This window comes from Pedococcus sp. P2_A3 (assembly GCF_056405035.1).
Map to the genome: position 1 here is coordinate 1 of NZ_JBFUCW010000025.1, position 95,430 is coordinate 95,430.

Annotated in this window: 78 protein-coding genes; 51 read left to right on the forward strand and 27 right to left on the reverse strand. The window is 71.8% G+C overall.

What is annotated here, in order from left to right; translation table 11 throughout:
• The 4 genes from AC1DX8_RS17600 to AC1DX8_RS17615 all read right to left on the reverse strand — a co-directional run.
• Window positions 1–1,241 (reverse strand): protein kinase family protein (locus AC1DX8_RS17600; RefSeq protein WP_477631245.1); only part of this gene is annotated, 1,241 nt, incomplete at its 3' end.
• Between the two features lie 59 nt (window positions 1,242–1,300).
• On the reverse strand, window positions 1,301–2,944 hold the full coding sequence (murJ, locus tag AC1DX8_RS17605; RefSeq protein WP_477631246.1) for a murein biosynthesis integral membrane protein MurJ: 1,644 nt from the start codon (window positions 2,942–2,944) through the stop codon (window positions 1,301–1,303).
• Window positions 2,941–5,088, reverse strand: coding sequence for a DUF6049 family protein (locus tag AC1DX8_RS17610; RefSeq protein WP_477631247.1), 2,148 nt, complete (start codon window positions 5,086–5,088; stop codon window positions 2,941–2,943). Before AC1DX8_RS17610 ends, murJ begins: the two co-directional genes overlap by 4 nt.
• A complete protein-coding gene (locus AC1DX8_RS17615) occupies window positions 5,088–5,582 on the reverse strand; it encodes an NUDIX hydrolase (protein ID WP_477631248.1) in 495 nt (164 codons plus the stop codon). The genes AC1DX8_RS17610 and AC1DX8_RS17615 overlap by 1 nt, the downstream gene beginning before the upstream one ends.
• 35 nt (window positions 5,583–5,617) lie before the next feature.
• Here AC1DX8_RS17615 and AC1DX8_RS17620 point away from each other — a divergent pair, with 35 nt between their 5' ends.
• The 15 genes from AC1DX8_RS17620 to AC1DX8_RS17690 all read left to right on the forward strand — a co-directional run bounded on the left by AC1DX8_RS17620 (window position 5,618) and on the right by AC1DX8_RS17690 (window position 31,408).
• On the forward strand, window positions 5,618–7,090 hold the full coding sequence (locus tag AC1DX8_RS17620) for a CCA tRNA nucleotidyltransferase (RefSeq protein WP_477631249.1): 1,473 nt from the start codon (window positions 5,618–5,620) through the stop codon (window positions 7,088–7,090).
• A 243-nt stretch (window positions 7,091–7,333) separates the two neighbouring features.
• Window positions 7,334–7,807, forward strand: coding sequence for a hypothetical protein (locus AC1DX8_RS17625; protein ID WP_477631250.1), 474 nt, complete (start codon window positions 7,334–7,336; stop codon window positions 7,805–7,807).
• Window positions 7,804–8,625 (forward strand): PP2C family protein-serine/threonine phosphatase, encoded by an 822-nt coding sequence (locus AC1DX8_RS17630; RefSeq protein ID WP_477631251.1) that lies wholly within the window; start codon window positions 7,804–7,806, stop codon window positions 8,623–8,625. Before AC1DX8_RS17625 ends, AC1DX8_RS17630 begins: the two co-directional genes overlap by 4 nt.
• Window positions 8,622–10,421 (forward strand): FHA domain-containing protein, encoded by a 1,800-nt coding sequence (locus AC1DX8_RS17635; protein WP_477631252.1) that lies wholly within the window; start codon window positions 8,622–8,624, stop codon window positions 10,419–10,421. The genes AC1DX8_RS17630 and AC1DX8_RS17635 overlap by 4 nt, the downstream gene beginning before the upstream one ends.
• Window positions 10,418–12,097, forward strand: a complete 1,680-nt coding sequence (locus AC1DX8_RS17640; RefSeq protein WP_477631253.1) for a serine/threonine-protein kinase — start codon at window positions 10,418–10,420, stop codon at window positions 12,095–12,097. Before AC1DX8_RS17635 ends, AC1DX8_RS17640 begins: the two co-directional genes overlap by 4 nt.
• Window positions 12,098–12,099: 2 nt before the next feature.
• A complete protein-coding gene (locus tag AC1DX8_RS17645; protein WP_477631254.1) occupies window positions 12,100–12,816 on the forward strand; it encodes a hypothetical protein in 717 nt (238 codons plus the stop codon).
• A 15-nt stretch (window positions 12,817–12,831) separates the two neighbouring features.
• Window positions 12,832–19,128: an Ig-like domain-containing protein gene (locus tag AC1DX8_RS17650; RefSeq protein WP_477631255.1), complete on the forward strand. Its 6,297-nt coding sequence runs from the start codon at window positions 12,832–12,834 to the stop codon at window positions 19,126–19,128.
• Window positions 19,129–19,198: 70 nt separating this feature from the next.
• Window positions 19,199–20,167 (forward strand): AAA family ATPase, encoded by a 969-nt coding sequence (locus tag AC1DX8_RS17655; RefSeq protein WP_477631256.1) that lies wholly within the window; start codon window positions 19,199–19,201, stop codon window positions 20,165–20,167.
• 2 nt (window positions 20,168–20,169) lie between these two features.
• Window positions 20,170–21,666 (forward strand): DUF58 domain-containing protein, encoded by a 1,497-nt coding sequence (locus tag AC1DX8_RS17660; protein ID WP_477631257.1) that lies wholly within the window; start codon window positions 20,170–20,172, stop codon window positions 21,664–21,666.
• Window positions 21,663–24,122 (forward strand): transglutaminase-like domain-containing protein, encoded by a 2,460-nt coding sequence (locus AC1DX8_RS17665; RefSeq protein ID WP_477631258.1) that lies wholly within the window; start codon window positions 21,663–21,665, stop codon window positions 24,120–24,122. Before AC1DX8_RS17660 ends, AC1DX8_RS17665 begins: the two co-directional genes overlap by 4 nt.
• The gene (locus AC1DX8_RS17670) at window positions 24,119–28,615 is read left to right on the forward strand and encodes an FtsK/SpoIIIE domain-containing protein (RefSeq protein ID WP_477631259.1); all 4,497 of its coding nucleotides are present in this window, start codon (window positions 24,119–24,121) and stop codon (window positions 28,613–28,615) included. Before AC1DX8_RS17665 ends, AC1DX8_RS17670 begins: the two co-directional genes overlap by 4 nt.
• A 125-nt stretch (window positions 28,616–28,740) precedes the next feature.
• Window positions 28,741–29,010: a hypothetical protein gene (locus AC1DX8_RS17675; RefSeq protein ID WP_477631260.1), complete on the forward strand. Its 270-nt coding sequence runs from the start codon at window positions 28,741–28,743 to the stop codon at window positions 29,008–29,010.
• Between the two features lie 119 nt (window positions 29,011–29,129).
• Entirely contained in the window at window positions 29,130–29,429 is a 300-nt protein-coding gene (locus tag AC1DX8_RS17680) for a hypothetical protein (RefSeq protein ID WP_477631261.1), read from the forward strand.
• Window positions 29,430–29,578: 149 nt separating this feature from the next.
• Window positions 29,579–30,823, forward strand: coding sequence for a hypothetical protein (locus tag AC1DX8_RS17685; RefSeq protein WP_477631262.1), 1,245 nt, complete (start codon window positions 29,579–29,581; stop codon window positions 30,821–30,823).
• 108 nt (window positions 30,824–30,931) lie between these two features.
• Entirely contained in the window at window positions 30,932–31,408 is a 477-nt protein-coding gene (locus AC1DX8_RS17690; RefSeq protein WP_477631263.1) for a hypothetical protein, read from the forward strand.
• A gap of 178 nt (window positions 31,409–31,586) precedes the next feature.
• On the opposite strand, the gene AC1DX8_RS17695 is transcribed toward AC1DX8_RS17690, so the two are convergent.
• Together AC1DX8_RS17695 and AC1DX8_RS17700 are read right to left on the reverse strand one after the other, a co-directional pair.
• Window positions 31,587–32,678 (reverse strand): inositol-3-phosphate synthase, encoded by a 1,092-nt coding sequence (locus AC1DX8_RS17695; protein ID WP_477631264.1) that lies wholly within the window; start codon window positions 32,676–32,678, stop codon window positions 31,587–31,589.
• A 12-nt stretch (window positions 32,679–32,690) separates the two neighbouring features.
• A complete protein-coding gene (locus AC1DX8_RS17700; RefSeq protein WP_477631265.1) occupies window positions 32,691–33,326 on the reverse strand; it encodes a PadR family transcriptional regulator in 636 nt (211 codons plus the stop codon).
• Between the two features lie 269 nt (window positions 33,327–33,595).
• Here AC1DX8_RS17700 and AC1DX8_RS17705 point away from each other — a divergent pair, with 269 nt between their 5' ends.
• The 7 genes from AC1DX8_RS17705 to AC1DX8_RS17735 all read left to right on the forward strand — a co-directional run bounded on the left by AC1DX8_RS17705 (window position 33,596) and on the right by AC1DX8_RS17735 (window position 41,035).
• Entirely contained in the window at window positions 33,596–35,860 is a 2,265-nt protein-coding gene (locus tag AC1DX8_RS17705) for a transglycosylase domain-containing protein (protein ID WP_477631267.1), read from the forward strand.
• Window positions 35,857–37,308 (forward strand): glycosyltransferase 87 family protein, encoded by a 1,452-nt coding sequence (locus tag AC1DX8_RS17710; protein WP_477631268.1) that lies wholly within the window; start codon window positions 35,857–35,859, stop codon window positions 37,306–37,308. Before AC1DX8_RS17705 ends, AC1DX8_RS17710 begins: the two co-directional genes overlap by 4 nt.
• 234 nt (window positions 37,309–37,542) lie before the next feature.
• On the forward strand, window positions 37,543–37,830 hold the full coding sequence (gene rpsF / locus AC1DX8_RS17715) for a 30S ribosomal protein S6 (protein WP_056921396.1): 288 nt from the start codon (window positions 37,543–37,545) through the stop codon (window positions 37,828–37,830).
• Between the two features lie 72 nt (window positions 37,831–37,902).
• Complete coding sequence (locus tag AC1DX8_RS17720; RefSeq protein WP_477631269.1) at window positions 37,903–38,448, forward strand: single-stranded DNA-binding protein; 546 nt, start codon at window positions 37,903–37,905, stop codon at window positions 38,446–38,448.
• 165 nt (window positions 38,449–38,613) lie between these two features.
• Window positions 38,614–38,850 carry a 30S ribosomal protein S18 gene (gene rpsR, locus AC1DX8_RS17725; RefSeq protein WP_056884210.1) on the forward strand — a complete coding sequence of 79 codons (237 nt, stop codon included), beginning with the start codon at window positions 38,614–38,616 and terminating at the stop codon, window positions 38,848–38,850.
• A 17-nt stretch (window positions 38,851–38,867) separates the two neighbouring features.
• Window positions 38,868–39,314 carry a 50S ribosomal protein L9 gene (gene rplI / locus AC1DX8_RS17730; RefSeq protein WP_056921398.1) on the forward strand — a complete coding sequence of 149 codons (447 nt, stop codon included), beginning with the start codon at window positions 38,868–38,870 and terminating at the stop codon, window positions 39,312–39,314.
• Window positions 39,315–39,460: 146 nt separating this feature from the next.
• Window positions 39,461–41,035: a DUF3352 domain-containing protein gene (locus AC1DX8_RS17735; protein WP_477631270.1), complete on the forward strand. Its 1,575-nt coding sequence runs from the start codon at window positions 39,461–39,463 to the stop codon at window positions 41,033–41,035.
• A gap of 73 nt (window positions 41,036–41,108) precedes the next feature.
• Here AC1DX8_RS17735 and AC1DX8_RS17740 read toward each other — a convergent pair whose 3' ends face one another.
• Complete coding sequence (locus AC1DX8_RS17740; protein WP_477631271.1) at window positions 41,109–41,846, reverse strand: GntR family transcriptional regulator; 738 nt, start codon at window positions 41,844–41,846, stop codon at window positions 41,109–41,111.
• Between the two features lie 169 nt (window positions 41,847–42,015).
• On the opposite strand from AC1DX8_RS17740, the gene AC1DX8_RS17745 reads away from it, so the two are divergent.
• The 7 genes from AC1DX8_RS17745 to AC1DX8_RS17775 are packed head-to-tail and all read left to right on the forward strand — an operon-like array spanning window position 42,016 to window position 50,267.
• Window positions 42,016–43,020 carry a Gfo/Idh/MocA family protein gene (locus AC1DX8_RS17745; protein WP_477631272.1) on the forward strand — a complete coding sequence of 335 codons (1,005 nt, stop codon included), beginning with the start codon at window positions 42,016–42,018 and terminating at the stop codon, window positions 43,018–43,020.
• Window positions 43,021–43,022: 2 nt separating this feature from the next.
• A complete protein-coding gene (locus AC1DX8_RS17750; protein WP_477631273.1) occupies window positions 43,023–43,934 on the forward strand; it encodes a sugar phosphate isomerase/epimerase family protein in 912 nt (303 codons plus the stop codon).
• 1 nt (window position 43,935) lies between these two features.
• The gene (gene iolC, locus AC1DX8_RS17755) at window positions 43,936–44,928 is read left to right on the forward strand and encodes a 5-dehydro-2-deoxygluconokinase (RefSeq protein WP_477631274.1); all 993 of its coding nucleotides are present in this window, start codon (window positions 43,936–43,938) and stop codon (window positions 44,926–44,928) included.
• Window positions 44,925–45,839, forward strand: a complete 915-nt coding sequence (locus AC1DX8_RS17760; RefSeq protein WP_477631275.1) for a Cgl0159 family (beta/alpha)8-fold protein — start codon at window positions 44,925–44,927, stop codon at window positions 45,837–45,839. Before iolC ends, AC1DX8_RS17760 begins: the two co-directional genes overlap by 4 nt.
• Window positions 45,836–46,744 (forward strand): 5-deoxy-glucuronate isomerase, encoded by a 909-nt coding sequence (gene iolB, locus AC1DX8_RS17765; protein ID WP_477631276.1) that lies wholly within the window; start codon window positions 45,836–45,838, stop codon window positions 46,742–46,744. The genes AC1DX8_RS17760 and iolB overlap by 4 nt, the downstream gene beginning before the upstream one ends.
• Complete coding sequence (iolD, locus tag AC1DX8_RS17770) at window positions 46,741–48,690, forward strand: 3D-(3,5/4)-trihydroxycyclohexane-1,2-dione acylhydrolase (decyclizing) (RefSeq protein WP_477631277.1); 1,950 nt, start codon at window positions 46,741–46,743, stop codon at window positions 48,688–48,690. The genes iolB and iolD overlap by 4 nt, the downstream gene beginning before the upstream one ends.
• 53 nt (window positions 48,691–48,743) lie before the next feature.
• Window positions 48,744–50,267 (forward strand): gamma-glutamyltransferase, encoded by a 1,524-nt coding sequence (locus AC1DX8_RS17775; RefSeq protein ID WP_477631278.1) that lies wholly within the window; start codon window positions 48,744–48,746, stop codon window positions 50,265–50,267.
• A gap of 6 nt (window positions 50,268–50,273) precedes the next feature.
• Here the strand turns inward: AC1DX8_RS17775 and AC1DX8_RS17780 are convergent, their stop codons facing one another.
• Complete coding sequence (locus AC1DX8_RS17780) at window positions 50,274–50,630, reverse strand: hypothetical protein (RefSeq protein ID WP_477631279.1); 357 nt, start codon at window positions 50,628–50,630, stop codon at window positions 50,274–50,276.
• A 609-nt stretch (window positions 50,631–51,239) separates the two neighbouring features.
• On the opposite strand from AC1DX8_RS17780, the gene AC1DX8_RS17785 reads away from it, so the two are divergent.
• Complete coding sequence (locus tag AC1DX8_RS17785; protein ID WP_477631280.1) at window positions 51,240–51,716, forward strand: hypothetical protein; 477 nt, start codon at window positions 51,240–51,242, stop codon at window positions 51,714–51,716.
• Here AC1DX8_RS17785 and AC1DX8_RS17790 read toward each other — a convergent pair.
• The 3 genes from AC1DX8_RS17790 to AC1DX8_RS17800 are packed head-to-tail and all read right to left on the reverse strand — an operon-like array spanning window position 51,713 to window position 56,212.
• A complete protein-coding gene (locus tag AC1DX8_RS17790) occupies window positions 51,713–53,062 on the reverse strand; it encodes an MATE family efflux transporter (protein ID WP_477631281.1) in 1,350 nt (449 codons plus the stop codon). The genes AC1DX8_RS17785 and AC1DX8_RS17790 overlap by 4 nt on opposite strands.
• A 34-nt stretch (window positions 53,063–53,096) precedes the next feature.
• Entirely contained in the window at window positions 53,097–53,729 is a 633-nt protein-coding gene (locus AC1DX8_RS17795; protein WP_477631282.1) for a TetR/AcrR family transcriptional regulator, read from the reverse strand.
• Window positions 53,726–56,212, reverse strand: coding sequence for a beta-glucosidase (locus tag AC1DX8_RS17800; RefSeq protein ID WP_477631283.1), 2,487 nt, complete (start codon window positions 56,210–56,212; stop codon window positions 53,726–53,728). The genes AC1DX8_RS17795 and AC1DX8_RS17800 overlap by 4 nt, the downstream gene beginning before the upstream one ends.
• Window positions 56,213–56,301: 89 nt before the next feature.
• Here AC1DX8_RS17800 and AC1DX8_RS17805 point away from each other — a divergent pair, with 89 nt between their 5' ends.
• Window positions 56,302–57,117, forward strand: a complete 816-nt coding sequence (locus tag AC1DX8_RS17805; protein ID WP_477631284.1) for a PIG-L family deacetylase — start codon at window positions 56,302–56,304, stop codon at window positions 57,115–57,117.
• A complete protein-coding gene (locus AC1DX8_RS17810; protein WP_477631285.1) occupies window positions 57,110–58,309 on the forward strand; it encodes an MFS transporter in 1,200 nt (399 codons plus the stop codon). The genes AC1DX8_RS17805 and AC1DX8_RS17810 overlap by 8 nt, the downstream gene beginning before the upstream one ends.
• Here AC1DX8_RS17810 and AC1DX8_RS17815 read toward each other — a convergent pair.
• The 4 genes from AC1DX8_RS17815 to AC1DX8_RS17830 form a co-directional block, all read right to left on the reverse strand.
• Entirely contained in the window at window positions 58,296–58,985 is a 690-nt protein-coding gene (locus tag AC1DX8_RS17815) for a DNA alkylation repair protein (RefSeq protein WP_477631286.1), read from the reverse strand. The two genes, AC1DX8_RS17810 and AC1DX8_RS17815, sit on opposite strands and share 14 nt — an antisense overlap.
• Before the next feature lie 130 nt (window positions 58,986–59,115).
• Window positions 59,116–60,636 carry a DHA2 family efflux MFS transporter permease subunit gene (locus AC1DX8_RS17820; protein WP_477631287.1) on the reverse strand — a complete coding sequence of 507 codons (1,521 nt, stop codon included), beginning with the start codon at window positions 60,634–60,636 and terminating at the stop codon, window positions 59,116–59,118.
• 73 nt (window positions 60,637–60,709) lie between these two features.
• The gene (locus AC1DX8_RS17825; RefSeq protein ID WP_477631288.1) at window positions 60,710–61,450 is read right to left on the reverse strand and encodes a hypothetical protein; all 741 of its coding nucleotides are present in this window, start codon (window positions 61,448–61,450) and stop codon (window positions 60,710–60,712) included.
• A gap of 184 nt (window positions 61,451–61,634) precedes the next feature.
• A complete protein-coding gene (locus AC1DX8_RS17830; protein WP_056921413.1) occupies window positions 61,635–61,907 on the reverse strand; it encodes a DUF2277 domain-containing protein in 273 nt (90 codons plus the stop codon).
• A 398-nt stretch (window positions 61,908–62,305) separates the two neighbouring features.
• On the opposite strand from AC1DX8_RS17830, the gene dnaB reads away from it, so the two are divergent.
• Window positions 62,306–63,685, forward strand: coding sequence for a replicative DNA helicase (gene dnaB, locus AC1DX8_RS17835; RefSeq protein WP_477631289.1), 1,380 nt, complete (start codon window positions 62,306–62,308; stop codon window positions 63,683–63,685).
• Window positions 63,686–63,714: 29 nt separating this feature from the next.
• Here dnaB and AC1DX8_RS17840 read toward each other — a convergent pair whose 3' ends face one another.
• Window positions 63,715–64,329, reverse strand: coding sequence for a sulfocyanin-like copper-binding protein (locus AC1DX8_RS17840; protein WP_477631290.1), 615 nt, complete (start codon window positions 64,327–64,329; stop codon window positions 63,715–63,717).
• A 265-nt stretch (window positions 64,330–64,594) separates the two neighbouring features.
• Between AC1DX8_RS17840 and AC1DX8_RS17845 the strand changes: the two genes are divergently transcribed.
• The 7 genes from AC1DX8_RS17845 to AC1DX8_RS17875 all read left to right on the forward strand — a co-directional run bounded on the left by AC1DX8_RS17845 (window position 64,595) and on the right by AC1DX8_RS17875 (window position 72,727).
• Window positions 64,595–65,242: a hypothetical protein gene (locus AC1DX8_RS17845; protein WP_477631291.1), complete on the forward strand. Its 648-nt coding sequence runs from the start codon at window positions 64,595–64,597 to the stop codon at window positions 65,240–65,242.
• 202 nt (window positions 65,243–65,444) lie between these two features.
• Window positions 65,445–67,079 carry a family 43 glycosylhydrolase gene (locus AC1DX8_RS17850; protein ID WP_477631319.1) on the forward strand — a complete coding sequence of 545 codons (1,635 nt, stop codon included), beginning with the start codon at window positions 65,445–65,447 and terminating at the stop codon, window positions 67,077–67,079.
• A complete protein-coding gene (locus AC1DX8_RS17855) occupies window positions 67,076–68,515 on the forward strand; it encodes an ABC transporter substrate-binding protein (RefSeq protein ID WP_477631292.1) in 1,440 nt (479 codons plus the stop codon). Before AC1DX8_RS17850 ends, AC1DX8_RS17855 begins: the two co-directional genes overlap by 4 nt.
• A gap of 55 nt (window positions 68,516–68,570) precedes the next feature.
• Window positions 68,571–69,452: a carbohydrate ABC transporter permease gene (locus AC1DX8_RS17860; RefSeq protein ID WP_477631293.1), complete on the forward strand. Its 882-nt coding sequence runs from the start codon at window positions 68,571–68,573 to the stop codon at window positions 69,450–69,452.
• Window positions 69,449–70,384 (forward strand): carbohydrate ABC transporter permease, encoded by a 936-nt coding sequence (locus tag AC1DX8_RS17865; protein ID WP_477631294.1) that lies wholly within the window; start codon window positions 69,449–69,451, stop codon window positions 70,382–70,384. The genes AC1DX8_RS17860 and AC1DX8_RS17865 overlap by 4 nt, the downstream gene beginning before the upstream one ends.
• Window positions 70,381–71,493, forward strand: a complete 1,113-nt coding sequence (locus tag AC1DX8_RS17870) for a LacI family DNA-binding transcriptional regulator (protein WP_477631295.1) — start codon at window positions 70,381–70,383, stop codon at window positions 71,491–71,493. The genes AC1DX8_RS17865 and AC1DX8_RS17870 overlap by 4 nt, the downstream gene beginning before the upstream one ends.
• Window position 71,494: 1 nt before the next feature.
• Window positions 71,495–72,727, forward strand: a complete 1,233-nt coding sequence (locus AC1DX8_RS17875; protein ID WP_477631296.1) for a glycoside hydrolase family 32 protein — start codon at window positions 71,495–71,497, stop codon at window positions 72,725–72,727.
• 112 nt (window positions 72,728–72,839) lie between these two features.
• Here the strand turns inward: AC1DX8_RS17875 and AC1DX8_RS17880 are convergent, their stop codons facing one another.
• Both AC1DX8_RS17880 and AC1DX8_RS17885 read right to left on the reverse strand, forming a co-directional pair.
• Entirely contained in the window at window positions 72,840–73,565 is a 726-nt protein-coding gene (locus AC1DX8_RS17880) for a nucleoside/nucleotide kinase family protein (RefSeq protein WP_477631297.1), read from the reverse strand.
• A 13-nt stretch (window positions 73,566–73,578) separates the two neighbouring features.
• Window positions 73,579–74,508: a DUF429 domain-containing protein gene (locus AC1DX8_RS17885; protein WP_477631298.1), complete on the reverse strand. Its 930-nt coding sequence runs from the start codon at window positions 74,506–74,508 to the stop codon at window positions 73,579–73,581.
• A 42-nt stretch (window positions 74,509–74,550) separates the two neighbouring features.
• On the opposite strand from AC1DX8_RS17885, the gene AC1DX8_RS17890 reads away from it, so the two are divergent.
• A complete protein-coding gene (locus AC1DX8_RS17890) occupies window positions 74,551–75,783 on the forward strand; it encodes a cysteine desulfurase-like protein (RefSeq protein WP_477631299.1) in 1,233 nt (410 codons plus the stop codon).
• Window positions 75,784–75,969: 186 nt separating this feature from the next.
• Window positions 75,970–77,007: a fatty acid desaturase family protein gene (locus AC1DX8_RS17895; protein ID WP_477631300.1), complete on the forward strand. Its 1,038-nt coding sequence runs from the start codon at window positions 75,970–75,972 to the stop codon at window positions 77,005–77,007.
• A 46-nt stretch (window positions 77,008–77,053) separates the two neighbouring features.
• Here AC1DX8_RS17895 and AC1DX8_RS17900 read toward each other — a convergent pair whose 3' ends face one another.
• Together AC1DX8_RS17900 and AC1DX8_RS17905 are read right to left on the reverse strand one after the other, a co-directional pair.
• A complete protein-coding gene (locus tag AC1DX8_RS17900) occupies window positions 77,054–78,169 on the reverse strand; it encodes a DNA glycosylase AlkZ-like family protein (RefSeq protein ID WP_477631301.1) in 1,116 nt (371 codons plus the stop codon).
• A gap of 38 nt (window positions 78,170–78,207) precedes the next feature.
• A complete protein-coding gene (locus tag AC1DX8_RS17905; protein WP_477631302.1) occupies window positions 78,208–79,122 on the reverse strand; it encodes a serine hydrolase in 915 nt (304 codons plus the stop codon).
• A gap of 116 nt (window positions 79,123–79,238) precedes the next feature.
• On the opposite strand from AC1DX8_RS17905, the gene AC1DX8_RS17910 reads away from it, so the two are divergent.
• From AC1DX8_RS17910 to AC1DX8_RS17925, 4 genes are all read left to right on the forward strand, one after another.
• On the forward strand, window positions 79,239–80,618 hold the full coding sequence (locus tag AC1DX8_RS17910) for a flavin-containing monooxygenase (RefSeq protein ID WP_477631303.1): 1,380 nt from the start codon (window positions 79,239–79,241) through the stop codon (window positions 80,616–80,618).
• A 34-nt stretch (window positions 80,619–80,652) separates the two neighbouring features.
• A complete protein-coding gene (locus tag AC1DX8_RS17915) occupies window positions 80,653–82,044 on the forward strand; it encodes a DUF4232 domain-containing protein (RefSeq protein WP_477631304.1) in 1,392 nt (463 codons plus the stop codon).
• A 78-nt stretch (window positions 82,045–82,122) separates the two neighbouring features.
• Window positions 82,123–82,683 carry a DinB family protein gene (locus AC1DX8_RS17920; RefSeq protein ID WP_477631305.1) on the forward strand — a complete coding sequence of 187 codons (561 nt, stop codon included), beginning with the start codon at window positions 82,123–82,125 and terminating at the stop codon, window positions 82,681–82,683.
• Window positions 82,684–82,774: 91 nt separating this feature from the next.
• Window positions 82,775–83,788 (forward strand): GTP pyrophosphokinase, encoded by a 1,014-nt coding sequence (locus AC1DX8_RS17925; RefSeq protein WP_477631306.1) that lies wholly within the window; start codon window positions 82,775–82,777, stop codon window positions 83,786–83,788.
• 13 nt (window positions 83,789–83,801) lie between these two features.
• Here the strand turns inward: AC1DX8_RS17925 and AC1DX8_RS17930 are convergent, their stop codons facing one another.
• The gene (locus AC1DX8_RS17930; RefSeq protein WP_477631307.1) at window positions 83,802–85,100 is read right to left on the reverse strand and encodes a hypothetical protein; all 1,299 of its coding nucleotides are present in this window, start codon (window positions 85,098–85,100) and stop codon (window positions 83,802–83,804) included.
• 123 nt (window positions 85,101–85,223) lie between these two features.
• Between AC1DX8_RS17930 and AC1DX8_RS17935 the strand changes: the two genes are divergently transcribed.
• Window positions 85,224–85,649: a VOC family protein gene (locus AC1DX8_RS17935; RefSeq protein WP_477631308.1), complete on the forward strand. Its 426-nt coding sequence runs from the start codon at window positions 85,224–85,226 to the stop codon at window positions 85,647–85,649.
• Between the two features lie 157 nt (window positions 85,650–85,806).
• Here AC1DX8_RS17935 and AC1DX8_RS17940 read toward each other — a convergent pair whose 3' ends face one another.
• From AC1DX8_RS17940 to AC1DX8_RS17950, 3 genes are all read right to left on the reverse strand, one after another.
• The gene (locus AC1DX8_RS17940) at window positions 85,807–87,408 is read right to left on the reverse strand and encodes a glycoside hydrolase family 13 protein (protein WP_477631320.1); all 1,602 of its coding nucleotides are present in this window, start codon (window positions 87,406–87,408) and stop codon (window positions 85,807–85,809) included.
• A gap of 245 nt (window positions 87,409–87,653) precedes the next feature.
• On the reverse strand, window positions 87,654–89,162 hold the full coding sequence (locus AC1DX8_RS17945; RefSeq protein WP_477631309.1) for a DHA2 family efflux MFS transporter permease subunit: 1,509 nt from the start codon (window positions 89,160–89,162) through the stop codon (window positions 87,654–87,656).
• 219 nt (window positions 89,163–89,381) lie between these two features.
• A complete protein-coding gene (locus AC1DX8_RS17950; protein WP_477631310.1) occupies window positions 89,382–89,852 on the reverse strand; it encodes a VOC family protein in 471 nt (156 codons plus the stop codon).
• A gap of 160 nt (window positions 89,853–90,012) precedes the next feature.
• On the opposite strand from AC1DX8_RS17950, the gene AC1DX8_RS17955 reads away from it, so the two are divergent.
• Together AC1DX8_RS17955 and AC1DX8_RS17960 are read left to right on the forward strand one after the other, a co-directional pair.
• Window positions 90,013–90,933 (forward strand): amidohydrolase family protein, encoded by a 921-nt coding sequence (locus AC1DX8_RS17955; protein ID WP_477631311.1) that lies wholly within the window; start codon window positions 90,013–90,015, stop codon window positions 90,931–90,933.
• Window positions 90,926–91,849, forward strand: a complete 924-nt coding sequence (locus tag AC1DX8_RS17960; protein ID WP_477631312.1) for a hypothetical protein — start codon at window positions 90,926–90,928, stop codon at window positions 91,847–91,849. The genes AC1DX8_RS17955 and AC1DX8_RS17960 overlap by 8 nt, the downstream gene beginning before the upstream one ends.
• 8 nt (window positions 91,850–91,857) lie before the next feature.
• On the opposite strand, the gene AC1DX8_RS17965 is transcribed toward AC1DX8_RS17960, so the two are convergent.
• Complete coding sequence (locus AC1DX8_RS17965; RefSeq protein WP_477631313.1) at window positions 91,858–92,355, reverse strand: DUF427 domain-containing protein; 498 nt, start codon at window positions 92,353–92,355, stop codon at window positions 91,858–91,860.
• Window positions 92,356–92,454: 99 nt separating this feature from the next.
• On the opposite strand from AC1DX8_RS17965, the gene AC1DX8_RS17970 reads away from it, so the two are divergent.
• Together AC1DX8_RS17970 and AC1DX8_RS17975 are read left to right on the forward strand one after the other, a co-directional pair.
• Window positions 92,455–92,805: a UBP-type zinc finger domain-containing protein gene (locus tag AC1DX8_RS17970; RefSeq protein WP_477631315.1), complete on the forward strand. Its 351-nt coding sequence runs from the start codon at window positions 92,455–92,457 to the stop codon at window positions 92,803–92,805.
• A gap of 126 nt (window positions 92,806–92,931) precedes the next feature.
• Window positions 92,932–94,044 carry a lysylphosphatidylglycerol synthase transmembrane domain-containing protein gene (locus tag AC1DX8_RS17975; RefSeq protein WP_477631316.1) on the forward strand — a complete coding sequence of 371 codons (1,113 nt, stop codon included), beginning with the start codon at window positions 92,932–92,934 and terminating at the stop codon, window positions 94,042–94,044.
• Window positions 94,045–94,120: 76 nt separating this feature from the next.
• On the opposite strand, the gene AC1DX8_RS17980 is transcribed toward AC1DX8_RS17975, so the two are convergent.
• Window positions 94,121–94,486 carry a hypothetical protein gene (locus AC1DX8_RS17980; RefSeq protein WP_477631317.1) on the reverse strand — a complete coding sequence of 122 codons (366 nt, stop codon included), beginning with the start codon at window positions 94,484–94,486 and terminating at the stop codon, window positions 94,121–94,123.
• 116 nt (window positions 94,487–94,602) lie between these two features.
• Window positions 94,603–95,430 (reverse strand): heavy metal translocating P-type ATPase (locus AC1DX8_RS17985; RefSeq protein ID WP_477631318.1); only part of this gene is annotated, 828 nt, incomplete at its 5' end.

The window sequence follows — 95,430 nt, forward strand, 5'->3', positions numbered from 1 at the left end:
CCTGCCGCCGCCCCGGCGGCGTGACCGGCCGTGCCGAGGGCGGACCCCACGGCGCTCGCGGCCGCCGCCGCCTGCGCTGCCGCCGCAGCTCCGGCACCCGGCTGGTCGTCCTCGTCATCGGCGCGGGGGACGACTGGGGCGCCCGGGGTGCCGTGGGGCTCGGCCGCGTGGTCGTCCGCGGTCTGGGTCGCCCCGGTCGCGAGACCGGCCCCTGCGGTCAGGGGAGCCAGGGGCTGGGTGGGGGTGGGTTCTCCGGCCGGTGCGGTCGCTCCCCACTGCTCGTGCGGGGGGACTGGCGGCGGGGGCACTGAAGACGGGGTTACTGAAGACGGGGTTGCTGACGACGCTGTGGCAGGGGGTGCGGATGCGAGAGCGGCGTCGAGGTCGTCCATCGGCAGGGCGATGGTGCGGCTGGTGCCGTCGTCGACCGGGTGGGCGCCACCGATCCCCTGCACCTGCGCCATCGCCCACGGGGCGATCTGGGTGGCGAAGTCGCCCGGCGTCAGCGGGCCCTGGTCCTCGTTGAGGGTCAGCCGGCAGAGGGCATCGAGGTCGCCGGGCACACCTGCCGCGATCTCCGACGGGGCCGGCACCCCGCCGACGACGTGGGGAGCCGACTCTAGCCCGGCCACGTGGCCGGGCAACGGCCAGCGACTGGTCAACGCGGCATACGTGATGGCCACCACGCCCACGGCGTCGGTGCGGGCCGCCCGGACGGCGTCGACGTCGTCGTCGGTGGCCATCGCCGCGGTGGTCGCGACCCCGCGCACCTTGATCGTGCCGTCGTGGGCGCGCAGCACCGAGTGGGGGGTGAGCCGGAGGTGGTGCAGGCCGCGACCGCGCGCCGCCTCGAGTCCCGTCGCGGTCTCGCCGGCGATGCGGCGGACCTCCTCGGCGGGCAGGCCACCCTGCTCGAGCAGGTGGGCCAGGGTCTGGGCGTCGTTGATCGCCTCCTCGACGAAGAACGCGATGCCCTCGGAGCGCCCGACGTCGAGCACCCGCACGAGGCGGTGGTTGTCGAGGCCGGCCGCCCGGCGAGCGGCGTCGAGCGTGGTGTCGGCGTGGGCTTCCTGCTCGGAGAAGCAGACGATGACCACGTCGCGCTCGAGGGTCGTGTCGTGGGCCGACCAGCGCTCGGCGTTGGGCAGCTTCTCGAGCCGGCGCTGCACCGCGTAGCGGCCACCCAGCACCGTCGAAGGGCCTACCCCGTGCACGCTGCCTCCTACGGTCTCGATCACCACGACACGTCCCCTGCCCCGGCTGAACCAGCCAGCTGCGGCCTCATCCTAGGCCGTGTGGATCAGGACGGGCGTCGACGCAGGCGCCGCACCAGCGGGTCGAGGAGCAGGGCGACCTCCCGGACTCGCATGACGTGGGCGAGCGTGAGCGCGATGACGACGAAGGCTCCTCCACCCACCACGGCCTCGACCAGCGCGCCGGTCCAGGACCGACCGTCGACTCCCGCCGCCTCCAGCGCCCGCACGCCCAACCAGGTCAGGATCCCGGCGACGGCGGACGCCAGCACCAGCCGCACGTAGCTGCGGATGCTCGCCTGCAGGTGCAGCGGCCCGAGGCGGCGGCGCAGCAGGACGAACCCGAGCAGCGCGGCAGCGAGGTTGCTCAGGGTCTGCCCGAGGCCCACCACGATGCCGGTGTGGACCGGGTCGACGGTGGCCGCGACCAGGTTGGCGACGGTGGCAACGACCGTGACGACCACCTGCAGGCGGAACGGCGTCCTGGCGTCCTCGTAGGCGTAGAAGACCCGTTGGATCAGGTAGAGCCACCCGAACGGGACCAGGCCGAGCATCATCGCGATCATCACCCGCCCGATCGCGGCGGACTCCTGCGGGGTGTTGTCGAAGAAGGCCACCCGCGCGGCCTGCGTGCCCAGCACCACCATGGCGACCGTGCCCGGGACGAGCAGCACCGCCGGCATGCGCAGGCCGCTGCCGAGGTCGGCCACCACCGCCTCGCTGTCGCCCCGGTTGGCGGCCTGGGAGAGCCGGGTGAAGAGCGCGGTCACGAGGGAGACGGTGATGAGCGAGTGGGGGAGCATGAAGAGCAGGAAGGCATAGCCGTAGGCGGCGAGCCCCGCGCCCACCTCGTGGCGGCCCTCCAGCAGGTGGGTCGCGCGAGTCATCACCTGCGACGTCACGATGTAGCCGACCTGGCTCAGCGCGACCGCCGCAAAGGTCCATCCGGCGACCTTGGACGCGCTGCGCAGACCGACGCCGCGAAAGCCCCACACCGGGCGGTAGCGGAACCCGCTGGCGCGCAGGGGCAGCCACAGGGCCACGGCCTGAACGGCGACGCCGAGGGTGGCGGTGCCCGCGAGGATCCAGATCATGCCGGGGGTCCAGTCGGCGACCTTGACCGAGGCGGGGTAGGCCACCTTGAACCAGAGCAGCCCACCGATCGCCACCACGTTGGCCAGCGCAGGCGCCCACATGTATGCCGCGAACTGCCCGCGCGCGTTGAGCACCTGGCCGAACAGCGTGTAGAGGCCGTAGAAGAAGACCTGGGGGAGACAGATGAACGCGAACGCCACGGCCAGCCCGACCGCGTCGGAGTCCCACTCGCGGGTTGCGAAGACGCGGACCAGCAGGGGGGCGGCGAGGGTGACGAGGACGGTGGCCCCGACCAGCAGGGCCAGCGAGAGCGTCAACAGGCGGTTGACGAAGGTGTGCCCGCCGTCGTCGTGGCTCGCTGCCTTGGTGATCTGGGGGACCAGGACGGCGTTGAGGACGCCACCGGCGAGCAGGAGGTAGAACTGGTTGGGCAGCGTGTTGGCCACCTGGAACGTGTCGGCGGCGAGCCCGATGCCGACCGCGCCGCTGAGCAGCGCCGCCCGACCGAAGCCGAGGACCCGGGAGACCACGGTGCCCGCGGCCATGACCGCGCTGGACCGGGCGAGGCTGCGCTCGCCCGCGGGGACGTCGGTCATGCGGTGCGGGCCTCTCGAGGGAGCTGGTCGGTGGGCGGTCGAGGCGGGCCGGGGGTGGTGGGTCCGGCCGGTGACGCCACGGCGGAGGGGGTGGCCTTCGCGTCGGGTCGGGTCCGGAAGGTCCGCACGATACCGAGCAGCAGGATGACGACGGCCACCCCACCCAGGCCCCAGTAGATCCAGTGACCGGTGGGGGTGACCCTGACCTGGACGTCGGCACCCTGCCCGATGACCGTCCCGTCGGGGGTGGTCAAGGTGGTGCGGAGGGGCACCGGTCCGGCGGCCAGCGCCGTCACCCGGACGCTCACCGTGGCCCGGCTGCGCGGCCCGATCCGCAGGATCGGCGGCTGGCTGTCGATGCGCAGCCGGGGGTTCGACGCCTCGAGGGTCAGCTTGACGTGGTCGACCGGGACGGCGAGGTCATTGGTCACGGTGATCTGCAGCCGCCCGGAGTCGGCGAGGAAGTTGATGGTGCTCGCCGACACCTTGACGGCGGTGGTGGTCTGCCTGGCAGCCGCCGAGACCCGTCCGCTGAGCGTGTTCCAGGCCGTCGGCGCGGCCCGCCAGCGGGTGGAGGCGAGCTGTTCGGCGGCCCGGGTCCAGGTGCGCAGGAACGCGTCGCCGTCGTCGCGGATCTGGGCCACGCCACGCACGGTGCGCACGGTCTGCTCGAGCTGGGCGACCCGCGCCGTCGTCAGCACCGCTCGTCCCCCGGTGGCGGGCACGGTCGGGCGGGTGACCGGGGCCGCCGGCGTCGGGACCGCGCGGCGGGCCCTCGACAGCGCGGCGTCGGTGGTCGTGGGCGTCAGCCACGGGATGCTCTCGGCGGCCGCGAAGAAGGTGCGGGCCGCCGTCGGGTCGGGGTTGAACGACCGCGGCGCGGCGACGAAGACACTGCGTCCCTCGGTGCCGGGCAGCTCGTTGAGCAGGGCGACGGAGTCGGCCACGAACTGCTGGGTGCTGAGGACTGCGTCGGCCGGTGAGGAGGTGCGAGCCAGCAGCCGGCTCAGCGCGTCGTCGTAGGCGAGCAGGGGCAGTCCCGTCGTGCTGCGCTGCTCTGCGTTCGGGGTGCCGACCGCGTCGGGCGAGCCCAACACCGAGCTCGAGGTGACCTGGCCGGCCAGTCCCGGTGACTGGAACAGCCGGCGCAGGGCGGTCTCGCGGGTGGTCGTGTACCCGCCGTCGGCCGGCCACGCGACGTCGGAGCGGCCGCGCAACGCCGTGGCCACCGTGCTGGAGCGCTCCACGAAGCTGCGGATCAGCGCCTCACCGCTCGGCGCCCCGGCCACCGCGGCCAGGTCGGCGTCGGTGTCGGGCAGCACCCACGGGTGGTGCCGTGCGGCCCCCTGGGTGATCTGGGCCTCGGTGGCGGCGCGGACGGTGCTCTCCTCGCGGCCCGCGGGGGAGCCGGGCTCCAGGTCGACCGCGTCGGGGAGCAGGCTCGGGGTCAGCGTCGGGTCGACGGCCCACGTGACGTCGGCGTCCTCGGTCGCCTGGATCACCCGCGAGACCCGCGAGCCGGCAGAGAGCGCCTCGCTCCAGGCGGTCTCCCGGGCGGCCCCGCTGCCCCCGAAGAGGTTGGGGTCGGGGTCGAGGGTGAGCGGCACGGCCCAGCTGATCGACATGGGTTGGTACTGCTTGGTCTGCTGGTAGCCGGCAAACGTGCGGACGCTCGTCGCCCCCGATTGCACGCTGATCGGGATGGCGCCGTAGGTGGCCTCCCCGAGTGAAGCCAGCTTGGCGACCCGCACCGAGAAGACCGCGCTCGCGCCGGCGGCCAACGTGCCGGCCAGCCTGGTCTGCCCCACCACCTTGCCGGTGGCCGGCCCGGTCTGAGCCGCCCAGTCACCGACCGCCTTGCGGGTGGGCGCCATCGAGCCCATCACCACCGAGATGACCGGTCGCAGCAAAGGGGTATCGGTGTCGTTGTGCATCGTCCCGGTGACCACCAGGTCGTCGGCGGCCTTCGCGACCGCGGGGGTGACGGAGCTGAGCTCCAGGGTGACCTCGCCCGCGGACGCGAGGGACCCGGCCTGCGAGACCGTCGCCCCCGTCGCCCCGGTCGCCACAGCCGGGACGGCGAACCACGCGGGCACGGCCAGCGCCGCCGCGGCGAGCACGCGGCATACGGGTATGCGGTGCATCACCCGTCTCCGGCCAGCCGCTGCCAGGCCTGCCTCGCGATGCGCCGCTCGTTGGGGAAGGTGAGGTGCTCGTGGGCCTCGCGCAACGGCAGCCAGGCGACGTCGATGGCCTCGTGGTCGGGGTCGTTCTCGATGGTGAGGTGACCGCCGGTGGCCTCGAGCAGGTAGTGGTGCACGAACTTGTGGATGCGGCGCTCGCCCGTGGCGAACCAGTAGTCGATGGTGCCGAGCTCGGTGAGGACCCGGCCCTCGATGCCGGTCTCCTCCTCCACCTCGCGGGCCGCGGCCTGCTGGAGGGTCTCGCCGTTCTCCATGTGCCCCTTGGGCAGGCACCACTCGATCCGGCCGGCCCGGTTGCGCCGGGCGATCACCGCGATCCGCGCGACGCCGTCCTGCACGTCGACGACGATCCCCCCTGCGGAGCGCTCCTCGACCGCGGGCAGCCGGGGCCGGCCAGGCGCCAGCCTCTCGGGGTCGCGGGCGGGGGAGGTCACCGTGCCACTCTAACGAGCGCCTACCCTTGACCTCCGTGTCCACCGCTGATCCCCGCGAGCCGCAGGCCGAGCTCCTCCGCCGGGCCACCGCGCACCTCGCGCCGATCGTGCCGCTGCTGACCGAGCTCGGTGGGCTGTTCAGTGCCGGAGGACACGAGCTGGCCCTCGTGGGTGGTCCGGTGCGCGATGCCTTCCTCGGGCGGGTCTCGCCCGACCTCGACTTCACGACCAGCGCCAGCCCCGACGAGGCGCTGGCCATCCTGCGCGCGTGGGGCGACGCGCACTGGGACATCGGTCGCGAGTTCGGCACCATCGGCGCTCGCCGCGGGGACCACGTCGTCGAGGTCACCAACTACCGGGCCGACGCCTATGACGGCCAGACCCGCAAGCCCGTGGTCGCCTTCGGTGACAACCTCGAGGACGACCTGGTGCGCCGCGACTTCACGGTCAACGCGATGGCCCTGCGCCTGCCCTCGATGGAGTTCGTCGACCCGTTTGCCGGGTTGGCCGACCTCGCCGCCCGTCGCCTGCGCACGCCGGGGCCGCCCGAGGTGTCGTTCGGGGACGACCCGTTGCGGATGATGCGGGCCTGCCGGTTCGCGGCCCAGCTCGGCGTCACCCTCGCGCCGGAGGTGCGCGCCGCGATGACCACGATGGCCGCCTCGATCGACATCGTGTCGGCCGAGCGGGTCCGCGACGAGCTGACCAAGCTGCTGCTCGCCGCATCCCCCCGCGCGGGGCTGCGGCTCCTGGTCGACACCGGGCTGGCCGACCACGTCCTGCCCGAGCTGCCCGCCTTGCAGCTCGAGATCGACGAGCACCACCGCCACAAGGACGTCTACGAGCACTCGCTGACCGTCCTCGACCAGGCCATCGCCCTGGAGGGACCGCCCGACGGGCCGGAGTCCTCGGTGCCCGGCCCCGACCTGGTGCTGCGGCTGGCCGCCCTGCTCCATGACATCGGCAAGCCGGCGACCCGGCGGTTCGAGTCCGGCGGTGGCGTCTCGTTCCACCACCACGAGGTGGTCGGCGCGAAGCTCACGGCCAAACGGCTCAAGGCCCTGCGCTACGACAAGGACACCGTCAAGTCGGTGACCCGGCTGGTGGAGCTGCACCTGCGGTTCCACGGGTACGGCGACGGCGCGTGGACCGACTCGGCGGTGCGTCGCTACGTCACCGATGCCGGTCCGCTGCTCCAGCGTCTGCACCGGCTCACCCGCTCGGACTCCACGACCCGCAACGCCCGCAAGGCCGCCCGGCTGTCGCAGACCTACGACGCGCTCGAGACGCGGATCGAGGCACTGATGGAGGCCGAGGAGCTGGCCAAGGTGCGGCCCGAGCTCAACGGCACCGAGATCGCCGAGGTGCTGGGCATCCGTCCCGGCCCGGTACTCGGCCGCGCCTACTCCTTCCTGCTCGAGCTCCGGCTCGACCAGGGCATGCTCGGCCGCGACGCAGCGGTGGCCGCGTTGCAGGAGTGGTGGGCCCAGCAGCCCGAGTCGGGGTAGGGGCTGCGGGAGCAGGCGGCCGACGGCTCGTACCGCGCCGCGAGATGTGGTGGATTGCGAGTGAAGAGGGGGGTTTTGCCGGTTTGCCCTCGTGTGGGAGCCTTGCCCCTGACTGCGTCGGCGCGCGTCGGCAGGGTGGGGAGTGGTCGGTAGGGGAGTTCTCCCCATTGGCCGAGGTCGCCATCGGGCCTAGCCTGCGCGGTGCAGTTCCCGGTCGCCGACAGGTTCTCCCGAAAGGTCCCGATGCCCACTCTGAAGTACCCGAGCGCGCAGTTCCCGGGCCCGCCGTCGGTCACCGTCGACATCCCCGACGGCTGGGCTCCGGTGCGCGTGCCCGGCACGCTGCTGGCCGCCCGTCGCACCGACACCGGTGGACGGTTCGCCCCCAACGTGGTGGTCCGGGGCTTCACCCGGTCGGGTGACTTCACCATCGGGCGCGCGCTCTCCGAGCTCAAGTCCTACGTCGAGGACCGCACCGACGGCGAGATGGACGCCCCGTTCGCCCTCGAGATCGAGTCGGTCCCCTTCGTCGGCGTCAACGTCTCGTGGACCGACGAAGCCGTGGGCGACGTCGTCCAGGCCCACCTGTTCGCGGGCGCGCGCCGCGGCCAGGTCGTCGACCTCCTGCAGGTGACCGGGTCGGTCGGGGGCGAGCAGGTCGACGTCGAGTACGAGTCGCTCCAGCAGCTCATGCAGACCGTCCGGGTCACCCGGTGACCACCTCCGGGGCCCCGCACGGCGCGGGCCTGACGGTGCGGGCCGGCGCCGCGACCGACGTGGGTCGGGTGCGGCAGCACAACGAGGACAGCGTGCTGGCCGACCGCACGGTGTTCGTCGTCGCCGACGGCATGGGCGGGCACGCGGCCGGCGAGGTCGCGAGCCAGATCGTCACCGCGACCCTCGGCGAGCTCGCCGACGCACCGGTCCGACGACGCGAGGACCTCGTCGAGGCGCTGGCGCTGGCCAACCGGCGCATCCTCGAGTCGGTCGCCCAGCACCCCGAGCAGACCGGCATGGGCACCACGGCCGCCGGGCTGGCCGTCGTCAGGGCCGGTGGCTCGGACCACTGGGCCGTCTTCAACGTCGGCGACTCCCGGGTCTACCGGTTCGTCGACGGCCAGCTGCGCCTGGTGACGGTGGACCACTCCGAGGTGCGCGAGCTGATCGACGCCGGGCTGATCACCGAGGAGGAGTCGGCCCGCCACCCGCTGCGCAACGTCGTGACGCGGTCGATGGGTTCGGAGTCGTTGCCGACGCCTGACATCTGGGTCTTCCCGCCGCACGCCGGCGAGCGCTTCGTGATCTGCTCCGACGGCCTGTCCAACGAGCTGAGCACCGACCGCATCCGCCAGATCGTCGCCGAGCACGATGACCCCCAGACCTGCGCCGAGGCCCTGGTCGCGGCCGGCGTCGACGCCGGGGGGCGCGACAACGTGTCCGTGGTCGTGGTGGCTCTCGACTCCGACGACGACGACCTCGACGACATCGACACGGCGCCGCGCACGGGAGCCGGGGCGGCGGGCGGTCACGGATGACGGCGATCCCCATCGAGCTGCCCGACGAGCCTGGGTGGTCGACCGTTTCGGTCGGCCACCTCCACGTGCTGGTGCGTGCGGGCGGTGCGTTGGTGGACCGCGTCCGTGCGGCCGCCCAGGAGGGCGACCTCGACGACGTGCTCGACGCGCTGTCGGCCGACGGGGTGCGGGCCACGCCCGACTTCGCCGCCGTCCTCGAGGGGTCACCACTGCGGGTGGTGACCCGCGGCAGTGCGTATGCCGTCGCCTCGCGTCCCGGCGGAGCCACCGACGAGCTCCGGGCCACCGGGCGGGGGCCGTGGGCCGACCAGGACGCGGACCACGACGTCACGGCGCTGACCCTCCGGACCGGTGCGGCCGCGCCCCCGGCGCTCGCCGACGAGGCATCGGCCCGTGTCGCCGACACCCAGCTCCCCCCGGCCGGTGGGGCTGGGTCAGGTGACGGGGCCGGCTGGAGGCTGCCCAGCGTCTTCGGTCGGGGACGGGCCGAGGAGCCCGCGTCCGAACCCCCGGCCGCCCCGCCGTCCGCGCCTCCTGCCGCCGAGCCCACGGCTGCCGCCGAGCCCACGGCTGCCACTGCCGGGGCGGCGCTTGCGGGGCCGGTCGCGGAGGACGCGGTCGTGGCGGAAGAGCTCGTGGAGGAAGCGGTCGCGGAGGTCGGTGAGGTCGAGGACCTGCCGAGCTACGACCACCTGTTCGGCGCCACCCAGCACGACCGGCCCTCGTATCTCGAGAAGCACGACACCCAGGGGATCAGCGAGCCGCCCATCGGTCACGCCCCGATCGAGTCGGCGGGCGGCTTCGACCCCCGCGACTCGGTCGCCGCGCAGGAGCCTGCCCACCCCGAGCAGACGCTCGCCCCGCCCCGCGACACCCTGCACCCCGGTGCCGTGCCGCCGGCCACCCCGCCGACGGCCACCCCACCACCCTCGGCACCGCCGAGGGGCGGTCTCATCGACTCCGTCCCGTGGCGCAGCGGCGGCTCCAACGTGCCCGCTCCTGACCCCTCCCCCCGCGAGGAACCCCGCCGGCCCGACGTTCCTGCAGCCCCGCCTGCCGCTCCGTCCGCGTCGGCGCCCGCCGCTGCCCGCCCCCAGCCAGGCGCGGTGGCGGCCCCGCACTCCGCACGGCCCGGCAGCGTGCCGTTGCCCCCGGCACCGTCGGCCCGTCCCCCCGCCGGCGCCGCCCCGGTCGCGAGCCCGGCCCCGCCGCTGTCCGCAGTGCCCTCGACCCCCTCAGTGCCCTCGACCCCCGCGATGGCCGCAGCGGGCGACGACGCCGAGGCCACGGTCGACCGCAGCGCGCTGCTGGCGGGCCGGGCCCCGGTGAGCGGCCCGACGGTGCTGGCCGTCCTGTGCCCGGCCGGCCACTCCAGCCCGCCGCACTCCGGGGTGTGCCGGTTGTGCGGCCGTGAGATCCCGCCCCAGCAGCCGTTCCAGACCGCGCGACCGCCGTTGGGCCTGTTGCGGCTCGCGTCCGGCGACGTGGTGCAGCTCGACCGGGGGGTGCTGCTGGGTCGCTCGCCGAAGGTGAACGCCGAGCTCGCCGCGGCCGACCGACCCCACCTGGTCAAGGTGGCTTCCCCGCAGAACGACATCTCCCGCAACCACGTGGAGATCGTGCTCGAGGGCTGGCACGTCCTCATCCGTGACCTCGGGTCGACCAACGGCACGACGGTCGCGCTCCCCGGCCAGCACCCTGTGCGGCTTCGTCCCAGCGACCAGCAGGTCATCGAGCCCGGCACCGTGATCACCCTCGCCGACGAGGTCAGCCTCACCTACGAGGTGGGCTCGTGAGCACCTCGACCCCGCCCGAGATCCCGGGCCTGGTCTACGTCCAGCCGGTCGGGTCGGGCGGGTATGCCGACGTGTTCCTCTACGAGCAGCAGATGCCGCGGATGAACGTCGCGGTCAAGGTGCTCAAGGGTGAGGGGCTGACCCCGGCCATCCGGCGCCAGTTCGCCGACGAGGCTGACACCATGGCCCAGCTGGCCGACCACCCCTACATCGTCCAGGTGTTCCGGGCCGAGACCTCGGCTGACGGGCGCCCGTACCTCGTCATGAAGTACTACCCGCCGCCGAACATGGCGATGCGGGCCCGCTCGGAGCGGTTCACGGTCGAAGAGGTGCTGCGCATCGGCATCCAGCTCGCCAGTGCGGTCGAGACCGCCCACCGGGCCGGCATCACGCACCGTGACATCAAGCCGGCCAACGTGCTGGTCAGCCAGTACGGCGCCCCGGGCCTCACCGACTTCGGCATCGCCGGTCGTGGTGGCGCCGGCGCGGAGGAGGAGAACGACGACGTCGGCGTCTCCGTGCCGTGGGCACCCCCCGAGGTGCTGTTCGGCCAGTCGAACGGCGACGCGCGCGCCGACGTGTACAGCCTGGCCGCCACGCTCTGGCAGCTGCTGGTGGGTCGCTCGCCCTTCGAGGTCGGTGGCGGTGACAACTCGGCCTACGCCCTGATGCCCCGCATCCGGTCGAACCCCGTGCCGAGCACGGGTCGTGCCGACGTACCGGTCTCGCTCGAGCGCCTGCTCGGGCAGTCGATGGCCAAGGACCCCGGCAACCGCCCGGCCACGGCGCTCGCCTTCGCCCGCGCCCTGCAGGAGATCGAGCAGGAGCAGCGGTTCCCCCGCACCGCGATCGTCGTGCTCGACGAGCAGGGGCAGACGACCCTGGCCGACCAGACGCCCGCACCCGGGGGTGACGAGGACGACCGCACCCGGGTGCGCAGCCCGCAGGCGGTGCGCAGCGCCCAGGCGCTGCCGCAGCCGCGACCCAGCCGGACGGCATACCCGCCGCTCAGTGGATCGACGTCGATCCCGGCCGCCGGGCAGACCACCGTGACCTCACCCCGCCCCGGTCAGGCGACCTCCGGGGTGCCCGACGACGTCGCCGAGGAGGGCACGATCCGGGTGGACCGGTCGCGCGCGGCGACCGCAGGCAGCGCGGTGGGCGCGGCAGGCGCCGCGGTGGGCACGGCAGGCGCCGCCGGCCCCGTCGCCCCGGGCCCCGAGCCGGCCGCCGCCGACGTGCAGCGCCACGAGATCAGCCCGGCGATGCTGCTGACCGGCGTCACCGTGGTGGTGGCGGTGCTCGCGGCCATCGCCCTGTGGGCGGTCTTCGGTCGCGGCGACGGTGGCCCGGTCGCCACGCCGGCCAGGACGGTCGCCAGCCAGACCGACGACGACCCCGTCGCCATCGCGCCGGTGCCGACCATCTCGGCCCGGGGCACGACGGGTGCGGTGGCCTTCTCGTGGACCTACCCGGGAGCCCGGAAGGGCGACGTCTACCGGTTCCGCAGCGCACCGACCGTGGACGCCCTCACGGACGCGGTCTTCGCCAAGGCCGCGACGACGACCAGCGTCGTGAAGGCGGCCAAGGGCACCCAGGTCTGTGGCCAGGCCCGGGTCATCCGCAGCGGGTCGGAGTCCAACTGGTCCACGCCGCAGTGTGAGAAGGCGGGGTAGCGATGGGTGTGACCGTGGACTTCTGTGGGGAGCTCTTCGTGGCCGAGGGGTCGCGTCCGCTCACCATCGGTCGGGTCGGCGACGTGGAGATCGACGACAACCCCTACCTGCACCGCAACTTCCTGCAGATCGTCGAGGAGGGCGGTCTGTGGTGGCTGGCCAACGTCGGCACCACGCTGACGGCGACCGTGGCCGACAAGAAGGGCCTCTTCCAGGCCTGGCTCAACCCCGGCGCCCGGATCCCGTTGGCGCTCGAACGCCTGACGGTCTGGTTCACGGCCGGACCGACCACCTACGACTTCGACATCCTCGTCGACTCGCCCGCCTTCACCTCCACCGGCACGGAGGAGGTGGTCGAGGACGACGCCACCGGCGAGACGACGGTCGGGCGGGTGTCCTTCACCCCCGACCAGAAGCTGCTCATCGTGGCGCTGGCCGAGCCCTTCCTGCGACGCGGGCAGACCGGCGTGGCCCAGATCCCGTCGTCGGCCGACGCCGCCGCGCGGCTCGGCTGGAAGGTCACGAAGTTCAACCGAAAGCTGGACAATGTGTGTCAGAAGGTCGCAGATGCTGGTACACGTGGTCTGCACGGGGGGCCGGGGAAGCTCGCAAGCAACCGCAAGGCGAGGCTGGTCGAGCATGCGCTGTCGACCCGTCTCGTGACTGAGCCTGACCTGGTGCTGCTCGACAGCATCACGGACGGCAACCAAGGGGAGTAGGTAGTAGTGGGTCCGATGTCGACTCGACGGGTGGGGGTGGCGTCCGGTCTCGTGGTGGCGCTTGCCGCGACGAGCCTGACGTTCTTCGCGGTCACGTCCAAGGGCGAGACCGTGCACGAGACCGACCTCAGCGACGGCGGGGTGTGGGTCTCCTCGGCCAAGGACGCACGGTTCGCGCGGGTCAACAAGGCGGTGGGCCAGTTCGACGGCGGGGTGGTCGCCTCGAGCGGTCCCGGTGAGCCGGTCGACATCCTCCAGGACGACAACGCGGTCGCCGGCCTGGAGTTGGGCTCGGGGGCGTTCACGCCCATCGAGCCCAAGTCCGGTCGCGTCGACGAGGCGGGCGGCACGGCGGTGCCGGCGGCCCGTCCCGGCACCAACCAGACGGTCTTCGTCCCGCGCACGGTCGACCTGCGCGGTGGCACCGTCGCGATGGTCGAGCCCCGCGACGGCCGCGTGTGGGGCCAGACGTACGACCACGAGGCCGGGCTGGGTTCGCTCGACGGGATCAGCGCCACGGCCAAGCCGCTGGCCAGGATCGGCGCCGTGGCCGCGGTGGCCGTGGACGTCAGCGGCGGCATCCACGCCGTGTCCGGCGCCACCGGCACCGTGGTCTCGATCCCCCGGACGCCCACGGGTTTCGGCAAGCCCGTCACCGAGAAGATCGCCCTGAAGGGCGCGAAGGTCGTCGACATCACCGCCGTCGGCACCCGCTGGGTCGTCTACAGCGCCGACGCCGACCAGCTGTGGTTCCAGGGCAGCGACCGGCCCGCGGACGGCGGCACCGCGCGCGAGGAGGGCAAGCCCGCGTATGCCGCGTTGCAGCAGCCCGGTCCGGACGCCGACTCCGTGGGCCTCCAGGACGCCACGACGCTGCGGCTGATCGGGTTCGGTGGGGGCAGCGCCGAAGGAGGCGTGCAGGTCACCATCGGTGACAACGAGACCCCTCCGCAGCCGTCCCGGCCGCTGCGCACGGGGTCGTGCATCCACGCGGCCTGGGCGAGCGTGGTCACCAACTACTACGGCAAGGACTGCGGCGCCGGCCGCCCGGTGCCGGCGGTGTCGATCGAGCGCAAGACCAAGGAGTCCGTGCGCTCGGGCGTCGCGCTGCGCACCAACCACGGCCTCGTCGTCCTCAACGACCTCGACGGCGGTGAGGTCTGGGACCTCGAGAGCAAGCCGAAGAAGCTCGATGAGTGGGACTCCCTCATCCCGCCACCGCAGACCAGCAAGGACACCAAGAAGAAGGACGAGAACCTCATCGACGAGACGTCGGTGTCGCAGCCCCCGACGGCCAAGCCGGACAACCTCAAGGCCCGGCCGGGCCGCACGTCCAAGCTGCACGTCCTCGACAACGACACCGACGCCGCCGGCTCGGTGCTCGCGATCTCCCCCGACGACCTGTCCCGCCCCGACATGTCGGGGGTGACGGCCAGCGTCGCCGCCGACGGCCAGAGCATCGACATCACCGTGCCGGAGGAGCCGGAGCGCCAGTCGTTCTCGTTCACCTACAAGATCAACAACGGCAAGGCCCCGCAGAAGTCGCAGGCCAAGGTGACCGTGACCCTCGTCCCCGACGAGGTCAACTCGCCCCCGACCCTGCGCCCCGGGACGGCGAACCTGTCGAAGACGGTCTACCCGGTCATCGCCGGCAAGCTCCTCCCGGTGCAGGTCATCGGCGACTGGCGCGACCCGGAGAGCGACTCACTCAGCCTCGAGGCGGTCGCCGACGGGTCGTCGGTCGACGGACTCGGCCGCCTCAACGTCCTCGCCCCGCTGAAGGCCGGCACCCAGGGTGTCGAGTACTCCGTCAACGACGGGCGGGTCGGCGCGAAGGGCACCGTGTCGGTGAAGGTGCTCGGTCCGGACGACAGCCTGGTCAAGCCGGAGACGCAGCCCGACGTCGTGCGCGGCGTGGTGGGCAAGCCCCTGCAGCTCGAGCCGCTGGGCAACGACATCCCGGGCGCCGACCCCACCGAGCCGGACGCCCGCATGCGCCTCAGCCGGGAGCTGCAGCCGACCGGCTCGCTGGGGGTCACGACCAACCTCGACACCGGGGTCGTCACCGTGACCGGCACCAGCGCCGGCACCTTCACCCTGAGCTACGGCGCGCAGGTGGGTGGGGGCATCGCCGCCGGCCGGATCCGGGTGGACCTCATCGCCGACCCGGACCCCGACGCCCCGCCCGTGGCGGTCCCCGACGCAGCCACCCTGCGTGACCAGACGCCGGTGCTGACCGACGTGCTGGCCAACGACTACAGCCCGCGAGCCGATGTGCTGGTCACGCGCTCGGTGTCGGTGAGCGGCAACAGCAGCTGGCTGCGCGCCTCGATCTACCAGGGTCGCTGGGTGCGCATCGAGGCACTCGACCCGGCGGGCCAGGGCAGCCGGCCGCGCACGGGCACGGTGTCGTACACGATCAGCGACGGCGTCAAGGCGACAACCGGCGAGGTGGCCGTGTCGCAGTTCCCGGCCAACGACCGCAACGTGCCCGTGGTCGGTGACGACCAGGCCGTCGTCCGCGCCCAGGACACCGTGACCATCCCGGTGAAAGACAACGACAGCATGGCCGACGGCATACCGCTCGTGCTCGACCCGGCGAGCGTCAAGGTGATCGACGGCGCCGGCGTGGCCTTCGCCTCGGGCAACGTCGTGCGGTTCGTCCCCGAGCACCGCTCGCCGACCGTCCAGGAGACCGTGACGGTGGAGTATGCCGTCTACCCGATCGGCAGCCGGGAGAAGGCGACCACCGGCCGGATCACCGTGGCCGTGATGCCGCTGCCGACCACCGGCACGCCCAACCAGGCCCCGGTGGCGCGCAGCTTCTCCACGAGCGTGACCGCGGGTGACCCGCTGACCATCACGGTCCCCTCGTCGGGGGTCGACCCCGACGGCGACAGCGTCACCGTCTCCGGGCTGGTGGGCGAGGAGGGCGGCGCCGTCGACCTCCGCTTCGGCCGGGTCACCGGGTTCGGGCCGTCGACCATCAAGTACGAGGCGTACCCGACGTCGGCCGGCACCGAGGTGCTCAACTACCAGGTCCGCGACCGCTTCGGGGCCACGAGCCAGGGGTTCGTGCGGATCGGCGTGGTGCAGCCCGGCGACCCGCAGCCGCCCGTCGCCGTCGAGGACGAGGTCCGCGCGAAGCCCGGCAAGACGGTCACGGTCGACGCGACCCTCAACGACCTCATCGCCCGCGGCGACAGCATCGACCTCGAGTACCAGTCGCCCCTCAACCCGCCGCGGGAGCTGGCCAAGTGGAAGGTCGACGAGGCCAACACCTACTTCACGACCACGGTCCCGGCCCCGCAGGCGGGGGTGCAGCACCTCACCTACGGCATCTCCAACGGGCTGTTCGACCCGTCGCGGTCGACCATCGCCGTGGTCCCCGACCCGAACGCCAAGAACCCACCGGTCGCGGTCGACGACACGGCCAAGCCGAAGCAGGGTGAGACGAGCACCCTCGTCGACGCGCTGGCCAACGACCGCGACGTCGACGGCACCAGGGAGTCGCTGCGGATCTCCTCGGTGCTGTCACCGGACGGCAAGGTCGAGAACGGCCAGGTGCGGGTCCAGGTCAAGCCGTTCCCCTACACCGTCCCCTACGTCATCACCGACGAGGACGGCCTCACCGCCATGGCGCTGATCTACGTCCCGACGGGCGAGTCGGGGCTTCCCTTCGTCGTCTCGGGCGCGCTGATCGAGATGGACAAGGACTCCACGAAGACGGTCAAGCTGGCCGACTACGTGAAGTCCCCCCGCGCTCGCGTCGTCAGCATCACCACGGCCGACAACGTCAGCGCCTCACCCAGGGACCGGCTGCGGGTCGAGGCCGACGGTCGGGACGGCCTCACCCTCACCTCCTCGGGCGGCTACGTCGGACCCGGCGCGGTGATGCTGGAGGTGAGCGACCAGGAGACCGTCGACCAGAAGGACTTCAAGACCGCGTACCTGTCGATCCCGGTGCAGATCGGGCCGAAGATCCCGTTGCTGCGCTGCCCCAGCTACACGGTGAAGCTCAACGCCGGGGGTCGCGCGCGCACGCTCGACATCCCCACCCTGTGCCACGCCTGGGTGCCGGTCGGCATGACCCTCGACGACGTGGTCTTCGAGAGCAGCTGGAAGCCCGAGCCCCCGGGTGTCGAGCTGCGCCGCAGCGGCGCCGGTGACCGGACCGTGGCCCTCAAGGCCGGCGACCGAGCCCCCAGCAGCATCAGCGGGCGGCTGGTCGTCAAGGCGCGAGGCGGACCCGAGTCGACCATCGCGGTGTCGGTGCTGGGCATCGACGGTGGTGCGGTCGACGCCAACGGCAACCCGCTGCCGAGCCTGGGCCCGCCGCGGCTGCGCCCGTTCACGGTGTCCGGCCTCAAGGCCGGCTCGTCGCAGACCATCAACCTGCGGGCCTACCTCGACTCGCCGCTGGAGCGTCCCGACTGCATCATCTCCGCCGCCGCGGTCCCGTCCGGCTCGGGCCTGCAGGTCGCGCGGTCCGGGTGCGACCTGACCCTGACCGCCGACGCGAGCGCGCGCGGCCGCACCGTGGTGGACGTCTCGGTGGCCGACGGACCGGGCCGCAACGCCTCGGGCCGCGGCACCGTCGAGATCCTCGGCAAGCCCGACGCCCCGACCGGGGTTGCGGCCGAGGCCGACCGGGTCAGCGGCGGTTTCGCTCGCGTGCGCTGGCTCCCGCCGGTGGTCGACGGTGGCAGCCCGATCACCGGGTACGTCGTCGTGGTGAAGGGTCCGGGCGGACGAGAGGTCAGCTGCTCGGCCTCCCCGTGCACCATCACCGACCTCCAGAACGGTGAGTCGTACACCTTCACCGTGATCGCCGTGAACGCGATCGGGCGCAGCCCCGAGAGCACCGTGAGCAACCCGGTCGTCCCCGACACGCTCCCGAACCCCGTCAACGGGGTGCGCATGGCCGGGCGCGGCGACCGCTCCCTGACCATCGCCTGGACTGCTCCGGCCAAGAAGGGCAGTGACGTCACGACCTACGACGTGCGCGTCACCGACACCTCCACCGGCGCGATCCGCACCGCGACCGTGCCGGCCCCGGGCCTGAGCACCACCGTCACCGGGCTCACGAACGACGACCAGCAGTCCGTCCAGGTGCGCGCCAAGAACAAGCTCGGCTTCGGGCCGTTCGGCTCGGCCGTGCGGATGCAGTCGGCCGGCACCCCGCCAGCCGTCCCGGCCCCCCGGGTAGACAACGCCGGGACCGGTCCGGCGGCGGGGTCCTCGCGACTGACCATCTCGTGGGACCCGGTGAGCCCCAACGGCCCCCCGTTGACGAAGTACACCGTCTACGAGAGCCGCGGCGGTGGTGCGTGGACCGCCATCGGCAGCACCTCGCCGGACCAGCGCACCCTGGGGCACACCACCGTGTACGACGGCGCGAGCTACCGCTACGTCGTCACCGCCACCAACGGCGCCGACCTCGAGGGACCCAAGGCGAACCCGACGTCGTTCTCCTCGATCGGCATCCCCGAGGTGCCGGGCCGGCCGAGCGTGACCACTCCGGACCCCGACCTGTCCGCCACCGTGCGCGTGTCGGTGGGTGACTCGCGCTCCGGGTCGTTCACCGCGCTGCAGTGGCGGGGCAACGGCCGCACCGGCCAGGTGAGCTGTGGCTGTCCCGAGAACAGCACCAAGCAGTTCACGTTGACCGGGATGGGCAACACCTCGCAGACCCTCGAGGTCCGCGCCTACAACGGCACCAACTGGTCGAGCTGGTCGCAGGCGAGCAACAGCTACCAGCCCTACGGCCCGACCCCGGTCCCGGGTTCGTTCAGCGGCACGCGCAGCGGCGACGACCCCGTCTGGACCTGGAACCTGCGCACCAACGGCCGCCCGATCACCGACGTGGAGTATGCCGGGTCGTTCGACGGCACCGCCGGCGCCATCGAACGGCTCCAGCGCAACGGCACCAAGGGCACCACCTACAGCCTGCGGGTGCGGGCGAAGTCCGCGGCGGGGTGGTCCGGGTGGACGGCCACGGAGTCGGTCACCATCCCCAACCCCCCGGTCATCAAGGTGACCGTCCTCAAGGGCGATCCGTGTCCCCCCGGAGGGTGCTTCACGGCCTCCGGGTCGTGCACCTCGAGCGCCTGCCACTACATCGCCGTCCGGTCCGAGAACCTCAGCGGCGGGGCCAACTGCCACTTCCAGGCGAACGGCAGCGACGTCGGGGGCTGGGTCGACATGTCGATCGGCGCCAACCAGACCAAGCAGAGCCTCAACTACTACGGGTTCCCCGGCGGCACGGTGAGCGTCAACTGCGGCGGCCACCGGGACTCGATCACCTGGTGAGCGGGGCACCCGGTCCCGACCACGCGGCATACCCACGCATCGTCAACAGACACAACGGAGAGCGACACCCATGACCGTCACCCACGACCAGGCCCAGTGGTTCGCCCAGGCGTTCACCCAGATGGTCGACAACATCGACCGGGCCGTGCTCGGCAAGCAGCACGTCATCCGCCTCGCGCTGACCTGCATGCTCTCGGAGGGCCACCTGCTGCTCGAGGACTTCCCGGGCACCGGCAAGACCCAGCTCGCCCGGGCCATGGCCGGCACCGTGCAGGGCACCAACAGCCGGGTGCAGTTCACCCCCGACCTGCTGCCGAGCGACGTCACGGGCGTGACCATCTACGACCCGGCCAAGCAGACCTTCGACTTCCACGACGGACCGATCTTCGCCAACATCGTGCTGGCCGACGAGATCAACCGCGCGTCTCCCAAGACGCAGTCGGCGCTGCTCGAGGTGATGGAGGAGGGCCGGGTCACCGTCGACGGCGTGCCCCACAAGGTGCCCGAGCCGTTCATGGTCATCGCCACCCAGAACCCGATCGAGCAGGCCGGCACCTACCGGCTGCCGGAGGCCCAGCTCGACCGCTTCCTCATGAAGACGAGCCTCGGCTACCCCGACCACGAGGCCACCGTCGCGGTGCTCGCCGACGCCAAGACCCGTGACCGCACCAAGGCGCTCGAGCCGGTCGTGACCAGCAACGTCGTCACCGAGATGGCGGCGCTCGCCGACGAGGTGCACGTCGACCCGGCGATCCTCGCCTACATCTCCCGCATCGCCGAGGAGTCGCGACGCCACGTGTCGATCAAGCTCGGCCTGTCGGTCCGCGGCTGCCTCGCGTTCGTGCGGTGCGCCAAGACCTGGGCCGCCAGCCAGGGCCGCACGCACGTCATCCCCGACGACGTGAAGCTGATCAGCCACCCGATCCTGTGCCACCGCCTGCTCCTCACCGCCGAGGCGCAGTTCGCCAACATCACCGTCGACCAGGTCATCAACCAGATCCTCTCCGAGGTGGCTCCGCCCGCCGAGCGAGTCGCCTGAGCATGACCAGCACCGACCCGGGGCGGGGCCCCAGCAAGCTGGCCGAGGACGTGGGCCACACGACGCGACGAGCCGACCTCAAGAAAGGGCGTCGGCCATCGCGGCGTGCCCCCGGGTCCGCGTCGACGCCGCTGGCGGCTCCTCCGTATGCCGGGTCGCCCGGGACCACAGGTGCCGGCGCGAGTGCCACCCGGCCCCGACGCCTCCCCACGCTGCCGACGATCACCGTCACCCGCCCTCGGCTGCCCGTCTTCCTCTCGCGGGCTGGCCGGCAGACCTCCGGCCTGCTCGCCGGGCGCACCGAGGGCCTTCGGGCCAGGACCCGGCCGGCGTGGGGCCCGGTCGCGGAGTTCCTGCGCTGGATCTCACCGCTGGGCTGGAGCATCCTCGTGCTCGGGGTGGTCTGCTGGCTGGTCGCGGCGGTGGCCGACTGGGACGAGTGGGCCATGATCGGCGCCGCGGCGATGGCGCTCGTGGTGTGCTGCGCACTGCTGGCCGTGGGCCGCACGAGGGTGCGCATCGACACCGAGGTCGACCCCCTGCGGGTCACGGTGGGTGAGCCGGCCACCGGCCGAATCTCGGTCACCAACGAGTCGCGTCGGGGCATGCTCCCCCTGCTGGTGGAGCTGCCGGTCGGCATCACCGCGGCCCGGTTCACGCTGCCACCGCTGGGTTCCGGCAAGGCGCACGAGGAGCTCTTCGTGGTGCCGACCGAGCGCCGCGGCGTGATCGCCGTCGGTCCCGCCTCCACCGTGCAGGGCGACCCGCTCGGCATCGTGCGCCGCACCCTGCGCTGGACCGCGGTCACCGAGCTGTTCGTCCACCCGCGGACCCTGTCGCTGGAGAGCCTGGGCGCCGGACTCCTGCGCGACCTCGAGGGTGAGACCACCCAGGAGATGTCGATGTCCGACCTGGCCTTCCACGCGCTGCGCGAGTACCAGCCCGGGGACGACCGCCGCTACATCCACTGGCGCTCGTCGGCCAAGGCCGGGCGCCTGCTGGTGCGTCAGTTCCTGGACACCCGGCGCTCGCACCTGACCGTCCTCGTGGACGCCGACCCGGAGAAGTACGCGGGGGGCGAGGAGGATGCCGAGACCGCGATCTCGGTGGCCGCCTCGGTGGGCAAGCGGGCGCACATGGACGAGCAGGACTTCACCATCGTCTGTCGCGACTCGAGCGCCTCGCGCACGAGCGCACCGCTGGCCATGGACGCGCTGGCGCGGGTCGACCTCGGCCCCAGCGACCTCTACGCCATGGCGGGGGAGGCGCTCGCGCTGGCCCCCGACACCTCGATGGCCGTGCTCGTCACCGGGTCCGCGACCCCCTTCATCCAGGTGCAGCGGTCGCTCGGTCGGTTCGAGACCGAGGTGCTGCGGGTGGCACTCACCATCGACCGTGACCAGCGGGTCGGGGTCAAGAACGTCGGAGGCATCACGCTGATGAACATCCACGAGCTCGGCGACCTGCGCGCCGTGCTGATGGGGGTGATGGCCACGTGAGCGCCAGCCCGCTCGCCCCGCCGCGCGAGTCGATGATCCCCACCGAGCGCACGCGCGCCGACCGCGCCGCGAGCCTGCGCACCCGCCTGCTGCCGTCCCGCGACGACCTCGTCGACCTGGGCTTCACCGCCCTGCTGGTCGGGTTGGCGCTGTGGGGCTTCCGCACCGTGTTCTTCGGCTGGGAGTGGGTGCTGGCCGCCGTCGGTGGGCTCGTGCTCGGTCTGCTCGTGGCCCACGTGGTGACGGCGTTCCGCCTGCCGTCGATCGTGACCATGCTCGGTCTCGCCGCGGCATACCTCGTCCTCGGCGGGCCGCTCGCGGTCCGCGACCACCTCGTGGCCGGTGTCTTCCCGAGCGGTCGGACGATCCGCGACCTCGCGTCGACCTCGGTGCACGGCTGGAAGCGGCTGCTGACGCTGCTGCCCCCGGTGGACGCGACCGTCTCCCTCCTCGCGCTGCCCCTCCTCGTCGGGCTGGTCGGGGCCGCCGTCACCTACACGGTGGCGCGTCGCCGCGCCCACGGGTATGCCGTCGTGGTGCCGCCGCTGGTCGCCCTTGCCCTGACGATCGTGCTCGGGACCCTCGAGCCCGCCTCTCTTCTCGCGCAGGGAGTCGCCTTCGGTCTGGCCGCGGTCGGCTGGATGATCGTGCGTAGCAGCCGCTCGCGGGCGCCGCTGCAGAACGGCGCGGGCCGTGGGGCGCGGGCGGCCATCGGCACGGGTCTGCTGGCGTTGGCCGCGGTCGCCGGCCTGGTGGCCGGGCCCCACCTGCCCGGCACCGAGGGCGACCTGCGCCGGGTGGCGCGCACGGAGATCGTGCCGCCCTTCGACATCGCCCAGTTCCCGAGCCCGCTCGCCGGGTTCCGCAAGTACACCGAACCCAACGAGGCCAAGCTCTACGACACCGAGCTGATGCGGGTCACCGGCGCTCCGGCGGGCACGCCGCTGCGCTTCGCCACCCTCGACCACTACGACGGCGGGGTCTGGGGGGCCGGCGCACGGGCCGGCATCGACTCGCCCACGCCCGGCACGGCGTTCCAGCAGGTCGGCGAGAAGGTGAGCGCCCGCGGTGACGGCAGGCCGGCCACCGTGCAGGTCACCATCCCCGAGGGCGGCTACTCCGATGTGTGGCTCCCCACGGTCGGGCAGGTCACGGGGGTGAAGTTCGCCGGCGCCCGGGCCGGTCAGCTCGCCTCGAGGCTGTGGCTGAACACCGACACCAGCACGGCGATCGTGCCCGACCGGGTGTCGGCCGGCGACCGCTACACGATGAGCGTGCTGCTGCCGACGAAGGTGGTGCGCGACAAGCTCCCCACCTCGTTGTCCACCGCCACGGGCAACCTCGTCCAGAACGAGGAGCTCGGCTTCCTCGACGAACGGGCCGACGCCTGGAGTCAGGGTGCGCAGAGTCAGGGTGCACAGGGTCAGGGTGCGCAGGGCTCGTGGGACGAGCTGCGTGCCGTGGCCGCGGCGATGAAGGGTGACGGCGCGTACACCGACGGGGGCACCAAGAACTCGGTCGAGAGCTACTACCTCGCGGGGCACTCCCGCGGGCGGCTGGCCCGCTTCGTCGGTGCCACGCAGCTGGCCGGCAACGACGAGCAGTACGCCGCGACGCTGGCCCTCGTGGCCAACCGGTTCGACATCCCCACCCGGGTGGTCATGGGTGCCGAGCTGCCCGCGGACGGCGTGGTCAGGGGGAAGGACGTCCACGCGTGGGTCGAGGTGCAGGACACCACCGGCACGTGGATCCCGCTGCTGCAGGACACCTTCCTGCCCGACCGCAACCAGAAGCCCAACCAGCTCCAGTCCAAGACCGACGAGCAGAAGATCGGCGCCCTCGTGCCGCCGCCGGCCGGCACCAACCCGCCGAGCGTGCTGCAGGGACCCGACCAGGCCCAGAACGCCGTCAACCTGAAGAAACCCCCGAAGAAGCTGTTCGACCCCTCCGCCTGGCCGACCTGGCTGCGCTGGCTGGTCTTCTACGTCCTCGTCCCGTTGCTGGTGCTCGTCGCCCTCTACTGGATGGTGCGGGGAGCCAAGGCCTGGCGACGTCGGCGCCACGCCACGCGGGGCACGGCGACGGCGCGGGTCGCGTGGGCGTGGGACGACCTGATGGACAGCGCCCGGTCGTTCGGTCACGCCCTGCCCCGGCGGGCCACGCGGCTCGAGCAGGCGGCTGCCCTCTCCCGCCTCGACAGTGCGAACGCCCTGGCCAGCCGGGCGAATGCGCTCATCTTCGGCCCGGGCACCCCTGACGTCGACGATGCCGGGGCCTACTGGCGCTCGACCAACGAGGCGCGTGGTGACCTCCGGGCGAACTGCGACTTCTGGCGCCGGTTGCGGTCCGACGTCGACCCTCGACCGCTCTTCACGCGCGGACCGGTGACCCCGGAACGGCGCCGCCGCACCCTTCCTGCCCTTGCCACCCTGACCCGGAGGACGGCTGCCTCGTGAAGCTGAAGTTCACCCTGCGATCCTCGGGCGACGTCGACACCGACCTCGTCGCCACGGTCGACGGCACCACCACCGTCGGACAGCTCGCGGAGTACCTCGTCCTGGCCGACCCAGCTCGCGGCGCGGCCGCCGTGCAGCCCGGACTCGGTGACTTCACCCTGTCGCACGTCGCCGAGGGCTACCGCGCCGTCGACCCGCGGGCGACGATCGCGGAGAGCGGCCTGCGCTCGGGTGCACACGTCGCGGTGACGCGACGCACCGAGGGGTATGCCGACCGCGGCCAGTCCGTCGCGACCGCCGTGGTCGTGGCCGGCCCCGACACCGGCCGCGAGGTCCCGCTCGGGGCCGGCACGGCATACCTCGGTCGGGGTCGCGGCTGCGAGATCCAGCTGAGCGACGCGCAGGTCTCGCGCCGGCACGCCCGGCTGCTGGTGACCGACATCGTCGAGGTCATCGACCTCGGTTCGTCGAACGGCATCCAGGTGCAGGGCCAGCAGGTCGACCGTGCGGTGCTGAAGAGCGGCGACCGGTTCACCATCGGCTCGTCCGAGATCGAGGTGCGGGTCGCCGGGGGCAACACCGGGCTCGCCGCGGCCCGCGGCACCTCGCTGCCGTTCTCGCGGTCCCCCCGGATCGCGCCCCTCTACGTCGGGCGCGAGTTCCCGGTGCCGGCGCTGCCCGAACGCCCCAAGCCGGAGCGACCTCCGTGGATCGCCGCCGCGGTGCCGATGCTCATGGGTCTCGGCCTGGCCCTCGCGCTCCACAACATGCTGTTCCTGCTGTTCATCCTGCTGACGCCGGCCATGTTGTTCGGGCACTACTTCGAGTCGCGACGCAACGCCCGCAAGGACTACGAGCAGGCGCTGCTGGAGTTCCGCGAGGACCTCGCCCTGATGGTCGAGCAGCTCGAGGAGGAGCAGGGGCGTGAGGTGGTGGGTCGGCAGGCCGAGCACCCCGCGAGCACCGAGGCCGTCCAGGCGGTCGACAGCGCCTCGGCCCTGTTGTGGACCCGGCGCCCGGGTGACCCCGGGTTCTGCGAGTTCCGGCTCGGCCTCGGCGAGCTCCCGTCGCGCAACACCCTCAAGCTCCCCGAGCTCGGGCGGTCGCGGGCCGAAGCATGGCTAGAGGCCTCGCAGGCCGTCGACGGGATGGGCGCGGTCCGCCCCGTCCCGGTGGTCGCGGAACCGTTGCGCACCGGGGCGATCGGCATCTCCGGCCCTCGCCAGCGTGCCCTCGAGGCGGCTCGTGCCGTCGTCGTCCAGGCGGTCGCCCTGCACTCGCCGGCCGACCTCGTCGTGGCGGCGGTCGGCTCGCCGGCCACCGCCCGCGACTGGGACTGGCTCAAGTGGGTGCCGCACACGGCCTCCCCGCACAGCCCGATCGACGCCCGCCACCTCGCCAACACCGGTCCGGCCAGCCTGTCGCTGGTCACCGAGCTCGAGGAGCTCGTCGCGAGCGGGCCGCCGTCGGCGGAGCCCGCCGACGACTCGACCGGTCCGGTGCAGGGCACGTTCAAGCCGCCCCGGCTGCCCGTGGGGCGGCCCATCGTGCTGCTCGTCGTCGAGGACGACGCGCCCCTCGAGCGCAGCCGACTGGTCCAGCTGGCCGAACGCGGCTGGCGCCACGGCATCGTCGTGCTCTGGGTCTCGCCGACGACCGCCACCCTCCCCGCGGCCTGCCGCACCTTCGTCGAGCAGGGCCCCCAGCAGGGTGACGCCGTGGTCGGGTACGTCGGTGAGGCAGTGGTGCGGATGCCGGTCGACGCCGACCACGTCGAGGCGGCGGACGTCGAGCGACTCAGCCGCCAGATGGCCCCGCTCGTCGACTCCGGCGTGCCCGTCGAGGACGAGAGCGACCTGCCGCGAGCGGTGTCGTTCGTGAACCTCGTGGGTCACGAGCTGGCCGAGGCCCCCGGGCCGGTCATCGAGCGCTGGGGTGAGAACCGGTCGATCCTCACCGGCCCGTATGCCGCCGGGCCCGTGGCGCGCCCGAAGCCGGGCAACCTCCGCGCCGTCATCGGGCAGTCGGCGGCCGGCACCTTCTCGATCGACCTGCGCGCCGACGGACCGCACGCCCTGGTCGGCGGCACCACCGGCGCCGGCAAGTCGGAGCTGCTCCAGGCGTGGATCCTCGGCATGGCCGTGGCCCATTCCCCGCAGCGGCTCACCTTCCTGCTGGTCGACTACAAGGGTGGATCGGCCTTCCGGGACTGCGTGAACCTGCCCCACACCGTCGGACTGGTCACCGACCTGTCGCCGCACCTCGTGCGGCGGGCGCTCGCGTCGCTGTCGGCCGAGCTCAAGCACCGCGAGCACATCCTCGCCCAGCACAAGGCCAAGGACCTGGTCGAGCTCGAGCGCCGGGGCGAGGTCGCGGCGCCTCCCAGCCTGGTCATCGTGGTCGACGAGTTCGCCGCGCTGGTGCAGGAGGTCCCCGAGTTCGTCGACGGCGTCGTCAACGTGGCGCAGCGCGGCCGCTCGCTCGGACTCCACCTGATCCTCGCCACGCAGCGGCCGGCCGGCGTCATCAAGGACAACCTGCGCGCCAACACCAACCTGCGGATGGCGTTGCGGATGGCCGACGAGGCCGACAGCGACGACGTGCTCGGCACGCCCGTGGCGGCATACTTCGACCCGGCCCTGCCGGGCCGCGCGGTCTCCAAGGCCGGGCCCGGTCGCCTCACCCCCTTCCAGACCGGGTATGCCGGTGGGTGGTCCACCGGCGAGGCGCCGGCCGCCTCGCTCGACGTCGAGACCCTCGGGTTCGGGGTCGGCACGCCGTGGGAGCTGCCCGTCGTCGAGGACGCCCACGACGTCGTGCAGGAGGACCTCGGCCCGACCGACATCCAACGGGTCGTGACCCAGATCGGCGCGGCCCAGGTGGCCGCCGAGATCCCTGACCCGCGCAAGCCGTGGCTGCCGGAGCTGGCACCGGTCTACGAGCTCGCCGACCTGCCGACCCGTCGCCGTGACGACGAGCTCGTCATCGGCATCAGCGACGACCCCGACAGCCAGACCCAGCCGCCGATCAGCTTCCGTCCCGACATCGAGGGCAACCTCGCGGTGTTCGGGGCCTCCGGCGCCGGCAAGAGCGCCTTCCTGCGGACCATCGCCGTCGCGGCGGGCTTCACCGTGCGCGGCGGACCGTGCCACGTCTACGGCCTCGACTTCGGCAACCGTGGGCTGGCCATGCTCGAAGCGCTGCCGCACGTCGGCAGCGTCATCTACGCCAGTGACCACGAGCGGGTCGTCCGGCTGCTCACCATGCTGCGCGAGACGATCGACGAGCGGGCCCTGCGCTACTCCGCCGTGAACGCCGCCACCATCACCGACTTCCGGCGGCTCGCCGAGGCTCCCGACGAGCCACGGATCCTCGTCCTCGTGGACGGGCTCACCAGCTTCCAGGCGGCCTACGACAGCCATGCCGGGCAGCGGTGGCTCGACCTGTTCACCTCGCTGGCCGGGGACGGACGACCGCTGGGCGTGCACTTCGTCGTCACGGCCGACCAGCGCAGCGGGCTGTGGGGCGGGCTCTCGTCCGCGATCCAGAACCGCGTGGTGCTGCGGATGGCCACGGTCGACGACTACCTGGCGCTCGATGTCGACGCCGACGTGCTGTCGCTGGGCTCGCCCCCCGGCCGCGCCATCGTGCACGACCGCGAGGTGCAGGTCGCGGTGCTCGGCGGTTCGTCCGACTCCACCGTGCAGGCGCGGGCCATCAACGGCTTCGCCGAGGGGGTGCGGCGGGCCGGCGTGCCCGAGGCACCGCCGATCCTGTCCCTGCCCGAGTCGGTGTCGCTCTCGACGCTCCCGGCGGTCGACGCCGCAGGACGGCCCGCGATCGGGCTGTCGTCCACCACGATGCGTCCCATCGGGTTCGACCTGAGGGGGAGCCAGATCGTCCTCGGGCCGTCCGGCAGCGGTCGGACGACAGCGGTCCTGACGATGGCACAGGCGGCCCTGCGCGCCCAGCCGGGGCTGCGGTGCTGGCTGTTCAGCCCGCGCCGGTCGGTGCTGACCCGGACCACCGGCGTGTGGACCGAGAGCGCCGTCGGGGTCGACGACTGCCGGGCCCTGGCCAAGCGGCTCAAGGACGAAGTGGTGGAGGCCGGACCCTCCGGAGCCACCATGCTCGTGGTCGTCGAACGCGCCCAGGACTTCGACGGGTCGATGGCCGAGGACGACCTCTTCGAGCTCTTCAAGGCAGTCGTGAACTCCGAGCAATGCGTTGTGGCAGAAGGCGATTCGGGATTCTTCAACTCCAACTACGGCATGTCCGGCGCCCTGAAGTCGTCGCGCTCGGGAGTGTCGCTCCAACCCAGTGGTGACGAGGCCTCGGCCTTCGCCGCCGACTACCGCGGCGTCAGCCGCGACCAGCTCCTCGAGGGCCGTGGCTTCCTCGTGCGCCGCGGCAACCCCGAACTCCTGCAGGTGGCCCTGCCGCTCTCCACGGGCGCCACGGGTGGAGGCGGGGTGGGGAGTGCTCCCCATTGAGGTACCGCGTGACCCGCACCTAGTTTTCTCGCAGCAAGCACTGACTCGCACCACGACTTGTCCAGATCCGCAACACCAAGCGAGTGCCACCAACGGCGCTCACGACACGAAAGAGGGGAACCGTCATGGCTGAACTTTCCATGAAGACCGGCATCGCCCGGGCCCAGGCCGGCGTCCTGGACGACTCCGCCCAGAAGATCAAGAAGGCGAAGACGGAGATCGACGACCTGATCGGTCAGCTCAAGAACAGCTGGTGGGGTGAGGACCAGAAGAAGTTCGAGACCAAGTGGAACGGGCAGTATGCCGCGGACCTCACCAAGGCCGCGACCGGCCTGACCAAGGCGGCCGACCAGATCCGCACCGAGGCCAAGCAGCAGGACCAGACCTCGCACTGACCCGGTGGCCTCGAGGCCCCGACCACGCGCGGACCTCGAGCACCCGGCACAGCAGGCAGTAGGCACGAAGAACCACATCCGGCACGACCCACGAACGGCACGAAGACAAGGAGACAACCATGCTTCCCACTCCCGAAGGTGGCGGCGGCGGCGGCGAGAAGAAGGGGATGGACCCGTCGAAGGTCCAGGACGTCATCTCTCGCCTCGGCAAGGCCAAGGCCGACCTCCAGCACGCCAAGCAGGACGCCGACCAGGCCGCGCACAAGCTGGCCGGCGCCTGGCACGGCCCGGACTCGACCCGCTTCCAGTCCCAGTGGAAGAACGACGCCAACCACATCGACCAGACGGTCCTCGACGTGACGGAGATGCACAAGCGCCTGCAGGCCGAGCTGGCCGAGCAGAAGGCCACCTCGAACTGAGGCCACTCACGCCGGCGACCGCTCCCGGGTCACCCAGGGACGGTCGCCGGCGTGACCTCGCACCACAGCGCACCCAGACCCGCGCACCCAGACCCGCGCACCCAGACCACCCCGTGCCCTCGTGGCACCTGTTGTGAAAGCAGACTGCCATGGGCGGCACCGACAAGAAGGGCATGGAGAACCAGAAGGTTCGTTCCATCGCCGAGCAGCTGTCCCGGGTGCGCCGTGACCTGACCGACGCCACCACCACCGCCGAGAAGGCCGTCCGGCAGCTCCGCGGCGTCTGGGTGGGCGAGGACGCCACGAGCTTCTTCAACGCCTGGCCGACCACTCGCGCCACGCTGGACTCGAGCTCCGGCGGGGTCGAGGAGCTCACCAAGAGGCTGGCCGAGGAGATCGGTGACCAGGAGCTGACCTCCGGCGTGACCGGGGGTGGCGACGGACCCGGCGACGGCGGTGGCGACAGTGACGGCGACGGCACGCCCGATGCGACCGACCAGGACGACGACAACGACGGCACGCCGGACGGCAAGGACGAGGACGACGACAACAACGGCGTCCCGGACGACCGCGACGACGACCCCGAGGACTCCGACGACCAGGACGACGACGGTGTCGACGACAACAGCGACGAGGACGACGACAACGACGGGATCCCCGACGACGTCGACGACCACGACGACAACGACCACGACGACGACGGCATCGCCGACGGCGACGAGGACCCGCTCGACGACGACCAGGACGGCATCCCGGACGTCGAGGACGGCGACGACGACAACGACGGCATCCCCGACGAGGACGACCCCGAGCACGCCGCCGAGTCGCCGTTCGACAAGCCCGAGCTCAACGTCGGCATGACCCTCGCCGACGGCGAGAAGCAGCTGTGGGACGTCTCGGCCATCGACCACACGTGGGGCGACGAGGACGGCAACCACCTCTCCGCCGAGTTGCTCGGCACCGATGGCAAGGCCGACTACGAGCTCGGCATCTCGCAGGACGGCCTCGTGGCCTCCGGTGGCGTGATGGCCGGCGCGTATGTCGCCAAGGTGAGCGGCGCATACTCCAACAGCTACGGCACGCAGGCCCAGGGCGAGGCGTACGTCGGGGCGCAGGCCAACGCTGACGCCGGCGTCAAGATCGGCCTCGACGGCGCCAAGGCCAACGTCGGCGGTGAGGTCTTCGCCGGCGGCAAGGCCGAGGGCGAGGTCAGCCAGGACCTCGGTCCGGTGGACGTCGGGGTCGGCGGCGAGATCTCCTATGGCATCGGTGCCCACGCCGAAGCCGACGCCGAGATCAGCAGCGACAACATCGGGGTCTCGGTCGACATCGGTGCCACGCTGGGCATCGGTGGCGGCATCAAGTTCGACATCGGGTTCGACCCGCCCTGGTAGGCCGCAGGCCCGATCACACCGACCCGGCCCCGGTCCGCACGATCGTCAGCACCCCATGCAGAACCCACGCAGCACCCACGCAGCACCCACGAAAGGCGCGCCAGCACCATGAGCACCCTCAGCTTCCCCTCCGAACGCTTCCCCGCGCCGCCGGCGGTGAGCATCGACGTGCCCGACACCTGGGAGCCCGTGTCCGCGCCCGCCGTGGCGCTGGCCGCGAAGCAGACGGAGGTCAACGCCGACTTCACCCCCAACGTGATCGTCCGGCTCGGCACCCGCCCCGAGAACGACCAGCCCGCCGACGCCCTGATGGAGCTGCGCGGCTCGGTCGACCAGCGTCCGCAGGCCGAGGTGGGCGAGGTCCGGACGGTCGAGATCAACGACCAGGAGTTCCACCGCGTCGACGTCTCGTGGGTCGACCCGCAGTTCGGGACGATCCGGCAGGTGCACGCCTTCGCCAGCCTGCCCCGCCAGGACGCCTTGCAGGACTTCGTCCACGTCACGGGTTCCGCCGGAGGGGCCGGCGTCGACGCGGACCTGTCGGTCGTCGAGCAGGTCATCGCCTCCACCCGCGTCACCCGCTGACCCAGCCCCACGGCATACCCCCCTGCCCACTTGTTGCGTCCTGGTGGTCACAGGCGGCGGGAATCGGGGGTCTGGTGACGTCCTGGGCGCAACAAGTCGGGAACGCGGCATAGGAAAGGGGCACCCGACCAGACGGCCGGGTGCCCCTTTCGTATGCCGTGTGGCAGAGGTGCTGGGGTCAGCGCTCCTCGGTGCCGGCGATGAAGGCCTCGAGCTTGGTGCGGCCCTCGGTGTCCTCGCGCTGCACGGGCGGGGACTTCATCAGGTAGGACGAGGCGCTGATCAGCGCGCCGCCGATGCCGCGGTCCTTGGCGATCTTCGCCGCGCGGATGGCGTCGATGATGATGCCGGCCGAGTTGGGGGAGTCCCAGACCTCGAGCTTGTACTCGAGGTTCAGCGGCACGTCGCCGAACGCGCGACCCTCGAGGCGGACGTAGGCCCACTTGCGGTCGTCGAGCCACGCGACGTAGTCGGACGGGCCGATGTGGACGTTGCGGCTGTCGGTCAGACCCGCCAGGGCGCCGGTCAGGTTCGACGTGACGGCCTGGGTCTTGGAGACCTTCTTGGACTCGAGGCGCTCGCGCTCGAGCATGTTCTTGAAGTCCATGTTGCCGCCGACGTTGAGCTGGTAGGTGCGGTCCAGCGTCACGCCGCGGTCCTCGAACAGCTTGGCCATCACGCGGTGCGTGATGGTCGCGCCGACCTGCGACTTGATGTCGTCACCGATGACCGGCACGCCAGCCGCCTCGAACTTCGCGGCCCACTCGGGGTCGGAGGCGATGAAGACGGGCAGGGCGTTGACGAAGGCCACGCCGGCGTCGATCGCGCACTGGGCGTAGAACTTGTCGGCGACCTCGGAGCCCACCGGGAGGTAGGAGACCAGCACGTCGGCCTGGGTGTCCTTGAGGACCTGCACGATGTCCACGGGCTCGGCGTCGGACTGCTCGATGGTTTGGGCGTAGTACTTGCCGATGCCGTCGTAGGTGTGGCCGCGCTGGACCGTGACGCCCGTGGGGGGCACGTCCGCGATCTTGATGGTGTTGTTCTCCGAGTTGCCGATCGCCTCGGCCAGGTCGAAGCCGACCTTCTTGGCGTCCACGTCGAAGGCGGCGACGAACTCGACGTCCTTCACGTGGTACTCACCGAACTGGACGTGCATGAGCCCGGGGACGTTGCCTGCCGGGTCGGCGTCCTTGTAGTACTCGACACCCTGGACCAGCGAGCTGGCGCAGTTGCCGACGCCAACGATGGCGACGCGAACGGATCCCATGGGAAGACTCCTTCAGTTGTTCGGGGTAGGGGTGATGGGGGTGGTGCTCTGGGTCGTGCTCTGGGTCGTGCTCGGGGTGGTGCTGGGGGCCGGTGACGGGATGTTCCGTTCGGCGGTGATCAGCTCGTTGAGCCAGCGGACCTCGCGCTCCGCGGAGTCCAGGCCGTGCCGCTCGAGGGCGGCGGTGTAGGTGTCGAAGCGCTCGCGGTTCTTGGCGGAGCTGGTGCGGATGGTGTCCAACCGCTCCTCGAGCCGGCTGCGGCGTCCTTCGAGGATCCGCAGCCTGACCTCGGCCTCGGTGCGGGCGAAGAAGGCGAAGTGGACGTCGAAGGTGTCGTCCTCCCACGCGGTCGGACCGGCTTCCTTGAGCAGCTCCTGGAAGTGCTCCTTGCCGTCGGCGGTGAGCTCGTAGACGATGCGGGCGCGCTTGGAGCCGGCGGTCGCCGCCGTGTGCTGGTCGGCGCTGGCCTCGGAGATGAGGCCCTGGTCGAGCAGCCCGCGCAGGCACGGGTAGAGCGTGCCGTAGGACAACGCGCGGAAGGCACCGAGCGCGGCGTTGAGTCGCTTGCGCAGCTCGTACCCGTGCATGGGGCTCTCGTGCAGCAGTCCGAGGACGGCGAACTCGAGGAGCTCTGAGCGACGGCTCATGACGGGCTGCACCTCCCTCGCGTTGGTCCGCATGGATCGGGTCCGTGCGAGTCACCGGTGGTTCGACGACGCCCGCAGCCTACACCAAGATATATCGAGCCGATATATCTGGGAATCCGTGACCTTTCGCCCCCGTGGTTCGTTGACGTGGGGTCGGGCGAATGCACGATTCTCACCGTCGCCAGTCATACTGAGCGTCAGTTGACGGCGCGGAGCCGTGGCCGAAGGGCCGGGGACCGTGCCTGTTGTATGCCGATCGGGAAGGTCAGATGAGTACCTCACGTCCGAAGACGCGCGCCCAGGCGAAGGCCGCGCAGCGCACCGCCGCGAAGGGTGGTGCCGGCACGGGTCCCGCCTCCGCGGGGCGGGGCTCGACCAGCGGCGCAGGCCGGGGCGACGGGGGCCGGGGCAGCGGTGGCAAGGGTGGTCCGCGCAAGGGCGGCCGCGGCCGGCGCTGGGCCAAGGGCCTCGGCATCGCGGCACTGGTGGGCTTCCTGCTGGCGGTCGTGGCGTTCTTCATCGCCTACTCCCTCGTCGACACCCCCAAGCCGAACGAGCTGGCCAACGCGCAGGCGTCGATCATCTACTACGCCGACGGCAAGAACGAGATGGCCAGGATCAGCGAGATCAACCGTGAGTCGGTGAAGCTCGCACAGGTGCCGAAGGCCGTGCAGGAAGCCCACCTCGCCGCCGAGGACCGCAACTTCTACCAGAACTCCGGCATCAGCCCGACCGGCATCGCCCGCGCCGTCTGGGTGGGCCTGCGCGGTGGTGCCACCCAGGGTGGGTCGACCATCACCCAGCAGTACGTGAAGAACTACTTCCTCACCCAGGACCAGACGCTGTCGCGCAAGGGTCGCGAGATCATCATCTCGATCAAGATCGCCAAGCAGCAGTCCAAGGACACGATCCTCGAGAACTACCTCAACACCATCTACTACGGCCGGGGCGCCTACGGCATCCAGACCGCGTCGAAGGCGTACTTCAACAAGGACGTCTCCAAGCTCACGCCGTCCGAGGGCGCCTTCCTCGCCTCGGTCATCCGTGGCCCGTCGTTCTACGACCCGGCCCTCGGTGCGGAGCAGAAGGCCAACGCCGAGGCGCGCTGGACCTACGTCATGGACGGCATGGTGAGCCAGGGCTGGCTCAGCCCCCAGGAGCGCGCCGCCGCGAAGTTCCCGACCGTGCAGAAGCCCCGCAAGGCCACGGGTTCGTCCGGCCCGTCCGGCTACCTGGTCGACCTGGTCAAGAAGGAGCTCAAGGCCAAGCTCAAGATGAGCGACGCGGACATCGACAAGGGCGGCTACAAGATCGTGACGACGATCGACCGCAACGCCCAGGCGGCCGCGGTCAAGGCCGTCAACGACCGCATGCCGACCGACAAGGGCGCCGACACCCTGCACGTGGGGCTGACGAGCATCAAGCCAGGTGACGGCGCGATCGTTGCCCTGTACGGCGGCCAGGACTACCTCAAGGAGCAGTTCAACACCGCCACCGACGCCAAGATGCAGGCCGGTTCGACGTTCAAGGTGTTCGCCCTGCTCGCGGGCCTGTCACAGGACAAGCCGATCAGCACCAAGACGATGTTCGACGGCAAGACCCCGCAGTACTTCAAGGAGTTCGCCGACTCGACTGGTGACGAGAATGCCAAGCGGGGCCGGGTCACCAACTTCGGGTTCGAGAACTTCGGCCGGATCGACCTGCGGACCGCGACGGCCCACTCGGTCAACACCGTCTACGCCCAGCTCAACATCAAGGTGGGCCCGCAGAACACCAAGGCCGCCGCCGTCGCGGCGGGGCTGCCGGAGAAGACCCTCGGCGACAACTATGCCAACGTGCTCGGCACCGACAGCGTCACCGTGCGAGACATGGCCAACGCCTACGCCACGATCGCCGCGAACGGCATCCGCGCGGTCCCCTACCTGATCCGGACGGTCAAGGGTGGCCCTGGTGACCTGGACTACAAGGTCAAGGTGTCGCGGAAGGTGGTCTTCGACAAGGGGGTCACCGCCGATGCCATCGACGCGATGACGCAGGTCGTCAAGCGCGGCACCGGGTCGTACGCGCAACAGCTCGGGCGCCCCGTGGCCGGCAAGACCGGGACGACGTCCAACAACAAGGCGGCCTGGTTCAACGGCTTCACCCCGCAGCTGGCCACCGCGGTCGGGATGTACCGCACCGGCAAGGGCGGAGCGGAGCTGTCGATGACCAACATCGGCGGCTACCGGGAGATCACCGGTGGCACCATCCCGATCCGGATCTGGACCGACTACATGCAGACCGCGCTGACCGGCCTGCCGGTCGTCGACTTCCCGCCACGGGCCGGCCTCGGCGACGACCAGGTCTTCACGCCGCCGCCGACCACGACCACCACGACGACGACGACCACGACCACCACCACGACGCCGCCGACGACGACCACGACGACGCCGCCACCGACCAAGACCAACAAGCCGACGAAGACCACGGTCACGGTGCCGCCGCCGACGATCACCCTGGGCGGAGCGCCACAGACGACCCCCGCGACGCAGTGACCCACGAGGGGGATCTGCTCCCCAGTGGCTCGCTGGCTGTTGCCGGCGGGCCGCTGGGCCGTCACGTGTCGGCGCGCGCGGTCTCGTGGCTCGCGGCCGTCGTGCCCCTCCTGGTGGCCACGGGCGCCACGATGGCGCTGTCCGTGGCGGAGCGGGCGCACTGCATCCAGAAGGGCTGGGTCGGGTCCGACCAGTTCTGGCACGCCTGCTTCTCCGACCTCCCCGCGCTCTACCAGCTCGGCAACCTCGACGAGGGCCTGGCCGCTTACGTCGCGGGAGAGGGCGCCCGTGCCGACCACCCGGTGCTCACCGGGGCGGTGATGGCCTGGGTCGGGGGGCTGGTGCCGGACGGCTCGTTCCTCGACCAGACCCGGTGGTACTTCGCGCTGTGGGCCCTGCTGGGCACGGCGCTCGCCGTCGCCATCGTCTACCTCACCGCCGCGTCGCGCCCCTCGCACGTCACGAACGCCGCGCACGTGGCGTTCAGCCCCGTGCTGGTCCTCACCGCGATGCTGTCGCCCGACCTCTTCGGGGTGGCGCTGGCGAGTGCGGGCATCTGGGCGTGGAGCCGTCGTCGACCCGTCGCGGCCGGGGTGCTGCTCGGCCTCGGGGTCGCGGCGCGCACCTACCCCCTGCTCATCCTGCTCGCGCTGGTGCTGCTCGGCCTGCGCAGCGGGCGGCTCGGGGCGGTGCGTCGCACGCTCGGCGCGGCGGCCGGGGCCTTCGCGGTGGTGCTGCTGCCGTTCCTCCTGGCCAACCCCGGCGCGGTGCTGCGCTCCTCCCAGGTCTGGTGGGACAGCGCCGCGGGCCTGGGTTCGGTGTGGATGATCCCCCAGCTGGTGGGTCACCCCCTCCCGACCGGCGCCACCACCCTGCTCGCCGTCGTGGGACTGCTGGTGGCCATGGGGGTGGGGGCGGTGTTCGCGCTGAGCACCCGCCGCCGACCGACCGTGGCCGAGGTCGCGCTCGTCCTCGTGGCGGCCGCCCTCCTCACCGGCAAGGCGTTCCCGGTCCAGGCCTCGCTGTGGCTGCTGCCCCTCGTCGCGTTGTGCGGCCTGCGCTGGCGCGACCACCTGCTGTGGGCGGGTGCCGAGGCGCTGCACTTCGTCACCGTGTGGCTCTACGTCGGGGGGCTGTCCAAGCCCGACCGTGGCCTCCCGCCCGGCTGGTATGCCGTGTTCCTCACCATCCGGGTCGCTGCCGTCGCGTACCTCGTGTGGCGGGTCTGGCACACCGCTGCCGCCCGTGCGCCCGTCCCGGACCCCGAGGACGCCGCCGACCTCCCCGACCTCCGGTCTTTGAGCGATCCGACGGACCAGGACCCGTCGGATCGCTCAAAGACCCGCGTCGGAGGCGGGCTGGACGACGAGGTGGACGACGAGCTGGACGACGAGCTGGCGGGTGACTTCGCCGGTGCTCCGGACCGGCTGCTCGTCCGCCTCGCCTGACCCGGGCCGACCACGACAGCCCCGCTGCGCCGCGCCGCACGAGGGGCGGGGAGTCGTCGCCCCCGGGGAGTCGGGCCCTGTGGATGAGGATTCGGCGTTGTCCGCGCGGGCCGGTACTCTGTGTCAGGTTCTCCCGCAGCACGCCTCGACGGTGTGTCCAGGGGGATCGCACTGCAACCCTCCTGTCACGGAGAGACCGTGACCGCCATAGACCAAAGGAGGCGGGTTATCAGCATGCGTCAGTACGAACTCATGGTCATCCTCGACCCCGAGCTCGACGACCGGACCGTCGCGCCCTCGCTCGACAAGTTCCTCACCGTCGTCACCAAGGACAAGGGCACCGTCGACAACATCGACATCTGGGGCCGCCGTCGCTTGGCGTTCGAGATCAAGAAGAAGGCCGAAGGCATCTACGCCGTCGTCAACTTCACCGCAGAGCCGGCCACGGCCAAGGAGCTGGACCGTCAGCTCGGCCTCAACGAGTCGGTCATGCGGACCAAGCTCCTGCGCCCCGGCGCCTGAGCTGCACCTGATCTGATCTGATCTGCACCACCGGCTCCACCACCTGACCCAAACGAACAGGGGACACGCTTCATGGCTGGCGACACCGTCATCACCGTCATCGGCAACATCACCGGCGACCCCGAGCTGCGCTTCACCCCCTCGGGTGCTGCCGTCGCGAACTTCACCGTGGCCTCCACGCCGCGACAGTTCGACCGGCAGTCCAACGAGTGGAAGGACGGGGAGACCCTGTTCATGCGCTGCTCGGTGTGGCGGGACGCTGCGGAGAACGTCGCCGAGTCCCTCCAGCGGGGCACTCGCGTCATCGTCTCCGGCCGTCTGAAGTCTCGCTCGTACGAGACCAAGGAAGGCGAGAAGCGCACCGTCGTGGAGATGGAGGTCGACGAGGTCGGCCCCTCGCTGCGCTACGCGACCGCCAAGGTCAACCGCACCCAGCGGGGCACCGGCGGGGGCGGCGGCTTCGGCGGCGGCCAGCAGGGCGGCGGTCAGGGTGGCCAGCAGGAGGACCCCTGGGCCACCGGCCCGTCGTCCGCTCCTGCCGCGGCTCCCCAGGCCGGCGGACAGCAGGGTGGCGGCTGGGGCGGCGGAGCGCCGTCCTACGACGAGCCCCCGTTCTAGGTCCAGATCACTCCGGTATGCCGCGTGGCCGGCGCCCGCTGCAGGTTTTCGTCCCATCCGGGTGGGAAACCAGCGGGCGGTGAGTGCACGGCATACCAACTCTCATAGCAAGAACACCATCCCTGGGAGACCAGGGCTCATCCTGAACAGAAGGAGAGCACCACGATGGCCAAGCCCGTTGTGCGCAAGCCCAAGAAGAAGGCCAACCCGCTCAAGGCGGCGAAGGTCGAGAACATCGACTACAAGGACACTGCGCTGCTGCGCAAGTTCATCTCCGACCGCGGCAAGATCCGCGCGCGTCGGGTGACCGGTGTGTCCGTCCAGGAGCAGCGGCTCATCGCCACGGCGGTCAAGAACGCCCGCGAGATGGCGCTGCTGCCCTACTCGAGCTCGTCTCGCTGAGTCGGAAGGACTGAAAAATGAAGGTCATTCTGACCCACGAGGTCTCCAGCCTCGGCACCGCCGGTGACGTCGTCGACGTCAAGGACGGCTACGCCCGCAACTTCCTGTTCCGCCGTGGCCTGGCCACCGCGTGGACCAAGGGCGGGCAGAAGCAGGTCGACTCGATCAACAAGGGCCGCGAGGTCCGCGCGATCAACTCCCTCGAGGAGGCCAAGTCGATCAAGGGCAACCTCGAGAACAAGGCCGTCAAGGTGGCGGCCCACGCGGGTGCCTCCGGGCGCCTGTTCGGCGCCGTCTCCACGGCCGACATCGCTGCCGCGGTGAAGGCTGCCGGTGGCCCGGAGCTCGACAAGCGCAAGATCGAGATCACCACCCCGATCAAGTCGGTCGGCAGCCACGAGGCCCTCATCCGCCTGCACCCCGAGGTGCAGGCCAAGGTGACCCTCGACGTCGTCGCAGGCTGAACGAACGTCTGAGACCGACGTAACGATTCGGTCCGGATTGGCCCGGTTCGCCCCTCGGGGCGGACCGGGCCTGTCCTATCCTGCCGCGCAGCCGCCGAGCGAATGCGGGCGGTCACAGACCGCACTGTGCTTGGGGGACCCACATCATGAGCAGCAACCCGTTCGACCCTGCCGCGCAGCCCGACCCGTTCGAGCAGTCCGAGCCGTTCGCCCGGTCTGACCCGTTCGCCCAGCCCGGCTCGGACGCGCCCCCGCCCACGGGGCCGGTGTCGGCGGACCGACCCAGCCGTGGTCGCACCGTGGCTCTCGTCGGCGGGATCCTCGCTATCGTCGCGGTGGGTGCCGGTGGTGCCTTCGCGTTCCAGCAGGTCGGTGGTGGGGGCGCCCAGCCCGAGTCGGCGCTGCCCTCGACCACGATCGCGTTCGCGAAGGTCGACCTCGACCCCTCGGCGGGCCAGAAGCTCAACGCCATCCGCTTCATCCGCAAATTCCCCGACACCCAGGGTGAGGTCAAGGAGGACTCCGACCTGCGCGCTGTCGTCATCAAGCGCCTCCAGGCCGAGGGCCAGCTGAAGGGGGTCGACTACGCCAAGGACGTCGAGCCGTGGCTGGGCCAGCGGATCGCGGTCGGGCTGGTGCCGGGGGCCGGCGACGCCCAGCCCACCGTGGTCGTCGCGCTGGCCGTGACCGATCCGGGCAAGGCCAAGGCCAGCCTGCCGAAGATCGCCAAGGCCAACGAGGCCGAGTGCCAGCTGGTCCGGGACTTCGCCCTCTGCACCGACGGCACCGGCACGGTCGCCGGGGTGGCCGCGGCCACGGGCAAGGGCACCCTCGCCGACTCGGCGCACTTCAGCAAGGACATGGCCGACCTCGGTGAGGACGGCGTCGCGGCAGCCTGGTTCGACGCCGAGCAGCTGGGCAAGGCCACCAAGTCGTTGAGCCTGGGCGGCATGATCCCCGGCATCACCGGTGGACCGGCCACGTCGCAGACCGGGCGGGTAGCCCTGGCCCTGCGGTTCGACGGCCCGCACCTCGAGCTCGCGGGCCACAGCAACGGCGCCAGCATGAAGTTCGCGGGGTCGAAGACCGGCACCGGCCTCGCTGCCCTGCCCGACACCACCCTCGCGGCGATCAGTGCCGCCAACGCCGGGGACCAGCTGCGCGCGGGGTGGCCGGCGATCGAGAAGGCGATCAACGAGACGATGGGCAAGCAGGGGTTCACCGACAGTGTCACCTCGCTCGAGGACGAGCTGGGCATCTCGGTCCCCGACGACCTGTATGCCGCCCTGGGCAGCCAGTTCACGCTGGCGTTCGGTGGCATGGGCGAGGGGCAGAGCGACGTGCGCGTCGCCGCTGTCAGCGACGGTGACCGGGCCGTGCTCCAGCAGCTCGCCGACGCGGCTGGCCAAGGCGTCGGAGGCGACCCGCTGACGCTCAAGGCGGCCGGTGGCAAGACAGTGGTGTCGCTGTCCGAGGGCTACGCCGACGAGCTCACCTCCGCCTCCGGCCTGGGCGACACCGATCGTTTCAAGGACGCGGTGAAGGGAGCCGACTCGGCGCGGGTCGCCGGCTTCGTCGACATCGCCGGCCTGCTCACCGAGTTCAAGGACGAGCTGGGCGTCGATGAGACCCACAACCTGGCCGGCCTGTCCGCCCTGGGTTTCACCATCTCGGGCGAGGGCAACAGCGCCGACTTCCGGCTGCGCCTCACCACGAAGTAGTCGAGGGTGCACGACACGCTCACGGCGAACCCGCGTCATCAGCGCGTCGTGCACCCTCGACCCGCCCTGGCCGTCAGCGCTCGTCGACCATGACCTCGATCGTGTAGGTGGAGGCGCGGTAGCAGTGGTCCCCGTACTCGACGGGGTGACCCACCTCGTCGAACGCACTGCGGGTCATGGTGAGCACGGGCTCGTTGCCCCGCATTCGCAGGTGGCGCCGCTCGCTCGGGCTCGGCGGCCTGGCGCCGATCCGCTGGTGGGCGACCACCGGACGCACGCCACGGCGTCGCAGCACGGCATACAGGCCCTCGGCCTCGAGGTCCTCGCGGGTGACGTCGAGGTGCGCCGGCGGTAGCCAGTTGCGCAGCACCGCCAGCGGCTCGGCGTCGGACAGGCGCAGCCGCACGATGGCGAGCAGCTCGCTGTCGGGGGCGAGGTCGAGGGCGGTGGCGACCCGTTCGTCCTGCACCACGTCGAGGGACAGCACGGTGGTGCTGGGGTGGGCGCCCGCCCTGGTGAGGTCGTCGTACAGGCTGGTGAGCTCAGCTCGTCGGTGCACCGTGCGGTTGGCGACCGTGGTGCCGACCCCGCGGCGGCGGACGAGCAGACCGCGAGAGGCCAGCTCGGCGATGGCGCGGCGCACCGTCGGGCGGGAGAGGCCCAGCCGCAGCCCCATGGCCACCTCGTTCTCGAACGCGTCGCCGGGGTGCAGGGCGCCGTCGTCGATCGCTGCGGCGAGCTGTTCGGCGAGCTGGTGGTAGAGCGGCACGGGTGAGGACCGGTCGATCCGCACATCGAGCTGGGTGGCCACGGCTGCACTCTAGCCGCTGACCTCCGCGGACGTGAGAATCTCATAACGTTAGAATGTCCTAACAAATGGTTGACAGGCGTCGCGCCCCAGCGGCAGGCTTGGCGTCGGCAAACCCCCAGCCGCGGTGCCGACTGCGTCCGACACCCACGACCCTGAACGGAACCTCGACATGCGTATCGGACTCGCCGGCGTCGGCCGGATCGGCGCCTTCCACGCCGACACCCTTCGCGGTCTCGATGCCGTCGACGAGCTCGTCGTCGCCGACGTCGACGCGACGCACGCCAAGGAGGTCGCAGCCCAGCGGGGACTGGAGTGGGCCGCCACGACCGACGAGCTGCTCGACTCCGGCCTCGACGCCCTCGTGATCGCCACCGCCACCCCCGGTCACGCCCCGCTGCTGAGGGCGGGCCTCGCCAAGGGCATCGCGACCTTCTGCGAGAAGCCGGTGGCCTCGACCCTGGACGAGACGATCGACCTGGCCCGCCTGGCCGCCCAGTCTGACGTGCCGGTCCACATCGGGTTCCAGCGTCGGTTCGACCAGGGCTACCGCCGGGCCCGCGAGGTGGTGGCGTCGGGTGAGCTGGGTTTCGTGCATACCATCGTCGCGGCCACCCGGGACAGCGCGCCCCCCCACCCGGCCTACGTGCCGGGCAGCGGTGGCATCTTCCGAGACTGCAACGTCCACGACTTCGACATCATCCGGTTCGTGACCGGGCGCGAGGTCGCCTCGGTCTATGCCACCGGCTCCAACCGGGGTGCTGCCTTCTTCTCCGACGCCGGTGACGTCGACACGGGGGCGGCCCTGCTCACCCTCGACGACGGCACCCTCGCGCAGGTCTCCTCCACCCGCTACAACGGGGCCGGCCACGACGTGCGGATGGAGGTCCTCGGCGAGCGCGGTGCGGTGGCCGTCGGGCTCGACGACTCCCTGGCCCTGCGGTCGCTGGAGGACGGGGTCGACTTCCCGCACGGGCCCACCAAGGTGTCCTTCATGGAGCGCTTCCTGCCCGCCTACCGCGCGGAGCTGACCGCCTTCTTCGAGGTCGCTGCACGGCGGCTCCCGAGTCCCTGCACGGTGGACGACGCCCTCCAGGCGTTCCGGGTCGCCGAGGCCTGCGAGGTCTCCCGCGCCGAGCGCCGCGTGGTCGACCTGACCGAGATCAAGGGGGCCTGACCATGGCTGGCGTCCCGTCCGAAGCCCTGGCCGACCGCATCGCCGGGGCACCCATCTCGTGGGGGGTCTGCGAGGTGCCGGGCTGGGGTCACCAGCTGTCACCCGAGGTGGTGCTCGCGCAGATGAGCGAGCTGGGCCTGGCCGCGACCGAGTTCGGCCCCGACGGCTTCCTGCCCGACTCGCCGGCTGACAAGGTCGCAACCCTGCGTCGGCACGGGCTCTTCGCGGTGGGGCAGTTCGTGCCACTCGTGCTCCACGACGCCGCCCACGACCCGCTGCCGGAGCTCGAGGCAGCCATGGTCGACCTCGTGGCAGCGGCTGCCTCGACGGTGGTCATCGCAGCCGCCACCGGCGCCGAGGGGTACGACGACCGCCCGCAGCTCGACGACCAGGGCTGGGCCACCCTGTTGGCGAACCTCGACCGGCTCGCCGCGGCGGCCGCGGCGCGCGGACTCACTGCGACCCTGCACCCCCACGTCGGCACCATGGTCGAGAGCGGCGAGGAGACCGACCGGGTGCTCGCCGGCAGCCGGATCGGACTCTGCCTCGACACCGGCCACCTGCTCATCGGCGGTGGTGACCCGGTGCGGGTCGCCCGCGAGCACCCCGACCGGATCGCGCACACCCACCTCAAGGACGTCCGGCTCGACCTCGCCCGCCGCGTGCAGTCCGGGGAGCTGACCTACACCGACGCCGTCGCCGCCGGCATGTACGTCCCCCTCGGACAGGGCGACGTCGACATCGCCGCCATCGTGGGTGCTCTGGAGGACAGCGGGTATGCCGGGTGGTACGTCCTCGAGCAGGACACCATCCTCTCGGGCGTCCCCGACGGCGAGGGCCCCGTGGCCGACGTCGAGGCGAGCTTCTTCTACCTGCTGGGGATCGCGGCGCAGCACTCGGGAGTGGGGATCTGACGTGGGAGACACCACCGCAGGCGGGGTGCACGAGGGTGCCTACGACCTGATCGCGATGGGTCGCACCGGGGTGGACATCTACCCGCTGCAGTTCGGCGTCGGGCTCGAGGATGTCGAGACGTTCCAGAAGTTCCTCGGCGGTACCGCCACCAATGTCGCGGTGGCCGCTGCGCGCCACGGTCGCGATGTCGCGCTGGTCACGCGGACCGGGGCGGATGCGTTCGGGCGCTACATCCACCGGGCTCTGCGGGACTTCGGCGTCGACGACAGGTTCGTCGCACCGGTCGACGGCCCGCCGACCCCGGTCACGTTCTGCGAGGTCTTCCCGCCCGACGACTTCCCGCTCTACTTCTACCGCTACCCCACGGCCCCCGACCTGATGATCGAGGCGGACGACCTCCCCCTCGACGCGATCCGCGACACCCGGGTCTACTGGTCGACCGTCACCGGCCTCTCGCAGGAGCCGAGCCGCTCGTCCCACTTCGCCGCCTGGGAGGCCCGGGCCCGGAGGCGGCACACCGTGCTCGACCTCGACTACCGGCCGATGTTCTGGCCGGACCCCGCCGAGGCCAGCGCCCAGGTGGGCCGCGCCCTCGAGCAGGTCACCGTGGCCGTCGGCAACCGGGAGGAGTGCGAGGTGGCGGTGGGCGAGACCGACCCTCAGCGTGCGGCCGACGCCCTGCTCGAGCGAGGGGTCGAGCTGGCCGTCGTGAAGCAGGGACCCAAGGGGGTGTTGGCGGCCACTGCCGAGGAGCGTGTCGAGGTGGCGCCGTTTCCCGTGACGGTCGTCAACGGCCTCGGAGCCGGCGATGCGTTTGGAGGAGCGCTCGTGCACGGGTTGCTCGAGGGCTGGGACCTGCGTCGCGTCATCGAGTTCGCCAACGTGGCGGGCGCGATCGTGGCCTCCCACCTCGAGTGCTCCAGTGCGATGCCGACGACGGCGGAGGTGCTGGGGACCCTCGCGGACGCCGGACGAGCGGACGCGGTCCGATGAGCGGCCAGGGGATCGCCCCGGTGGCCGGGTCCGTCGACGTGGCCCAGCTGACCGAGCTGCGGGCCACCCGCCCCCAGGGCATCGGGCAGGCCTGGGCCTCGCGGAGCCGCCCCGACCTGCTACCGGCCGACGGCCGGCTGCTCCTCGTGGCTGCCGACCACCCGGCCCGAGGAGCCCTCGGGGTGCGGAACGACCCGAGGGCCATGGCCAGCCGGCACGACCTCCTCGAACGCCTGGTCACCGCCGTGTCCCGGCCGGGCGTCGACGGCGTGCTCGGCACCCCCGACATCCTCGACGACCTGCTGCTGCTGGGTGCGCTGGAGGACAAGGTCGTGGTCGGCTCGATGAACCGGGGCGGCCTGCAGGGCGCCAGCTTCGAGCTGGACGACCGGTTCACCGCCTACCGGGCCCAGGACATCGAGGCGTGCGGCCTCGACGGTGGCAAGACGCTGACCCGCATCTGCTACGACGACCCGGGCACGGTCGCCACCCTGGAGGCGACGGCCGCCGCGGTCAACGACCTCGCGGAGCGAGGCCTGATGGCGATGATCGAGCCGTTCCTCTGCGAGCGGCGTGACGGCAGGGTGGTCAACCTGCTCGACCCCGACTCGACGATCCGCTCGATCCACATCGCCGCGGGCCTGGGTGGCTCGAGCGCCCACACCTGGCTCAAGCTCCCGGTCGTCGACGAGCTCGAGCGGGTCATGGACGCGACCACCCTGCCGACCCTGCTGCTCGGGGGTGACCCGCAAGGAGACCCGGACGACACCTATGCCTCCTGGGGCCAGGCCCTGACGCTGCCTGCAGTGCGCGGGCTCGTGGTGGGTCGGGCCCTGCTGTACCCAGCGGACGGCGACGTCGCCGCTGCGGTCGACATCGCCGGCGAGCTCGTGCACGGGGGTCGCCCGTGAGCGGGGCAGACAACGCGCGGTGGGTGCTGCCGCTCGGGTCGGCCTCGACCGACGGCTGGCAGGTCGTCGTGGACGACTCGGCGCAGGGTTGGCAGCACACCAGCCTGGCCGTCGGCGCGCTCTCGCCCGGGGAGGAACGGACCATCGCGGCCGGGGAGTGGGAGCACGTGGTGGTCCCGCTGAGCGGGTCGGTCCGGGTCAGGTCGGAGGGGCACGACGACGTCGTCCTCGCCGGACGCGAGCACGTCTTCGCCGGACCGACCGACGTCGCGTACCTCACGCGCGACCTGGGCCTCACGGTCGTCGCGGAGGGCGGCCCGGCCCGCGTGGCAGTGTGCGGCGCGAAGGCGCGCAACCGGCATACCCCGGCTGTGGCGGTGGTGCCTGCCGCGCAGGTGCCGGTCGAGCTGAGGGGGGCGGGTGCCTCGAGTCGCGAGGTGCGCAACTTCGGCGTGCCCGGCGTGCTCGAGGCTGATGCCATCATCGCCTGCGAGGTGGTGACGCCCGCGGGCAACTGGAGCTCCTACCCGCCGCACAAGCACGACGAGCTCCGACCCGGGGTCGAGACTCAGCTCGAGGAGATCTACTACTTCGAGGTGCGGTCGCTCGACGGCGCGCCCGAGGCCGCGGATCCTGTTGGCTACCAACGGGTGTATGGCACGGCAGACCGGCCCATCGACGTGTTGGCCGAGGTGCGCACCGGTGACGTGGTGCTCGTCCCGCACGGTTGGCACGGTCCGTCGATGGCGACGCCGACGGCCCACCTCTACTACCTCAACGTCATGGCTGGCCCGGGTCCCGAGCGGGCGTGGATGATCTGTGACGACCCGGCCCACACCTGGGTGCGCGACACGTGGGCGACCCAGGCCGTGGACCCTCGACTTCCCTTGGGAGACGACAGATGAGCGACACGGTGCGGCTGACCGTCGGCCAGGCGGTGGTGCGGTTCCTCGGCCAGCAGTGGAGCGAACGCGACGGCGAGCGGCAGCGGCTCTTCGCCGGCTGCCTGGGCATCTTCGGGCACGGCAACGTCGCCGGGGTGGGGCAGGCGCTGCTCCAGCAGGAGCTCGCCTTCGAAGGACGCGAGGGCGACAACCCGCTGCCCTACGTGCTCGCCCGCAACGAACAGGCCATGGTGCACACCGCCGTGGGTTACGCCCGCCAGCGCGACCGCCTGCAGACCTGGGTGTGCACGGCTTCGGTCGGTCCCGGCTCGACGAACATGCTGACCGGAGCGGCACTGGCGACGATCAACCGGATCCCGGTGCTGCTGCTGCCCTCGGGCACCTTTGCCACGCGCGTCTCCGCCCCGGTGCTCCAGGAGCTCGAGCAGCCGTATGCCGCGGACGTCACCGTCAACGACGCCTTCCGCCCGCTCTCGAAGTTCTTCGACCGCGTGAACCGACCCGAGCAGCTGCCCTCTGCGCTGCTCGGCGCGATGCGCACCCTCACCGACCCGGTGGAGACCGGCGCGGTGACGGTGGCGCTGCCGCAGGACGTGCAGGCCGAGGCCTTCGACTGGCCGGTGGAGCTCTTCGCCGAGCGCACCTGGCACATCGCCCGGCCCCCGGCCGAGGCGTCGCGCATCGCCGCAGCCGCAGACCTCATCCGCTCAGCCCGGCGCCCGCTGCTGGTCGCGGGTGGCGGCGTCCACTACTCCGGTGCGGAGGAGGCGCTCGTCGACTTCTGCGCCGCCACCGGGATTCCGGTCGCCGAGACGCAGGCCGGCAAGGGCTCGCTCCTCCACGGCCACCCCCAGCTCGTGGGAGCCATCGGATCGACCGGCACGACCGCAGCCAACGCCCTGGCCGCCGAGGCCGATGTCGTCATCGGCGTCGGCACCCGGTGGTCGGACTTCACCACGGCATCGCGAAGCGCCTTCCAGGACAACGGAGTTCGCTTCGTCAACCTCAATGTGGCCCCCGTCGATGCCGGCAAGCAGGGTGGCCTGTCGGTGGTCGCGGACGCGCGGGAGGCGCTGACCGCCCTGACGGCTGCCCTTGCGGGGCACGACGTGGGTGCCGAGCTCCGCAGGCGCCAGGCCGAGCTCTGGTCGGACTGGGACGCCCAGGTCGACGCGGCCTACCACCCTGCGGCTGCAGTGACCGACCCGCTCGCCGACGGGGTGCTCACCCAGGGCGAGGTGCTGGGGGTGGTCAACGAGCTCTCCGACCCCCGCGACGTCGTGCTCTGCGCCGCCGGGTCGATGCCCGGCGACCTGCACAAGCTGTGGCGGGTCCGCGACCGGAAGGGCTACCACGTCGAGTACGGCTACTCCTGCATGGGCTACGAGATCCCGGCCGCGATCGGCGTGCGCCTTGCCGACGAGACCCGCGACGTGTTCGCGATGGTCGGCGACGGTGGCTACCTGATGATGCCGACCGAGCTCGTCACCGCGGTGCAGGAGCGGGTCAAGCTCATCGTCGTGCTGGTGCAGAACCACGGGTTCCACTCGATCGGCTCACTGTCGGAGAGCCTCGGCTCGCAACGGTTCGGCACCCGCTACCGCTATCGGGACGACACCTCCGGCCGGCTGGACGGCGACGCGCTGCCGGTCGACCTCGCCGCCAACGCACGCAGCCTCGGCGCCCACGTCATCGAGGTGCACTCCCGGGCCGAGCTCGAGGACGCCGTGCGGGCGGCGAAGGCGTCGGGGCACCCCGGGCCGGTCGTCATCCACGTGCAGACCGACCCCACCGTCCACGCCCCCGGCAGCGGCTCGTGGTGGGACGTGCCCGTGGCGCAGGTGAGTGAGCTGGAGAGCACCCGGGCCGCGCACGCGGCATACCTGGGGCACAAGGCCCACCAGCGGCCGCTCGTGACCCCGACCGAGAGCCCGTCCACTCCCTAGGCGGACTGCGGCAGCCGTGGCACCCCGCGGGGCCATGGGACAGAATCGAGCGCATGGACAGACGCGTGGCGATCGCGGCGACCGGTCCCGCGTCTGCGGACGCCGGGCTGGCCGCGGCCGCTGCCGGCGGAAATGCGGTCGACGCCGCCATCGCCGCCATGGTGTCGGCGATGACCACCGAACCGGGCATCGTCTCGGTGGCCGGGGGTGCGTTCGTGAGCATCTGGCCGGCGGGTGGCGACCCCGAGCTGGTCGACGGCAACGTCGAGATGCCGGGCCGTGGACAGGACCCCGACCGCTTCGGTGACGGGTTGCGCGAGGTGCGCACCTCCTACGGCGGCGGACTGACCCTGTATGCCGGCCACGGCTCGGTCGCGACGCCCGGCGCCTTCGCGGCCCTCGGCATCGCGCACGACCGGCACGGGTCGGCCCCGTGGCGCGAGGTGTTGGCCCCGAGCATCGACGCGGCGCGCACCGGGTACCCCGTCGGCGGCGCCGCAGCGAGCTACCTGGCGATCACCGGCGACTCGGTCTTCGGCTGGGACGAGCACACCCGCCCGCTGGTGCGCGGCGCCGATGGTGCCGTGGTGACGGCCGGTCAGCGGGTCACCAACCCCGACCTCGCCGACACGCTCGAGCAGATCTCCGTGGAGGGTGCCCGGTCGCTCTACACGGGTGACCTCGCGGCCCGGATCGCAGCGGACATGCACGCCCGCGGTGGGTTGGTCACGGCGGCCGACCTCGCGGCATACCGGGCGGTGGTCCGGACGCCGCTGCGGCTGGCGCTCGGGGACTGGGACCTGGCCCTCAACCCCCCGCCGTCGGTCGGTGGCCCGATGCTGGCCGTGATGTTGCGCGAGCTCGCTGCCGCGGGGTGGGACTGGTCACGGATCATCGACATCCAGCACCGGGTGCTGTCGTTCCGTCACCAGGTGCACGACCTGTCGACCGACCTGGAGGAGGACGGCTACGCCCTGCTGGAGTCGATCGACCGCAACGGGCTGGCCGGCCTGCCGACCTCGTCGTCGACCGCACACGTGTCGGCGGTCGACAGCGACGGCACCGTCTGCGCGATCACGGCGTCGAGCGGATACGGTTCCGGCGCAACGGTGCCCGGCACCGGACTGATGCTCAACAACTGCCTCGGCGAGCCGGAGCTCAACCGGCTGGGGCTGCACGCGCTCGCTCCGGGCACGCGGCTGGCGTCCAACATGGCGCCGTCGGTCGCTCGGTCGTCGTCGGGGTCGGCGCTCGCGATCGGGAGCCCGGGGGCCGACCGCATCACCACGGCGCTCATGCAGGTGCTCGGCCGCCACTGCCTCACCGGCACCCCGATGCAGGAGGCGATCGACGCACCTCGGGTGCACGTGCGGATCCTGGACGACGGCAGCCCGCGGGTCGACCACGAGGACGCCCCGGAGATCACGGCCGCCATCGAGAGCCTTGGGCTGCAGTCGTTCTCGCACGGAGCGACGTCGATGTTCTTCGGCGGGGTCGGCGCTGCCTGGCGACTGTCGGACGGATCCCTCGAGGCGGCCGGCGACCCGCGCCGCGAGGCAGCCACCCGCGTGTCCTGAAGCCCCCTAACCACCTCGCGGCGGCAGGTGGGGTCGACCACTGGGTCGCGGAGGTCGGGCGGCCGAGTGGGGCGCGGGGGCCCGGAGCGGGATGTCCCCGGTGTCCCGGACCATTCGCAAGGCGTGACCGGTCGTGCCGCCCGGACGCCAGGACAGCCACCAGTCGGGGTGCTGGCCGGCCAGGCCCTCGAACCACAGCAGGCTCGCCTGGTCGAAGAGACCCTCCACCACGACAGGAAGGCCGGGGCAGAGGGCGGCCTGGAGCCGCAGGATCATCGTCTCGATGGCCTCCGTGTCCTGCTGGAGCTGGGGGAAGCCGACACGGCGGATCCGGAGCTGGTCCTGCCCGACTCGGAGAACCATGAAGCCGGGACGGTCCGTCGGCCCGGGCACCCGCGGTGCAGCAGCGAGCCCGTGGTCATCAGCTGTCCCCCCGAGCTCAGGCCGGGGGCCTCGACTCTCGCGTCCTGGGTGCAGGAGCTCCACGCGGCACTGGTGCGGTGAGCTGGTGTCGGGGATGAGCAGCAACCACCCCTCGACGCCGGAGGGGTGGTGGTGCGACCAGGCCGTACCCCAGCGTCGCGCGACCCGGCGCTGTCGAGGCCCGTCGAGGACGAGGATGCGCTGACGCGCGAGGGCCCATCGACCGCTGGGACGAAGCCATGGCGCTGCACCCGGACGGAGGTGGCGAAGGGGGGACCCCTCCGGTTCGACGACGGTGCTGTCCAGGCCGACGACAGGGCTGGTTCGCTCAACGGCAGTCATCGACACCACCTCGACCGGCTGGGCCCCGGCGGACAGGACGCATACCCACCTCCTTGGTGTTCGCACGCACCCACCTAGACCGGCGGCCGGGAATCTCGTGACGGTGGTCAGCCGTCACTCGCTCCTCCTGAGCCCGCGACGTCACGTAACGGCCGGCACCGGGTCTCACCTCGAGCACGGAGACCTCGGGGGAGGGCCCACCCATCCATGGCAGAGAGCACCACCGCACCAGTCGTCGAGACCGCGTGGGTCGATGCCGTCGTGCTGGCGGACCGACTCCGAGGGGGACGACCGCTACCCCGGCTCGTGGGGACGGGACTGCTGGACGGGGAGGACGCGACGCTCGAGACGGAAGCGCACTTCGAGCAGTGGTGCGGCAGCCGGCGGTCACCATCGCGGGGCGACTGGTCGCCGGTCCAGGTCGTCGTCACCACCCTGCGCATCCTCGTCGGCCAGCCGCGCCCCGGAGGGGTGAGCCTGTGGCACATGGACCTGGAGAACCTCCAGCTGGGCCTGACGGACGGACAGTGGTGCCTCGACCTGCACCCGGTCGGCATCAACCCCCGGGTCCGCCTCACCGGTGGGTCAGCGCCGCTGATCGCCGTCCACGTGGCCGCCACCGTCTTCCCCACGACGTGGGCGCGGCTGTCCGGCCTCCTGCCCCTGCTCGACCCCGGGGCCTAGCGGGCGGCGCCGGTGACCGCCCACGCGTCACCACGGATGCGCCACCAGAAGAACACCGCGCGGATCGCCATGAAGGCCGTGAACACGACCCACAGGACGGTCACGGCACGAGGGGCTCCGTCGGCCACGAGGGCGTCACCGCTGGCGTGCACCCACAGGGCGAGCGGCAGGTAGAGCACGAGCGTGGCGGCCATCGCCTTGGCGAGCCAGAGGCCGTCGCCGGTGCCGATCAGCACCCCGTCGACGACGAACACGAAGCCGGACAGCGGCTGGCCGAGGGCCACCACGACCAGTGCCGCCGAGAGCGCGGTCCGCACGGCTGGGTCGGTCGTGAAGAGGGCAGGCAGGAACGAGTGGACCGCCAGGACGAGGAGCCCGAGCACTGCGCCGCCCCAGACCCCCCACCGGATCATCGTCGTCGTGGCCGCGCGGGCGGCCGCGACCTCACCGGCTCCGAGCGCGCGCCCGGTGATCGCCTGCGCGGCGATGGCGAGCGCGTCGAGGGCGAAGGCGAGGAACGTCCAGACGGTGGCTGCCACCTGGTGTGACGCCAGCGGCACGTCGCCGAGCCCCGCGGCGACCCAGGTGGTGAGCAGGATGATGGCGCGCAGCGCGAGGGTGCGCACGAGCAGGGGTATGCCGGTCAGCGCGGCCCGCAGCACCCGTCCAGGGTGCGCGTGGAGACCCGCGCCCGCGCGGCGGGCGTGGCGGACCATGACCGTCACGAGTCCGGCGGCCATCCCCGTCTGGGCGATGACGGTGCCCCACGCGGAGCCCGCGATGCCCCAGCCGAGCCCGAAGACCAAGGCCAGGTTGAGCACGATGTTGGCGGAGAACCCGGCCACCGAGGCCACGAGTGGCGTCCGGGTGTCCTGCAACCCGCGCAGCACGCCGGTTGCGGCGAGCGCCACGAGCATCGCGGGGATGCCGAGGGCCGAGATGCGAAGGTACGTCACGGCATACCCGATCGCGTCGGGTGAGGCGCCGAAGACGCGACACAGGGGCTCCGCCGCCACGGCGACGCCCACGGACGTGAGGGCACCGAGCCCGACGGCCAGCCAGGTGCCGTCGATGCCGGCCTCGAGGGCGCCGCGCTGGCTGCCGGCCCCGATCTGGCGGGCGACGATCGAGGTGGTGCCGTAGGCGAGGAACACGAAGATGTTGGCTGCGGTGATGAGCGTCGCGCTGGCGACCCCGAGCCCGGCCAGCTGGGCGGTGCCGAGGTGGCCGATGATCGCGGAGTCGGCCAGCAGGAAGAGCGGCTCGGCGACGAGGGCGAGGAACGCGGGAACGGCCAGCCGGAGGATCTCGCGGCTGTGCGCCGCGTCGCGGGGGCTCGGGCTCACCGCGCCACGGTAGCCGGGCCCGGTCGTGGTTGGGTCAGGGCGTCCAGCGGTCACGCACGCCGTCGACGAACGACGCGAAGTCGCCAGCCATGTCGACGTCGTCGGGTCGCGTCAACCACTGCACCTGCAGTCCGTCCATGAGGGCGACCGCCTGTCGGGCGAGGCTCTCGGCGGGGACGGCGGGGTCTGCGGTCCCGTCCGTGACGGCGTCGTGCAGCGCCCGGGTGAGGGCAGCGACGGCGCTGCGGTGGTGCTCCACCAGCCAGCCGTGGCCGGGGTGCTCGGGGTCGACGGCCTCGCCCGCGAGGCTGGTGAAGAGGCGCACCAGGGCTTCGCGGTCGCTGTTGAGCCGGACCAGGGTGGTCATGTCCTCCCACACCTCCCAGCCCCGCGGGGGGTGGTCGCGCGTCGTGGCGAGCATGGCGAGGTCGCGCACGTCACGCTCCCGCAGCACCTCCGCCAGGAGCCCCACCTTGGTCGGGAAGTGGTGGAGCAGTCCGCTCTGCGAGAGCCCCGACGCCTCCGCCACGGCGGTCATGGCGGTCGCGTGGAAGCCGCGCTCGGCGAAGAGGTCGGCGGCGGCCGAGACGATCCGCTCCCGGGTGGCTGCGGTCGCCTCACCGCCCGGCCCTCGGGGTCGGCCGCGGCCCCGGCGGGGTGCGCTCAAGACAAGGGGAGGCGGAAGCGGATGTCGCCGAGTCCGCGGGCGACCAGCAGCTCGCCCCCTGCCGCCAGGGTCGACCAGCCGTCGGCGGTGGTGTCCCAGCGCCGCCACAGCCGTGCGTCGGTGGTGACCTCGACCGTCGCCGACTCCCCGGCCGGGACGTCGACGGTCGACCAGCCGACGAGCCGCACGGGCTGGTCGGTCTCGGAGGGCTGGAGGTAGACCTGCACGAGCTCACGCGAGTCGCGCCCGGCCGTGTTGCGCACCGTCACCGACACCGTCGGTGAGCCGGCAGACCCGGGGCCCGCCAGCGACGCCTCCGTGTAGTCCCAGGTCGCGTAGCCCTCGCCCGCACCGAGCCAGTGCGCCGGAGCTGGGGCGCGGCCGGCGTGGAACCCGCGGTAGCCGATGAAGGTGCCGTCGTCGTAGTCGAGCTGCAGGTCGGTCGGCTCGACGGTCCAGGCGGGCGCGGCGCCGTCGGCTGCGGGCCAGCTGGTGACCAGCCGTCCGGCGGGCTCCCGGACCCCGAGCAGGGCATCGGCGACGGCGTGCCCACCCTCCTGCCCGGGCAACCCCACGACGAGGATCGCGTCGACCTCGTCGGCCCACGGCATGAGCACCGGCGTGGCGCTGTTCACCACGACGACCGTCCGCGTGGCCGCCGCAGCGACGGCGCGGACCAACGCGTCCTGCTCACCCGGAAGCGAGAGTGTGGTCTTGTCGCTGCCCTCGGTCTCCTGTTCGGGGGTGAGGCCGACGACCACGACCGCGACGTCCGCGTCCCGTGCAGCCGCGGTCGCCGCGGCGAGCGTCTCCTCGACCGGGGCCGGCACGGGCGCGACGACCAGGGTCTTGGTGCCCATCCCGGAGGCGAGGATGTGCGAGAGGGTGCTGAGCTTGCCGTCGGGACCGGGCTGCGGCTCCGAGCGCACCACGGTGAGCTCGGCCTCGACCAGCGCTCCGGCCGCCGCGTCGAGGTCGGCGGTCCAGACCGGGGGCTTGAACATGGCCTCGCCGGGGTCGGCGCCGCTGGACACCAGGTCGGCGTGGCCGATCTCGGTGCCGTCCACACTGACCCGCCAGGACCCCGCTCCCTTGACCCCCACCCGCACCCGGCCGCCACTGGCGAGGTGGGCGCTGAGCCGCAGCTGCTCGGTCTGCCGCGGGAGGGTGTCGTCCCACCCCGTGGTGACCTCGGCCCCGTCGACGTGCTCCTCGAGCATCACGACGCCGTCCGCATCGATGTGCTCGACCCGCATCCCCGGCTCGCCGGTCGAGGGGTCCTGGATGGCGTCGGGCGTAGCCGGCAGCGGGCTCTGGCGCACGGCCACGCCATCGACGACGACGAGTCGGTCGCCGAGCTGCTCGCGAAGGCCCTCGGCGATGGAGACCTGGTGGGGAGGGTTGACCTGGGCCGAGCCGCCACCCATACAGACGGTCTCGACCGCGTGGCGTCCGATGAGCGCGACCGAGCCCGAGCCGTCGGTCAGCGGCAGCACTCCGTCGTTGCTCAGCACGACCATGCCGTCGGTGGCGAGCCGGCGCAGCTGCGCACGGCGTTCGGGTGCGTCGGCGGCCAGCGAGCTGGTCGGCCACGCGCGGAGCGCGTCGTCTGACCCGGGCTCCGCGAGGGCTCCGACGCGCTGCGCGAGCAGGAGCAGGCGGCATACGTGCTCGTCGATGACGGACTCGTCCACGGCGCCGGAGCGCACGTCGGCCACCAGGGCCTCGCCCCACGGCCCGTCGGGGCCGGGCATGACGAGGTCGAGACCGCCGAGGGCCGCCGGCGCCGAGGTCTTGGTCGCGAACCAGTCGCTCATGAGCAGGCCGTCCCAGCCCCACTCGTCCTTCACGATCTCGGTGTTGACGTGGGCCTGCTCGGTGGCGGGCACCCCGTTGACGTCGTTGTACGCCGCCATGATCGACCACGGTTGCGACTCCTCGACCGCGATCTCGAACGGCAGGAGGTAGACCTCGCGCAGCACGTCCTCGGTCACGACCGAGTTCATGTAGTTGCGCAGCGTCTCCGATTCGTTGGCGACGAGATGCTTGAGGCACGCGCCGATCCCCTTGCCCTGCAAGCCCTGCACGTATGCCGCGGCGAGCCGGCCGGTGAGCAGCGGGTCCTCGGAGTAGGCCTCGAAGAGCCGGCCGCCCAGGGGTGAGCGGTGCAGGTTGATGGTCGGGCCGAGGACGACGTGGATCTGCTGGCGCTCCGCCTCCTCGGCGAGCATCTCCCCGACCTCGTGGGCGGTCGCCTCGCTCCAGGCGCTCGCGAGCAGGGTCGCGTTGGGGAAGAGGGCCACGTGGTCGCCACCCACGAACTTCAGCCCGCGCACGCCGGTGGGCCCGTCGGAGAAGGCCATCGGCGCGAGGCCGATCGAGTCGTCGCCGTGGAGGGTGAAGGACGTGGCGCCGGTCAGGAGTCGCACCTTGGTCTCGAGGTCGAGCCGGGCAACGAGGGGGGAGAAGTCGGTGGTGGTCACCCGGTCAGTCTGGCCACGGCGCTGCTTCGGGTAAATAGATAGGACTAACTATTTCGCCGGTTGAGACGCTTCCCCCCGCAACACGGCCGTTGCTCGACAACACGGCACCTGTAGGTGCCCACCCCGACGACGAGGCCTCGCAGACCGCGGGCGCGATGGCCCGAGCAGTCGCCGAGGGCCACCGCGTCGTCACCGTGTTCGCCACCAACGGCGACCACGGCGAGCTCCCCACAGACGGTCTGCCCGAGGGGGAGACGCTCGTCCACTGGCGCCGTCGTGAGGCGCAGGCCAGCGCCGACGCCCTCGGGGTGCAGCGCATCGCGTGGCTGGGCTACGCCGACTCGGGCATGCGTGGGTGGGACCAGAACTCCCACGACAACGCGTTCCACGGGGCCGACGTCGACGAAGCGGCCGGGCGGTTGGCCGTGATCCTCGACGAGGAGGATGCCGACGTCCTCGTGGGCTACGACTGGCACGGCGGCTACGGCCACCCCGACCACGTCAAGGTCCACGCCGTCGTCCACCGCGCCGCCGAGCTCGCCGCCCGACGACCCCGGTTGCTGGAGTCGACGATGAACCGCGACATCGTCCGGGGGGTGTTCCAGGCGGCGGTGGCAGCCGGAGCGGGCGACCAGGCCTTCGACCCCGACAGCCCGATGGACGACGGCAACCCGCTCGGCACCCCGGAGGCCGAGATCACCTGGCAGGTCGACACCACCGGCTACCTCGCCCAGCGGCGGGCCGCGCTCGAGGCGCACCGCAGCCAGGCCACCGACATCGAGGGGATGCTGTCGATGCCCGAGCCGTTCTTCGCGACCTTCTTCGGCAAGGAGCACTACCTCGAGCCCGGCCTCGACCGGGAGGCGCACCCCACCATGCAGGTCGGCTGGCCGTTCGGTGACTGACCCCGCGCCCTCGCTCGGCCCGGGCGCCCTGCTGCGACTGCCGCAGGTGGCCCGCCTGCTCTTCTCCGCGCTGGTCGGACGACTGCCCAACGGCATGGTGCCGCTGGCCCTCGTCCTCTTCGCCCGCGACACCGGCAGCGGCTACGCGCGGGCCGGGCTGCTCACCGCGGCCTACTCGCTCGGCTGCTGCCTGGGCGGGCCGGCGCTGTCGCGCGTCATGGACCTGCGCGGACAGCGACCGGCGCTCGTCATCGGCGGCGTGGTCTCGTCCGTGGCGCTCGCGGTGCTCCCGTGGGTGCCGTCCGGTGGTGCGCTCGGCGTGGCCCTCGTCGCCGGGCTGGCGACGCCACCGCTCGAACCGGCACTGCGCACCCTGTGGCCGTCGGTGCTGTCACCCCGTCAGGTGCCGTCGGCCTTTGCCCTCGACGCGGCGGCGCAGGAGCTGATCTTCGTCCTCGGTCCGTTGGCCGTGTTGCTCGCGCAGGTCGGAGGTGACGGTGGTGGGCTCGTCGCGGCCGGCGTCGTCGGGCTGCTCGGCACACTGTGGTTCGTGGCCTCCCGGGCGTCGGGCGCCTGGGTGCCCCCCGTCCACGAGGACCGGCACTGGCTCGGACCGCTGCGCTCGCGGCGGCTGTGCGTGCTCTACTCCGCGATCGCCCTCGTGGGCCTGACCGTCGGGGTGCCGGCTGTCGCCCTGGTCGCCTACGCCGAGTCGGTGGGCGACCGCGGACTGGCGCCGTGGCTGGTGGCCGCCAACGCGCTGGGTGCCCTGATCGGTGGTGTCGCCTACAGCCCGCGCGCCCCCCACCGCGACCCGCGCCGTGACCTCCTGCTCGGACTCGCTGTCCTGGCCGTCACGTATGCCGCGCTGGCCGTCGTGCCGTCGACGCCTTGGGTGATGGGGCTGCTCACCGTGGGGAGCGGGCTCGGGCTGCCGCCGGTCCTCACCTGTGTGTTCCAGCTGGTCGACCGGTTCGCCCCGCCCGGGACGACGACCGAAGCCTTCGCGTGGCTGATCTCGGCGTTCCTCGTCGGCTCGTCGCTCGGTGCGGCCGCGGCTGGTTCGCTGTCGGACTCCGGGCAGATCGGCGGAGCCTTCCTCGTCGCGGCGGGTGCCTCACTCGTCGCGCTCGCGATCGCCCGCACCGTCGTTCGCGGGCCGGTCGAGAGCGCCGCCCTCAGAGGTGCTTGAGCGCTTCGCGTCGGCTGAGCCCGCTCAGCCGGTCGTCGTACTCGGCGACCGTCGCCCGCACCCAGTCAGGGTCGGTGCGGGCGTACTGCCGCAGCGCCCACCCGATGGCCTTGCGGATCCAGAAGCTGGGGTCCTCGAGGTTGGGTTCGATGGCCGCTCGCAGCAAGCCGAGGTCGGTGCGTTCCTTGAAGGTCAGCTGGCAGATGATCGCGGTGCGCCGCAGCCACACGTCCTCGTGCTCGATCCACTGCTCGACCAGGGGAGTGACGTCCTCCTTGTGGGACAACAGGATCGGCCCGATCCGGTTGCTCGCCACCTCGTCCACGAGGTCCCACCAGGCGCCGGTGACGACCAGGTGGCGGTAGAGCGGCACGGTGTCAGGGTCCTGCCAGGCACGGTAGGTGCGTTGCCCCGTGAGCGCCGTCGCGGCATACCTCTCCTCGCGGTGCGTCGCGCCGTCCCACAGCTCGCGCACGGCCCGCTCCCACTCGCGGCGCTCGCTGATCCGGTATGCCGGGTCGGCCAGGATCGGGCGCAGCACCGTCTTGAGCTGTGGTGCCGTGATGCCGCGGTAGGGCATCTGCGACTTCATGTAGGCCTGCTGGGCGACCGCGCGGTCGGGGTCGCCGGCGGCAGCGAGCGCTGCCCGGATCGCGGCCACGACGGGGTGTGTCACGGAGCCAGCATGCCTGCTCCCACGTCAGACTGTCGCCGTCGCGTCGTCGTCACACACACAGGGAGCTACGCGGTGCCGCGAGGTCGCCCAGGAGGCGGCCGGGCCGTGACCCGGCCACCCCGGCGGGGCGCTAGTGGTCGGCCGGCATCTCGTCGCGGGCCGGGGTGCGGACGGCGAACGAGATGGCCACGACACCCAGGGCGAGGACCGCACCCACCCCGAAGCCCCAGCGCACGCCGGTGCTCAACGCGTCGAGGGGAGTGGCGCCGTCGACGGTCGCCGCAGCGGCGCGGCCGGCCATCACGCTGACCACGATCGCGGTGCCGGCCGCCGCAGACACCTGTTGGAGTGACCCGAGGACGGCGCTGCCGTGGGCGTAGAGGTGTGGGGGCAGCACCGACAGCCCCGAGGTGAAGACAGGGGTGAAGACCAGGCCGAGCGAGGCCATCAGGGCGACGTAGTCGGCGAGCAGCAGCCAGGGTGAGGTGTCGGTGCCGACCCGCGTGAACAGGGCCAGCGTCGCCGCCATCACGATCGCACCGGGCACCACGAGCCGCGGGGCGCCGAACCGGTCGTAGGCGCGGCCGACGACCGGCCCGAGCAGCCCCATCACGAGGCCGCCGGGCATGAGCAGCAGCCCGGTCATCAGCGTGCTGAGGTGCAGCACGTCCTGCAGGTAGAGCGGCAGCAGGATCATCGCGCCCATCATCGCCATGAAGGCCAGGCACATCAGACCGAGGGAGACGGCGAAGGGGCCGAAGGTCAGGGTGCGCAGGTCGAGCAAGGCCCCCCTGCCGCGCTGCAGCACGAGCTGGCGCCGGACGAACGCGACCAGGGCGATGACGCCCGCGGCGGTCACGACGGCTGGAGGGACGGTGTGCGTCGCGCGAGCTCCCTCGCCGAGGCCACTCAGGCCGTACACCAGGGCGCCGAACCCGAATGCGGACAGGGCGACGCTCGGCAGGTCGATGCGGGTGCTGCTGGGTTCGCCGATGTTGACCAGCTCGCGGAGCCCCAGCGTGCCGACGACCCCGGCGATCGGCAGGACGACGGCGAAGATGAGCCGCCACGAGCCGAGCTCCAGCAGCAGGCCGGAGACCGCCGGCCCGAGCGCCGGCGCCACCGACATGACGAGGGTGACGTTGCCCATCACCGTGCCGCGCTCCTGCGGCGGCACGAGGGTCATCATGGTCGTCATCAGCAGCGGCATCATCACCGCTGTGCCGCTGGCCTGCACGACGCGGGCGGCGAGGAGGACCGCGAAGCTCGGCGCCACCGTGGCGAGCGCCGTGCCGGTGAGGAACAGCCCCATCGCGAGCGCGTAGGCCGTGCGGGTGGTCACGCGCTGCAGGAACCACCCGGTGGCCGGGATCACGACGGCCATGGTCAGCATGAACGCGGTCGACAGCCACTGGGCGCTGGTGGCGGGGACGGCGAAGTCGCGCATGAGCCGCGGGATGGCGTTGACCATGATCGTCTCGTTGAGGATCACCACGAACGTGGACAGGGTCAGGATCCGCATCACCAGGCTGACATTGACCTCTGGCGTCGCTGTGGCGGTCGGGTCGCCGACCTCGACCGCGCTCGCGGTGTCGACGTCGTCGACATCGTTGACGGGCCCGGTCTCCGTGCTGCAGGTGGCGTCGCTCATCGGTGGTCCTCGTTGGTCTGTGGAGCTGCTGGCGGTGGTGTTCACCCGTACTGACCGACCCCCGCCTCGGAACTCATCGCGCACCGCGGGCCAGCACCTCGTCACGGCGGGTGACCAGGAGCTCCCGGGTGGAGGCGAGGAGGGCCTCCGGGCGACCGGTCGCCCGCAGACGGGGAGCGCCCGGCGGACCGACCAGCAGGGCAGTACCGGGGGCCAGCCGGTCGAGCATCGCGGCGCCGCGCCCGCCCGCCGAGGCGGGTACGCCGAGCCGCGGCCACAGGTCGCGGGCGAGCAGACGTCCCTCCGGTCCGAGCAGCCCGTTGGCGCGGGCGGCGGCCCACACCAGCCCACCCACGGCGGTGTCGTCGCGAGGGCTCCGGCCGAGCGTTCCCGGGTCGGTGGCGAGCACCGCCTCCCACAGGCGCCGCACCGCCATCACCAGCTCCTCGTCGTCGAAGGCGTCGAGGACCAGCCGGTCGCACTCCGCGCCGATGGCGCGGGCCCGGCCGGTGAGCTCGGGACCCAGCTGGGGCAGCGCGAGCGGCCGGTGCGCGAGCGGCCGCGCGTCGAGGGCCAGCAGGGCGGCGGGTCCGCCCACGAGCGCCTCCAGCCACTGCCGCTCCTCCGCCCGCCGCTCGTCCTCCGAGGTCAGCGCTGCAGTCCTCCTGCTGGAGGTGGTCCCGGGTCGGGCGCGGACCAGCCCCGCGACGTCGCCGCCCTCCTCCACCCAGTGGTCGGCAGGCAGCCCGTCGACGAGGACGAGGTGGGTGATGCGGGGGCGACGGCGTCCAGCCTCGGGTGCGGGTGAGCTCATGGCCCCACCATGGCAGCGCGCCAGTCACGTCCCGTCCGGATATCCACAGCCACCGGCCGAGGTGGGGGCTCGACCGCCACATGCACGCGGCATACCCAGGACGAGGTATGCCGCGTCGGCTGGGTCAGGTGGGTGGCTCAGGTGGGTGGCTCCGGCGCCGGCGCAGGGGTGGCGCAGGGGTGGCTCAGGCCGCGCCGTAGCGCGCCTGGGCGCGGGCCCGGGCCTTCGCGGCCTCGGTCTCGCGGTCCTTCGGGGGCGCGCTGGTGGTGAGGTGGTCGAGCAGGTGCTGGGTCGCGTGGGCGACCTCGGCCACCGCCTCGTCGAACGCGGCCTGGTTGGCGGCACTCGGCTTGGTGCTCCCACTGACCTTGCGGACGTACTGGAGGGCGGCGGCACGGACCTCGTCAGAGGTGGCTGCGGGCTCGAAGTTGTGCAGTTGGCGGATGTTGCGGCACATGGTCTCAGGCTACGTCGCGACGGCCGAATGTGTCGTGCGTCATGTGGAAGACCGCGCGGCGTGGACACGCCCGAACTTTCTTGGGTCCACACCCCGTGGATCAAGAAACCGCAGGTCAGCGCACTCAGGTCGGACGGACCGTCGCGAAATCCACAGGGTTATCCCCCGACTGTGCACAAGGCACCCGGGCGTTGCGCACACCTTGTCCCCAGCCTGTCCACAGGGCTGGTTTGAGCTGCGCGGCAGGCGGCCATACGTTGTGCCGATCACGGGTCCCGGTGGTGTCGGCGCAAGTTTGTCGGTGCTGACTGGTGTACTCGAATCACACAGGTGGAGTTCGTCGCCGGTGGCCCTGGCGGCCACGGGGGCGTGGAGAACGTGACAGGGGAGTTGCCCGAGTGTCTCTTGCGGAGCTGAGCACGAGTGCGTTCGGCACCGGTGGCGATGGTCCGCCGCCGAGTGACGAGCGGGTGCCACCGCAGGACGTCCACGCGGAGCAGTCCGTCCTCGGCGGCATGCTCCTGTCTAAGGATGCGATCGCCGACTGTGTCGAGGGCCTGCGTGGCACCGACTTCTACCGACCGGCCCACGAGCTGATCTACGACGCGATCCTCGACCTCTACGGCCGCGGGGAGCCCGCCGACGCGATCACCGTCTCCGACGAGCTGTCCAAGCGTGGCGACCTGCAGCGGGTGGGGGGCCAGGCCTACCTGCACACCTTGATCCAGGCCGTGCCCACCGCCGCCAACGCCGGCTACTACGCCGAGATCGTGAGCGAGCGGGCCGTGCTGCGCCGGCTCGTCGAGGCCGGCACCCGCATCGTGCAGCTGGGCTACCAGCAGGGCAACGGCGACGTCGAGGACATCGTCAACGCCGCCCAGGCCGAGGTGTATGCCGTCGCCGACAAGCGGGGTGGCGAGGACTACCACGCGCTCGGCGACATCCTCGAGGAGACGCTCAACGAGATCGAGGTGGCGGCCGGGCGCACCGACGAGATGATCGGGGTGCCGACCGGGTTCATCGAGCTCGACGAGCTGACCCACGGCCTGCACCCCGGCCAGATGATCGTGCTCGCGGCCCGACCCGCCGTCGGCAAGTCGACGATGGGACTCGACATCGCGCGTGCGGCGGCGATCAAGCACAAGATGGCGACCGCCGTCTTCTCCCTCGAGATGAGCCGCTCCGAGATCACCATGCGCGTGCTCTCGGCCGAGGCCCAGATCCAGCTCCAGGACCTGCGCAAGGGCACCATCGGCGACGCGGGCTGGAAGAAGCTGGCCCGCATCATGGGTCAGATCACCGACTCGCCGCTGTTCATCGACGACTCGCCCAACATGTCCCTGATGGAGATCCGCGCCAAGTGCCGGCGGCTCAAGCAGCAGCACAACCTCAAGCTCGTCGTCATCGACTACCTCCAGCTGATGAGCTCGGGCAAGAAGGTCGAGTCGCGCCAGCAGGAGGTCTCGGAGTTCTCTCGTGCCCTCAAGCTGCTCGCCAAGGAGCTCGAGGTCCCGGTCATCGCGATCAGCCAGCTGAACCGTGGTCCGGAGCAGCGCACCGACAAGCGGCCGCAGATGTCCGACCTGCGTGAGTCGGGCTCGATCGAGCAGGACGCCGACATGGTCATCCTGCTCCACCGCGACAAGGCCGACCCGGGTCGCGAGGGTGAGGCCGACGTGATCGTGGCCAAGCACCGTAACGGTCCGACCAAGGACATCGTGCTCGCCTTCCAGGGCCACTACTCCCGCTTCGCCAACATGGCCCGCGACGGCTTCTGACCCGGACGGTGGGTGCAGCCTGGTGTCAGTCAGCGAACGTCGAACTCCTCGTACATCCCGTTCGCGTAATGGTTCTTGAGGTTGCACACCAACTCGTAGCGTCCCGGCGCCAGGGTCAGCGTCACCCACCCAACCGCACCAGAGGTGATGCCCTCACCGGACCCCGCAGCGCACGACGCAGATGCCTCGCCAGCGCTTCCCTCCTCCGCGATCCTCCCGTCCGGGCCAGGTACGCGTTGACCAGCGGCAGACGTCCCGGTCAGTGGCATGACCACTAGTTCATGCGTTCGCCAGCCCATGTTGCTGGCCACGAAGGACACCGCCCCCGCAGCCGTCGAGCCAGGTGCCACGCTCAGACTCATGCGCGAGCCCATCGGCGCATCTCCACCCATCATCCGGGTCATGCCCATGTCGGCGAGCCGGATCTGAACCGTCGCACCCGGCAATGCCGCAGGCGCTGAACAAGACAGGCGCGAGTAGTGGTAGCCCTGGTCGCCGCCCATCATTCCGCCCGACGACCCTGGGCCAGGGCCCATCATCCCTCCACTGCCCTGGCCCGCGGATGAGCACCCTGCGAGAAACAGGACCGCCGAGGCCGCCGTGATGCCCAGCACGTGGAGAGACTTGGAACGTTGCGTGATCACGTGTCCATCGGAACAGCCACCGCTGGAGACCGGCAGTGGCAAAGGTCCCGTGCAGTGGCACGTCAGGCGTGCCTCGAGATCGGGCTCCGCACCCCTGTGGTGACACTTTCATCTCGCTGCACAGGATGCCGACGGCACCTGATCCCACGGGGATGCGAGCGCGACGCGCCTCGAGCGCGGTGACGGCACGGTCCGGACTCAGCTGGACGGGCCGGAACCGGCAGATCGGGTGTGCTCGACTCGGTGACCTGTCCAGAATGACCCGGTGACTGCGTATCCACCGATGCGGCCCCTGGCCGTCCCGGAGCCCAGCCCAGCCCTTGTCGTGGACCGCAGCAGGTGGAGTCGTCGGACCCGGCTGTGGCTGTTCGCGTTGTCAGGCGTGGGCTTCGCCTTCGCTTGCCTGGTCTTCTTCGCCGGGGACACCTACTACTGGGTGGACCGAACCCTGCCGCCCGTGTTCTGGTTCGTCGGCACCTCCACGCTGATCCAGGCGGCGTCATCGTTCGATGAGCGCCGTGGTGCTCCCGTCTGGGGACTACGCGCCCTGCTCGCCGCCCTCGTCGTCGTGCTCGGCTTCGGCGCCTACACAGTGCACTCGGCGAACCCCGCTGCCCTGTCGAGCGCCCGTTCCCCGGATGGCCAGATCACCGCGGTCGTCCGCGACGGCACCCCGATCGTCGTCCATCCCCTACGGATCGTGATCGTGCACCAGGACGCGGGGCTGCTCTCGCGCAAGTGGACCGTGGGCTGCGTCCGAGCGGACGACCCCAACGCGTACGAGAGCGTCGCCTGGCTGGATGACACGACGCTCGACGTTGGCACGAAGAACGGCCAGCGCGTCCGGGTCAGCCTCGACCCGACCGGACGACCCCGCACCCACCTGTCCGCACTCGACGACACGTGCCCCTGACGCAACCGATCCGGCGACCCGTCGAGACCTCCTGCGCACCGGGGCTCGCCTCGTCCGTGCAGACCGGGTCTGCCGCGTCGCGCAGGGCGAGCTCACGGGTTTCCGAAGAGTCCTGAAGAAGTTTGGTTAAACGCTTGACCACAGCCTGCTGCAGCCTCTACCGTCTGATCAAGCGTTTAACCATGATGGAGTGAGGCTCTCGATGGAGTTGGGCACGACGACGACCGCGCCGGTGTTCTACCGGCCGCCCGGCGCCTGGGTGGGCGACGTCATCCCGTACGAGCAGGACGGCGAGTTCTGGCTGTACTACCTCCTTGAGCGCCGGGACGACCCGCCGGCGGGCATGCCCTGGCACCTCGTCACCACCCGCGACCTCGTGACGTTCACCGATCGGGGAGAGGTTCTCCCGACCGGCAGCGAGCCGGCCGCCGAGGACCACAACTGCTACACCGGCAGCGTCGTGCAGGACGAGCAGGGTCGTCACCACCTCTTCTACACGGCGCAGAACCCGGATGTCCTGGCTGACGACGGGCTGCCGTTGCAGCTGGTCGCGCATGCCACGAGCGACGACGGCATGGCCACCTGGACCAAGCACCCCGACCACACCTTCGGGGCGACGCCCGGGTACGAGTCCTCCGACTGGCGCGACCCTTTCGTATTCCGCCACCCGGACGGCCGGTGGCACATGCTCCTCGCGGCGCGGCACGTGGCCGGGCCCCTGCGCCGTCGTGGCGTGATCGCCCGCTGCGTGTCCGAGGACCTCGTGACCTGGGGCGCCGCCGAGCCGTTCTGGGACCCGCGCCGGTACATCACCCACGAGTGCCCCGAGGTCTTCCAGTGGGGACAGTGGTGGTACCTCGTCTACTCCGAGTTCTCCGACCGCTTCGTCACCCGCTACCGCATGGCTCGGAGCCCCGAGGGCCCGTGGCAGGTCCCGACCCACGACACCCTCGACGGGCGCGCTTGGTATGCCGCGAAGTCCGCCGCCCGCGACGGGCGCCGCTTCTTCTTCGGGTGGATCGCCAGCCGAGCGGGTCAGCAGGACGACGGGGCCTGGCAGTGGGCCGGGAGCCTGTCGACCCTGGAGGCGGTGCAGCGGGAGGACGGCACCCTGGCCATGCGAACGCCGCAGGAGCTGGTCGCCAGCTTCAGCGAGGACCGTTCTGCGCAGCTCGGCCTGGCCAAGGGAGTGCTCGATGCCCCCGACTCCTACGCCGCAACCGTCTCCGACCGGGAGACCCCGAGCCAGTTCCACGCCAGGCTCGTCCTGGACGTCGAGGAGGGCACCCGCGAGTTCGGACTCCTGGTGCGCTGCTCCGACGACGGCGACACCGGGTACGTGCTGCGGCTGGAGCCCCACGCCGCACGCATGGTCCTCGACCGCTGGCCGCGCCGGACGACCGGCCAGGCCCAGTGGCAGGTCTCCGGTGACGTGCCCCAGTTCGTCGAGCTGGAGCGCCCCGTCGACCTGGCCCCGGGCAGGCACGTCCTGGAGGCCCTGGTCGACGACGACCTCGCCGTCTTCACCCTCGACGGCGCGGTCACCCTCAGCACGCCGCTCTACGACCACCGTCGTGGGCGCCTGGGCGTGTTCGTGGGGGAGGGGCGCCTCGAGGTGGTCGAGGCGAACCTGAGCCAGCGACCGCCGGTGCTCATCTCCCGCCTCCCTTCCCAGACCGAGGGACCCAGTCGCCCTCGCACCGACGACACCGATGCCGCTCCCGACACCGATGGCACTGACGACACCGACCTCCCCGACGCACGCGCTTGGCCCTCCCGTTTCACCACGACCGACCCCGGCGCCACGGGGTCCGCTGCACGAAGGAGTGCACCATGAAGAACATTTCCGGGCGTAGCAGGAAGCTGAACGCCGGCGGGCGTAGCAGGAAGCTGAACGCCGGCGGGCGTAGCAGGAAGCTGAACGCCGGCGGGCGTAGCAGGAAGCTGCACACTTCGCTGCTGGCCGCTGCCGTAGGCACCGCGCTGGCCCTGAGCGCCTGTGGTGGGGGCTCGACCGGCACGGCGCCGGGCGACGTCAACCCCACCGGCCAGATCAAGCCGCGGGAGATCTCGTGGCTGCTGTCCCGTCCGGCCAACGGCTCCGTCATCACCGTGATGAAGGGTCTCGCCGACGAGTACGCCACATCGCACCCGGGCTTCGCGCTCAAGTTCATCACCACCCCTGACCGCCCCTCGTACATCCAGAAGCTCGAGACGCTGGCGGCGGCCAAGAAGCTCCCCGAGTTCTTCGACACCGATGCCACGCCCTACGCCCAGAAGCTCGCCAAGCAGGGCCAGATGGTGGATGCCGAGAAGCTCCTGAAGGACATCGGTCTCGACAAGAGCTACCGGCCGTCCGCCCTGGCCTACCAACGCTTCGACGACGGTTCCCTCTACCTGCTGCCCTTCGAGTACGGCGCCGAGTACTTCTGGTACAACAAGGCGCTCTTCGCCAAGGCCGGGGTCGAGGTCCCCAAAACCCTCGACGACTTCCCGGCCGTGTGCAGTGCTCTCGCCAAGGCGGGAGTCACGCCCATCGCCCTCGCGGGCAAGGAGCAGTGGCCCCTGGAGCGCTACATGGCCTACCAGCCCTTCCGTCTCGAGGGTCCCGGGTACGTCGGGAAGCTCAAGAAGGGCGAGGCCAAGTTCAGCGACCCGGCAGGTGCCACCGCGGCGAAGTGGCTCGGTGAGCTCGGCTCGTCGGGCTGCTTCCAGAAGGGCTTCTCCTCGGTCGGGTACACCGACGCGCAGAACCTCTTCACCTCCGGCAAGGCCGCGATCTACAACATGGGCACGTGGGAGCTGGGCAGCCTGGCCACCGACAAGCTCGACAAGGCAGTGCGGGCCGACGTCGACTTCTTCACCCTGCCGACGGTCGCCAACGCCAAGACCGCGGACAACGACTACGTCGCGCCGTCCGGGATCGGCATGGCGGTGAACACCAAGACCTATGACCCCCTGGTGCGCGACTTCCTCAAGTTCGCCCTCACCAAGTACCCAGAGGAGTATGCCGCCTCCGGTGCGCTGGCCCCCACCACCACCAAGGTGACGGTCCCGGCCAACGCCACGCCGCTGTACTCCAAGGCGATCTCCACGGCGGAGAAGGTCGGTGACGAGCTCGCGATGCCTTGGGACACCCAGCTCGACCCCACGACGAACACCAGGTTGCAGCAGGAGCTGGTGCTGCTCGTGCAGGGTGACGTGACGCCGGCCGAGTTCACCTCGACCATGGACACCACCCTCGCCCAGAACGCGCCGAAGTACTTCAAGTAGCACCCCCGTCGGTGGGCCGGGACCTCCCGGCCAACCGACACGGAAGGAGATTCCAGTGCTTCCCTACCGCTCTCGGCTCTCGGTCGTCGGCTTCCTGCTCCCGCCGCTGCTGCTCTTCGGTGGTGCCGTGCTGCTGCCCATCGTGCAGTCCGTCTACCTCTCACTCTTCTCGTGGGACGGCATCAGCGACCGGGAGTTCGTCGGGCTCGAGAACTACCGGCACATGCTCGGTGGGGACCCGACCTTCTGGACGGCCTTCACGAACCAACTCGGCTACCTCGCCGTCTGCTTGGTGCTCCAGCTCGGTGGTGCGCTCCTGGTGGCGTCTCTGCTCCTGACCATCACCAAGGGTCGCGAGGTCGTCAAGGTCCTGTACCTCCTGCCGGCGGTCATCTCCACGGTGGCGATCGGCCTGCTCTTCCAACGGATCTACTCGTACGACCCCGTAGGCCTGCTCAACGGCATCCTCGACAGCGTCGGCCTCGGCTCGCTGAGCCGTCCGTGGCTCTCCGACGTGCACACCGTCCTCGCAGCGGTGTCCGCACCGGAGGGCTGGCGGTTCGTGGGGCTCTACACGATCATCGTGTATGCCGCGCTGCTGGCAGTGCCGCGTGAGCTCGAGGAAGCGGCCCGACTCGACGGCGCGAATGCGTGGCAGGTCTTCACGAAGATCCGCTTCCCGTACATCCGGCCGGTCTGGGTGACAACCACGATCATGGCCACGACCTTCGCCCTGCGCGGGTTCGACATCCCGTACCTGCTCACCAACGGCGGACCCGGCCAGGCCTCGGAGCTGGTGACGACGTACATGTACAAGACCGCGTTCACGAGCACGAACTACGGCTATGCCAGTGCGATGTCGGTGTTCATCGTCCTCGAGTGCCTGGTCGCCGTCGGCCTCATCTACCTGCTCCTCAACCGGAAGGCCGTGCGATGACCCCCTCGTCGACCGACACGCTGGCCAAGCCGGCCCCGGCTCCGGGTGGCCGGGTGCCTCCCTCGGACCGCTCGCCGTCCCGGCACCCTGCCCGTGGTCGACCGCCCCTCAGGCCGGCGCAGATCGTGTCCCGGGCCCTCCTCGGCGCACTCCTGGTCGTGCAGGTCTACCCGTTGGTCTGGATCTTCCTGACGGCCGTCCGCGACGACGCCGACTTCGCGTCGCACGGCGCCTTCGGCCTGCCTCAGTCGTTCACGCTCGACAACTTCGCGCGAGCGTTCGAGCAAGGCGATCTCGGGCGCAACATCGTCAACAGCCTCATCGTCACGCTCGGCGCCTCGGCCCTCATCGTGGTGTGCGGGATGATGGGGGCCTACGCCATCCAGGTCCTCGGGTTCCGCGGGAGCCGGGTGGTCCGGGTCCTCTTCCTCGTCGGCATCATCGTGCCGGTGCAGGTCGCCCTCGTGCCCCTCTTCGTGGACTATGCGCGTGTCGGCCTGCTGGACACGCACGCGTCGATGATCATCCCGCTCGCGGGGTTCTCCCTGCCGATGTCGCTCTACCTGTTCATGTCGTTCTTCCAGTACATCCCCCAGGAGATCTACGACGCAGCCACGATCGACGGTGCCGGGCCGACGGCGATCTTCGCGCGGATCACCTTGCCGATGTCGGTCAACACCATCGTCACCGTCGTCATGATCAACAGCATCTTCATCTGGAACGACTTCGTGTTCGGCAACACCTTCGTGTTGTCCGAGGGGCTCAAGACCGTGCCCCTCGGGCTGCAGAACTACATCGGCGCGATGGGGAAGACCGACTGGACCGCGACGTTCGCGGCAGTGTGTGTCACCGTGACACCACTGTTGCTGGTGTTCCTCGTCCTCAACCGGGCGATGATGTACGGACTCGAGAGCGGAGCAACCAAGGGATGAGTGAAGGGCGAGGCGCCCCGGCGGCGTCCGGCGAGGCCGCGGCCACGGTGTCGACCCCCCGCGGGGCCGGTTCGCGCGTGACGTTGCGCGACGTGAGCCGGCTGGCGGGCGTCTCGACCACGACGGTGTCGCACGTCATCAACAACAAGGTGGGCGCGCGGATCGGCGAGGACGCCCGACGCCGGGTGCGCGAGGCCGTGGAGGAGCTCGGCTACCGCCCGAACGTGACCGCGGCCAACCTCGTGCGGGGCCAGTCGAGCTTCATCGGCCTGGTCGCCGACTCGATCGCCACGACTCCCTTTGCAGGACAGATCATCCGCGGGGCGCAGGACGAAGCCTGGCGGCTGGGCTACACCCTGCTCATCGCCAACACGGAGGACAACGCCGACGCCGAGGCCGAGGCGCTGGGGATGATGCTGGCCCACCAGGTCCAGGGAATCCTCTTCTCGACCTGGTACCACCGCGAGGTGGTGCTGCCAGCGGGTCTGAGCGAGGTGGACCACGTCCTGGTCAACTGCTACGCCGCCGAGGGTGTCCGCGCGGTGGTGCCCGACGAGGTCGGGGGTGGCCGCGCGGCCACCGAGCTGCTGCTCGCCCAGGGCCATCGACGGATCGCGTTCCTCAACACCACGACGCCGTCCCCGGCTCGTCGAGGACGCATCGCGGGGCACCTCGAAGCCATGGCGTCGGCAGGGATCCCCGTCGACCCCGCCCTCGTGATCGACACGGCTCCCGACCAGGAGGGCGGATTCGTCGCAGGTCAGCGACTGGCCGACCTCGGCGTCACGGGCGTGTGCTGTCACAACGACCGCGTGGCCATGGGTGTGTACGACGCTCTTCGTGAACGCGGGCTCGCGGTGCCACACGACGTCTCGGTCGTCGGTTTCGACAACCAGGAAGTGATCGCAGCGCACCTGCGTCCGCCCTTGTCGACCGTCGCCCTGCCGCACTACGAGCTGGGGGTGCATGGGGTGCGGGTCCTCATGGGTGTGGAGGAGTACCCGTCCGCCGGACCGCTGCGGGTTCCCTGCCCGCCGGTCGTCCGTGCGTCAGTCGCGGCACCGACCCACGTCGACGCCTTGCCCACCGTCGTGGTTCCGGAGCCCTGACGTGGCGGCCGACCCCCAACGGCCCGCGCTGCACCTCACAGCGGACCGCGGCTGGGTGAACGACCCGCTCGCGCCCACCTGGGACGGCGAGCAGTACCACTTGTTCTTCCAGTACGTGCCGGACTCCCTCGAGTGGGCGCCGAACTGCCACTGGGGTCACGCGGTGTCACCCGATCTCGTGCACTGGGAGCACCGGGGTGTTGCGCTCGCTCCCGACGACGTCGACGACGGTGTGTGGTCCGGGTCGATGGTGCGCCACGACGGCGGCTACCGGATCTTCTACACGGCCGTGACGGCCGACGCCCTGCCGATGGGACGGGTGCGCTGGGCGGATAGCCCGGACCTGGGATCGGGCTCGTGGGTGAAGGGTCCGGTCGTGGTCACCGCGCCGCAGGGGGAGCAGGTGACGGCGTTCCGCGACCCGTTCGTCTACCGCGACGGACCCGGGTGGCGGATGCTCGTGGGCACCTCCATCGCGGGCAACGAAGCGGCGGCGACCTCCTTCTCCTCGACGGACCTCGTCGACTGGACCTATGAGGGAGTGGCTGCCTCGCGCTCGTCGACCATCACCGAGCCGGTTTGGACCGGGACCCTCTGGGAGTGTCCACAGCTGGTCTCCGTCGGCGGCGCACAGGCGATGGTGGTCTCCGTCTGGGCCGACGACGAGCTCCACCACGTCGTCGCCGCCCTCGGCGCCACCGATGGCCCCACCTTCAGTCCGCAGCAGTGGCAGCAACTGACGTTCGGGCAGGGCTACTACGCCCCGGCTGCCTTTCGTGATGCTGACGGTCATCCGTGCCTGGTCTTCTGGATCCGCGGACTGCACGACCCGGCGGCTGGCCGGGCCGGGGCGCTGAGCGTGGTCCACCGCCTCGACCTGGTCGACGGACGCTTGCGGCTGAGCCTGCACCCCGCCCTGACTTCCAGGAGTCGGGCGGGACGCCACGGAGCCAACGCGGCGATCGCCGAGCCAGGTGACCTGATCGACGGTGCCACTCGACTGACGTCCCAGGGCCGCACCGTGCTCACGGTGTCCTACGCAGAGGGGGAAGTGCGGGTGGACGTGGGCACCGAGAGCGTCGGAATCGTCGCCTCACCCACGGGTGTGCAGATCCTGGTCGACGGGCCCTGTATCGAGGTCCTGACCTCCGGTGGTGCCTTCGCGCACGCCCTGCCTGACGCGACGTGGTGGGACGACCACGCGCAGGGGACAGAGCTGCGTTGGCTCGCCTAGGGGCGGGCTGGGATGAACAGGACACCGTCTCGAGCGGCGCACCGGAAGCCACCCGTGTGACGCTGGCGGTCGAGCAGTCCGACGCTCGGGACTGAACTGCCGAGGCCTCGCCCTACGTCGGCGTCGTCGCGGTCACCACGAGGTCGGCGCGGGCGCGGGTCGCCGCGACGAGTGAGGCGTTCGCCTGGTCGACTCGCTCCACCCAGAGCGCCGCAGCCCCGGGCTCCTTCCCGAACTCCACGTGCCGCGCCACCAGCCGTTCCAGCCGGGTCCGCTCGTCGAGGTCGCAGTACCAGACCTCGTCCATCGCCTCCCGCACCTGATGCCACCGCGGCTCGTCGAGCAGGAGGTAGTTGCCCTCGGTGACGACCAGCCGCGCCGAGGTGGGAACGGCCAGGGCGGCCGCGATCGGCTGCTCGAGGTCACGTTCGAACCCCGGCGCGTACACCGTCTGCTCCAGGTCGGTGCGCACCCGCTGCAGCAGTGCGGCATACCCGGCCGCGTCGAAGGTCTCGGGCGCACCCTTGCGGTGACGCAGGCCGAGGCGGTCGAGCTGGGCGTCGGCGAGGTGGAACCCGTCCATCGGCACGTGGGCCACCCAGTCTCCGTCCGGCACGCCCTCGGGCGGCCTGCCCCTGAGCTCGACGAGGAGCCGTTCGACGAGGGTGCTCTTTCCTGCGCCCGGTGCGCCGGTGATGCCGAGCACGGCGCGACCACCTCCCGACGCGGCCACGCGAGTGGTCAACCCACGCGCCCGCTCGGCGAGAGCACCGAGGTCGCCGTGTCCGGCCGTGCCGGCTTCGCCCGTGTCCCCGGTGTCGCCGGCTCGAGAAGTCATGTCACCCATGCCATCACACCCAGATCGCGGCGGGTATGCCGTCCGAGAAGATCTGCGGCGGATCGGGCAGCGGGCGGGCCGCCCCGGTCGTCCGGCGCGCTGCCGTCCACGCGGCCGCGCAGGCGTCGAGGACGTCGTCCGCGGCATACCCGCTGCCGGTCAGCACCGACGGGGAGGCGAGCCCCGCGGCCGCCAGCGCTGACAGTCGCGCTGCGCGGCCCTCCTCGGTCTTCTTGCCTGCCACGATCGGTGCTCCGGCCATGACCGCGAAGCTCAGCTCCGGGTGCGCCTCCACCACCATGACCGTGGGTCGGCCGCGCACCCACGCGTCGACCTCGAGGATCTTCGCCCGCAGCCCGAAGGCCTGGGCCCCCACGCCCTGACCGGTGAGCGCGCGGTTGACCGGGTCGGCAGTGTCCCTGGTCGGCTCGGCATAGGCAGCGCGGGTCAGGGTGGTGAAGACCGAGGAAGCCTTGCCCTTCAACGCTTTTCGCGCCAACGCGTCGGCTTCGCGGGTCGTGTGGTCGGGCAGGCCGATGGGGATGTCGATCGCCACGGCCTGGATGGCCACCGACTGACGCACCGTCTCGACGAGACCCGCGATGGTCGCGGCGACCGCGATCCGCGGGCGGGGTGCGCCGGGCTCGAGGATGGCGCCCACCCATCCCGCCTTGCAGGCGTCGACACCGAGCACCGGCACCGTCACGTCGACCGGCGGGTGGGGGTGCGGACCCTCGTCCTCGGTTTGCAGAGCGGCAGCCGTGAGCGCCGCCGCGACGTCGACCCCCACGGCCTCGCCGAGGCGTCCCAGGCTGGTCGCCAGCGCTGCCACGGCTGCCTCGACGTCAGCCGGGTCCCCTGCGCCGGACGTCGCGAGCAACCGCGCCAGGGCATCGGCCTGTTCGGACAAGCGTGCCGACAGCTCGGAGGCCTCGTCCGCCACCGCTCACCGCCTTCCGTCGAGTTTGATGACACAGTGCCAGACATGCCGCCGACCTCCGACACGACCCAGACCCAGCCCGCGTTCGACGTCGCGGTGCTGCGGGCCCAGTTCCCCGCCCTGCGCGGCGGAGCCGCGCACTTCGACGGACCCGGGGGGTCCCAGACTCCGCAGGCCGTGGCCGACGCGATCGCCGGTCAGCTCACCCGCCCGATGTCGACGCGGGGCGAGGTCACTGCCGCGGAGCGGAACTCCGACGCCGCGGTGCACGCCGCCCGGGAAGCGCTCGGCGACCTCCTGGGCACCGATCCCGGTGGCGTGGTGTTCGGGCGGAGCATGACGGCCCTGACCTTCGAGATGGCACGCACCCTCGCGCGCTCGTGGGGTCCCGGCGACGAGGTCGTCGTCAGCCGGCTCGACCACGACGCGAACATCCGGCCCTGGCTGCTCGCGGCCGAGCAGGTCGGGGCGGCGGTGCGATGGGCCGAGTTCGACCCCCGCACCGGGGAGCTCCACCCGGAAGCCGTGGCCCGGGTGGTCGGCGAGCGGACCCGGCTGGTCGCCGTGACGGCCGCCTCGAACCTCATCGGCACGATGCCCGACCTGCCCGCCATCGCCGCCCTGACACACGAGGTCGGCGCGCTCCTTTATGTCGACGCCGTCCACCTCGCGCCGCACGGCCTCGTCGACCGGGTGGCGATGGGGGCCGACCTCCTGGCGGTCTCGCCATACAAGTTCTTCGGTCCCCACTGCGGGGCCCTCGCCGCCGCACCCGCCCTCCTGGGGTCGCTGCACCCCGACAAGCTGGTCCCCTCATCCGACGCGGTGCCCGAACGCTTCGAGCTCGGGACGCTGCCCTACGAGCTGCTGGCCGGCGTGACCGCAGCCATCGACGTGGTCGCCGGCATCGTGCCCGGCGAGGGGCCGCGGCGCGCGCGACTGCGCAGCTCGCTCGCGGCGGTCGGGGCGCACGAGCTCGTCCTGCGCCAGCGACTCGAGGACGAGCTGTCGACCCTGCCCGGCGTCACCCTGCACTCGCGGGCCGCTCGTCGCACCCCGACGCTGCTGGTGACCTTCGAGGGCCACGACGCCAAGGAGGTCTCCCGTCGGCTCGCCGGTCTCGGCGTCAACGCGCCGGCGGGCCACTTCTACGCGCTCGAGGCCTCACGCGCCCTCGGGCTCGGCGACGCGGGCGGACTGCGGGTCGGTCTGGCCTCCTACACCGACGACGACGACCTCGACCGCCTCCTCACCGGTCTGCGGGCGGCCCTGACCTGACCTGCCGACCCGCCCTGCTCGAGTCTTTGAGCGATCCGCGGTGCCAGGACCCGTCGGATCCCTCAAAGACCCGCGGTCCCCGGGATCAGCTGCCCGCTGGCCCCGCTGCCAGCCGAGATGGCGAGTAGAGTCGACGCAGCAGGCTGCCCTGGACCCGGTGGCGCACCACCACCCCAGGAGTCCGGGATGAGCACCCTTCCCCGCACCGCAGATCTCGCGCCGCCCTCCCCCCGGCCGCTCTACCCGGAGGTCGTCGGAGCCGTCCGCGCCGCTGGACTCCTGGACCGGCGCCTCGGCCCCTACCTGGTGCACTTCGCCGTCAACTCGGCGGGCCTGCTGGCCGTGCTGGCCGCGATGCTGGTGTGGCACCACTCGTGGTGGCTGATGGTGTGTGCCGTCGTCCTCGCGGTGGTGTCGGTACAGATCGGCTTCCTCGGGCACGACATCGCCCACCGCCAGGTCTCGCGTCGGGCCAGGACGGCCGCCTTCCTCGGCCTGCTCCACGCGAACCTGCTCAGTGGCCTCAGCTACGGCTGGTGGGTGGACAAGCACAACGCCCACCACGCACACCCCAACGACCTGGAGACCGACCCCGACGTCCGCGCCGGGGTGCTCATCTTCGACGTCAGCCAGGCCCGCGAACGCCGCGGGCTGGCCGCCCTGGTGACGCGCCACCAGGCCTGGCTGTTCTTCCCCCTGCTCGCCTTCGAGGCGGTGAACCTCTACGTCGCCGGCATCCGGTCACTGGTCCGCCCCGGCCTGCCCCACCGCTGGGCTGAGGTCGCGCTCATCGTCGTCCACACCGCGGCATACCTCACGCTCGTGGTCACCACGCTGTCGTGGGTGCAAGGACTGGTCTTCGTCGCGGTCCACCAGGGACTGCGCGGCATCTACCTCGGGGTCTCCTTCGCCCCCAACCACAAGGGCATGCCGGTGCTGTCGCGCGCAGACGAGGCGGACCCGTTCCTGCGGCAGGTGCTGACCTCCCGCAACATCCGTGGCGGGCCCGTCGTCGACTGGGCCCTGGGAGGGCTGAACTACCAGATCGAGCACCACCTCTTCCCGAGCATGCCTCGGGCGAACCTCCCGAAGGCGCAGGTCATCGTGCGCACGGTCTGCGAGCGCGACGCCGTGCCCTACGTCGAGGCCTCCGCCCGGGCTTCGTATGCCGAGGTGTTGCGTCACCTGCACGCCGTCGGGGCCCCGCTGCGCGCGGCCGCCTGACCCGGGGCGACCGCGCTCTGCCGGGCGCCGCGAGAGGTGACGTCGCTCAGCGGGTGACCGTCAGGCCGAGCCACGCGGCGAGGTCCTCGACCTCGCGCTCGACAGCCTTGCGCAGCGACGACGAGAACGCCTCGTCCTCGTGCACCGCCGCGACGCGCAGCACGCCGGCCGGCAGGTCGGCGGTGGCGTCGAGCTTCCCGACGAGCTGGTCGCCGTGCAGGATGGGCATGGCCCAGTAGCCCCAGCGTCGCTTGCCCACGGGCTTGTACATCTCCAGCTGGTAGTCGAAGTCGAAGAGCTCGGTCATCCGTTTGCGGTCGAAGACCAGGCGGTCCAGCGGCGACAGCAGCGCGGTGCGTCCGTGGAAGCGTTCGCCCAGCCGGTCGAGCTGCTCCGGGTCGACCCGCCACTGGCCCCGAAGCCCCTCGACGACCGCGACCTCGCCCACCGACCCGACGTCGTTCGGCTCGGCGGAGACCTCGACGGCCTTGGCCCGCGCGATCCCGAGCGCGGCCAGCCGACGACGACCCCGCTCGACCGTGGGCTCGGCGGCCGGCGCCGCGGGCACCGCGTCGGCGTCGGGGTAGATGCGCGTGGCCAGGTCCCACTGGCGCTCTCGCCCCTCGCGGCTCGACACGGCGACCTCGCCCCGCGCCTCCATGAAGTCGAGCATCCGCTGGGTGTTCTTGTTGTTGGTCCAGCCCGTCGAACGCCACGGCACGACGCACGAGTCGGGCAGCCGTCGCGCCGGCAGCGGTGCCTCCGCCTCGAGCTGGTCGAGGATGTCGAGACGGCACTCGTCGTTCGCCGACACCCACTCCGCGATGTCCATCTGCCAGTCCCGCAACGGCTCGGTGCCCGGCCACCCAGCCATCTCGGCCCGGAAGAGCGCGAGGTCCTCGGCCGGGCGCAGGAACCCCCGCAGCTCCACCACGACCCGCTCCTGGAACAGGTCGTCGAGGTCGCCCAGCGAGTAGGCCCGCCCCAGGCGGCTCCAGCACACGAGATCCGCACTCGGCGCCACCGTGGCCGTGAGGTCGACCTGGACGGACCCGAGTCGGCGCACCACGTCGAGGAGGTCCGTGGGCCGCGGCTCGTCCAGCAGCTGCGCGCGCACCGCGATCCGCCGGGCCTCGGCGCGCGACAGCTCGACCGCGCTCATCGTGATCTCCCAGGACCCACCGAGGCGACCCCTCCGACTCAGCCGCGACCGGACTCGAGGGCCAGCCGGCGCTGCAGCACCTTCGCGAGGTAGTTCATCTGCTGCACGTGGGCGGAGTCCCCGTCGGTCTGGCGCACGGCCGGACCGACGGCGTCGGTGATGATCGCGACGGCATACCCGTCCACGATGCCCATCTGTCGCGTGACGGTGTCGCTGCGCAGCCAGCCACCCTTGAACGCGCCAGCCCCGATGGTGCCGAGACCCCAGCGGTGCGCCGCGATCGGGTGCATCGACGCCAGGAGGTAGGCGCTGGCAGCCTTGGACACCACCCGCCCCGAGCTCAACGCGGCCATGAACCGCACCTGTTCGCGGATGGTCCACTGCATGCCGCCCTGGGAGGTGTCGGGGGCCACCGTGCGGGTGTCGCCGATCGACCGGAGCACCCTCGTGATGGCGGCGCCGGGACTTCCGGGGATGGCATCGCGCAGGGCGATCGCGGCATCCATGTCGGAGGCAGTGAGAGCGGCGGTGACCCAGCGCTTCTGCTGGGCGCTGGCGTTGGCCGGATCGCCGGCGCAGGCGGTGTCGAGGAAGGCCGCGACGACGAGCAACTTCGAGGTCGACCACGCCTTGTAGCTCGACACCGAGCCCTCGACCGTGACGTCGCCCGGGTTGCTCAACGGCGCGAACGCGAACGCGTCGTTGGTGTCGCCCTTGAGGCTGGTGCGGGGTGCGGCCGCTGACGGCTTGGGGGAGGGTTTGGGCTGCACCGGCGCCGCCTTCGTGGGGGTGCGGCTCGGGGTGGCCGTCGTCGTGGTCGGCGCTGCCGCGGGAGTCGTGGTGGTCGCCGGGGTGGTCGCGGACGTCGTGCTCGCGGCCCGAGGCGTCTGCGCCGCCCCCGCGCAGGCGCTGAGCGCGAGACAGGCTGCTGCCAGCCAGACGGTATGCCGCATGGTCACCGAGGGTAACCCGGGCGCACCTCCCGACGGGTCCCTCCGGGTCCCCGGTTCGGGGCGAACACGCAGGGGGACGACCGGCCAGTCCGGCTGGAACCGGAGATAATCGCGCCGTGCCCTACCTCGTGAAGCAGAGCCACCGGGCGCGACCGGTGCGCGGGCCGATCGCGCCGAACCGCGCCCTGCCCCGGGCGTGCGTCATCGGCGCCGGGTCCTCCGGTCTGGCCGCGGCGAAGGCCCTCTACCTGGCGCGGGTCCCCTTCGACTGCTTCGAGCGCGGCAGCGTGGTCGGTGGCAACTGGGTCTACGACAACCCCAACGGACTGTCGGCCTGCTACGAGACGCTGGAGATCAACACCTCGGGCCCGCGGATGGCCTTCTCCGACTTCCCGATGCCCGACGACTACCCGCCCTACGCCCGTCACGACCAGGTCGCCGCCTACTTCAACGCCTACGTCGACCACTTCGGGTTCCGCGACCGGATCACGTTCAACACCACCGTGACCGACGTCGCGCGCGGACCGGGCGACACCTGGTTGGTCAGCACCACCGGCCCCGACGGCGACCACGTGCGGGAGTACGACGCCGTCCTGGTCGCCAACGGCCACCACTGGGACCCGCGGTGGCCCCACCCGCCATACCCCGGGGTGTTCGACGGCGAGCAGATCCACGCGCACGACTACCGCTCAGGTGCCCAGCTGGCCGGTCGTGACGTCGTCGTCGTCGGGTCGGGCAACTCGGCCCTCGACATCGCCGTCGAGGCAGGCAACGTCGCCCGCTCCGCGAACCTCTCCCAGCGACGCGGTCAGTGGGTCCTGCGCAAGTTCGCGCTGGGGCGGCCCGCCGACCAGATCGTGCTGCCCGGGTGGCTGCCGTGGTGGGCGACCGCAGCCCGGCTGCGCGTCGGAGCACTCCTGTCGGGCAACGTCGCGAAGCTCGGTCTCCCGCAGCCCCACCACAAGCCCGGCCAGTCCCACCCGGTGCAGTCAGAGGGGATCCGCGATGCCCTCCGCGCCGGCCGGGTGGTCCCGCGGCCGGCGATCGAGCGGCTCGACGGCGACCACGTCGTCTTCGCCGACGGCAGCCGGGTGCCCGCGGACCTCATCGTCTGGGCCACCGGCTACCGGGTGACCTTCCCGTTCCTCGCCCCAGGCCTCGTGCAGGCCAAGGACAACGACCTGCCCTTGTGGAAGCGCACCGTCCACCCCGACCTGCCGGGCCTGTACTTCATCGGGCTGGTCCAGCCGGTCGGTGCTGTCATGCCGCTGGCCCAGGCCCAGGGGGAGTGGGTCGCCCAGCTCCTGACCGGACGCTATGCGCCACCTCCGGACGCCGAGATCCGTCGCCAGATGAGCGCCGACCACGAGCGCAACAAGCGGCAGTTCTACTCCTCGGTGCGACACACCATGGAGGTGGACTTCGACCACTACCTGTGGGACCTGCGCCGCGAGATCAGGCGCGGGTTCGACCGGGCGAAGGCTCAGGCACGCTGACCTGGGACGGTGAGGCACCCGTAGGGTGGTGTGGGTGGGGAGTCGTCGGGGGATGGGGCACGTCGTGCTGCGCTGGGCTCCCCGGATCGCGGTCCTGCTCGGGCTGATCGGGTTGCTCGTTGTCGGCTGGCAGTACGCGCAGTACGTCACGGTCTTCGGGGACGACCCGTGCCGCAGCCGGAACTTCTGCGACGAGCGGGTGATCGCCCTCGCGCGGCGCGGGCTGTCCCGGTGGTACCTCGCCTCGGGCGCCCTGGCCGGCGTGGGGCTCGTCCTCGTCGCAGGGCGCCGCTCCTGGCGCCGACGCACACTGCCCGGCGGCCCAGACGGTCTTGACGCCTCCGGCGGTCTTGACGGCTCCGGCGGCTCCGGCGGCTCCGGGGGCTCCGGGGGGCTCGGCCCGGCTCGCCACACGGGTCTGGCAGCCCTGCTGACGTTCGCCTGGCTGGGCTGGCTGGTCGCGACGTTCGTCTTCTGGCTGTTCGGTGGCGCACCCCTGGTGATCGCGGTCGTCGCCTGCTGGCTGGTCGGGCTCACCTGGGGCCTGGACCGGTTGTACCGCCGGGCCGTCCCGGCTGAGGCCACCGGGACCACGCTCATCGTCTCGGGAGCCGCCGCCCTCGCTGCCGCGGTGGCTGCCCTCGCGGGCTTCGCACTCGTCTATGCGCTGGAGGGCAAGGGGACCCTGCTCCTGCCACCGCTCGGGGTGCTCATCGCTGTGGTCGCTGTCACCGCAGTCGCTCGGGTGCCGGCCGCGGGGAGCGCCGCCGCGGCGGTCGCCGGCTCGGTGGTCGCCGCCCTGGCGTGTGCCGTGGCGTTCGGCCTCACCGACGGGGGACGGGAATCGGTCAGGTCGCTGCGCGACGAGTTCCACCCCGAGGTGCCCCCCGCCGCATCGTCGCGGGTGGTCACTGCGCCCGAGCCGGGGCCGCGGCCGCCGGGACAGCCCGATCCCCTCCCGACCCCGCGGCCCACGCCCAGGCCCGTCACGGCCGCTCGGCCTTGCGTGGCCGCCGACCTGACCCTGCGGGCCACCGGGTGGGACTCCGCCATGGGTGACTCCTCCGTCACGATCGTGGCCACGAACGGCTCGGCGTCCGCGTGCTGGGTCGAGGGCTACCCGCAGCTGCGCCTGCTCCAGCGCGGCACGGACCTCCGGCTCGAGGTCGGCCACCCGTCGACGAGCGACTACGGACTGCCCTTGAGGTCACAGCGGGTCGGGGTCGCTCCCGGCGGCGACGCGGTGTTCGGCTGGTGGTGGAAGGGCTATCGCAGCGCGGCCGACCAGACGACCCCCCAGACCGTGCTGCTCGACCTGGGTGGCGGCGCCGACGCGCGGCTCGAGCTGTCCGCCGACTCCTACCTCGTCGACGTCATCGACGGCGCGAAGGTCGACGTCACCCCCTGGGGACCCCGGGTGGACTGACCGTCGCGGCCCGGGCGGCCCGAGCGCGGGTCGGAAACCGGCTGGTGTGGAGTGCGCGGTCCGGAGATGATCGAGCCCATGGCATCGAAGGCGACCAAGCACCCCTACCTGTGGGTCGACCCCGAGGACGACCCTCGCGTGAACGAGACCTCCACGGCAACCGATGAGCGCAGCGTGCTCCTGGCGTACCTGCGCCACTTCCGGCTCACCTTCGAGATGAAGTGCGACGGGCTCGACGCCGAGCAGATGGCGCGACGGTCGGTCGAGCCGTCGTCCATGTCGTTGCTGGGCTTGCTCCGTCACCTGGCCGCGGTGGAGCAGACCTGGTTCCGGATCACCATGGTGAACGAGGACGTGCCACGCCTGTGGGGCAAGGACCAGGAGCGCGACGCCGACTTCGACGGTGCCGTGGCTGACGAGTCCGTCGTCGCCGAGGCCTGGGAGGCCTGGCGCCGCGAGGTCGCGTATGCCGTGGAGTTCGTCGAGCGCGCCGAGTCCCTCGACGTGGTGAGCACCCATGCGACGCGGGGCCCGATCACGTTGCGGGAGCTGCTCGTCCACCTGATCGAGGAGTACGCGCGGCACTGCGGCCATGCCGACCTCCTCCGCGAGCGGATCGACGGCCGCACCGGACTGTAGGGCCAGCCCCTCGCGTGCGCCCCTGCAGCCACCCCCCACCGATCCCACCCGATCAAGGCGTCACACGGCGCGGACCCATAGCCTGTGCAGCGTGACCAACGCCGCCGCACCCGAACCGACCACCGTGCACGACGCGGTGCAGCGGTATGCCGCGATGCAGCCAGACCTGCGCGTGCACACCGACCAGTTCGTCTCGCTCGTCACCTCGCTGCTCGACGACGGCGGCATCAACTACGTCAGCGTCACGGGTCGGGCGAAGTCGGTGGCCTCGTTCGCCGCCAAGGCGTCCCGCACCGTCGACGGCGAGCAGGTCTACTCCGACCCGTTGACCGAGATCACCGACCAGGTCGGCGTCCGGGTCGTGACCTACCTGCACGGCGACGTCGACGCGGTGGCGGGGCTGTTGTCCGACCAGTTCAGCGTCCTCGACGACCGGGACATGGGGCGCGAGACGGCCCGGCAGGGCCGGTTCGGCTACTCCAGCCGCCACCTCCTCGTGGCGGTGGACCCCGTCAAGGGCGTGCCCGCGGCATACGAGGCGTTGCGGGGCCGCAGCGCCTCCGTGCAGGTGCGCACCATCCTCCAGCACGCGTGGGCCGAGTTCGAGCACGACGTGCGCTACAAGGGGACGATCCCCGAGGAGCACGTGCCCGACCTCGACCGGCGGTTCACCCTCGCGGCCGGCCTGCTCGAGCTGGCCGACCGGGAGTTCTCCGAGATCCGCGACACCCTGCAGGCCACCATGGGTGGCCAGCGGCTCACGGTCGACGAGGACGACCCCCGCATCAGCGCCTCCGACCTCGCGACCTTCCTGGCCGGCCAGTTCCAGGACGCCGGCTGGTCGCGCACCGACCACTACGCGTGGATCTCCGGGCTGCTGCTCGAGCTCGGCATCACCTCGCTCGCCGAGCTCGGTGGGCTGTTGTCGTCGATCGACCTCGAGGGCATCAACGCGCGGATGGGCTACCGCTACCCCGCGGGTGCGGTGCGCCGGCTCGACGACGCGCTGCTCGCCGTCTACGGCTCGCGCTACCTCGCCCTGCACGGCAACGCGCACCGCGAGGGGGCCTTGCGGGCCAGGCTCGACAAGCTGCGCGCGGTCTGACTCCGCTCGGCGCCTACAGGGTGGCGAGCAGCGCGCGGGCCTCCTCGAGCCGGCTCCGCTCGCGCTCCAAGAGGGTGCGTCGGTCGCCCGCCGTGTCGGCCTGCTCGGCGACGCGTCGGGCGGCCAGCACCTCCAGCTCGCCCGTGGCCCAGTCCTCGCACGCCGCCAGGATCCCCGGACCCTGTCGCCTCCACACCTCGGCCTGGTCCTCGAGGTCGGCCAACCGCACCCGGGCCGCCTCCAGGTCGCGCGCGTACTCGGCCGCCAGCCGCTCGTGGGCCACGGGTCCGACCGTGCCGTCCTGGCGCCCGGCGTCCAACCGGCGCTGGTAGGCCTCGATGTCGGCTGTCGTCGACCGTGCCGCCCCCAGGTCGTGGACCAGCTCCGGCAGGAGCACGGACGCCGCCACCCGCAGCCGCACGATGCGGGTCTCCTCCCCACGCAGGTGACCCCCCAGACCGCTCAGCTCGGCCGTCTCCAGCTCGAGGAACAGCTCCAGCAGCCCTACCTCCTGCGCGAGCCTGGCCACCTGGGTCGGCAGCTGCCGTACCCGGTCGCGGACGTCGAGGAACGGTCGCATGACCCACTCGCGCAGGTCGGAGGACCGGTCGGTGGTGCGGTGCTGCACGTCCTTGATCCGCCGCTGCAGGCTGCCGGTCAACCCCGTCAGGCCCGTGGCCGCCTCGGGGCCGGCTGCCTCTCCCGTTCCTGCGGTCTCCGCCTCGACGGCGTGGACGTCGACCTGCAGGATCGCGTCAACGACCTGCCCCAGCTGGGACACCCGGCCGAGCACGGTCTTCCACGCCGTGGTCCTCCAGCGGACGTCGGCCAGGACCTTGAGGTCCTTGCGGATCCGCGTCGGGTCGACCTCTCCATCGGGTGACTGGCGCTGCTTCTCCGCCAGGTCGGTGATCCGCTCCAGCTCGGCCAGGTAGGCCTGGAACTCACCGGACGCCGATGTGACGAAGGCGGCCCAGGTGCTCAGCGGCACCCCGGTCTGCTGCTTGACGTACTGGTTGGCCAGCCCCTTGACGGCGCGCATCGCCCCGGCGATCGGCAGCCCCACCAGGCCGAACCCGCTCATCGCCTGCACCCCGCCGCCGCCACCCTGGGTCACCAGGCCCAGGGCCTCCTCCAGCGCCTCGAGGGTCTCGGCCACCTCGGCGCAGTCGGCCCGGACGGCGGCCACGGTGCGGCGCAGGGCCAGGAAGCTCGTCTGCACGACGACCGAGTCCCGCACCGCCATCGGTGCGGGTGCCTGTGGTTGCCACCCGATGGGACCGGTGGCGGGCGGCGGGCTCCCCGAAGCCATGTTTCTCATTGTCCACCCGTGCTCGCTCCTGTCCTCGGGCATTGGGGTGAGAAGTCGGCAGGCCCGTCAGCGCCCGGGTCTATCGTGCGAGGCATCCATCCCGACGACGTCCAGGAGCATGCGATGACCTCTCGGCTCAACCCCTACATCTCGTTCAAGGACAACGCCCGCGCGGCCCTGGAGTTCTACCAGAGCGTCTTCGGCGGCGACCTCACCCTCAGCACCTTCGGTGAGTACGGCGACCCGGGCCAGCCCGGTGCAGACGGCATCATGCACGGCCAGCTCGAGTCGCCGAGCGGCTACACGATCATGGCCGCCGACACCCCGCCCGGCATGGAGCACCAGCCCGGCACCAACATCTCGGTCAGCCTCTCGGGCGACGACGCCGCCGAGCTGCACGGCTACTGGGACAAGCTGACGGCAGGCGGCCAGGTGCAGGTGCCACTCGAGAAGCAGATGTGGGGCGACGAGTTCGGCATGTGCGCCGACCAGTTCGGCATCGGCTGGATGGTGAACATCGCGGGCGACCGCTCCGAGTCCGACGGCTGAGCCTCGGCGGCCGGTCCCCAGCACCCCGGCGGCCGGTCACCCGCATCCCGGGCACCTCGCTCACCGAGCCCATCGTCCGCACTTCTGGCCAGGGGTGCTGCAGGAGCGGGGGGTCTGGGCCACTCACGTGCGGCAGGGGTGGCCAGCAGTGCAGGGGTCAGGGGCGCAGCCAGGCGGTCGTGTCGGGTGGCAGCAGGCCGTCCTCGAGCGGGCTGCTCGACAGCAGGACGCGGTCGGCCGGGACCTCGACCGGTTGCGAGGACAGGTTGACCACGCACCGCAGGGCCCCGTCGCGGTCGAAGTCGAGGACGTCCGGTGCCGACTCGCGCCAGGCCAGCCCGGCGGCATACAGGCCGGGGGTCTCGCGGCGCAGCCGCAGCACGGTGCGGTAGAGCGTGAGCATCGAGGCGGGGTCGCCGTCCTGCGCCTCGACGGTGAGGTCGCGCCACGACTCGGGCTGCGGCAGCCACGGCCTGACGCCGTCGGGCGAGAAGCCGAAGGGTGGTTCCTGCCCGCTCCACGGCAGCGGCACCCGGCAGCCGTCGCGACCGCGCATCTCGCCGCCGCTGCGCAGGAACATCGGGTCCTGGAGCACCTCGTCGGGCAGGTCGTCGACGTTGGGCAGTCCGAGCTCCTCGCCCTGGTAGATGTAGGCCCCGCCGGGCAGGGCGAGCATGAGCATCGCCGCGGCGCGTGCCCGCCGCGTGCCGAGCGCCAGGTCGGAGACCTCGCCGGCGCCGTCGGAGATGAAGTAGGAGCTCGTGGTGGGGCGGCCGTAGCGGGTGACGGGCCGGATCTCGTCGTGGCTGGTCAGCACCCAGGTTGACGGCACCCCGATCGGCGCGAACGACGACAGCGTCGCGTCGATCACCGTGCGCAGCGGCCCGGCCTCCCACGGCCCCTTGAGATAGGGGAAGTTGAACGCGGTGTGCATCTCGTCGGGCCGCAGGTAGTTCGCCAGCCGCTCGGGCGTGCTGACGACGGCCTCGGCGACGAACGCCCGCTCGCCGTCGTAGGTATCGGCGATCGCGCGCCACCGGCGGAAGATGTCGTGCACGGTGTCGACGTCCCAGTGCGGGTTGTCGTCCCAGTCGACGGTGCGGAACTGCAGCACCCCGCCGTAGTCGGCGTCGGGCAGCCCCGCCTTCTTCGACATCGCGGGGGCCGCGTCGATCCGCAACCCGTCGACGCCGCGGTCGAACCAGAACCGCAGCACGTCGTCGAAGTCGGCGAGGACCGCCTCGTTGCTCCAGTCGAGGTCCGGCTGCTCGGGCGCGAAGAGGTGCAGGTACCACTGGCCCGGCGAGCCGTCGGGCTCGGTGATCCGCGACCAGGCCGGCCCGCCGAACGCGCTGATCCAGTTGTTGGGCGGCTCGTCGCCGGACTCGCCCCGCCCGTCACGGAAGAAGTAGCGGGCGCGCTCGGCTGACCCGGGGGCGGCAGCCAGCGCCTCGAGGAACCACGGGTGCTGGTCGGAGGTGTGGTTGGGGACCAGGTCGATGATGACCCGCAGGCCCAGCTCGTGTGCCTCCCGCAGCACGGCATCGGCGTCGTCGAGGGTGCCGAACATCGGGTGTATGTCGCGGAAGTCGCTCACGTCGTAGCCCCCGTCCGCCATCGGCGAGGGGAACCACGGCGAGATCCAGAGCCCGTCCACGCCGAGGTCGGCCAGGTAGGGCAGTCGCGCGCGCAGGCCGGGGAGGTCGCCCTCGCCGTCACCGTTCCCGTCGGCGAAGCTGCGCGGGTAGACCTGGTACATCACAGCGGAGCGCCACCATGCTTCCGGTGGGCCCGTCTCGTCGTCGAGTGCCACAGGGCGAACCTAGTGGTCAGTCGCCGCGTGCGACAGGGTGATTCGCCGTCCTCCGGGTCCACGGCCTGCGCCGGGCCCTGGCGGAGTCGCCCCGCAACGGCGCGGCACGCGCATCGGCGCCCAACCCAGTGGGTCGGACGCCGATGCACGCGGGGCCGAGGTCCTCACGGACCCGGGCCGGGAGGTCCACGTCAGTGGATGAACGCGGCCGGGGCCGCCTCCGACCCCTCGTCGTCGAGCAGGTGCGAGACCTCGCGCTTGCGCGGCAGGAAGAACGCCGGGATGAGCGTGAGGGTCACGAGGATCGCGGCCCACCAGAAGGTGTGGGCGAAGGCGTCAGCGGCCGCACTCGCCACGGCCGCAGGCTGCTTGCTCGCGGGCGGGTTGTCCTTGAGGGCGTTGGTGAGGACGACCGAGAACAGGGCGACCCCGACGGAGCTGGCGATCTGCTGGCTGATGTTGAGCAGCGTCGACCCGCGGGCCACCTCGTGGTGGGTGAGCGTCTTCAGCGCCGAGGTCATGATCGGCATCATCGTGCCGCCCATGCCCAGACCCATGACGAACAGGACCGGGATGATGAAGCCCCAGTGTGAGGAGTCGGCCTGGATCTGGGTGAGGGTGAACATGCCGCCGATGATGAGCAGCAGCCCGAACGGCACGATCCGCCCGACCGGCAGGCGGTCGGTCAGGGCGCCGGCGATCGGCATGGTCAGCATCGCGCCGACACCCTGGGGAGCGACGAGCCAGCCTGCGCTGAGCGGCGTCTCACCCTGGACCTGCTGGAGGAACTGGGGGATCAGCAGCAGGCCACCGAAGAACGCGGCGGCGAAGATGAACATCGTCAGGATCGACACGGTCAGGTTGCGGTTCTGGAACAGCCGCAGGTCGAGCAGCGGGTGCTGGGGCCGGAAGCTGTAGACCACGAAGGCAGCCATCAGCGCCAGGCCACCGAGTCCCGGCAGCAGCACCTTGGTGTGGCCGATGCCTCCCTCGCCCGGGATCGACGAGACGCCGTAGAGGAACAGGGCCAGGCCGGGGCTCATCATCAGCATGCCGACGAAGTCGAACGACTCGGACGGGTGCGGGTTGTCCTTGGCCAGCGCGAACTGGGCGTAGATCAGGGCGATCAGCCCGATCGGGGCGTTGATGAGGAAGATGTAGTGCCAGCTGAAGTGGTCGATCAGCCAGCCACCGAGGATGGGGCCGAAGATCGGGCCGAGCAGCATGGGCACGCCGAGGATCGCCATCAGCCGGCCCATCCGGGCGGGACCGGCCGCGCGGGTCATGATCGTCATGCCGAGCGGCATGAGCATGCCGCCGCCGAGGCCCTGGAGCACCCGGAAGCCGATCAGCATCTCGATGGACGTGGCCGCAGCGCACAGGAGCGAGCCGAGGGTGAACAGCAGGATCGCCAGCATGTAGAGGCGCTTGGTGCCGAACCGGTCAGCGGCCCACCCGGACAGCGGGATCACGGTGGCCAGCGCCAACGTGTAGCCGGTCACGGTCCACGCGACGCTGGAGTAGGCGAGCGGCTGCCCGCCGTCGGCGAAGGCCGTCTGGAACGTGCGGAGCGCGACGTTGACGACGGTGATGTCGAGGATCGACATGATCGCCCCGAGGACCACGACGCCGGCCACCTTGAGGACAGCAGCATCGATCTTCTCGGGGTATTCCACGGGTGTCGTGGCAGGTGCTGACACTGGGAGTCCTCTCGGAACTGGGCCTGGGTGTCCCAGGCGGGTGGTCGCGCCCCCCGCGACGTTGCGTGACGCACGAGAAATCGTAGACCGGTGGACTGACAGCCCACCTGCCTTTATTTCCGCGGTGGTGCGTCGATGGACAACGCTGCAGGTGAGAGCGGTGAGGTGCCGAATGGTGACGCAGCGCGGCCGGCGGTCGCCGCCACCACGGATCCGGTCTCAGGCATCGCCGGCCGCTTCGAGGGCACCGATGTCGAGCTTCTTCATGGTCATCATGGCCGCGAAGACCTTCGCGGCGCGGTCGGGGTCGGCGGAGAAGATCGCGTCCCAGTCCTGCGGCACGATCTGCCACGACAGCCCGAACCGGTCCTTGAGCCAGCCACACGGACCCTCCTCGCCCCCGCCGGCCGTGAGTGCGTCCCAGTAGTGGTCGATCTCCTCCTGGTCCTTGCAGTCGACGGTGATCGAGATGGCCTCGTCGAAAGTGAACTGCGGCCCACCGTTGAGCCCGACGTACGGCACGCCGTCGAGCTCGAACGCGACCGTGAGCACCTCGCCGGCGCGGTCCCCGCTGTCGTCGGGGTAGCGCGACACCGTCCCGATGCGCGAGTTCGGGAACACCGAGGTGTAGAAGGTCGCGGCGTCCTCCGCCTGGCGGTCGAACCAGAGACAGACGTACTGGCGTGGCATGGCGTGCTCCTCACGGTGGCGGTTCGCGGGCGGGTCGCGGGCGCGAACCCGGTCCCAAGGAGTTGGACCGCCGCCGGCACCAGAACTCATCGGCACCAGAACTCATCGGCACCAGGACTCATCGGGGGCCAGAGCCGAGGTATGCCGTAGCGTCGCCACCGTGGCCCCGTCACCTCCGTCGCTGCTCACGGCACCGCGCTCCGACGCCGACGTCCCGGCCTACTGGCGCGCCCTGGGGCTGCCCGGGCTGGCCGACGTCCACGTGCACTTCCTCCCCGAGCCGATGCTCGCCAAGGTGTGGGCGTACTTCGACCGGGCGCAGGAGCACTACGGCCAGCCGTGGCCGATCCACTACCGCGACGACGAGGCGACCCGGATCGCGACGCTGCGGGCCCTCGGGGTCCGCGCCATCCCCGCGCTCGCCTACCCGCACAAGCCGGGCATGGCGCGGTGGCTCAACGACTGGTGCGCGGACTTCGCGGCCCGCGTCGATGGGGCGGTGCACTGCGCCACGCTCTTCCCCGAGCCCGGTGTCGGCGAGCAGGTGGAGACCTCTCTCGCCTCCGGCGCGAAGCTGTTCAAGATGCACGTCCAGGTCGGTGGCTACAGCCCGGACGACCCGCTGCTCGACCCGGCTTGGGAGGCGCTCGAGCGAGCCGGTGCGCCGGTCGTGCTGCATGCCGGCTCGGCCCCGAAGCAGGGGGCCTACACCGGGCCCAAGGCGGTCGCCGCGGTCCTCGAGCGCTACCCGCAGCTGACCCTCGTGGTGGCCCACCTCGGCATGGGGGAGTACGACGCGTTCGCCGACCTGGTCGAGGCGTTCCCCCGCGTGCACCTCGACACGACCATGGCCGGCACCGACTTCAGCAACCGGTTCGCGCCGCTGCCGCCGTCGTATGTCGACCGGCTCGGCGCCCTCGCAGACCGGGTCGTCCTGGGATCCGACTTCCCCAACATCCCCTACCCCTACTCGCACCAGGTCGAAGCCCTGCACCGACTCGGGCTGGGTGACGACTGGATGCGGAAGGTGTTGTGGCACAACGGTGCCCGGCTGTTGGGACTGGAGCCACCCGATGCCTGACCTCCCCGACCCCGGCGTCCTGGCGGCCGCCCTCAGCACCCTGTATGCCGTGCCGCCCGAGGAGTTCATGGCCGAGCGCAGGCGGCTGGTCGCCGCCGCGAAGGCCGCCGGCGACCCGGCCGTGGCCCAGGAGATCGGCGCCCTGCGCAAGCCCAGCCTCGCGGCGTGGGCCGTCAACCTCCTCGCCCGCGAGGCGCCCGACCTCGTGGACGGCCTCGCCGACCTCGGCGGGCGCATGCGCGGTGCGCAGGGACGGCTCGACACCGGCACCCTGACCGCGCTCCGCCCAGAGCGCGACCAGCTGCTCGAGGAGGTCGTGCGCACCACCGTGCAGCTGGTCGCCGACGCCGGCCGCACCTGCAGCACCGCGGCCCAGCAGGACGTCCGGGCCACCGCCATCGCCGCCCTCGCCGACGAGCAGGCGATGACCGCCATGGCCTCCGGCCAGCTGGCCCGTCCCTTGTCCTACAGCGGTTTCGGCGAGGTGGACCTCTCGGAGGCGGTGGTGCGGACCACGTCCGGAGCGATCCTCTCCGTGGTGCCGGGCAGCGGGGGGTCACGGTCGCAGGCCGGGAAGGCACCCGCACGAGGAGGCCGAGGGATCGAGGGGGGCGGCGCCCACGAGACGGGCGACGACGAGGCCGAGGAGGCGCCCGACGAGGAGCGGTTGGCGGCGGCCCTCGACACCGCCGAGAAGCAGCTGGCCAAGGCGGAGGCCGAGGTGGCCCGCGCGCGGGAGCGTGCGGAGGAGACCCGCGAACGGCTCACGGTCGTCGAGCGCCAGCTGACCAAGGCCCGAGAGGCCGACGAGCGGGCGCTCGAGGCGGTCACCGACGCGGTCCGGGCGCGCAAGGCCGCGGAGGCCGCGCGGCATACCGCTCAGGAGGCACTCGACCGCGCACGCTCGGACGACTGATGCCTCGATCACCAGCCGTGCGAACCCGGCCCGCCCTTGAACGGGCCGGCGACGCGGTCGGTGATCCACCCGCCGTAGAAGCCACCCTCCTGCGGGCGCACGACCTCACCGTCCACGACGCACCGGTCCACGAGTCCGGGCATCACCGCCACCGCGTCGGCGATCGCCGTGAAGCCGGGAGTCGGGTGGGCGTAGAACCAGCCGGCCCCGGCCGCGACCACGCCACCCCCCAACAGGTCGAGGTAGGAGGCCACGCCCTTCCACTCGCACCACGACGACCCACCAGCGGGCCGCAGTGACCCGTCGACGAAGGCCTCGCGCGGCAGGTAGTAGGTCGGGGGGTGGCTGGTCTCCATGACCCGCCACGACGCGGTCGTGTGCGCGATCCGCTCGCCGCCAAGCCAGACCTCCACGGATTCGCTGCTCGCCTCGACCCGCGGTGGACGGGGGTAGTCCCAGACCGACTCCTGGCCGGGGGACGTGGGCGCGGGCACGGGTCGGGGCATGCCCCCACGGTACGTCGCCTGCACCGCAACGCTTCTCGGTGCCACTCGGGACGCGACCGGTCACGAAGGCGGGTACCTTGGCCGGACGGAGGTGGCCAGATGGCGCAGGAGCAGGCGGGTATCGACCCTGAGGTCGAGCCGAGCGGGACCGGGTGTGTGGAATGCCTTGCGGCGCAAGGGTGGTGGGTCCACCTGCGCCGGTGCGCACAGTGCGGGCACATCGGTTGCTGCGACTCCTCGCCGAGCCAGCACGCCAGCCACCACTTCGAGGAGACCGGCCACCCCGTGATGGCGAGCTTCGAGCCCGGGGAGGACTGGTTCTGGGACTTCACCCAGGAGCGCGGCTTCAACGGCCCTCGGCTCGCCGACCCGCAGAGCCACCCGGAGGACCAGCCCACGCCCGGCCCGGCCGGGCGCGTCCCCGCCGACTGGCAGAGCCACATCCACTAGCCAGGCGCACGGCTCCACGCACCCGTCGGTCTCAGGGTTGACCCTGAGAGTGACTAGTCACAACGGGGGTCGATCTGGGTATGAGCCCCCATGTACGCGGGCGCCCGGAGCCGGGACCGTGGAGGCATGGCCCTCCACACCGAGCTGATCCCGCCGACGGCGCTGACCGCACCTCTGCGGCCGGTGACCTCACGGGGTCAGGTCGCCCGTCGCGCTCCTGGGGGAGGACGCGGCGGGCGGCGGGCCGCCAAGCTGCTGGTCACCGGCGCGCTCGCCACCGGCATCGTTGCCCTGGCGCTGCCGAAGGTGGCCGGCGCCGAGTGGGCCGACATCGCCACCGCACTCAAGGGGCTCTCCCTCGGCCAGCTCGCCGTCCTCACCGTCCTGTGGCTGGCCGGGCTGTGGGTCCAGACCCCGGCACTGACCGCGGCGCTACCGGGCCTCTCGCACCGCCGCGCCCTGATGCTCAACCTCACCGGCTCGTTCGTCTCCAACCTCCTGCCCCTGGGTGGCGCCGCTGGCACCGTGGCGAACTGGCGGATGGCCCGCTCCTGGGGCTTCGACTCCCCGGCGTTCGCTCGCTGGGCGGTCCTGACCAACCTCGTCGACACCCTCGTCAAGTTCGTCCTGCCCGGTCTCGCGCTGTGCTGGTTGGGAGTCGCCGGCGTCGAGGTGTCGGGCAGTGTCAGCACTGCGGCCTACGTAGGCCTGGGCCTGTTGACCGGAAGCATCGCCGCCGTCTGGCTGGTGGCCCGTGACGACCGTGCCGTGCGTTGGCTGGGGGGAGTGGCCGACCGCGTCGTCGCGCGGGTCCGCTTCCTGCCCACGGCCGACGAGGGGTATGCCGAGCGCGCAGCCTCGTTCCGCCTCGAGAGCGCCGGGCTGGTCGCCGCCGGGTGGTGGCGGATGGTCGGCGGCAAGCTCGGGTATGCCGCGCTCCAGGCTGCGCTCCTCTGGGCCGGCCTGCGGATGGTGGGCGCCGACGTGCACCCGGCCGTCGTCGGTGCGGCGTTCGCGGTCGAGCGGATCCTCACCATGGTGGCCATCACGCCCGGCGCGACTGGCATCGTCGAGCTCGGGATGACCGGGGTGCTGGTGGCGTTCCACGGCGAACCCGCCACCGCAGCGGCCGGGGTGCTGCTCTACCGCGCGTTCATCTTCGGCCTGGAGATCCCGGTCGGCGGACTGTCGATGCTGGCTTGGTCACTGCGCCGCCGCAGCACCGCCCTCGCCGCCTGACGCCACCCCCTTCCCCGCAACCTGAGCGCCCTCGGGGGTGCTCAGGTTGCAGGAAGCGCGTGGGGCTGGGGGCCGGTCAGGCGGTCGTCTCGAGCAGGAACGCGAGGACGGCGGCCTGGGTCCGCAACCGCGCGGCATACTCCCCGAGCCCGCCGGCCTCCGACTCCTCCGCAGCCTGGATGCGCTCGTGCCGTTCGCGCTCCACGACCTCGCGCACCTCGCCGGGCGTCAGCTCCCGGCGCGGAGCCTCGGTGGAGCCGACGCCGGTCGCGGCTCCGGCGACCGGTCCCTGCCTGTGCGGGGTGGTGGACAGGGCCGGCACCGCCTCGGCATTCGCGATGGCCGACAGCGCCGAGCGCACGACGGCGACCGTGTCCGTGTCACCGATGCGCATCGCCGGCAGGAGGGAGGACTGCAGCAGGGCGCGCAGGTCAGTGCTCACCCCCCGATCCTGCCACCGCGCCCGGCGCCAGGCCCGGGGGAAGGCGGGCGCTGGGGTCCGCGGATGGACCGCGCCGGCCGGGGATTCCCCAGCGGCCGCCTCCGGGAGCCCCGGGATCACGGGGCGGTGGACCGGAAACCTCGCAGGCGCAGGCTGTTGGTCACGACGAAGACCGACGACAGGGCCATGGCGCCGCCGGCGATCATCGGGCTGAGCAACCCGGCGGCGGCCAGCGGGATCGCCGCCACGTTGTAGGCGAACGCCCAGAAGAGGTTGCCGCGGATGATGCCCAGCGTGCGTCGGGCGAGCCGGATCGCATCGGGCGCCGAACGCAGGTCTCCCCTCACCAGCGTGAGGTCGCTGGCCTGGATCGCGACGTCACTGCCGGTGCCCATGGCCAGGCCGAGGTCGGACTGCGCGAGAGCGGCCGCGTCGTTCACGCCGTCGCCGACCATCGCGACCGTCCGTCCCTGCGCCTGCAGGCGCTTCACGACATCCACCTTCTCCTGCGGGAGCACGTCGGCGACGACCTCGTCGATGCCGACCTGACCGGCGACCGATCGCGCTGCGGCCTCGTTGTCGCCGGTCAGCAGGATCGGCTGGAGGCCCAGGGCCCGCAGCTGCGCGACGGCCTCGGCGCTGCTCTCCTTCACCGTGTCCGACACGACGAGCACGCCCCTGGCCACGCCGTCCCACGCGACCACGACAGCCGTCGCGCCGCGCTGCTGGGCCGACTCCACGGCATACCGGAGGTCGTCGGGGACGGACACCGAGCGGTCGGTGAGCATGCGGGGCCGACCCACGACGACGGCCCGGCCGTCGACGGTGCCGGAGACCCCGAGGCCCTCGGTGTTGGCGAAGTCGTCGACGGCGCCCAGGGCACCGGCGGCGCGCGCCGCCTCGGCGACGGCGCGCGCCACCGGGTGTTCGGAGGCGTCCTCCAC

What these genes read in the sequence shown, in the direction of transcription:
- AC1DX8_RS17865 (WP_477631294.1), top strand. Translation starts at nt 69,449, where the DNA reads ATGACCCCCTCGTCGACCGACACGCTGGCCAAGCCGGCCCCGGCTCCG.
- AC1DX8_RS17935 (WP_477631308.1), top strand. Translation starts at nt 85,224, where the DNA reads ATGACCTCTCGGCTCAACCCCTACATCTCGTTCAAGGACAACGCCCGC.
- AC1DX8_RS17610 (WP_477631247.1), bottom strand. Translation starts at nt 5,088, where the DNA reads ATGCACCGCATACCCGTATGCCGCGTGCTCGCCGCGGCGGCGCTGGCC.
- AC1DX8_RS17650 (WP_477631255.1), top strand. Translation starts at nt 12,832, where the DNA reads ATGTCGACTCGACGGGTGGGGGTGGCGTCCGGTCTCGTGGTGGCGCTT.
- iolD (WP_477631277.1), top strand. Translation starts at nt 46,741, where the DNA reads ATGAGCGACACGGTGCGGCTGACCGTCGGCCAGGCGGTGGTGCGGTTC.
- AC1DX8_RS17745 (WP_477631272.1), top strand. Translation starts at nt 42,016, where the DNA reads ATGCGTATCGGACTCGCCGGCGTCGGCCGGATCGGCGCCTTCCACGCC.
- AC1DX8_RS17775 (WP_477631278.1), top strand. Translation starts at nt 48,744, where the DNA reads ATGGACAGACGCGTGGCGATCGCGGCGACCGGTCCCGCGTCTGCGGAC.
- AC1DX8_RS17705 (WP_477631267.1), top strand. Translation starts at nt 33,596, where the DNA reads ATGAGTACCTCACGTCCGAAGACGCGCGCCCAGGCGAAGGCCGCGCAG.
- AC1DX8_RS17880 (WP_477631297.1), bottom strand. Translation starts at nt 73,565, where the DNA reads ATGACTTCTCGAGCCGGCGACACCGGGGACACGGGCGAAGCCGGCACG.
- rplI (WP_056921398.1), top strand. Translation starts at nt 38,868, where the DNA reads ATGAAGGTCATTCTGACCCACGAGGTCTCCAGCCTCGGCACCGCCGGT.
- AC1DX8_RS17685 (WP_477631262.1), top strand. Translation starts at nt 29,579, where the DNA reads ATGGGCGGCACCGACAAGAAGGGCATGGAGAACCAGAAGGTTCGTTCC.
- AC1DX8_RS17930 (WP_477631307.1), bottom strand. Translation starts at nt 85,100, where the DNA reads ATGGCTTCGGGGAGCCCGCCGCCCGCCACCGGTCCCATCGGGTGGCAA.
- AC1DX8_RS17735 (WP_477631270.1), top strand. Translation starts at nt 39,461, where the DNA reads ATGAGCAGCAACCCGTTCGACCCTGCCGCGCAGCCCGACCCGTTCGAG.
- AC1DX8_RS17920 (WP_477631305.1), top strand. Translation starts at nt 82,123, where the DNA reads ATGGCATCGAAGGCGACCAAGCACCCCTACCTGTGGGTCGACCCCGAG.
- rpsF (WP_056921396.1), top strand. Translation starts at nt 37,543, where the DNA reads ATGCGTCAGTACGAACTCATGGTCATCCTCGACCCCGAGCTCGACGAC.
- AC1DX8_RS17905 (WP_477631302.1), bottom strand. Translation starts at nt 79,122, where the DNA reads ATGCGGCATACCGTCTGGCTGGCAGCAGCCTGTCTCGCGCTCAGCGCC.
- AC1DX8_RS17960 (WP_477631312.1), top strand. Translation starts at nt 90,926, where the DNA reads ATGCCTGACCTCCCCGACCCCGGCGTCCTGGCGGCCGCCCTCAGCACC.
- AC1DX8_RS17655 (WP_477631256.1), top strand. Translation starts at nt 19,199, where the DNA reads ATGACCGTCACCCACGACCAGGCCCAGTGGTTCGCCCAGGCGTTCACC.
- AC1DX8_RS17820 (WP_477631287.1), bottom strand. Translation starts at nt 60,636, where the DNA reads ATGAGCGACGCCACCTGCAGCACGGAGACCGGGCCCGTCAACGATGTC.
- AC1DX8_RS17975 (WP_477631316.1), top strand. Translation starts at nt 92,932, where the DNA reads ATGGCCCTCCACACCGAGCTGATCCCGCCGACGGCGCTGACCGCACCT.
- AC1DX8_RS17830 (WP_056921413.1), bottom strand. Translation starts at nt 61,907, where the DNA reads ATGTGCCGCAACATCCGCCAACTGCACAACTTCGAGCCCGCAGCCACC.
- AC1DX8_RS17970 (WP_477631315.1), top strand. Translation starts at nt 92,455, where the DNA reads ATGGCGCAGGAGCAGGCGGGTATCGACCCTGAGGTCGAGCCGAGCGGG.
- AC1DX8_RS17635 (WP_477631252.1), top strand. Translation starts at nt 8,622, where the DNA reads ATGACGGCGATCCCCATCGAGCTGCCCGACGAGCCTGGGTGGTCGACC.
- AC1DX8_RS17690 (WP_477631263.1), top strand. Translation starts at nt 30,932, where the DNA reads ATGAGCACCCTCAGCTTCCCCTCCGAACGCTTCCCCGCGCCGCCGGCG.
- AC1DX8_RS17695 (WP_477631264.1), bottom strand. Translation starts at nt 32,678, where the DNA reads ATGGGATCCGTTCGCGTCGCCATCGTTGGCGTCGGCAACTGCGCCAGC.
- AC1DX8_RS17900 (WP_477631301.1), bottom strand. Translation starts at nt 78,169, where the DNA reads ATGAGCGCGGTCGAGCTGTCGCGCGCCGAGGCCCGGCGGATCGCGGTG.
- AC1DX8_RS17965 (WP_477631313.1), bottom strand. Translation starts at nt 92,355, where the DNA reads ATGCCCCGACCCGTGCCCGCGCCCACGTCCCCCGGCCAGGAGTCGGTC.
- AC1DX8_RS17625 (WP_477631250.1), top strand. Translation starts at nt 7,334, where the DNA reads ATGCCCACTCTGAAGTACCCGAGCGCGCAGTTCCCGGGCCCGCCGTCG.
- AC1DX8_RS17645 (WP_477631254.1), top strand. Translation starts at nt 12,100, where the DNA reads ATGGGTGTGACCGTGGACTTCTGTGGGGAGCTCTTCGTGGCCGAGGGG.
- AC1DX8_RS17940 (WP_477631320.1), bottom strand. Translation starts at nt 87,408, where the DNA reads ATGTACCAGGTCTACCCGCGCAGCTTCGCCGACGGGAACGGTGACGGC.
- AC1DX8_RS17950 (WP_477631310.1), bottom strand. Translation starts at nt 89,852, where the DNA reads ATGCCACGCCAGTACGTCTGTCTCTGGTTCGACCGCCAGGCGGAGGAC.
- rpsR (WP_056884210.1), top strand. Translation starts at nt 38,614, where the DNA reads ATGGCCAAGCCCGTTGTGCGCAAGCCCAAGAAGAAGGCCAACCCGCTC.
- AC1DX8_RS17870 (WP_477631295.1), top strand. Translation starts at nt 70,381, where the DNA reads ATGAGTGAAGGGCGAGGCGCCCCGGCGGCGTCCGGCGAGGCCGCGGCC.
- AC1DX8_RS17760 (WP_477631275.1), top strand. Translation starts at nt 44,925, where the DNA reads ATGAGCGGCCAGGGGATCGCCCCGGTGGCCGGGTCCGTCGACGTGGCC.
- AC1DX8_RS17660 (WP_477631257.1), top strand. Translation starts at nt 20,170, where the DNA reads ATGACCAGCACCGACCCGGGGCGGGGCCCCAGCAAGCTGGCCGAGGAC.
- AC1DX8_RS17720 (WP_477631269.1), top strand. Translation starts at nt 37,903, where the DNA reads ATGGCTGGCGACACCGTCATCACCGTCATCGGCAACATCACCGGCGAC.
- AC1DX8_RS17680 (WP_477631261.1), top strand. Translation starts at nt 29,130, where the DNA reads ATGCTTCCCACTCCCGAAGGTGGCGGCGGCGGCGGCGAGAAGAAGGGG.
- AC1DX8_RS17780 (WP_477631279.1), bottom strand. Translation starts at nt 50,630, where the DNA reads ATGGTTCTCCGAGTCGGGCAGGACCAGCTCCGGATCCGCCGTGTCGGC.
- AC1DX8_RS17855 (WP_477631292.1), top strand. Translation starts at nt 67,076, where the DNA reads ATGAAGAACATTTCCGGGCGTAGCAGGAAGCTGAACGCCGGCGGGCGT.
- AC1DX8_RS17700 (WP_477631265.1), bottom strand. Translation starts at nt 33,326, where the DNA reads ATGAGCCGTCGCTCAGAGCTCCTCGAGTTCGCCGTCCTCGGACTGCTG.
- AC1DX8_RS17890 (WP_477631299.1), top strand. Translation starts at nt 74,551, where the DNA reads ATGCCGCCGACCTCCGACACGACCCAGACCCAGCCCGCGTTCGACGTC.
- AC1DX8_RS17675 (WP_477631260.1), top strand. Translation starts at nt 28,741, where the DNA reads ATGGCTGAACTTTCCATGAAGACCGGCATCGCCCGGGCCCAGGCCGGC.
- AC1DX8_RS17895 (WP_477631300.1), top strand. Translation starts at nt 75,970, where the DNA reads ATGAGCACCCTTCCCCGCACCGCAGATCTCGCGCCGCCCTCCCCCCGG.
- AC1DX8_RS17825 (WP_477631288.1), bottom strand. Translation starts at nt 61,450, where the DNA reads ATGAGCTCACCCGCACCCGAGGCTGGACGCCGTCGCCCCCGCATCACC.
- AC1DX8_RS17785 (WP_477631280.1), top strand. Translation starts at nt 51,240, where the DNA reads ATGGCAGAGAGCACCACCGCACCAGTCGTCGAGACCGCGTGGGTCGAT.
- murJ (WP_477631246.1), bottom strand. Translation starts at nt 2,944, where the DNA reads ATGACCGACGTCCCCGCGGGCGAGCGCAGCCTCGCCCGGTCCAGCGCG.
- AC1DX8_RS17850 (WP_477631319.1), top strand. Translation starts at nt 65,445, where the DNA reads ATGGAGTTGGGCACGACGACGACCGCGCCGGTGTTCTACCGGCCGCCC.
- AC1DX8_RS17750 (WP_477631273.1), top strand. Translation starts at nt 43,023, where the DNA reads ATGGCTGGCGTCCCGTCCGAAGCCCTGGCCGACCGCATCGCCGGGGCA.